Here is a 114,385-nt window from a genome sequence, read left to right as displayed (position 1 = left end):
ACGGTGACGAGGCCGTCCTTCTCGGTGATGCCGACGCCGAGCGACACCAGCGCGGACCGCATCAGCGAGGTGTCACGGGCGGCGAGGAGGCCGGAAAGCGTGGAAGGGCCGTCCGAGATCGCGGCCAGGATGAGCGCGCGGTTGCTGATCGACTTCGAGCCGGGCACGGTGACCCGCCCGTTGACCGCGCCCTCCGGCCGCGGTGCCGGCCAACCTTCTGACGTGCCCATCTCGCTCCTCGCCGTCCGTGGTGTCTAGCGATGAGCCTATCGGGCGGAGCCGCCGTCGCCTTCCAAGCCTCAGAAGCTGTGGACAACGACCGGATCCTCGAGCCTTCGGGGTCAGCCGAAGGTCGCGGGGAGGTCAGGCCATAGGGAGGTCAGGTGAACGGGAGTTCGGACTTGGCGAGGCGGGCCGCCATCCGCGCCTCGCGGCGGGCGGTCTTCGCGAAATGCTTGGTCTCGCGCTTCGCCAGCTTGCCGGCGCGCTTGGTTTCCCGCTTGGCGGCCTTCGCGCCGTGCGTGGCGCGCCAGGCGACGCCCGGCTTGCCCTCGGTGTCCACTGCGGCGAGCAGCAGGCCACCCATCAGGCCGAGGTTCTTCATGAACTGGACCTTCTGGGCCGCCCGGACCGCCTTGTCGGTCTCCTGCCAGAACGAGTGACCCGCCAGCGTCGTCGGAACCAGCGAACCCGCCAGCACCACCGCACCGAGGCGGCGGCCCTTGCCGCTGGCCAGGGCGAGACCTCCGACCACCTGGGCGAGCCCGTTCAGGCGGACGAGGTTCACCGTCCTGTCGGGGATCCGGTCACCGACCTGGGCCGGGGTGACTTTCTTGACCAGCGGGACGAGGCGATCCGCCACCGGCTGCGCCTTCGCTACATGCGGCTCCGGGTCCCTGAGCGCCTTGGCGCCCTGGACGACGAAGATGGTCGACAGCAACGGCCTGGCCAGTGCACGCACGACAGTCATGGCTCCTTCTTACCTCGTCCGGCAACGTCTGCGGCACACCCTGTGCCCCGTGTGTCCTGTACCTAACCCTAGATCGGGCAGCCGTCAGGCCCGCAGACGTCACCGTCGGAGGAACCCGGGCTGGTGATCAGGGTGACCGGCTGCCGATCGGCGTTCGCCCGGCGGATCGCCTCCTGGAACACCTCGACCGGCTGAGCCCCGCTCACGCCGTACTTCTCGTCGATGACGAAGAACGGCACCCCGTTCGCGCCGTACGCGAGCGCCTGGGCCTGGTCGTCGGCCACCTCAGCCTCGTACGCCGTACCGGTCAGGACCTCGCTGACTCGCTCCTCGGGCAGGCCGACCTCGACCGCCAGGCGGGTCAGGGTCGCGTGGTCGCCGACCGGGAGGCCGTCGCTGAAGTAGGCCTTCAGGAAGCGCTCCTTGAGGCGGCCCTGGGTGTCCGCGGGGAGCTCGCCGGACTCGGCCAGCTCGCGGGCCAGGTGCAGCACGCGGTGGGCGTCGACGGTGTTGGCCGACTTGGCCTCGTCGAGGTGGAACTCCAGCCCGACCTCCGCGGCGATGCCGGTGACGTGCTCGTTGGCCTGGATGCCGAACTCCCGGCCGCGGCCGAACTTCTCGCCGAGGCGCTCGGCCAGGCCCCGGGGGTCGTCGTTGGTCGCCGACGGGTCGAGCTGGAAGCTGTGCCAGGTGATCTCGGGCTGCTCGCCCGATTCGGCCAGAGCCTGCTCCAGCCGACGCTTCCCGATGTAGCACCAGGGGCAGACCACATCGGACCAGATATCAATACGCATGCCAATGGCAACCTCGTTCCAGGCAGGCCTATTCCTTCGCCGGACCGTCGGTGGTCAGCGGGTAGTGACAGGCCACGGCGTGCGGACCGTCCCGCAGTACCAGTGCCGGCTCTTCGCGGGCGCAGAGCTCTGTCGCCAGCGGACAGCGGGTCCGGAAACGGCATCCGCTCGGCGGGTCGATCGCGGAGGCGATCTCGCCCGCCAGGCCGGCCTTCTGCTTCTGGTCGCGCAGTCCCGGGTCGGGGATGGGCACGGAAGCGATCAGACCAGCTGTGTAGGGATGCCGGGGAGCCGCGTAGACCTCGGCGCTGGGTCCGAGCTCGACCAGCTTGCCCAGGTACATGACGCCGATCCGGTCCGAGAGGTACCTCAGCAGCGACAGGTCGTGCGAGATGACCACATAGGTGAGGGAGAAGGCCGCCTGCAGCGAGCGCATCAGGTTGAGGATCTGGGCCTGGATGGAGACGTCGAGCGCGGAGACCGGCTCATCGGCGACCACCACCTTCGGCCGGAGTACGAGAGCCCGGGCCATCGCGATCCGCTGGCGCTGGCCGCCGGAGAACTCGTAGGCGCGGCGCACGGCCGCAGTCCGCGGCAGACCGACGGCGTCGATCAGCTCCATCACCTTGGCGCGGCGCTCGCTGCGGCTGCCGATGTGCTGGGCGGCGAGCGGCTCGGCGATCAGGTCGGCGACGTTCATCCGCGGGTCGAGGGCGGCCGCGGAGTCTTGGAACATCAGCTGCAGGTCGCTGCTGCGGGACCGCTTGCCCGAGGGGGTCAGCCGGCTGATGTCCCGGCCGTCGAACATGACCGCGCCACTGGTCGGCGTCTCGAGACCGACGAGCATGCGCCCGACCGTCGTCTTGCCCGAGCCGGACTCGCCGACGATTCCGAGCGTCTCGCCCTCGATCACGTCCAGGCTGACCTTCGAGACCGCATGCAGGATCCGGCGGGGCTTGAACATCTGGGGGTTCTTGATCCGGTACTGCTTCTCGACCTGGTCGAGTGTCACCAGGGTCCGGCCCGTCCCGCCGCGCGGCGCCAGGTCCTCCTCGCGGAGCTCGGCGTAGAGGTGCTCGTCCTCGGCGCCGTCGATGTCCACCGGCCGCGGGTGGAAGCAGGCGTGGGTGTGACCGGGAGCCACCTCGATCGACTCGGGGTTCTCGGTCCGGCAGGCATCGCTCGCGAACCGGCACCGCGGCGCGAAGCGGCACATCGGCGGCAGGTCGATCAGCTGCGGGGGCAGACCCGGGATCGAGGCCAGCGCCCGGTTCGAGTCGAGCTCCATCGTCGGCATCGACTCGAACAGCGCCTGCGTGTACCGGTGCCGTGGCGCGGCGAACAGGTCGGCGGTCGGTGCCTCCTCGACGATGCGACCGCCGTACATGACCGCGACCTTGTCGGCATGGCCGGCGATGACGCCCAGGTCGTGGGTGACGAGGATGATGCTCATCCCGAGGCGGGTCTTGAGCTCGTCCAGCAGTTCGAGGATCTGGGCCTGGATGGAGACGTCGAGCGCCGTGGTCGGCTCGTCGGCGATCAGCAGCCGTGGTTCGCACAGCAGCGCGATGGCGATCATGGCCCGCTGCCGCATCCCGCCGGACAGCTGGTGCGGGTAGTCCCGCAGACGCTCCTTCGGCCGCGGCATCCGGACCAGCGAGAGCACCTCCTCGGCGCGGCGGTTGGCCTCGGCGACCGAGGTCCCCGGGCGATGGATGCGGTACGCCTCGCGCAGCTGGCTGCCGATCGTGCGGGTCGGGTTCAGCGACGTCATCGGGTCCTGGAAGACGACAGCGATGTCGTTGCCGCGCAGCCGGCGGAGCTCGGGCGCCGTCATGGTGGTCAGCTCGCGACCATCGAACTCGATGGAGCCGCCGACGACCGAACCGCCGGGCGGCAGCAGTTGAAGCACCGACATCCCGGTCATCGTCTTGCCCGATCCCGACTCGCCCACCAGGCCGACGGTTTCGCCGGCCCGCACGGAAAGCGTCACACCGTCCACCGGCCGGACCACGCCGTTGTGGGTGCGGATCTCGACCTGCAGGTCGCGGATGCTCAGCACGGTCTCGCCGTACTGCGAACTCGGCGCCGCGGTGGCGGGGGAAGTGGTGCTCATGCGGTCTCCTCGTTGGCCACGGTGGGAGTGATGGTGGGTACGACAGTGCCGACCGCGGGGCCGGGCAGGCTGGTCCGGAGCCCACCGAGGGCGCGGAATCTCGTCCACGTCCGTCCCCCGCTCGGGTCGAGCAGCGTCATCACCCAGTCGCCGGCGAAGTTGGAGACCAGGATGGTCGCCGTGATCGCAAGCCCTGGGAAGGTGGACAGCCACCACGCGGTGGACAGGCTGGTGGCGCCGGCGGCGAGGTCGCTGCCCCAGTCCGGGTTCGGCAGTTGTACTCCGAGGCCGAGGAAGCTCAGCGTCGTGGCGGTCAGGACGGCCCAGCCGACCGCGCTGCTGGCCATCACCACGACCTCGGTGACCAAGTTGGGCAGCAGATGCCGCACCGCCGTCCGCAGCCCGCTGGAGCCGAACATCCTGGCGGCCTGGACGTACTCGATCGAGCGCAACTTGCGGACCGATGCCTCAACCACCCGGGCGAATCCCGGCGTGTAGGCGACGCCGAGGGCGAAGATGATGCTCTTCACGCCGGCGCCGATGGTCGCGATCAGGATCAGCGCGATCAGCAGCACCGGAAGGGCGAGCAGGACGTCGACGATGCGCATCACCACCACGCTCACGGTCCTTGGCGCGGTGCCGCCGATCAGACCGATGGCGACGCCCGCGAGCATCGCGAGCAGTACCCCACCGAGGCTGGCGGCCAGCACCGGGCGGGCGCCGAAGATCACCCGGCTGTAGATGTCACGTCCCAGCTGATCGGTGCCGAAGATGTGCGCGCCTCCCGGCGAGGACATCGGGCTGTCACCGTTGTCCAGCGGACTGGTGTGCGCGAACAGGCCGGGGTGCACGAGCAGCAGCAGGAAGACCAGCAGGATGACGGTCATCAGCACCGACGTCACCAACCGGCCGTACCGGCTGCGAATTCTCGAGGTCATGCCGACGCTCCGCTCAGTTGGGTGCGCGGGTCGATCGCACCGACGACCAGGTCGACCACCAGGTTGATGAGGATGTAGCTGATGCCGATCAGCACGATCGCTCCCTGCACGACCGGGATGTTCTTCGTGGTGATCGAGGTGGCCAGGAAGCTGCCCACGCCGGCCCGGCCGAAGATCACCTCGGTCACCGCGGCGCCGGTGAGGATGTTTCCGAACTGCAGGCCGATCATGGTGACCGCCGGGATCGAGGAGTTGCGGAACACGTGTGCCAGCAGCACCCGCAGCTCCGAGCAGCCCCGGCCCCGGGCCGATTTCACGTAGTCACTGCGGTACTCGTCGATCACCCGGCCGCGGATCAGCCGGGTGAGGATCGCGGCGTACCCCCAGCCGAGCGAGATGGCCGGCAGGATGATTCCGCTCGGGGCGCCGTTGTCGATCGCGGGCAGCCAGTTGAGCTGAAAGGCGAATGCGAGCACCAGCAGCAGGGCCAGGAAGAAGTACGGGATCGCGACGCCGACGAACGACACGAACCGGGCGATGTTGTCCAGCACCGAGTTGGGCCGGACACCGGCCACGAGGCCGAGCGGTACGCCGACCACGACGGCCACCAACATCGCCGTACCGGTCAGCGCGAGCGTGCTCGGCGCGCGGGAGACGAGCTCGTAGGCCACCGAGTTGTGCGTGACGTAGGACGTTCCCAGGTCGCCGTGCAGGAGCTGACCGAAGAAGTCCAGGTACTGCTGCCACAGTGGCTGGGTCAGCCCGAGCTGGTTGCGGAGCTCATCGATCTGCTCCGGGGTCGCGTTCGAGCCGAACAGCATGGTCTGCGCCGGATCGCCGGGGACCAGGTGGATCAGCAGGAACGCGATGATCGTGACGCCGATGATCACGGGGATCGAGGCGAGCAGGCGGCGGAGTACGAAGGACATGGTGAATTTTGTATCCCTCCATTGTCACGTCCAGATTTCACGCTGGGCGGGAGCGGCGCTTACGGCGGCGTTTCGGACGAATCACGACCGGCTGACACGTCTCCGATTTGGCGGATCTCTTCACGGGGGTGTAGGGAAAGCCGATTCGATCGGGCCGGGGCGGGCCGGGTGATCCAACGTGTCGTCCCAGATGTTGATCGGCACCACCCCGACGGCACGCCCGTGGCTGTCGAGCAGACGGCCCATCCGCTTGACCGTCCGCAGCACCACCAGCCGGTCGACGATGCGGACCTGGGGAAGCCGGTTCGCGATCGCCAGCTCGAGCCGATGCACCTCCTCGACGGTGTGCAGCCAGGCGCAGAGCAACATGCTCGGCGCGGAAGAGACAGTCGTGCACAGTCGAACCTGGCGGATCTGCGAGATCGTGCGTGCCGTCGCGGGCAGCCCGTCAACCGGCGCGTCGGCCCACAGGTACACCTGCACCGGTGACCCCGAGAGCTCCGCGGCCACGTCCGTGCGGGGCACCAGCATGCCGCTGCCCAGGAGCTTGCTGACATGCCGTCGCACCGTGGTGGGGCTGAGCCCCGTCTCGGCCGACAGTTCGGCGTACGACGCTCGTCCGTTGACTGTCAGCAGACCCGCCACCCGCTGCACGTCTGGAGTCATCGACACGGCCTCGTCGGGCCGGTCCGGCTCAGGCTCGGGGCGCAACCTCTCGAGCCTGTTCAGCGTGTCCTCGGGAAGGTCGAGGAGACGCCATCTAGACCCCTCGGTGTAGATCTTGGTAGCGATTCGCGCCCTGGTCCGCAGCACACTTTCCATGCCGCCCAGATGGTCCAGCAGGTAGTGCGACAGCGTCATCAGGTTCGCCGCGGCGATGGTGAGCAGGATGTCCGCGGTGCCGGTGGTGATCTCCACCGTCACGACGAGATCGTGCCTGGCCAGCTCGGCCGCGACCTCCTTGCGTCTGCCTGGCATGCACTCGACCTCGACGTACGCGACGCACTGCTCGGTGCGCCGGCTCATGCCCGGCGCCGCTGTCACCCAGGCGACACCGGTCGCGCTGATTCGCTCCCAGCGGCGGGCGGCCGTGACACCACTGACCCCGAGGGCTTCGCCGATGTCCGTCCACGGCGCTCGCGGGCCGGCCTGGAGGGCTCCGATGAGCTCCCGGTCGTCATTGGTGAGAATGGTGGATTCCTTCAGTCGACGGGCGGTCTTGAATGAAATCAAACACGAAATGACAACGTAACAGACGTGATCTTAGCTTGAGGCCAACTGCACCAAGCAAGGAGAAATGCATGACGATCAGCAGCACACTTCATTCGGACGTCGCGGAGCTGGGCCCGGAGATGACCGCTCTGAGGCACCGGCTGCACCGCGCTCCGGAGATCGGGCTGCAGCTGCCCTGGACCCAGGAGGCGCTGCTGGAGGCGCTCTCGGGTCTCGGCCTCGAGATCACGCTCGGCGAGAGTGTCACCTCCATCACCGGCGTGCTCCGCGGCGGCCGCAGTACCGGCACGGCGGTGCTGCTCCGCGCCGACATGGACGCGCTGCCGGTGCAGGAACGCAGCGGCGAGCCGTTCACCAGCGAGATCGACGGTGCCATGCACGCGTGCGGTCACGACCTGCACATGGCGATGCTCGTCGGTGCCGCGCGGTTGCTCTCCGAGCGGCGCGCCGACCTCGCCGGCGACATCGTGTTCATGTTCCAGCCGGGCGAGGAGGGCTGGGACGGCGCAGGCGCGATGATCAGTGAGGGCGTCCTGACAGCCGCGGGCCCGCACGTGAGTGCGGCGTACGGCATGCATGTGCGCTCGAACAAGACACCGAACGGGATCTTCACCACCCGGGGCAACACGATGATGTCTTCGAGCAGCAAGCTCAAGGTGGTCGTGCGCGGGCGTGGTGGCCACGGTTCGTCGCCGCATCTGGGCCGGGATCCGATCGCGGCGGCCGCCGAGATGATCACCTCGCTGCAGACCATGGTGACCCGGCGGTTCGACATCTTCGACCCGGTCGTCGTCACGGTCGGGGCGGTCGCCGGTGGCATCGCCAGCAACGTCATTCCGGACACCGCGAACTTTCAGGCGACGGTCCGCACCTTCTCGGCCGCCACCGGCGACGCGATCGGCCCGCTGCTGACCGCGGTGTGCGAGGGCGTCGCGCTGGCGCACGGGGTGGAGGTCGACGTGGAGTATCTGCGGGAGTACCCCGCGACCGTCAACGACCCGTTCCACGCGGGGTTCGTCGCGGACGTGGTCACCGAGGTGTTCGGCGAGGACGAGTTCCTGCCGATGGAGTTCCCGGAGCCGGGATCGGAGGACTTCTCCCGGGTCCTGCAGGCCGTCCCCGGCAGCTACATGATGCTCGGGGCATCGATTTCAGAGGATTTCGCGAACGCGCCGAGCAACCACAGTCCGCTGGCGCGGTTCGACGATCGGGTGATGACTCGGGGCGCACTGCTCCACGCCGAGCTGGCCATCAGGTCGCTCGAGCGGCTGGGAGCGCAAACAGTAGATCCGGAAAACAGAAGGAGTTCATCGTGAGCCTCGAACCGACCTATTCACCCGCCGTGCGCTCGGAAGAACCGGCGTTCTTCAGCCGTCGCAGTCTGCTGAAGGCGGGTGCGGCCGGGCTGCTCGCGCTCGGCGGCAGTTCTGTGCTGGCCGCCTGCACGGGCAACGCATCCGGCTCGGGTTCGGGTGCCAAGACGAGCAACCTGACCGTCGGGATCTATCAGGAGCCGGACTCCCTCGACCCGGCCGCGACGGGCCTGGCGATGTCGTCGATGATGATCGCGCACATCTACGACCCGTTGTTCTGGTGGCTGCCGGACGGCTCGGGCAAGAACGTCTTCCACCCGGGGGTGGCCAAGAGCTACCAGGTGTCCAAGGACGCCAAGACGTACACCTTCAAGTTGCGCGACGACGTCGACTTCCACGACGGCACGCACTTCGACGCGAACGCGGTCAAGGCGACGTTCGACCACATCGTCGACCCCGCGACCAAGTCCCGCTCGGCCAAGGGGGCGCTCGGGCCGTACAAGGAGACCGTGGTCGTCGACCAGTACACGGCGCAGGTGGTCTTCAGCGAGCCCAACGCCGCCTTCGAGCACGAGATGACGGGCATCATCTTCGGGATGCAGTCGCCCGCGGCGCTGAAGAAGTACGGCACCGCCATCGGGTCCCACCCGGTCGGGACGGGTCCGTTCAAGTTCGTCGACTACGTGACCCAGGACCACGTCGGACTGGAGAAGAACCCGAACTACAAGTGGGGTCCGGCCGCCTTCGGTCCGGCCGGCCCGGCCAAGCTGGAGAAGCTGAGCTTCAAGATCCTGCTGGACACCAACGCCCGCTACAACGCGCTGCGCGGCGGTCAGGTCCAGATGGCGATGAACCTCGACCCCGACACGATCGCGACGGTCAAGAAGACGGCCCAGTTCAAGCACTACGACATGCCCTCGACCGGACAGCCCTACGGCTACCCGATCAACGTCGAGAAGGGCCCGACGAACGACCTCAAGGTCCGCCAGGCCATCCTCTACGCGGTCGACCAGAAGAAGCTCAACGAGTCCGTACTGCGGGGTGCCTTCACGCCGGCCTACAACGTGCTCACCCCGACCACGCCCGGTTACGTCAAGGCCAACGACACGATGTACGCCTACAACCCGGCCAAGGCGAAGAGCCTGCTGGACGAGGCCGGCTGGGTCGCCGGGCCGGACGGCACCCGCAGCAAGGGCGGCCAGAAGCTCAGCCTCGACATCCTGATCCAGAGCGCGAACGGGTTCGACCTGCCCACGCAGTACGTCGTGAACGCGCTCAAGGAGGTCGGCTTCACCTCGACCACCAAGTCGCAGCCGTTCACCACGGCGGCCGCGTCGTACAACCAGGGCGTGCAGAACCTGTCGGCGATCTTCTACTACGACGTCGACCCGTTCCTGCTGAACAACCTGGTGACGACCGGCCAGATCAAGTCGGGCTTCAACTGGGCGCACTACAGCAACCCAGCGATCGACGCCGCGATCCCCAAGGCGAACACGATCGTGGACGCGGCGGCGCGGACGACGGCGTACGAGAAGGTCACCACCACGCTGATGGACGACGCGATCTTCCTTCCGCTGTGGAACGTCAGCGGGGTGTACTCCGGTGCCGCCAACCTCGCCGACGTGCACTTCGGCCCGACCGGCTACTCCTACTACCACGCTGCGCAGTTCCAGTGAGGGCGGCCGTCGACGTCAGGAGGCGCCGGTCGTGATCGAGGTCGCCGGCAAGCAGGTTCTCACCGAGCTCGACGAGTTGGTCGACCCGTCCCGTGCGGCGCTGGTGATCATCGACATGCAGCGGGACTTCGTCGAGCCGGGCTTCGCGTTCGACCGGCTCGGCGTGGACATGACCATGTATCCGGCCGTGCGGCCGCGGATCGCCGCGCTGCTGGCGGCGGCTCGTAGCGCCGGGGTCCTGGTCGTGCATGTCCAGATGACGACGCTGCCCGACGGGATGAGCGAGTCGCCCGCGCAGTTGCGGTTCGGTCTGCGCCTGCAGAGGCAGAACGACATCACCGGGCCGTTCCGCTACACCCTCCAGGGCGACGCGGGGCGGGAGTTCGTCGCAGAACTCACGCCCCGCGACGGCGAACTGGTGGTGCCCAAGTGGCGTTCGAGCGGGTTCTGGGGCACCAGCCTCGACCTGCTCCTGCGCAGCAACGGCATCGAGACCGTGGTCGTCAGCGGCTGTACTACGGAAGGTTGCGTCGAGTCGACCGCGCGCGACGCCCTGTTCAACGACTACTACGTGGTGATCGTCGAGGACTGTGTCGCCAGCGATGACCGCGCCCAGCACGACGCCTCGATGCTGCTGATGCGCCATCGCTTCGACCTCGCGGCCTCGAGTGACGTGATCGATCAATGGATGGTTGCCACAGGCAACAGGAAGGCGACGGCATGAGCTCCGCCGATGTGATCCTGAGGAACGGGATCGCTCTGATGGGTGATGAACTCCGGGAGCAGTCGTTCGGCTCGCTGGTGGTCCGCGACGGCATCATCACCGAGGTGACGTCCGAGCAGGTGACCGCGGACGGCACACCCGAACTGGAGCTGAACGGAGCGTTCGTGCTCCCGGGGCTGATCGACTGCCATGTCCACTTCGACCTGGCGGCTCATCCGGCGCCTTTCCTGCACTGGGACCGCGCGCCTCTGGTTCGCTCGATGACCTGTTTCCACAACGGTCTGCTGGCCTTGCGGGCGGGCATCACGTCCGTGCGCGACCTCGGCTCGGTGGACCGGATGACGCTGGACTACGCCCTGCAGGTGAATTCGGGTCAGCTGCTCGGGCCACGCGTCGTCGCCGCGGGCCGGCCGATCACGATGACCGGCGGGCACTGCGCGGACTACGGGCGGATCGCCGACGGTCCCGACGACGTGAGGCTGGCCGTCCGCGAGCAACTGGCGGCCGGTGCCGGCGTCGTGAAGCTGATGGCGACGGGCGGGATCTCCTCGCCCGGCAACCCCGGCCTGCCACAGCTCGGCGTACCGGAGCTGGCAGCCGGCATCGAGGAAGCACACAAGGCCGGTGTCCTGGTTGCGGCGCATGCCCATGCGCCGCAGGGCATCTCCAACGCGATCGAGGCGGGCGTCGACACGATCGAGCACGCCGCCTTCGCGGATGAAGAGAACTACAAGCAGATGATCGCCGCCGGCGTGACCCTCGTCCCGACCGTCACCGCGCTGAACCCGATCGCCGACGGCATCGGCATCCCGAAGGCGACGGTCGAGAAGAGCCTGAAGGCGCGGGAAATCTACCGGGCCAGCACAGCCAAGGCGATCGCGGCAGGCGTGCTGATCGCCGCCGGGACGGACGCGGGGACAGCCTTCAACCCGATCGGCGGCCTGCTCGACGAACTGATCATGTACGTCGAGCGCGGCATGAGCACGACGGAGGCGCTGCGCGCAGGCACGGTGACGGCCGGCACCTTGGTGGGCCGGGTCGGCGAAGACGTGCGGGTCGGCGTCGTGACCGTCGGCGCCCGTGCCGATCTCCTGATCACCGAGCAGGATCCGAGGGCCGGCCTGGAGGTTCTGCGGCGGCCGGCTCATGTCGTGGTCGGAGGCAGGCAGGTCGACCTCGGCTGGGTCGAGCGCACGCTGGACGAGACCGAGGCTGTGCTGGCGGAGCCCCCGGCCTGACCGAGAACGCCCCGCCTGACCGGGGTGGTCGGGCGGGGACAGCATTGCGCAGTACAAGGGACCGATTTGCGCAGTACAAAGGGACCGATGATGGAGGATTGCAGATGATCTTCGACATGCACATGCACATCGAGGAGGGGACATCGCTGCCCTGGCAGATGTCCGCGGAGGACTGTATTCGCGCGATGGACGAGGCCGGCGTCGAACGGTCGGCGGTGATGACGCTGACCGACCTGCCGGGCCTCAACCCGCAGGGCCTCGAGCTGATCGCCGCGGCCTGCGAGCGCTTCCCCGACCGGCTCTACGGGTTCGTCCGGCTGAATCCGGCGCACCTCGAAACCTCGAAGCAACTGCTGAAGCAGGCCGTCACCGACCTGGGCTTCAAGGGACTGAAACTGCACCCGGTGTCGACGTTGCAGCACCCGGGCGGGGCCGCGACGATCGAGCTGATCCGGCTCGCCGGTGAACTCGGCGTCCCCACCCTGTTCCACTGTGGCGACGAGCCGTTGAGTACTCCGCTGTCGATCGCCCAGGCCGCGGCCGCCTGCCCCGACTCGACCATCATCCTCGGCCACATGGGCGGCTACTTCCACGTCGACGAGGCGCTCGACGTCGCCGAGGAGTTGCCGAACATCATCCTGGAGACCTCCGCCATGCCCTACCCGGACAAGATCCGGACCGCGGTCGAGCGGATCGGAGCCGAGCGCGTCGTCTTCGGCAGCGACGGTCCGGTCAGCTCGCCCGCGCTCGAGAAGCAGAAGGTGGTCATCTCTTCCCTCGGTGACCAAGCGGCCGGTCTGGTCCTGGGTGGCAACGCCGAGACACTGCTGAGGTTGGCGGCATGACGACTGTCGACGGACTTCTCTTTCTCGGAACCTCTCACTTCGGCTATCAGCTGGACGCTTCCACGGCCTTGGCAGGAATGGACGCCGTCGGCACCGATGCGGCCATCGCAGCACCGATGCACCCCCACCGCGGCGATTTCACGGAGGCCAACGAGTCGCTGGCGGAGGCCGTGGGCAAGTCCGACGGCCGCCTGATCCCGTTGTGCCGCGTCGATCCGTGGGAGGGCGACGCCGCGGTCGCCGAGGTTCAGCGTGCCGTGGGTGCTGGTGCGCGTGGCGTCTTCCTGCATCCGTCGGAGGAGCGCTTCCGGATCAACGACGTTCGAGTCCGGCCGATCGTGGAGTGCGCGGCCGAGCTGGCGGTGCCGGTCATGGTTGCTGCTGGCTACCATCTGTTCGCCGAGCCGCTCCAGCTGGCCGCGGCTGCCCGATGGACCCCTGACCACCCATTCGTGCTGACCAACGGCGGCCAGTTCAACATCTCCGGGATGTCCCAGTTCGATGCCCAGCTGGCGCTGGGCAACCCCAACGTCCATGTGCACACCAGCGGCATGTACCGGGAGGACTTCCTGGAGGGCGTGGTGAAGACGTTCGGCCCCGAGCGGTTGCTGTTCGCCACAGCCGCGCCGATGTTCACCATGGCCTACGAACGTCTACGGGTCGACCTGGCGCACTTCACCGACGCGGAGACCGAGCTCATCCTCGGCGGCAACACGATCCGCATCTTCGGCGAGGTGGGCGCGTGACCGCCGCGGAACCCATCAGAACCACCGGCGTACCGATCGCCTCCTTGGACGGACTGACCGCCCTGGTGACCGGAGCCGCCAGCGGCATCGGAGCCGCCATCGCCCTCGCGTACGCCGAGGCCGGGGCGCGGCTGTGTCTCGCCGACCGCACCGGCGGACCGGCGCTGGAGGCTGTCCGGGAGCGGTGCGCTGCGTTCGCCAAGGACGTGGTGACGGTGCAGGCCGATGTGTCGAGTGAGCCCGCCGTGGAGCGGATGTTCGCCGAGGCCCGCGACGCGCTCGGCGCCGTCGATGTCGTGGTCAACAACGCGGGCATCCTCACCGAGGCCCGCGTCCTGGACATGTCGACCGCGATGTTCGACGAGATGATCTCGGTCAACCTGCGCAGCGTGTTCCTCTGCTCGCGTGCGGCGCTACCACCGATGCTCGAGGCCGGGTTCGGCCGCATCATCAACATCGCCTCACAGGTTGGTCAGCGCGGCGGGGCCGGACTGGCCCACTATGCCGCCGCAAAGGCCGGCGTCATCGGCTTCACGCGTTCCCTCGCGCGTGAGGTCGGCGGCACCGGGATCACGGCCAACTGCATCGCCCCGGGACCGATCAACACCCCACTCGGCGGAACTCTGTCGGACGAGTGGATCACGTCGCTGATGGCCGAACTGCCGTTGGGCCGCTCCGGCGAGCCCTTCGAGGTCGCCCCGACGGCGGTGCTGCTGGCGAGCGAACCCGGCGGAAACCTCTACACCGGCCAGACACTCGGCCCGAACAGCGGACACGTGATGCTGTGAAGGCGCTCCTCGTCACAGGTGCGGCCAGCGGTATCGGTCGAGCGACGGCAATCCGCGCGGCGGCGGACGGCTATGCGGTCGCGGTCGGCACCTTCAAGGGCGATCCGTACGACGCGTCGGCGGTGGTCGACGAGATCGCCGCCGCCGGCGGCAAGGCCGTCACGGTGCAAGCCGACGTTCGCGACACCGACGAGATGACTGAGGCCGTGCAAGCCACGGTCACGGAGTTCGGTCGGCTGGATGCCGTCGTGGCCAATGCCGGCGTGCTGAAGTTGGCGCCTCTCGACGTCCTGCGGGACGAGGACTGGCACCGGATCCTCGACATCGACCTGACGGGTGTGATGCGGACAGTCCGGGCTTCCGTGTCCGCACTTCCGGCGGACGGAGCTGTGGTCGTGGTGTCGAGCATCGCCGGGGGAGCGGTCGGGTGGGCCGGGCACACCCCCTACACGTCCGCCAAGGCCGGGCTGATCGGCTTCATCCGGAGCGCGGCGCTCGAGCTGGGGCCTCGGGGTATTCGGATCAACGGGGTGCTTCCTGGCGTGATCGAATCACCGCAGTCGCTCGACCCAGTGAACTCGGGCGGTCCGGCCGGCCTCGAGCGGTCAGCTCCGAGCATTCCGCTCGGCCGGGTCGGTCAGCCGGCTGACGTCGCTGACGCCGTGCTCTTCCTGCTTTCCGACTCCGCACGGTACGTGACCGGCCAGGCGTTGACGGTCGACGGCGGCCTCACAGCGGTCTGGCCAACCTGAGCAGGTTCAGACCGTGCGGTACCTGAGCAGGGCGGTCCCGTTGGGTTGCGGGGCCGCCCGACCTCCTCGTCGAACCTCGGCGGCCTTGTCGATCAGCTTCGCTGACCGCCCACACAGCGGATGCATGCGCCACCCCGGCACCGGCTGCCGCCGCCTCTCGATCAGCTTCGTGACCGCCCGCACAGCCGATGCGCGCGCGACGCCGGCACTGACTGCCGCCGCGCCACTGCCAGCACCTCGGGTCGGAGGCCGGCAGTGTCTACCGCTGCTGGTCAGGCGCAGCGACGTACGGCGAGGAGGGCGTAGGTGCGGGCGCAGTGGAGGACTTCGGCGAGTGCGACGTGCTCGTCGGTTGCATGGGCATAGCGGACGTCGCCCGGGCCGTACTGCAGCGTGGGAATCCCAGCCGCGGCGTACTGCCGTAGGTCCGACCCGTACGGCCCGCCCTTGACCTCCGGTACTGCGGTCGCCCCGGCGTCGGTGGCTGCCTGGAGCGTGTCGTCGAGCAGGGGATCGCCCTCGGGAAGCAGGCCGGAGGCGAATACGCCGCCCGGCCAAGTGATCTTCACCGGGTGATCGCGCAGCCAGTCGTCCTTCTCGCAGGCCTCGGCGATCGCTTGCTCGAAGGCCTGGCGAGCGTCGGCAACCGGCTCGCCCAGGCGTACGCCGTACCGGCCTTCCGCGACCAGCAGATCGGGCACGGTGCTGGCCCAGTCGCCGGCCCGGATCGTCCCGACCGACAGGGGATTCGCCAGCTCGAGGTGCTTGAGGAGCGGATGGGGATCGCGGTTTCGCTCGATCTCCAACGCCTGCAGGGCTTGGTGGATCGGCTCGAACTTCGCGATCGCGCTGACGCCGCGAGTGCGGGTCGAACCGTGGGTGGCGAGCCCGGCGATCTCCAGCCGGAAGGTCAGCGACCCGGCGTTCGCAGGGATGACGCCGCCGGCGGTTGGTTCCGCGATCAGACAGGCCTCGCCGTGATACCCGCGGCCGAGGGTTGCGAACGCGCCCACGCCGCCGTCCTCCTCGCCGACCACCGTGTGCACCGCCAGCGGCTTGCGCAGGGTGATGCCGCAGGCAACGATCGCGGCGATCGCACCGATGATCGCGGCGACGCCACCCTTCATGTCGCACGTCCCGCGTCCCCACATGACTGCGTCACTCACGGTTGCCGAGAACGGATCCCCGTCCGGCCAGAGCGCCAGGTCACCCGCAGGTACGACGTCGACGTGTCCGTTGAGGATCAGCCCTGGGGTGCCCCGCCCGAGCGTTCCCACGCAGCCCCATGCCTGCGTCCGCTCGACCTCCATGCCGGGGAACTCCGGATCGGCGGTGATCGCCGGCAGGTCGAGCGGCCAGTGGTCGACCTCCATCCCGAGCTCCCGCAGCCTCTGCGCGCACCAGACCTGCGCGTCATTCTCGGCCGGGGTCCCGTCCACGCTCGGGATCCGCACCAGTTCCCGCAGATCGGCGACGATCCGCCCGTCATCCACCGCGGCCAGGACGGCTCGCTCCACCTCACTCACCATCCCCACATCATGCCCGCCACCCACCGCCGCCGGTCCGAGCATGGGAACCCACCTGGTTTGTGTCGAGTGTGAGAAGTGTGTCGCTGGTAATCGATTGCCGGCGGCACGGTTGCTTCAGTCGATGACACGGGGCTTCCACTCGACGGACCTGGGACCCCAGCAGGGGCTGAGCAGGTGTTCCTCCTCGGCGGGGACTATCGCCGAGGAGGAACATCACGTCTGTCAGGGGGTGAGGCGATGGAGGTCGCGGGGAAACAGGGCTACCTCGCGGACGTTCTCGGCTCCGGTGAGGCGGGCCACGAAGCGCTCCAGGCCGATCGCGAAGCCGCCGTGGGGCGGCATGCCGTGCTTGAACGCTTGCAGGTAAGAGCTGTACGCCGCCGCGTCGGGTGATTCGCCGCGAGCTTCGAGGGCTGCCACGTAGTCGCTGTAGCGGTGCAACCTTTGCCCGCCGGTGACCAGTTCGACACCCCTGAACAACAGGTCGAACGAGTTGGACCAGCGCGGGTCCGACGGCTGCGGATGCGTGTAGAACGGCCGCTTCACCATCGGGTATCCCTCGACCGCCACGAAGGCACTGCCGTGCTCGCGCAACGCCCACTCCCCGATCGCCCGCTCGTCGGCAGGTGACAAGTCCGGCTCGTCCGGGTTCGCCCCGGCCAACTTGAGGGCCTCGCTGAAGTGGAGCACCGGGACCTCCGCCGGGATCTCCGGTAGTTCGACGCCCAACCGCTCAAGAGCTGCGGAAGCACGCGAGCCCACTGCCGCGAGCATCCCGGCCACGACGTCCCGCAGTACGGCGAGAACGTCGCGGTGGTCCTTGATGAAGCCCAGCTCGGCGTCGAGCGAGACGTACTCGGCCAGGTGTCGGACGGTGTCGTGGGGCTCCGCCCGGAAGACCGGGCCGACCTCGTAGACGCGCTCGAACACCCCGACCATCGTCTGCTTGTAGAACTGCGGCGACTGCGCCAGGTACGCGGGACGACCGAAGTAGTCCAGGGCGAACACGTTCGCGCCGGACTCGGTCGCAGTACCGACGATCTTGGGTGTCTGGATCTCCGTGAACCCGAGACCGTCGAGCGTGCTCCGGTAGCCGTGCAGAGCGGCCGCGCCAACCTCCCAGCGCGCGCGCACAGCCGGATGCCGCAGGGCCACCGGCGCGTTGTCCAGCACGACCGGCAGACTCGCGCCGACAGTAGGCCGCCACAGCTCGATCGGCGGCGTCTGGGCCGGTTCGGTCAGCGGCTCGATGGTCGGGTCCACGATCTCGGCCCCGCCCGGCGCCTGCGGGTTGGCGGTGACCTTGCCGGTCACCTGGACGACCGTCTCCTCGCCGAGTTCGTCCAGCTGGGCCTGGGCTTCCGAGCCCTTGACGACGACCTGGCTCAGACCGGACCGGTCCCGCAGAATCAGGAAGCTGACGGCTGCGAGCCGTCGTCTTCGGTGCACCCAGCCGGCCACCGTGACGGTCTGGCCTACTGCTGAGGGGATCTCCTGGTTGAGAATGCGCATCGCTGTTTCACCTCCGTTGGTCAACTCGAACCCCGGAGGTGTGGGCGAAGGGGAATCTCGCGGTGCCACCACACCTTCACCGGACCACGCGGCTGCGGCCCGGCCTCTTGCAGGTCATTCGCTCAGGAGTGTCTTCACGACCGGCCCGTGCGTCGCCTTCCCAGCTACCGGCGACTCTCTCGTGCACAGGTGAACGGCGCTACTCGGTTCCGTCACCACGAACCCCATAAGGGTAGAGGCGCCCACCACACCACGCAAAACCCTTTCACCCCCGTACCGCGAGGATCGCGCTCCCCTTGCCCTCACCCCGAACTGCGGCCGTCCGCTGGCCCGGCTCCGTGGGCCCCCGGTTCCGCTGGCCCGGTTCCGCTGGCTCGGCTCCTCGGGCCCGGTTCCGCGGGCTCGGTTCCGCGGGCATCAGATACCGGAGACCTTGGCGACTCCCCGGATCGACTCGCCGGCCACGTCCCGACTTCCCGGATCGGCTCGCCCGGCTGGTGCCCACTTTCCGGATCGACCCGCCGCCACCTGTGCACTTACCGGGTCGACCCGCCCACTGCCCCGATTCCCGCCAGCGCGTCGAGCCGGGTAGTGGCCCAGCGGCGGCGGGTCGGGCCGGTAAGTGGGGGCCTGGCCGGCGGGTCGGGCCGGGGAGTCGGGGCGTGGCCGGCGGGTCGGGCCGGTAAGTGGGGACGTGGCCACCTCCTGCCAAGTTCCCGGGTCGACTCGCCCGGCTGGTGCCCACTTCCCGGATCGACCCGCCGCCACCTGTGCACTTACCGGGTCGACCCGCCCACTGCCCCGATTCCCGCCAGCGCGTCGAGCCGGGTAGTGGCCCAACGGCGGCGGGTCGGGCCGGTAAGTGGGGGCCTGGCCGGCGGGCCGATCCGGGGAGTCGGGGCGTGGCCGGCGGGTCGAGCCGGTATGTCGGGCCCGGGTTGGCGGGGTCGGGCCGGGGAGCGGGGAGCGGTGACGTAGGTCGGCCGGTCGGGGAGGGGAGCGGGAGTGGGGACGTGGGCCGGCCGGTCGGGGAGGGGAGCGGGAGCGGGAACGTGGGTCGGCGGGTCGGGTCGGGGCGGGGGGTGGGGCATGGGGCGGCGGGTCGGGGCGGGGAGTGGGGGAGGGTGCGGGACTTGTTGGGGACAGGGGTCCTAGCTCATCCCGTTTGGATCAATCGGGAGACCGGGGGATCAGCGGCGGGTGCTGGAGGGCGGGATCTGGACGTAGTCCGTGTCGTAGCGCCCGCCGACCGAGGCTTTGACCGTGAGCTGGTTCGCGGTGCCCGAGCCAGGCAGGGCAGCCCACTCGGTGTTCAGCGGCTTGGTGTAGTTGACGGTCGTACAGGTCGCGCGGCGGATGTCGGTCGACCGCGAGCAGGTCCAGCCCTTGTCCAGCGCGTTCACGAAGAGGAGGTGAGGGCCCCACGAGATCTCCAGCGTGACCCGGCCGGTCGCGCCGTTGATCTGGAGGAACCGGTTGTAGACGAACGGGTTCGGGTCGTGCTTCGGGTCGGGCGTGATGATCTGGAGCAGCGACTCGTCCAGCTGGATCCCCGGTAACGTCTCCGAATCCGTGTCGCTCACCAGACCCGCTGTCGCGGCCACGGAGTACGTCCGCGCCGCTGCCGAACCACCTTGCGGTACTACGAAGTCGGCGTTCAGTGGAGCCGGCTGTGCCGGGTTGTTCGCAGTACAGGTCTTCGCCGCCGGGCTGCATTTCCATCCGGCCGGGTTCGAGGAGATCGGCCAGGTCAGCGATGCGCCGTACGTGATCCTCAGGGTGACCTTGTCCCGGCCGGTGCCGGGGGCAACGATCAGGGTGCGGAAGTGGATGTCGGGATCGGGCTTGCGGGAGCTGATCTTCAGCAGGTTCTCGTCCGTCGACGGCATCGCGGTCAGGGTCGCCGAGTCGTCGTCGAAGAACCGGCCGGCCTTGGCGGAGACCGTGAACGTGCGATCCGCTGTGGAACCGCCGGTGGCGCTCGTGAACGTCACCGGCAGCATCTCCGGCGCGCGGGGGTTCGTCGCGGTGCACGTGCCGCCATTGCCATCCGCAGCACGAGTGCATGTCCAGCCGCTCGAGTTGCCATCGACGGGCCAGTGCACGGCGGCGCCGTACTTCAGGCCGACTGTCACCGGCTTGGTGTTGTTCGCTGGGACCTTGAGGGTGATCAGCCATTGCTCGCTGGCCGCCTGCGCCTGTGGTGCAGCAGCTGGGGCGAAGCCGCTCGGGACACCGCCGCCACCCTGAGGTGCGCTGATGGTCAGCAGACCCTCGTCCAGGATCGGCGTGGTCGGCACCGGCGGTGCAGGCGTGGTCGGCTGAGTAGGTGCCGTCGTTGGCGCTGTGGTCGGCTGAGGCTGCGTCGGCTGGGTGGTCGGCGGCTTCACCGTCGGTGGCTTGACCGTCGGCGGCTTGACCGTTGGCGGGTTCACCGTTGGCGGGTTGACCGGCGGTTGCGTCGGCTGTTGGGTCGCCGGCGGCTTGATGGCTGCGGGCGGAGTCTCGTTGCCGGTGAGCGCCAGGGCGGCGAGCACGGCAGCGACGGCCACCACGACGGCGCCGGCGCCGACCGCAGTACGGGTGCTGTTCTCGGTTGCCTTCCGCCAGCCGGTGGCCAGGAAGCCGACGAAGCCGATCTTGGCGCCCGAGGCCGCAGCCAGGTAGCCGAGTCCGGCGGTGCCCAGCAGGGCCGGAGCGAGCAGTGCAGGCAGTGCGCTGTTGACCTCGACCAGTTCGAGGTAAACCGCGGTGCACTTCGCACATTCGTCCAGGTGACCGCGGAGGTTGTGGTTCTCGCGCTTGGTCAGGCCGCCGCGTACATAGGCGCCCAAGCGCTCTGTGGTCCAGCGACAGCGGTCTCCGGCCGCATCAGCCAGGTGCTGCTGCAGGTATGCCTGCCGCAAGCCCTCGCGAGCCCGGTAGGCGAGGGCGGAGACGCCGTTGGCGGTCATGCCGAGCAGGGGAGCGATGGCGGCGGGCTTCTCACCCTCCACCTCGGTGTGCCACAGCACGGCCTGCCAGCGCTCCGGCAGCGAAGCGAAGGCCTTGGCCGCCGCGCCGCTCTCGAACCCGGTGACGGTCGGGTCGTCGAAGGTTTCCGGCTCCCGCTCGTACGACGCGATGTCGTCGGTCGCCTGGACCTTCCGGCCCGAGCGGATCCGGTCCACGTGGACCCGGCGGACCGTGGTCAGCAGATAGGCCCGGAAGGAGATGTCCGGGCCACCGCCGCCGCGCAGCGCGTCGAGCACCTTGGCGAACGCGTCACTGGCCAGATCGTCCGCGTCGTTGGCCGGGACGAGCTGACGGGCCATCCGCTCGGCGGCGTGGTGGTGCCGGCCGAAGAGCTCGCCGTACGCCTCGAGATCGCCATTGCGGACGCGCGCGATCAGCTCCGCGTCGCTCGGTCCTTCCGGCGTCTCCATCGAGGGTCCCCCTGGGCTAGTCACAACGTCGTCACGGTTTGTCAGATGGTTGCCGGGATCAAGGTTCCCACGAGGGACGCGTCCGCGCACCCTTCATGACGACAGTGGCCATCCGGAGGTTACGCGAAAAAAGTTCTCGGAATCCGCGTCATGAACCTGTCACAGCTCTGTCTCACTCCCAGAACGATGCCTCCGGCCGCCCGGTCGGGAGACGAAGGGACGAAGGAGGGCCATGTCGCTGTTCGCGGATTTCCGCAGGCGGTTCGAGCTGCGCCCGTCGTTCCTGAACCTGGCGGGGTCGCTCGCCCGGGGCCGGCCGGAGGCGTCGTCTGCTGAGCAACCGTGCGGAAGGAGGGAGCCGCACGGCACAGCTGGTATCGACCGCAGCGCCTATCTGGCGATCGCTGAGGCGCTGCAGGACGGTACCGACGTTGTGCCTGCCAGTGACGAGGTCGGCCGCCGCTTGGCGGACGACGGAGTCTCGTTGCTGCAGGCACTTGATGGGCTGAGTGCGTTGTACCGCTCGATCGCCGGGGGCGAGCCGGCCTTCGACGCGGTACGCGCACTCAGTTCCAGCTGGGCCGAGGCGTCACTCATCTATCTGCACTCGCTGTCCTGCGAGGACCCGTTGACCGGGCTGTCCAGCCTGGCGCACCTGCGGTCCCGGCTCGGCGAGATCTATCGAGAGGCAGAGCTCCATGGAACTTCCGTACCAGCGACCCACGCACTGGTGGTGGTCGAGCCGCTCAACCCGCCCGGGACCACGCCGATGGACCGCGAGCTCCGGCTCATCGACGTCGCGGAGTGCCTGCGCATCGTGTTCGCCGGCGGTGACGTACTCGGCCGCATCGGCACACACCGCGCGGCGGCGCTCGTCGGCCGCGAGCCGGACCTGCCGGACCAGGTCGAGACGGTACGAGCCCTGATCACCCAGTGGCGACTGGACACCGCCGAACCGCAGCTGGCCCGGATCTGGATCGAGGGCCTGCCGGCCGCCGAACAGTGGGCCGAACGACTGCTCGACGACTTGGCGCGGCCTTCATAGGACTTGCGTCCGGTCGCCACAGGGGGGCGACCGGGCGCATCAAACCGGCGGATCGCGTATCACGGGGTAGGCGATCCGCCGCCGCCTGTCCCGATGACCTGTACTACGGGCCGCCGGCCTTACGGGGCAGCGCGTACTACGGCCGCCGGCCTCACGGGGCAGCGCGTAGTACGGGCGCCCGAGTCTGTCGGCGCGGCTGGCTAGGCTGATTGTCATGTGTGGGAGATATGCGTCCAGCCGGGACCCGGCCGATCTGGTGGTCGAGTTCGAGATCGAGGCGGGCAACGTCAGGGAGTCCGTGCAGGAGCTGCCGGACAACTACAACGTGGCCCCGACCGACCCGGTGATCGCCGTGGTCGAGCGGCGCAACCGCGAGCATCCCGACGAGGTGGTCCGCAAGCTGACCACGGTCAAGTGGGGGCTCGTGCCGTCCTGGGCGAAGGACACCTCGATCGGCAGCCGGCTGATCAACGCCCGGATGGAGACGGTGGCGGAGAAACCCGCCTTCAAGAAGGCCTTCGCCGTACGCCGTTGCCTTCTGCCGGCCGACGGCTATTACGAGTGGTACGAGACCGAGCAGAAGCTGAACGGCAAGCCGGTGAAGCAGCCGTACTTCATCCGTCCGGCCGACGGGGGAGTGCTGGCGATGGCCGGGCTCTACGAGATCTGGCGCAACAAAGCTGTCGAGGACCCCGAGAAGGACGAGGCCTGGCTGTGGACCTGCACGGTCCTGACCACCACGGCCACCGACGACCTCGGCCGGATCCACGACCGCATGCCCCTGCTCGTCGAGCCCGACAGATACGACGCCTGGCTCGATCCGCTGAAGTCGGATCCGGACGAGCTGCTGGAGCTCCTGGTTCCCGCCGCGCCCGGTCGGCTGGAGGCCTATGCCGTCTCCAAGGCAGTCAGTTCGGTGAAGAACAACGGGCCGCACCTGGTCGACCCGCTGCCTCCGGACGGCGTGGATCCGGTCGACAAGCCTCAGGAGCCGGAGGAGACCACCCTCTTCTGAGTCCGCCCTGCCGCGACCCGCAGTACGGGTTCCAGACACACATCCGTGCTCGGGAGTTCAAGGTCCGGGTGATGACAGGATGTGCGGGTGACCGACGAACGGATTGTGGCGACGCCGCACGGTGAGGCCCGGATCGTGGCGCACCGGGCCCGGCGACCGGTGGCGACCCTCGCGCTCGGTCACGGTGCCGGTGCCGGGATCGAGGCCGGCGACCTGACCGCGCTGGCCGCGCGACTCCCCAAGCAGGACGTGAACGTGTTCCTGATCGAGCAGCCCTGGCGCCGCGCGGGGAAGAAGGTCGCGCCGGCGCCGAAGATCCTCGACGAGGCCTGGATCGCGATCATCGGCCAGCTCCGGATCCGGACCCCGCTGGTCCTCGGCGGTCGCAGCGCCGGTGCTCGCGTCGCCTGCCGGACCGCCTCCGGCCTGGGAGGCTCCGGCGTACTGGCGCTGTCCTTCCCGTTGCATCCGCCGGGCAAGCCCGAGAAGTCCCGGGCCGACGAGCTCCTCGGGGTCGGGTTGCCCACCCTCGTCGTGCAGGGGGAGAGGGATCCGTTCGGGACGCCCGAGGAGTTCCCGCCGCTGACCGAGATGGCTGTCGTCCCGGACGCCGACCATTCGTTCAAGGTGCCGAAGCGGGCGGAGCTGACCCAGCAGGAGGTCTACGACCTGCTGGTCGAAGCTGTGTTCGAATGGGTGACCCGCGAAGTGTCCGGCTGAAATCCAGCTCGCGAGCGGGAATGGGGCCTGACCGACCGGTGTTGTAGGGGTCATGACGGCAACGAGCCTGGCTCCGGCGCAGAAGACTGGGAAGACACCGGTATTCTCGATCACGATGCCGACTCCGACGACCACCGAGACACCCGAGCAGCGGACCGAGCGCTTCGAGCGCGAGGCGTTGCCCTTCCTTGACCAGATGTACGCCGCGGCGATGCGGATGACCCGCAACCCGTCCGACGCGGAGGACCTCGTCCAGGACACCTTCGCGAAGGCGTACAGCTCCTTCCACCAGTTCACGCCCGGCACCAACCTGAAGGCGTGGCTGTACCGGATCCTGACCAACACCTTCATCAACGGATACCGGAAGCGGCAGCGTCAGCCGACGCAGTCGCCGACCGAGGAGATCGAGGACTGGCAGCTCACCGCGGCCGAGTCGCACACTCCCGGTGGCCTGAAGTCGGCCGAGGCGGTGGCACTGGAGCACCTGCCCGACTCGGACATCAAGTCGGCGCTGCAGTCCATCCCGGAAGACTTCCGGCTGGCCGTGTACCTCGCCGATGTCGAGGGCTTTGCCTACAAGGAGATCGCCGACATCATGGGTACGCCTGTTGGTACCGTGATGTCGCGGTTGCACCGTGGTCGCCGCCAGTTGCGTGAGCTGCTGTCCGACTACGCCAAGGACCGGGGCCTGATCCCCGGGTCAGACGAGACAACGACGTCCGCTGAGGAGGAACAGTCGTGAGCTGCGGCGAGCACCACGACGTGGACTGCAGTGAGATTCTGCAGCGTGTTTACGTCTTCATCGACAACGAGCTCGAAGACGCGAGCAACGACGAGATCCGCCAGCACCTGGAAGAGTGCGCGCCCTGCCTCGACCAGTACGACCTGGAGCGCTGCGTCAAAAAGCTCGTCCACCGCTCCTGCGGCGGCGAACACGCCCCGGACTCCCTCCGCGAGAAGATCCTCCTGCGAATCACCCAGGTCCGCCTGGAGATGCACACCCAGGACTGACTTCCTTCCCACCCCCGGTTCTCACCTGTGAGCCGGGGGTGAGTTGCGTCTGGGCCCGGGCAACGCTCCAACCAAGGGGCGGAAGCGGTAATGGGACGGCCCCGAGGGCGTCGTTGTGCGCGGCGTAGGCAATGCGCGGCCGGGAAATGGCTGGGCTGTGCACAGGGTGGGGATTTGCCCGCAACGGAGCGGAACGTGCCGGCGTTGACTATGGCTTATGCATTCAGGGCACGAAGCGGCGACCTTGAACACCAAACAGGGACCGCGGACACGAAATAACGTGTTCAAGGTCCCGACTACCTGTCCCAGGTCCCCACTCTTGGTCAGGGCCGCACCCACCCAGCCCTCCGCGGCCCCCTGCCGAAAGGCATCATCACGAACTACGGCTGTCGTACTAGCTGGTGTGGGGGTTCAGCAGTTTGCGGAGGGCGGTGGCGGCGGGGGTCATGCCGTCGGCTTCGTAGATGGTGATGGCCTGGCGGCGGAGATCTTGTGCTGAGGTGCGGTCGCCTTGGGCCTCTCTGATCTCGGCCAGAGTGGCGAGGACCGCGGCCTCGCGGTGGGTGTCGTTGTATTCGACCGCCAGGCGAAGTGCCTCGCCGGCTGACTGTTGGGCGCTGTCCAGTTGGCCCAGCGCGAGTCGCGCGCTGCTGAGGTGGTGAAGCGCCTCTGAGATGCCGACCGGGTCGTAGTGGTCTTGATAGAGCGCCAGCGACGAGTTGAGATGCTCGATACCCACGTCGTAGAGGCCGCGGTCGAAGTAGCTGCCGGCTATGACGCGATGCCGGCGAGCGCGGAAGCGGGTATTGCCGGTGGAACGGGCCAACTCGAGGGTGGTCTGGAAGGCCGCCTCGGCGTCGGGGTAGCGGCCGACCCGGTTGTAGAGGATCCCGAGCGCCAGGTGGCTGGTGCCGAGAACGGCCTGGTCACCAACCTTGAGAGCGAGCGACAGACCACGTTCGCCCCATTCGATCGCCTCGCCGATCCAGCCGAGACGTTCGCAGACGTGACAAAGACTCGAGCAACTGCGGGCCATCCCGGCGAGGTCTTGCGCCTCGTCGAAGAGTTCGAGGCTCTGCAGCAGGCGGCCGCGGCCTGACTCGAGATGGCCCTGCTCGATGTCGGGGATCGCGCGATCGTGGTGCACCCAGGCGGCTGTCGACGGGTCGGTCGTGGCGCCGATCGATCCGATCGCGAGGTCGTAGACCGAACGCATCCGTTCCCACAGAGCGCGGGATTCCAGGTAGCCGAACAAGCCGAGGGCCAGCGAAGGTCCGAAGCGTTCGGCCAGCGCCGGCACGGTTGCCGCCGTGCGGTACAGGTCGATGATCGAGTCGTACTCGGTGTCGATCCATGCCTGGCCAGTGGGCATGTCGGCGAAGTCCGGTACGCCGGTCGGGTCGAGCTCCTCGGTTGGTTGCCGGGGGCTCCAAGGATGGGTGATGCGGTGCACCTTCCAGGCGCCGGCGAGATAGAAGCCCAGGCCGCGTTCGATGGCGGCCGCCCGTTCCGCAGTACGGGAGTCGGCCGACAGGCGTTCGCCGGCGTAGGTCCGGAGGAGGTCGTGCATGCGGTACCGGCGCGGGCCGATGGAGTCGAGCAGCTGCAGATCGACGAGTCGCTCGAGCAGGTACTCGGTCGTCGATTCGTCCTTGTCCAGCAGCCTGGCGATCAGCGGAACCGAGAGTTCGGGGCCTTCGGCGAGGCTGAGCAGATCGAAGGTGGCCGCGGCGTCGCGGTCGATGGACTTCGGGCTCGCGATCAGTTCGTCCAGCGATCCGGCGAAGCTGGCGCGTACGCCGGAGTGGTCCAGGCCGAGTTCGTCCAAGCGGCGATGCTCGTCCTGGAGCTGGTCGATGATGTGCTGGAGAAGCCAGTTGGGCCGCGCGGCCAGGCGGGCACCGACGAGTCGCAGGGCCAGCGGCAGGCCTCCGGTCAGAGCGGAGATCTCGCGCGCCGCCGACTTCTCGACCCGAACCCTCGACTCCCCGGCGACGCTGGAAAGCAGACGGACTGAGTCGTCCTCCGCGAGCGCCGACAAGCGGATGGTCAGGCTGCCCGGCAGGGAGGCGAGGAACCGCCTGCTGGTGATGATCGTCGCGGAGCCGTTGTCGCCGGGCAGGAGCGCCATCACCTGATCGACGGAGTTCGCGTCGTCGAGCAGGATCAGCATCCGGCGGCCTGCCATCCGGGAGCGGTAGAGGCTGGCCATCTCGTCGACTCCGGTGGGAATGGCCTCGTGCCTGACCCCGAGCGACCGGAGCAGCTGGCCGAGTGCATCGGCGCTCGTCAGGGCGGCTCCGGGGTCATACCCCCGGAGCTTCACGTACAGCTGTCCGTCGGGGAACGAGCCGGCGGACAGGTGACCGGCATGCACGGCGAGTGCGGTCTTGCCGATGCCGCCCATCCCGGTGATGACGACTCGGACACTCGTGTGCTGGACCTGGGCAAGCCGGGCCAGCAAGCTCTTCAGTTCGTTCTCACGTGCGGTGAAGTCCGCAACCGTTGGCGGCAGTTGCCACGGCACGATCGACGGTGCGGTCTGGTCCGCCGCGGTGACGGTCGCGGCGTTGCGGGTGCGTGCAGCGTCCTGCAATTCCTCTTCGGCGGCGGCATCGAGGCCGAGGGCCGAACTCAGAGAGCGCACGGTCTCCAGGCGAGGCCGGCGCCTGCTGCCGCGTTCCAGCAGGCTGACGGCTTGCTCACTGAGCTCCGCGAGCTCGGCCAGACCGGCTTGCGTCAGGCCGGCCTCGAGGCGGTGGCGACGCAGCAGTTCGCCGAAGGACGCCGACACACCCACCTCCCGACCGGTTCACCCAGGAACGACCGCGGACGCCACCGGTTCAGGCAAGGTCCGCCCGCCAACTGTAAGAGCACGGGTCCGAACCACGCCCTCCCTATCCACAGTTCGGTGCTCAGGAGATTTCGATGAGTAGTCGACAGGTCACGACTCGGCGGGAGACGATAGGCCTTGAATGAATCGATGCAGTTGTCGCAGTCGGAAATAGCGCTGAGTATCCACAATGAAACACTCTGTGCTGCCTACCAGTGTGATTGGTGGTCTTGTTGTGACATGTGACCAAACTGCAAAGACCCCGGTTTTGGCCGGGGTCCTTGCTGTGCGTAGCCGCCTGACTCAGGCGTTGGGGCGCTTGCCGTGGTTCGCGCCCTTCTTCTTGCGTGCGCGACGCTTGCGGCCGGTCTTGCCCATTTGAAAGCCTCCTTGTAACAACTGCAAAGAGTCACAGTCTCTCATACCATATCGGTGTGTTCGCCACGGTGCGGCGAGTCACGGTCTGGCTTACAGTGTTTCGGCGCAGTCCTGATGAGCAAAATTATGTCTAGTCAGCGTTGTGCTGTCTGCCCCCCTGTACCCGTACCCCCGCGGGCACAAGACCGCGACTGCTGATCGGAGGTGTGGTATTCATGGCAAACTTCTGGGAGTGGTGAACCGACTGTCGAGGACGGAACAGGTGGTCGAGGCATGAGACGGCGCGTCCTCCGCGTATTCGTCGCATCGGCGACCGTACTCGCCCTATCGATCCTTGCACTGGCCTTCAACCACGTTTCCTTCAGTTGGACGCTGCTGGCCCTGTGTCTGCTCATGCTGGTCAGTGGATTCCTGCGCTTTTCCATAGCACCGAACTACCCCGCCTCTCTCGACTCCGTCGTCCTGATGTCTGTCTACGTCGTGGCAGGTCCCTGGGCGGCCATCATCGCCGTTGCCGCCTACATACCGCAGGTCGGCCGCGGCAACCCTCCGATTCGCCGCATCTTCAACGTTGCCCAACGCATCCTCGCGACCGCCGCGGGCGGCCTGGCTTACACGCTGGCCGACGGCCCGGTCGGGCGTGAGGCCCTCGATCACGAACTGCGGGCGATCTTCGCCACCATGGTCGCCACCATCGCGCAGCATGTCGCGAACGCGGCCCTGGTGAGCCTGGTGATCTGGATCGACGGCAAGGCCAGTCCGATCGAGTTCCTCGGCCGCATCGTCTTGCCCACCTTCGTCCCGATGGCCGGGTACGGATTCCTGGGGCTGCTGCTCGCGGTGGTCTGGCTCGGCGGTCTCGGCCCGCTGGCGGGTCTCCTGGTCCTGGTGCCGTTGCTGGTGGCCAGGTGGGCGCTCTCGCAGTACGAGGTGGAGCGGCAAGCGCAGGCGGCCACGATGCGTGCCTTCATCCACGTGATCGAAACCAAGGACCTTTACACCAGAGGCCATTCCGAACGGGTCAGCGAGGGCGTCGGCATGCTCGGCCGACGGCTCGGCCTGAGCGCGGACCGGCAGAACGCGCTGGAGCATGCCGGACTGCTCCACGACGTGGGCAAGGTCGGCGTTCCCACCAGCATCATCCGCAAGCCCGGCCGGCTGAACGAGTCCGAGATGGACGCGATCCGGCTGCACCCGGCCCGGGGCGTGGAGCTGATCGGCAACATCCCCTTCCTGGAGGAAGTGAAGTCCGCCGTCCTGCACCACCACGAGAAGTACGACGGCACCGGCTACCCGGCCGGCCTGAGCGGAACCAACATCCCGTACTTCGCGCGCATCATCGGCATCGTCGACGCCTTCGACTGCCTCACCTCGACCCGGTCCTACCGGCCGGCGAGGAGCATCGACGAGACCCTGGCCATCCTCAGGCAGGACAAGTACTCGCATTTCGATCCGGAGCTCGTCGACGCGTTCGTCAGCGTGATCAGCAAGAACGGCTGGGAGGCCGCCGAGGCTGAGCAGCCCGCTCCGGACGACAGCGTGCAGGTGAGCATCGACCACGACGACCTGAGCCTCGGCAGCGGTGGCGGCGCCACCGGCTCGGCGGCCGGACCCGCATGACGGCACTGGGGGAGACGGAGGGCGTCGAGCTCCGCAAGCTGGGCAGTGGGGTGGTGATCGTGCTGGCCGGTGTCGGTCTGGGGCTGGCAGCGGTCCTGCTGACCGCCCGGCACGGAGTGACCGGCTGGCCGTTCGTGCTCACCTTCGGCCTCCTGATCGCCATCGGCGAGATGGTCCAGTTCAAGGTCGACCGCAGCCGGAACAGAGCACCGATCGCCACCAGTGCAGCGCTCGGTTACGCGATGCTGCGCGGACCGTCGGTGCACCCTGCCCCGGACGTGGCACAGATCATCGCGGTCGTCTCGGTGGCGACGATGGTCGGCGTCGGACCGCGGGCGCTGGCCGGTTTGCGCTGGGATGTCGTGGTCTCCTGCCGACGGGTCCTGTCGGTCGCCTGCGCCGCGGCTGTGTTCGCCGCGCTGATTCCGACGGAGATGACCTGGAACAACTCGTGGCGGCACGCGCTGCCCATTGTGCTGGCGATGTTGTTGGGAGTGCTCACGGCAGGTGTCGTCGATGCCCTGGTCGGGGCCGGGCAGGCGACCGAGCGCTACAACAAGCCGTTCCCGGCATCCCTTCGGGACGAGTTGGTCGTGATGGGGCAGATCGGAATGGCCATGGGCATCGGGGGTGTGCTGCTGGCCTCCAGCACCGCTCTGCTCGGTCTCTGGGCAGCGCCGTTGGTCATCGTTCCGCTGCTGCTGACGCAGTTGGCGTTCAGGCGGTACGCGTCGGCGCAGCGGACCTATCGCACGACGGTGCGCTCGATGGCCCGCAGTACGGAGATCGCAGGTTTCAGCAGTCCCGGGCAGAACGCCAGGACCGCGAGCCTGGCAGTGGCTATCGGCAACGATCTCGGCCTCGCGCCGGCCAGAATGGTGGCCCTGGAGTATGCCGCGTTGTTGTCGGGGGTCGGCCAGCTCGCGCTGGCGGATCCGAGCCCTGGTGGGGCGTCGTTGCTGCGCAGTCGCGAGGAGCGGCAGCAGGCGGCCGAGATCGGGGCCTCGATCATCGAGCGGTCCGGGGCGTTGGACCATGTGGCCGAGATCGTCCGGCACTCCAACGATGCCTATCGCCATGGCCGGGCCAACAATCTGGACATTCCGCTGGAGAGCGGGATCGTCAACGTCGCGCTGGCCTATGAGCAGCTCGTCGGCGAGGGGACCGGGCAGTCGCCGGACAAGGCGATGGAGAGCATCGGCCTCGGCATCGGTGCGGAGTACGACCCGGTCGTGGTGGAGTCACTGCGCCGGGTGGTCGCCCGAGGTTTCCGCTTCTAGTTCTTCCCACGAAGGCGCCGCTGCCTCGCGGACACGACCTGTGCCGCCCATCCCGGCGTACAGGAGCAGTCCGGCGCCGGCAGCGATCAGTACGTCGCCAGGGCTCACGGCCTGTCCTAGGCCCGGCAGGGCCACCGGTACGACGTCCCCGAGCCACGGGAGCAGGGTCTGTACTCCGGACAGCTCGTGGCGCGGGTCTTCGACGAATCGGTCGAGACCTGCCCGGGCCAACGCTTCCGGCGACACCGGCATGGCCCCGTTCAGCGCCACCACCAGGGCATTGCTCGCGAAGCCCAGAGCGAGTAGTGCCACACCAGGACGCATCAGATTGAGTCGCAGGAAGACCGCGATGCAGACGGCTGACCCGATCAGGCCTACGTGGTAGGCGATCCCGCCGGTCACCGAGCCGAGGATCTGCCCGGTCGCTGCCGCGGTCAGCCAGTGCAGACCGATGAGGGAGTTGCCGGCCAGGCGGTTGAAGCGGCCGCCAGTGAGCAGCGCCGCCCCTGCGGCGAGCACCATGACGAGCAGAACCAGCAACACCTTCGCGATTCTGCCCGCCATGGTCCGGTAAACCGGAGTACGCCGCTTCCTAGCGTGTCGGAATGACCACTATGGGTTGACGCCCACCACCGTTCGGCCCAGCGTCGACGTGCCGTCGCCGTACGACAGGCTGCCGAGATAGCGAGTGCCGGCGGTGAGGCCGGACCACGCTGCTGTCACCGTGAAGGCGTCGCCGACGGTCGTTGCGCGGCTGGCCGGTGTCGCGGTCAGGTTGCCGGCGGGCGTGCTGCCCACCTGCCAGTCGTACTCGTTGATCGCCTGCGAAGTTGTGCCGGCGGCCAAGGCGAACAGATCGACGTACACGTCGTAGTCGCCCGCAGTGGGGTTGGCCAGGTCGACCTGCTCCTGCGCTGTCCCACCAGCGCTCGAGCCGACGAGGTTGGCGGTGCCGGCCCGGTAGACGAACAGGTCGAGGTCGGTTCCCGCCGGTACGTCGGCGTCGAAGGTCGCGAACCGCGCCAGGGTGGTCCCGGCAGGAACGGTCACGGTGTACTTGGCGGTGTGATCTGACGGGAGCGGGTTTCCGGTCTGGAAGCCGCCCGAACCGCCCGGGTTCGTCAGTGTCGCGGGCCGCGCGGCACCCGGGACAAGCCCGGCCACCGAAGTCGTCAGCGTGCCGGTGAACCCGGCCTGCACCGGGACTGCCGCTTGTCCGGACGTTCCGGTTCCGCTGATCTCGGCCGGAGCCTTGACCCCGACCGGACGCACCACCAGCTGGCTCCGAACCGAGTGCCTGCCGTCAGTCCACTTGAGACTGCCGGCCGCGTAGGTTCCGTACGGCGCTGTCGTCCTGGTGAACGTCACCTTGTACGACGCGCTGCGGCCGGGCGAGATCGTCAGCTTGCTCGGCGAAACGGTCGCTGTGATCCCGGCGGGCGCGGTGACGGTGGCCTCGTAGGTGGCCCGGCGGCTGCCGACATTGGTGACGGTGCGGGTCACCGTCTGGGTGCCGGCGAGGTCGCCGATCGCGACGTTCGGGGTGTTCAGGTCGCTCGGGTCGCGAGTGCCGAAGATCCGGCAGTAGTTGTTGGTCGCAGGCAGCTCACCGGTCCCGCAGAGGAACCTGATCCAGTCGGTCGGCCCGCTGTCGTAGACCAGACCTGGGTCGGCCGCGGAGTTGGGCGTGACGTGGCCCGAACCGTAGTCGAACGCGCCGGCCGGACGGCCGGCGTCGGTGGTGATCGGGTTGCCCTTGTTGTCCAGGATCGACGAGCTCGTCATCAGGGCGGACTTGATCATCATCGGGGTCCAACGCGGGTGCAGTTGCAGCAGCAGCGCGGCGATTCCGGTGATGTGCGGGGCGGCCATCGACGTCCCGGAGAGGAAGTCGAAGTTGCGGCTGGACGAGGCGGGCGAGACAGCGGCCAGTACGTCCACGCCGGGCGCCATGATGTCGGGCTTCAGCAGGTCACCCTGTCCGGCGATGGCCGGACCACGGGAGGAGAACGCGGCGACGGTCGGTGCTTCCGCGCCGACCACCTTGTGCCCGGCGGCCAGTGACGCGGTCGGACTGCCCGTGCTGTTCACGTAGGCCTTGATGGCGGCACCGTCGGTCTCGTTGACGTGCACGGTCGGCACGCTGTGCAGATCGGCGTTGAGCGAGTTCGGGCTGGTGTTGGCCAGGACCATGCCGACGCCACCCGCCTCCTTGACGGCGTCGCTCTTGTCCGTCCGGGCGTTGGAGCCACGGTCGCAGACGACGATCTTGCCGGCCACCTTCGCCGGGTCGAGGAAGCCGACGTGAGCAGGGTTCGGGTCCGACGCCTTCGAGAGGCACAACCGGGCCGAGGTCGGATCGGCGCCGGCCAGGGCGGCGTTGGTGCTCAGTACGACCGGGCTGGACGGCACCGCGGCGCCGAGACCGGCTCCGCTGTAGGTGGAGCCGTTGCCCAGGGTGACGCTGGCCTGGAAGGCGCGGTCGTGCGTGCCGGCCGCGACCGTGGTGAGCCACGGGGAGTTGTGCGCGACGGTGCTGCTGGCTGGACCTGAGTTCCCCGCGGACGCGGAGACGAAGATGCCCGCGGCGGCGGCGTACATGAACTCGATCTCGACCGGGTCGACGTCGCTGCTGGTGCTTCCGGAGATCGAGTAGTTGATCACGTCGACGCCGTCCAGGATCGCGTCCTCGATCGCCTGGACCAGGTCGGCGGTGCTACCGGAGGCGCTGGCGCCGGTGTGCCACAACGCCTTGTAAACGGCGATCCTGGCGGCCGGGGCCATCCCGCTGCCCTTACCGAGCGAGTTGCCGTTGACGACCATGTCGGTGTCGTAGTCGCCGGCCGCTGTCGATGCGGTGTGCGACCCGTGGCCGTTGATGTCCCGCGCCGAGGCGACCTCGTTCACGTACGGCGCGGCCTTGATCGCCGCGTTTCCGCCGAGGCCCTCGTTGTAGTAGCGGGCGCTGACGATCTTGTTGCTGCAATTCGCCGGGGTCCACTGCTCCGCGGCGGCACAGCTGCCGCTGAAGTCGGTCAGCCGTCCAGGGTTCGCCAGCGGGCGGAAGGAGGCGCTCTCGGGCCAGATGCCGCTGTCGATGTCACCGATGACGATGTCCTTGCCGCCGGCCTTGCTCGGGCCACCGAGCTGCGACCAGAGGCCGCCTGGCTTGTCCAGGCCGAGGAAGGCCGGCGTGCTGACGGTGTCGGCCTGCCGGGTCTCGTTCTTGCTCACGCTGAGGACGCCCGGGGTCCGGGCCAGCTGGGCGGCCTTGCCGACGGTCATCTTCGCCGAGAAGCCGTTGAAGCCGTTGGAATAGTCGTACACCTTCGTCACGCCGACCTGCTGCGCGACGGTGTCGTGGCGGCTGCGGAGGTAGTTGCGGTATTTGTTGGCGTCCGCGGTGTGGCCGTTGAACTTCGTGCCGGCTGCCGGCTTGGTGGCCTTGAGCCCGGCGATGTTGCCGGTGTAGCCGGCCAGCGGCAGGTCGGCCAGCTGAACGATGTAGGTGCTGGTCGGGCCCGTCGCGGCGGGCGCGGTAGGTACGGCGGTCGCCGGACCTCCGGATGCTCCGGTCGCCAGCACGACTGCTGCGGCGACGATGAGGCCCAGCGACTGGCGCCGGGACTTGGTCAGGTTGCGCATGGCGGTGCTGCCCCCTACCGGTGACGCGCCGGTCCAGGCGGGGCCGGCGCTGAATTCCCCCGGGGGAAACTGTGCACCCCAACTTGCGGATGAGCAAGCGTTTGGCCACGTTTAGTTGCCTATGGCCCCCCTGCCGGGCTCAGCCGGGCAGGGGGGCGCAGGGCCCGTACTACGACTTGGCCGGGGCCGCGCCGTCTTCGTCCACGAGCTCGGGGAGATCCTTGACCCCCGGGTCGCCGGCGTCGGCCAGGTAATCCGTCGGGTGGGTGGAGTCCACCCCATCGGGGACCTTCAGCGCCCGCAGGATCACCGTCAACACGATCACCACCACCAGGTTGATGACGAACGCCGTCAGCGCGATGTACACCTGCTTGTCGGTGAACGGGAAGTTCGCCAGCGAGCCGCCGAAGTGCTTCTTGGTGGCGGGGTTGATCACCCGGTACGCCGAGATGGTGCCGTAGACCATCGCCACGGCCCAGCCGGCCAGCAGCGCCCACCGGTGGAACCAGCGGGTGAACAGGCCGCCCACGATCGCGGGGAACGTCTGCAGGATCCAGATGCCGCCGAGCAGTTGCAGGTTCAGCGAGATCGTCTTGTCCATCCCCAGCACGAAGACCAGCGCGCCGAACTTCACCAGCAGCGACGCGAGCTTGGACACCTTGGCCTCCTGGGCCGGGGTGGCGTCCTTCTTCAGGAAGTCGCGGTAGATGTTGCGGGTGAACAGGTTCGCCGCGGCGATCGACATGATCGCCGCCGGCACGAGGGCGCCGACCGCGATGGCCGCGAAGGCGATCCCGGCGAACCAGGAGGGGAATTCCTGGTCGAACAGCCGGGGAATCGCCAGCTGCGGGTTCGCGATCCCGTCCAGGCCCTTCACATTCACCTTGGCGGTGATCGCCATGTAGCCGAGCAGGGCGAGCAACCCCAGCAGCAGCGAATAGGCCGGCAGGATCGCCGCATTACGCCGGACCACATTGCGGTTCTTCGTCGAGAGGACGGCGGTGACGGAATGCGGGTACATGAACAAGGCCATCGCCGAGCCGAGCGCGAGGGTCCAGTACGCCGAATACCCCGCCTCGCCCGGGATGAAGGCGCCGGTCGGTTTGCCGGTGGTCGGGTTCGGGGTCGCCATCTTCGTCTTCGCGGCGTCGAAGATGGTGTCCCAGCCGCCGAGCACGTGCGGCAGGTAGATGATCGCGACCCCGATGACGAGGTAGATCAGGCCGTCCTTGACGAACGCGATCATCGCCGGCGCCCGCAGGCCGGACGAGTAGGTGTAGGCGGCGAGCACCGCGAACGCGATCAGCAGCGGGAGGTCCTTGGCCAGCGTGTTGTTACCGCCCAGGCCCATTGTCTCGAAGACGGCCTGCATGCCGACCAACTGCAAGGCGATGTAGGGCATCGTCGCGAGGATGCCGGTGACGGCCACCGCGAGCGACAGCCCACGGCTGCCGTACCGCCCGCCGACGAAGTCCGCCGGGGTCACGTAACCGTTCCGATGCGCCACCGACCACAGGCGCGACATGAACACGAAGATGATCGGATACACCACGATCGTGTACGGCACGGCGAAGAACCCGCTGATCGCGCCGGTCGCGTACATCGCGGCGGGCACGGCGACGAACGTGTACGCCGTGTACAGGTCGCCGCCCAGCAGGAACCAGGTGACGAAGGTGCCGAAGCCGCGGCCACCGAGTCCCCACTCGTCCAGGTTGTCGAGTTCACCGGTGCGCCGCCAGCGTGAGGCCATGAACCCCATCGCGGTGACCGCGGTGAAGATGATGATGACGATGATCAGCTGGACCCAGTCGACTGAGGTGTTCACTTGTCAGCCTCCTTGCCGGCGCCACCGTCGAGCCCTCGGGCAGCACGCCTCTTCCGTTCCTCCCGCATCACCAGCTGATAGGAGATGCTCACCGTGGTCGCGGAGATGAACACCCACAACAGCTGGTACCAGTAGAAGAAGGGGAATCCCCACAGACGGGGTTCGTCCTTGGCGTAAGTGGAGACTAGTAGCGGTACGACGACCGAGACCGCCAGCAGGACACCGGCTATCCAGTACGCGGGTCTGACCGCGGCCAATTTGGACACAGCTACCTCCTCGGGACACAGGCGCAACGCTGGACGCTACCGTTCCGCGATACACGTGACTAGACCTTCAGGGTGGGCCATGGAGACGGAAGCAGCATGGAGGGTACGGCGGGTCGCCCTGTCGGTGTTGTTCGTCCTGGTTGTTGCTCTGCCGCTGTATCCCGAGCTGTACGGGCTGGACGAGGTCACCCCGTTCACCCAGTTGGTCGCGTTCCGTCCTCAGGCCCTGGTCGCAGTACTGGTGCTAGGTCTGCTGATGCTGTTTCGCAGCGGCTGGCGGATCGCCGCGGCGCTGGTAGCCCTTCTGGCCTTGACCGGAATGGGGTTGACCGCTCCGCGGGCGCTGTCCGATCCGGGCCCGCCTCCGGCAGGGACCAGGGAGCTGACGATCATGGTGGCGAACGTGCTGGGTGGTGGCGCGGATCCCGCGTCGGTGGCGAAGGTGATCCGCGAACGCCGGCCGGATCTGGTCTCGTTGCCTGAGGCCCAGGTGAAGGTACGACAGCAGCTCCAGGCACAACTGAAGGGCCTCGGCTACAACGGTTACACCCTGCAAGCGAACGCGGCGGTGCAGAGCGCGACCAGTGTGCTGGTCTCGTCGTCATTGGGGGCGGTCCAGTTCGCCTCGGAGACCCTCGACTCGAGCAAGGTCAACGCAGGGCAACCGGCCTCCAAGCCCGGCGATCCCGGTGCCGAGACGACCGGCCCGCTCGTGCAGACCACCACGCAGTTCGGCCACATCATCGTCACCGGCGGCACGCTGGGGAAGCTCCGCCTGATCGTGTACCACGGCTACCCGCCGATGCCTTCGGCGGTGATCACCTGGAAGCGGGACCTGCAGGTGCTGAAGTCGTGGTGTGCCGAGGACCGGCCGACGATCGTGGCCGGCGACTTCAACGCGACCAGCGACCACGCCGACTTCCGTGATGCCCTCGGCTCGAACTGCCGCAGTGTGGCTCCGGCCGTGGGGGAGGGCCTGCAGGGCACCTGGCCGTCGGATCGCCCCCGCCTGGCCCGGACCCAGATCGACCATGTCGTGGTCAGCAAGGGGATCCTGCCGAGCAAGTTCAGGGCGTACAAGATCGTCGGAAGCGACCACCTCGCCGTAGTCGCGGCGGTGGCAGTGCCTAAGTCTGGTTAGCGGCCGGGCGGTAGATGTAGGGCTGGGACGACCGGACAGCCTCGGTCAGCATCAGCAGCAGGTCGGCACGCGCCTCGATCGGGCGGCCGAACAGCTCGTCGTCGCCCGGGATCGGGAAGCCCTTCACCCCGATCGCCAGTTGGCTCAGCAGCACGTGCAAGACGCCGCGGGCATTGAACACAGACGGTGTCGGCCACTCCGGCAAGGTCTCGTGCATCAGCGGCTGCTGTGCCGCGGTCGCCGCGATCGGCTTCAGCCAGCGCTCGAGCTCGTCGCTGGTCAGCATGTTCCGGTGCAGGATCGTCATCACCGCGTGCGCGACCCGGTCGTGCTCCTCATGCACCCAGCGGTACTGCGTGTCCTTCACGATCCGATCGGCGAGCACGTCGAGCAGGGCACGCAGTACACCGGCGTCGCAGTGGCGGGAGCGAGCCAGCGCGCCGATCGCGTCCGCGCCGTGGGCGACGGCATGTGCCCAGCCGCAGTCCGCGACATAGCCGCGCAGGTCGCGTTCGCGCAACAGCCAGGTGGCCAGCCGGTCGCCCCAGCGCATCACCACCTCGTCGTGCACCAGGAACTCGGCGTTGTCGCGGTGGATCACCTCCGCCAGCGTCAGCGCGGTGAACGAGCGCCGGAAGACGGTGTCGGTGCCGTCCTCTCCGAGCCCATAGGCGAGGCCGGCGCAGAGACCGTCACCGAAACCGGGCAGCAGGTCGTCGTAGATCCCGCGTTCCAGCCAGGTGGCGAGCGTCGGGTAGGCCAGCGCGTCCCGGATCTGCGGGTTGGTGCTGGCAAGCCCGCGGACGAGCTCCTCGGTGAGGTCGGTCAGCGCACGGTCGCGGGGTACCGCGTAGTCCGCGGCCATCACGTCCTGCCAGTACGTCGACTCCACCCGAGCATCCTTTCACTTGGACCTGATCAATCAACACCCATCCGGGCCATCTGTCGAGCCCGGTTTCCAGCCCGATTTCCAGCCTGGTGTCCAGCCCCGGCAGCCGCCGACGCAACCCGGGCCCGGAGCCTCGCGCCAGAGCTTGCTTCGTCCTGCCACTAGGCTCGGCCTCGTGCCGTCTCTGACCGACGTGGCCCGCAACCACACGACGCTGGACCAGGAGGACCTGGACCGGTTGCAACTGCTGGTGTCCGACTGGCAGATGCTGGCCGACCTGTCCTTCGCCGACCTGGTGCTCTGGCTGCCGGACACCGAGGGCCTCGGCTTCTGGGCCGGCGCGCAGATGCGCCCGACCACCGGGCCCACGGCGTACCTGGACGACATCGTCGGCAGCTTCATCCCGCGCGACCGCCGGCCGCTGCTGGACCAGGCGTACGACGGCGGCCGGATCTGCCGCGAGGGCGATCCCGAGTGGCGTGACGACGTCCCGGTCCGGGTCGAGACGATCCCGGTACGACGGGGCTCCCGCGTGATCGCGGTGATCGCCCGGAACACCAACCTGCTGGGCGTGCGGACCCCGTCCCGGCTGGAGATCGCCTACCTGCAGAGCGCGACCGACCTGGCCCGGATGATCACCGATGGCGTCTTCCCGTACGGCGGGGAGCGGCTGCTGTCCACCACACCACGAGTGGGGGACGGGTGTATCCGGGTCGACCGGCACGGCATGGTCACGTTTGCCAGCCCGAACGCGTTGTCCGCGTACCGGCGGATGGGGCTGGTCACCGATCTGGTCGGCAGCCGGCTGAAGGACATCACGGCGGAGCTGATCAACAGCGGCAGGAAGGTCGACGACGTGCTCGCGTCCGTGCTGACCGGCCGGGCGGCCAAGGAGTTCGAGATCGAGAACGCCGAGGCGACCTTGTTCCTGCGGGCGATTCCGCTGCGGGCCGACGGCGAGCATGTCGGCGCGCTGATCCTGCTCCGCGACGTGACGGAGCTGCGGAGCCGGGAGCGGGAGCTGGTCACCAAGGAGGCGACCATCCGGGAGATTCATCATCGCGTCAAGAACAACTTGCAGACCGTCGCCGCGTTACTGCGGATGCAGGGAAGACGGATCACAGTCCCGGAAGCCCAGGCGGCGTTGGCCGAGGCCGTCCGCCGGGTGGGTTCGATCGCCATCGTGCACGAGACCCTGTCCGAGTCCTTCGACGAGCACGTGGACTTCGACGACGTCGCGGACCGGGTGGCCGCGATGGTCGCGGACGTGTCGACGGTCGCGACCCAGGTGGAGATCCGCCGCACCGGCAGCTTCGGCGTACTGGACTCCGAGGTGGCGACGCCGCTGGCGATGGTGCTGACCGAGCTGATGCAGAACTCCGTGGAGCATGCGTTCGGCACCAGGGCGGGCGAGGACGCCGCCGGGTTGATCGCGCTGGACGCGCAACGGTCGGTCGGGCGGTTGCGGGTGGTCGTCACCGATGACGGCAAGGGACTTCCGGTGGATTTCGACTCGGAGACGTCAGGCAATCTGGGCCTGTCGATCGTGCGCACGCTGGTGATCGGCGAACTCGACGGCGTGCTCGAGTTCCACCCACGTCGCGACGGCCCGGGCACGACAGTCGTCCTCGACTTCCCGGTGAAGGAGTACTAGGTCGTTACGTCCGAACAGCTGTGGGGTCTGCCCCACAGCTCTTCGGACGCAACGCGAAACCCAGCAGTGAAAATCGAAGGGCCCCGCGGATCCCGCGGGGCCGGCGTCGTGAAGCAGCTCAGGCGGTGCGGATGCGAGCGCGGGCGTTGCGGCGCTTCAGAGCGCGTCGCTCGTCCTCACTCAGCCCACCCCAGACACCGTGGTCCTGGCCGGCTTCCAGTGCCCAGGCGAGGCACTGTTCACGCACGTCGCAGCGACGGCACACCTGCTTGGCCTCCTCGATCTGCATGATCGCGGGCCCGGTGTTACCGATGGGGAAGAACAGTTCCGGGTCCTCATCGAGGCAAACGGCCCGGTGGCGCCAATCCATGGCGGATCCCATCTCTCTCAGTAGTTGTCTACGCTGATGGTGTCAGTGCCCAATCAGCGCGCCTGTACTCGCACGGGGGGTTCGTGCGCAGCGTTGTGAACGTTTTCACGAACGAGACCATGTTCCCAATCCAGGCTGGGTGAAACAAGGGTTCTGGACTTGTCGATCGGATCACAACGCTTCCTTAACACTACGAACCGGTGCACAGCGGTTTACCACGTCCGGATAACGGACGAGCAAGTCTTGTTGCGATCACCCGTTCACTGCAAGTAACCGATCCAACGGCCCCGGGGTTACGCGAAACCTTCAACCCTGTGGGGCGAGGTTTCCCGCACCCGGCCGAGCGCCGGGGCTGTCGCCCCGGTCAACCCGAACGGCACTCCCTGCTCTGCTGAAGGGGCCACCAGCGCAACAGGGACTACCAACGAGGAGCCCAGTGCACACCACTAGGCTTGCGGTTGTGCCGACCGATTCCACGCCGTCCACCGCTCCGCGCCCGCTCAAGCTAGCTGCGGCTGTGGTCGCTGCGGAAGGCCTTGTGGTCGCTGTTCTCGGAATTGGCGAAGCTATAACGATTGACCGGGGCCGACTGACCCTCGGCCTGACCACCGCCGGCTTCCTGCTCCTGTACGGCGCGGCGCTGGTGCTGGTGGCTCGTGGGCTCTACCGGGCCTCCACCTGGAGCCGCGGGCCCGCCGTGTTCGGCCAGCTCATCCAGCTGGGAGTCGCGTGGAGCTTCTGGGGTGGTTCCACCCGGGCCGTGTCCGTAGTACTCGGGCTGGCCGCGATCGCAGTACTGGTGGCTCTGTTCCAGAAGGTGTCGATGGAGGCCCTGGCCGACGACCCGACCAAGGACCATCCGGTTCTCTAGCTCATTCCTTGAGCAGACCGGCGCGGAGTTCGGTGAGGGTGCGGGCGAGCAGGCGGGAGACGTGCATCTGGGAGATGCCGATCTCCTCGGCGATCTGGGACTGCGTCATGCCGCGGAAGAACCGCAGCGTCAGGATGCGCTTCTCGCGGGTCTCCAGCTGGGCCAGCAGCGGTTTGAGCGACTCGCGATATTCCACGCTCTCCAGCGCCTCGTCCTCGCCGCCGAGGCCGTCGAGCACGGTGGTGGCGTCGGCCTCGTTCTGGTCGGGGGCGTCCAGCGAGAGGGTGTTGTAGGCGTTCGCGGACTCCAGCCCCTCGATGACGAGGTCGGGGGAGAGGCCGAGGCGGTCGGACAGCTCGGCGACGGTCGGGGCCCGGCCCAGCTCCTGGGTGAGCTCGGCCGTCGCGGCAGTCAGGGACAGCCGCAGTTCCTGAAGCCGGCGCGGCACCCGGATGGCCCAGCCCTTGTCGCGGAAGTACCGCTTGATCTCGCCGAGGATGGTCGGCGTCGCGTAGGTCGAGAACTCCACCCCGCGGTCCGAGTCGAACCGGTCGACCGCCTTGATCAGGCCGATCGTGGCGACCTGGACCAGGTCGTCGTACGGCTCGCCGCGGTTCCGGAAGCGGCGGGCGAGGTGCTCGACCAGCGGCATGTGCAGCGCGACCAGGCCGTCCCGGGCCAGGATGTGCTCCGGATCGCCGGGCGCCGCGGACGCCATCGCCCGGAAGAGTTCGGCCGTCCGGGTACGCAGGTCTGTTGGTTCCTGGGGCTCGACCAGGGATCGTTCGTCGGTCACGCCTTCTCCGACGCGGTGGCGGACGCCGTCACCGTGATGGTCAGCCGCCCGTCGAGGATCTCGGCCGCGGCAGACTCCACCAGCGCGGTCAGTACGGTCCACCCGAACGAACTCGTGTCCGGCATCCACCCGTTCGGCACGACAGCCGACGTACTGACCGTCAGCAGCGGCGGATCGATCCGGTACACCAGGTCCAGCACGCCGTCGACGGCCTGGGGGAGCAGCAGTGAGCACGCCTCGTCGACGGCGATCCGCAGATCGTCGATCAGGTCCACGGTGAAGTCGTTGCGGGCGGCGAGGTTGCCGACCACGGACCGCGGTACGGCGATGTAGGCGCTGTCCGCCGGAATGCTGAGGCGGACCTCTGCGCTTCGTCCGATGCTGCTCACGTTGCCTTGCCTCCCTGGTGGGTGGACCTCCGGGCGGACCGCCCACCGCGTACATCTTCCACTGTGCGCGCGTTGTCCGCACACCGACCGTAGCCTCCGCGTCTCCCAACCAGCCGCTACGTCCGAACGACCGTGGGGCAGGCCCCACGCTCTTTCGGACGTACGGACGGCAGACAGGGCCGGTCCCGTACTGCGGAACCGGCCTCGCCGCGGTGATTCCTAGGTCGGTTCCACGTGGGTCGGATCCAGTACCCGGCGCAGGAACGTCTTGGTGCGTTCATGCTGCGGGTTGCCGATCACCTCGGCCGGCGGCCCCTGCTCCACGATCAATCCGCCGTCCATGAACACGACCCGGTCCGCGACCTCGCGGGCGAAGGCCATCTCATGGGTGACCACGAGCATCGTCATGCCCTCGAGGGCGAGCTTGCGCATCACCGTCAGGACATCGCCGACGAGTTCGGGGTCGAGCGCCGAGGTGGGCTCGTCGAACAGCATCAGCGCGGGGTCCATCGACAGCGCCCGGGCGATCGCGACCCGCTGTTGCTGACCACCGGACAGCTGCATCGGATAGGCGCGCACCTTGTCGTTCAGGCCGACCCGGTCCAGGTTGGCCCGGGCGACCCTGTCTGCCTCGGCCGGTCTGCGCTTCAGCACCGTGGTCTGAGCGACAGTGCAGTTCTCCAGCACGGACAGGTGCGGGAACAGGTTGAACTGCTGGAACACCATGCCGATCGACGCCCTGGCGGCGTCCAGATGACAGTTCGGGTCGGTGATCTCATCGCCGCGGACGAAGACCTGGCCCTCCTGCGGCACCTCGAGCAGGTTGACGCAACGCAGCAGGGTCGACTTGCCCGAGCCGGACGGGCCGATCACACAGACGACCTCGCCCTGCTCGACGGTGAAGTCGATGCCGCGCAGGACGTGGTTGCTGCCGAACGACTTGTTCAGGTTCTTGATCTCCACCAGTGCCATCAGTGCGCCCTCGCAGCCTTGGCCTCGAGCCGGCGGACCAGGATGCCCAGCGGCAGGGTGATCAGCAGGTAGCAGAAGCCCGCGGTGACCAGTGGGGTCAGGTTCGCGTCCGTGTTGGCGAGGTCCCGCCCGAAGCCGGTGAGTTCGTACCCCTGCGCGCTGACGCCGATGATGAACACCAGCGAGGAGTCCTTCACCAGCAGGATGAGGTCGTTCGTCAAGGGCGGCAGCACGATCCGGAACGCCTGCGGCAGCACGATCCTGCGGGTCGCCAGTCCCACCGGCATGCCGAGCGAACGAGCCGCCTCGACCTGTCCCCGGGGGACCGCCTGGATGCCGGCCCGGATCACCTCGGCCATGTAGGCCGCGGCCACGATGCCGAGCGCCAGCCACACCACGCCGTACGGGTCGAACGGGATCGTCATACCCGGGAACGCCAACGGCAGCAGGCTGAACGCGATGAAGACCACGATCGCCGGCAGGCCGCGGAAGAACTCGATGTAGGCGGTCGAGATCCAGCGGTACGGACCGACGCTCGACAACCGCATCAGCGCCAGCACGGTGCCGCCGAGCAAGCCGATCACGAACGCCCCCGCCGTGTACTCCAGCGTTTTGACCAGAGCGGACAGCAGACCGTCCTGGAAGGCGGACTTGATGAACTTCGGCTCGAAGAAGACGCTGGTGATCTGGTGCCAGTTCGCGGTGAAGGCCGCGATCAGGACCAGAACGATCAGGATCGCGTACTGGATCAGGCGTGAGCGCTGAGACCGCTGTCGCGGACTCAGCCCCTTCCGCTCAACGGTGTCGATGGATGCGCTCACTTCTTCGGCTCAACCCCGAACCACTTCTTGTAGATCTCGTTGTACTTGCCGTCGGTCTTGGCCGCGGCCAGCAGGGTGTTGAACTTCTCCACCAGCTTCGGACCGCTACCGGTCTTCAGCGCACCGAAGCCGTACTGCTCACCGGTGTTGAACTCGGCGACCACAGCCATGTCCGGGTTCGCCTTGACGAAGTCGTACAGCACGCCGTTGTCGTTGATGGCGGCGGCGACCCGGCCGGACTTGACGTTGTTCTCCTGCAGCGCCAGGTCGTTGAAGGGGATGACCTCGAAGCCGTTCTGCTTGCTCTGCTCGTCGGCGTACTTCTTGCCGGTGGTGTCGGCCTGGGCGCCGACCTTCTTGCCGCGCAGGTCCGCCAGCGACGTGATCCCGGAGTCCTTCTTGGCCATCAGCACCTGGGTGGCGTCCATGTACGGCGCGGTGATGCTGATCGCGGCCTGACGCTCCGGGGTGATCGTCATCGCGCCCATGCCCATGTCGCACTTCTTCGCCTGGAAGGCCGCGCCCGAGGTGACCTGGGCCCACTCGATGTTGACCACGTCCTGTTCGAGGCCGAGGTCCTTGGCGACCAGGTCGAGCAGGTCGACGTCGAAGCCGACCACCTTGGTGCCGTCCTTGTACTGGAACGGCTTGTAGGGCAGGTGTGTACAGACAGTCAGCTTGCCCGGCTTCACCAGCGTGATCCCGGCGGCTTGGGCTTTGTCGCCGCTTCCACCGCTGGCCGAGTTGTCGCTGCCGCAGGCGGAAAGCGCGAGCGCGAGGACGGCCACCGAAGCGGCGGCGACCGACAGTCGGCTCTGACGGAGGGTGGAGACGATGTTCATCGCGAAAACTCCTCGACACTTGTTCTGGAACACCGGTCCGGACTACCGAGCCGGATGCCCCGCATCCTGACACAGCACCCACCTGCCTGTCGGCTGCTCCCCGGAGCCGAGACTCGATCGTCACCGTCTTCCCGCCTGGTAACCGCCTTCCACTGGCTGTGGGGGTCCTCACAGAAGAGACCAGTGCACCCTGTGGTTTACTCGTAGCCACGGGTGACCCCCGAGTGGCAACGGCGGTGCTCGACGCACCCGAACGAACCGCCCAAGCCCCCCTCTGCCGGTAAAACGCTTGCCCGCTCCTGCTGGGCTGATGAAGGGTCACCATGGCTGCCGAACCGTTCCCGTCCGAACCGTCGACCGATCCCCTGACCGATCCGTACGCCGGCGACCCGGTGTTCGAGCTGCACCGGGGCGGCAAGATCGAGGTCACGTCGTCCGTCCAGGTCACCAACGCCGACGAGTTGTCGATGGCCTACACCCCGGGAGTCGCCCGGGTCTGCACCGCGATCGCGGAGAACCCGTCGCTGGTCCGCAAGTACACCTGGAAGTCCAATGTGGTCGCCGTCGTGACGGACGGGACCGCAGTACTGGGCCTCGGTGACATCGGCCCGGCCGCGTCGCTGCCGGTGATGGAGGGCAAGGCCCTGCTGTTCAAGGAGTTCGGCGGCGTCGACTCCGTACCGATCGCGCTGGACTGCACCGACGTGGACGAGTTCGTCGAGACCGTCGCCCGGCTCGCCCCGACCTTCGGCGGCATCAACCTGGAGGACATCTCCGCACCCCGCTGCTTCGAGATCGAGCGCCGGCTGAAGGAACGCCTGGACATCCCGGTCTTCCACGACGACCAGCACGGTACGGCGGTCGTCGTACTGGCGGCTCTACGGAACGCCCTGCGGCTGACCGGCAAGTCGATCTCTGACATCCGGGTCGTCATCTCGGGTGCGGGTGCCGCCGGTGTGGCGTGCGCCCGGATCCTGTTGCAGGCGGGGGTCGGCGACCTGGCCGTTGTGGACAGCAAGGGTGTGCTGTCGGAAGATCGCGCAGACTTGAACCCGGTGAAGCTGTCACTCGCCCAGGACACCAACACAGGCGGGCTCTCCGGCCGCCTGGTGGATGCCCTCGACGGCGCGGACGTCTTCCTCGGCGTCTCCGGCGGCACCGTCCCGGAAGATGCGATCGCCCGAATGGCGCCCGGGGCAATGATCTTCGCGCTCGCGAACCCGAACCCCGAGGTCCACCCCGACATCGCCCACCGGTACGCCGCGGTGGTGGCGACGGGCCGCTCCGACTTCCCCAACCAGATCAACAACGTCCTGGCGTTCCCCGGCATCTTCCGAGGCGCCCTGGACGTCAACGCCTCCCGAATCACCGAAGGCATGAAACTAGCCGCCGCCGAAGCCCTGGCCGCCCTCATCTCCGACCAGGACCTCCGCGCCGACTACGTCATCCCCTCCCCCTTCGACCCCCGGGTCGCCCCCGCCGTGGCCGACGCAGTGTCGAAGGCCGCCCGCGAGGACGGCGTAGCCCGCCCTTAGCCCAGGTACGCCGACACCTTGCCCGGCCCCGGCTGGTCCTGCGCCGGCCGTCCTGCGCCTGCAGGTCTAGTGGGGCCGGCGGCGGCTGCCCAGCGCCGGCTGGTCCGCGCCGGTCGGCGGCGCTCGCGGTTGGACTCGCTCGTTGGGGGTTGCCCCCTGAAAGTGTGGGTTGCCCCTCCAGATTCTGATGGGGCAACCCACAACATCAGTGGGTAACCCTGTCTCGATCAGTGGGTAACCCTGTCGCGCTGGAACGGGGATGGAGTGACCCGGCATCTCGTGTCCGGGGTCCCCGTTTGGTGTCCGAGCCCGCTATGTCTGCCGCGGTCCCGGGGGTGTACGCCGCGCCCGGGAGCGGACGCGGCGCCTCGACCTTCTCGCCACGCGTCTGAGACCAACGGCGTGACCGGCGGGCTGGGGGCGCGGCGGTGGTCTGTGGGCGGTGATGTCGGTAACTGACGGCGCGGGGGTGCGGGCCTAGGGTGGCGGCATGCTTGCTGCTTATGCCGCCAGGTTCAGTCCGGAAGATCCGATCTCGGCGTTAGAGGTCGGGGAGCGACCTGAGCCGGTGGCGCCGGATGGGTGGGTGACCATCGACGTCAAGGCGTCCGCGTTGAACCACCACGATCTGTGGTCCCTCAAGGGTGTCGGGCTGGCCGAGCAGAACCTGCCGATGATCCTGGGGTGCGATGCCGCCGGGATCGACCCCGACGGCAATGAGGTCGTCGTGCATGCGGTGATCTCGGATCCTTCCTGGAAGGGCGACGAGACGCTTGATCCGAAGCGGTCGCTGTTGAGCGAGCGGTATCAGGGCACGCTGGCGGAGAAGGTCGTCGTTCCCGCGCACAACGTCGTACCGAAGCCGGCCGGGCTGAGTTTCGAGCAGGCCGCGTGCCTGCCGACCGCCTGGTTGACGGCGTACCGCATGCTCTTCACCCAGTCGGGGCTGAAGCCGGGCGACACCGTGCTGGTGCAGGGCGCCGGCGGCGGGGTGGCGAGCTCGCTGATCACGCTGGCTCGTGCGGCCGGGATCCGCGTTTGGGCGACCAGTCGGGACGAGGCCAAGCGCGCCAAGGCCTTGGAGATCGGCGCACATGAGTCATTCGAGTCCGGCGCGCGGTTGCCCGAGCGGGTCGACGCGGTGATGGAGACCGTCGGGCAGGCGACCTGGTCGCACTCGCTCAAGTCGCTCAAGCAGGGCGGCACGCTGGTGATCTCCGGCGCGACCAGTGGTCAGGCGCCGAAATCGGCCGAGTTGAACCGGATCTTCTTCCTGCAACTCAGGATCCAGGGCTCGACCATGGGGACCCGCACCGAGTTGGCCGAGCTGGTCCGGTTCATGGCGAACGCGGGGATCTCGCCACACATCGACACCACGTTGCCGTTGGCGGACGCGCGGAAGGGGTTCGCCAAGATGAACGAGGGCGATGTGTTCGGCAAGATCGTCTTCACCGTCTGATGGAACTCCAGATCCGCCGCGCGGAGGTCGTGGACGCCGAGGCGGGCGCCTGGTGTCACCTGCTCTGCTGGCGGGAGGCGTACGCCGGGTTGCTGGAGCCCGCGAGGCTCGCGGAGAAGACCGGCGACGTGGAAAGGCGTACGGAGAAGTGGGCCGGAGCCATCGAGGCCGGCCTGGTGAGGTGGATCGCGCTCAGCCCCGACCCTGCCGCGCCCGTCGAGGACCGCGTGATCGGGTTCTCCGCGCCTGGCCCCGCCAGGGACGAGGATGCGCCGACGCCCCTGGAGCTGTACGCGATCTACGCCCGGCAAGGGTGGTGGGGGAGCGGGCTGGCCAACCGGCTGCTGGATGTTGCCATTGGCAAGGAGGCGGCCAGCCTGTGGGTGCTGGAGGGGAACCAGCGGGCGCGGGCGTTCTACCGGCGGCACGGTTTCGCCGAGGACGGAGTACGGGTGGACGAGCCGTTCTTCGGCGTACCGGAGATCCGGATGGTTCGTCCGGCCGGGTGAGATTCGTCCGGCCCGGTGAGAACGGCGCGGTGAGAATACTGAGAAATCACGGGCTTTCCGGGTGCCAGCGGTGCCAGCGGCACTGATGTGACAGCTCCCGGGCGGGACGTTTCATGGCTGAAACATTGTCGTCGCACCCGGGCAACGAGCCTGGAGCAGTCTGTTCCTACCGCGGGAAACCCCCGTGGACTCGATCCGCCCGATCGAAGAGGGAGCAGGAGTGCCCATGAGGCCGACCTTGACGGTGATCGCCGACCCCGCCGACCGCTGGATGATGAAGGCCGCGTGCGTCGGCCAGGCGCCGGCGTACGACGAGACCGCGAGCCAGTGGGAACAGCGCAAGGCCCAGGCTGTGTGCCTGACGGCCTGCCCGGTCCTCGAGGAGTGCCGCGAGTGGGCCCGCCGGACCAAGTTCACCGGGACCGCGGCTGGTGAGAAGTTCCTGTACGGACGTCGTCGCGGACGTCCGGGACCCGCCGAGCGCCGTCGTCCGGCGGTTGGCGTCGAGGAGCAGCAGGCCAGCTGAGGACAAAAGGAAGCTGCGGATGGTTTCGACCATCCGCAGCTTCCTTTTTCGTTGGAGGTCTTAGACGCCCACGAGTTCGTCCGAGCGCTCCTCGTCCTTCGCGGTACGCCGGAACGGGGCCGTGATGATGGGGAGCACCTCGCGGCGGTTGCGGATCAAGGCGGCGATCGCCAGGGCGAGGTAGATGCCGCTCAGGATGTAGCGGCCGGTCTGGCCGGGAATCGCGAACTGTACGGCGAACAGGCCCAGCAAGGTCCACGCCGCCCAGCGGGGGAAGCGCAGCGTCAGCAGGACGGCGAGCGCCATCACGGTCTGGGTAGCAGTGAGGAGGAACTCCTCGACCTGGCGGCCGTCCAGCGCGAGGGATGCGGGGCCGCCGCCGATGCCATAGGCGATCGGGAGGCTGCCGATCAGCAGCGTCCACTGGTTCACCTTGGCGGAGATGAGCAGGCCGAGTGCCGCAGCGCCCTTGCCGCGCCAGGCGAACAGGATCGCCACGATGAATTCCGGCGCCTCCGAAGCCAGCGGAGCCAGCCACTGCACCAGCAGGAACTGGTCGATCCCCAGTGCCTTGCCGCCTTCGACTAGTGAGTTCGCGAACGGCTCGGCCGCGAGCAGGATCACCGCAGCCGCCACTAGGAACATCGAGATCACAGCAGTGCGACGCTGCACGGTCGGGAGACCGCCGATCAGTGCAGCGGGCCCGATGAGGTCCGGCTCCTCGTCGTGCCCCGACGCGGCTGCCCGCCAGAGGTAGTACGCGAAGAAGGCCAGCAGGGCGATGCCAAGCACCAAGTGGATCTGCCCTGTAACCGGGATGATGAACGCAACCACGCTGGCGACTGCCAGGAAGCCCAGTTCACGCTTGTAGCCGGAATCGAGCACTAGTGCCTTGACTGTCCGCCCGCTGCGCCGGCTCGCGACGTACAGGCTGATCAGTGCGACGCTGGACCAGCCGAGGCCGAGCAACAGCCGGTTGGACCCGGTCATATTGGCTGCGGCATACGGCACGTACTCCGGGTTGCTGCCTGCGGTGTGCGCGAAATAGAGGTCCACCGCGTACTCCGGCAGTACGGCGATGACCGCCAGCAGCGCGATCGCCAGACCGCCGGAGATGTCGACCTCGGCCGCCTCGGCCGCCCAAGCGAGCACGAACGACGCGGCGACCACCCCGAGGCCGAAGACAACGATGGCCAAGGGAGGCGACGGATGCACGCCGGAGAGGCGCAGAACGACCGCCGGAACTGCCGCGAGGAGGCAGAGGAGCACGGGGCGAAGAGCTCTGATCACGACGTCAAGCCTGCCACCATTTCGATACTTTCGCAATTGCGAAAGTATGAGACCGTGCTCACCACCGGCCTGCCGTACTGCGCCGGGGCTCTGCAGAGGTGACAATGACTCAGCCATGACCACGTCACCTCCTGAACCGACCAAGGCGCAGCTCGATTCCGCCGCCGGTACGTTCGCGATGCTCTCGGCGCCTGTACGGCTCCACCTCGTCTCGCTGGCAGCCCAGGGCGAGTACGACGTCGGCACGCTGGCCGAGCGCGTCGGGGTCAGCATCGCGACCGCCAGCCAGCACCTCGGCAAGCTGCGGCTGGCGGGCATCATCACAGCCCGCCGCGACGGCCGCCGCCACATCTACACCGTCGACGACCCGCACGTGCTCAACATGGTCGACCAGATCTTCGAGCACATCGCCCCCGACGGCTCCCTGGCCCCCGATCCGCCGCTACGCCGCCGCCCACCCCGCGCGGACGAGCCGGCACCAGAGGCCGACTAGCGCGCTACAGCCGGAGTTTGTGATGTTGCGGGGACAGGCCCGGACTGCGCAGCGGTCCCGAAGCGGCGACCTTGAACACCAAGCAGGGACCGCGGACACGAAATAACGTGTTCAAGGCCCCGACTACCTGTCCCAGGTCCCCACTCTTGGTCAGGGCCGCACCCACCCAGCCCTCCGCGGCCCCCTGCCGAAAGGCATCATCACGAACTACGGCTGTCGTATTAGCCGGTACTGCGCTCTGCCGGGCTAGAGGATGTGCCGCAGGTACCGGTCCGGCGCATCCAGGTAGGCGCGCCAGTTCCGCACGAGCTCGAGCTCGGCCCAGGTCGTCCGGCGGATGCCCCAGTCGCCGATCTCCAGGATGGTTGCGCCGGGCAAGGAACAGACGATAGGGGAGTGGGTCGCGCACAAGACCTGCGAGCCGGCGCCCGTGAGCTCGCTCAGTACGCCGACCAGCGCCAGGCTCGAGGAGAACGACAGGGCCGACTCGGGCTCGTCCAGGCAATAGAGCCCGGGACTGTCGAACCGGCTCCGCAACACCTCCAGAAATCCCTCGCCGTGGCTCAGCTCGTGGAACCGGGGATCCTCCCGGTAGGAACTCGGGTTCTGCTCGAGGTACGTATAGTACCCATGCATCGTCTCGGCGCGGAGGAAGAACCCCCAGCGCGCGGCGCCGGCGCCACGCGTCAGGTGGATGTCCGCCGACAACGACGACTCCGACGAACGGGTGCTCAGCCGGGCGCCGGTGGAACCACCTTCGGGCGACATGCCGAACGCGATCGCGATGGCCTCGACGAGAGTGGACTTGCCGGTGCCGTTCTCGCCGACCAGGAAGGTGACACCGGCCTCGAGATCCAGCCCGTCCGAAAGAAGCTGCCGCACCGCGGGGATGGTGTGCGGCCAGTGTGAGCGCAGACTGACGTTCTCGCCGGCCGCGACCCGGCGTACGGGATGATCGGCGAAGGGCATTCGCTCAGGGTAGGACAACGGCCGGGCCAGCGGTGCTGGCGCCAACGGGTCCGGCCGGTCAGTCCTCCTCGTCGTCGTCGAGGCGGGCCAGCCAGGTGGCGAACCGCTCTGTCGGGGTTTCGAACTCGGGATTCAGGTCGACGAACTCGCGCAGCCGCTCCGCGACCCAGGCCAGCGTGACGACTTCCTCGCCACGCCGGCCCTCGAGTTCCTCGATCCCTCGGTCGGTGAAGTACACGTCAGCTGAACGCCTGCTTCATCAGCGTGGCCTGCTCCGCGACGTGCACGCCGTGCGAGCCGACCGACGGGGCGGACATGGCCGGCCGGGACACCCGGTAGAACGGCAGGCCGCCCAGGTGCTCGGTCAGGTTCAGCGCCATGAAGGGCCACGGGCCCTGGTTCGCCGGCTCGTCCTGCACCCAGCGGACCTCTTGCAGGTTCGGGTACTTCGCCAGCTCGGCCTTGATCTCCTCGGCGGGCAGCGGGTAGAGCTGCTCGATCCGCAGGACGGCGGTGCTGATCTTGTCCGGCTCCGACTTCTTGCGCTCGGCAAGCAGGTCGTAGCTGATCCGGCCGGAAGCCAGGATCATCCGCTCGACGGCTGCCGTGTTCTGCTCGGCCTCCGGGTCGTTGAGGACCGGCCGGAAGGTGCCGCTGGTGAGCTCCTCCGGCTGCGACACCGCTGCCTTCAACCGGAGCAGCTGCTTCGGGGTGAAGACGATCAGCGGGTTGTGCTCCTCCTGCAGCGTATGCCGCCGCAGCAGGTGGAAGTACGACGCTGGCGTGGACGGCTGGGCCACCGTCATCGCGTTCTCCGCGCACAGTGCCATGAACCGCTCGATCCGGGCGGACGAGTGGTCCGGGCCCTGGCCCTCGTAGCCGTGCGGCAGCAGCAGCACGACGCCGGACTTCTGACCCCATTTCGCCTCACCGGCCGAGATGTACTCGTCGATGATCGACTGGGCGCCGTTGACGAAGTCGCCGAACTGGGCCTCCCAGAGGACCAGCGCCTCGGGCCTTGCCACCGAGTACCCGTACTCGAAGCCGAGTGCGGCGTACTCGCTGAGCAGCGAGTCGTAGACGTAGAAGTTCGCCTGGCCCTCGTCGAGGTTCTGCAGCGGGACGTAGTCCTGCCCGTTGACCCGGTCGATGATCGCGGCGAACCGCTGCACGAACGTGCCGCGGCGGCTGTCCTGACCAGCAAGGCGGACCGGGCGCCCGGCCAGCAGCAGCGAGCCGAACGCGGTGATCTCCGCGCTGGCCCAGTCCACCGGGCCCTGGGTGATCGCGGCGGCGCGACGCTGCAACTGCGGCAGCACCTTCGGGTGGGCGGTGAAGCCCTCCGGCAGGCTGGTGTACGCGTCGGCGATCTTCTTCAGTACTTCGGGGCTGGTCGCGGTGGCGTCCGGACCCTCGGGCTTGTCCGGGTAGACCGGCACGGTCACGTACGGCGCCGGCGTGTCCGGCTGGCTCTTGGCCTCGCGGACCTCGGTGAACACCCGCTCCAGCCGCTGCTGGAAGTCCCGCATCGCCTGCTCGGCCTCTTCCACCGTGATGTCGCCACGGCCGATCAGGGCCTCGGTGTAGAGCTTGCGGACGGACCGCTTCTGCTCGATCAGGTCGTACATCAGCGGCTGGGTGAAGCTCGGGTCGTCGCCCTCGTTGTGACCGCGACGGCGGTAGCAGACCAGGTCGATCACGACGTCCTTGTTGAACGCCTGGCGATACTCGAAGGCCAGGTCCGCGACCCGGATGCAGGCCTCGGGGTCGTCGCCGTTCACGTGGAAGATCGGCGCCTGCACCATCCGCGCGACGTCGGTGCTGTACATCGACGAGCGGGACGAGGCCGGCGAGGTGGTGAAGCCGACCTGGTTGTTCACGATCACGTGGACCGTGCCGCCGGTGCGGTAGCCGCGCAGCTGGGACAGGTTCAGCGTCTCCGCCACCACGCCCTGGCCGGCGAAGGCCGCGTCACCGTGGACCAGGACCGGCAGCACCGGGAACGCGGCGCCCTGGTCGAGGATGTCCTGCTTGGCGCGGACGATGCCCTCGAGGACCGGGTCGACGGTCTCCAGGTGGGACGGGTTGGCCGCCACGGACACCTTGATCTTGTCGCCGAACTCGGAGACGAACTCGCCCTCGGCGCCCAGGTGGTACTTCACGTCACCGGAGCCCTGGACCGTCCGCGGGTCGATGTTGCCGTCGAACTCGCGGAAGATCTGGCCGTACGACTTGCCGACGATGTTGGCCAGCACGTTCAGCCGGCCGCGGTGCGCCATCCCGATGGTGACCTCGTCCAGCCCGGCGCCGGCGGCCTCCTCGCAGATCTCGTCGAGCAGCGGGATGGTGGTCTCGGCGCCCTCGAGCGAGAACCGCTTCTGGCCGACGTACTTGGTCTGCAGGAAGGTCTCGAAGGCCTCGGCCTCGTTCAGCTTGGCCAGGATCCGCAGTTGCTCCTCGCGCGGCGGCTTGGTGTGCGGCCGCTCGATCCGCTCCTGCAGCCACTTGCGCTGCTCCGGGTCCTGGATGTGCATGTACTCCACGCCGACCGTGCGGCAGTACGAGTCGCGCAGGATGCCGAGGATCTCGCGCAGCTTCATGAACTTGCGGTCGGCCTGGGCGCCGAACGAGCCGGTGGCGAACTCGCGGTCAAGGTCCCACAGGGTCAGGCCGTGGGTGGCCACGTCGAGGTCGGGGTGGCTGCGCTGCTTGTATTCCAGCGGGTCGGTGTCGGCCATGATGTGGCCGCGCACCCGGTACGCGTGGATCAGCTCGAGGATCCGGGCCTGCTTGCTGATGTCCTCCTCGTGGCTGTGCGGGAGGTCGGCGGCCCAGCGGATCGGCTCGTAGGGGATTCGCAGCGACTGGAAGATCTCGTCGTAGAAGCCCTCCTCGCCGAGCAGCAGTTTGTGCAGCCGGCGCAGGAACTCACCTGACTGGGCGCCCTGGATGATCCGGTGGTCATAGGTCGAGGTCAGCGTCATCACCTTGCTGACCGCGAGCTTGGCCATCGTCTCCTCGGCCGCACCCTGGTACTCCGGCGCGTACTCCATCGCGCCGACGCCGATGATGCAGCCCTGGCCGCTCATGAGCCGCGGCACCGAGTGCTGGGTGCCGATGGTGCCGGGGTTGGTCAGGCTGATCGTGGTGCCCTGGAAGTCGGGCAGCGCGAGCTTGTTGTCCCGGGCCCGCCGGACGATGTCCTCGTAGGCCATCCAGAACTCGGCGAACGTCATCGACTCGGCCGCCTTGATCGACGGAACCAGCAGCTGCCGGGTGCCGTCCGGCTTCTGCATGTCGATGGCCAGACCGAGGTTGATGTGCTCCGGCTGGACCAGGGTCGGCTTGCCGTCGGTCTCGTCGTACGAGGCGTTCATCTCCGGCAGCGTCTTGAGCGCCTTCACCAGGGCCCAGCCGACCAGGTGGGTGAAGGAGATCTTGCCGCCGCGGGCGCGCTTGAGGTGGTTGTTGACGACGATGCGGTTGTCGATCAGCAGCTTGACCGGCACCTGCCGCACGCTGGTCGCGGTGGGGACCTGGAGGCTGGTCTCCATGTTCTGCGCCGTCCGCGCGGGCGCGCCGCGCAGGATCACTCGCTTCGCGTCCGTGCTGGTCGCGGGAGCCGGCTTGGGTTGGGCGCTGGGCGGCTGGTTCACCGTGCCTCCGGTCGGGGCGCCGCTCGCGGCGGGCGCGGCTTTCTGCGGGTCTGCTGCGGGTTGAGTGGGTTGCTTGTTCTGGGCCAGCTGTGCGGGCTGGGCAGCGGCCGGCTTGCCGTTCGCGGTCGAGGCCGTGGTCGCGGCAGGCGTCTGTACTGCGGACGCGGGCGCGGCGGCGGCTGCCGCGGCAGCCGGCTGGCTCGAAGCGGGCGCGGCGGGCGCAGTACCGCGGCTCGGCGCCTCGGGCGTCTTGTTGTCTGACACTGCATCGGGACGGGGAGCGTCGGCCGGGCTGGTGTTCACCGGCTTCGCATCACCCGGGCTGTACCCCTTGAAGAAGTTTCCCCAGGCCTGGTCCACCGACTTCGGATCCTGGAGGTACTTCTCGTACATCTCGTCGACCAGCCATTCGTTCGCTCCGAAGGCTGCAAGGGGATTCGTCTCTGATGGCTCGGTGGCCACTTGGCAGTTCGCCTCTTCCGATCGGGTCAGATACCACTGTTATGACTACGGAAGCTATGGGGTGCTTCCGGAGCCAAGGCTAATAGCTGCCGCAACACTTCTGCAGCCCGGGATCACCGGACCAGTCGATCGAGTGGTTGAGGCGCGACGACTTGATCGGTCGACGCCTGGAACACCTTCTCCCGTTGTGTTTCAGCGATGTTGCCGAGTTGCTCGCTTCTGACGCGTTGGCCCGGCCTCGGATGGGCTGCCGGACCCGTTGCAGAGTGGGGATCCGGCCATGTGTCCGGGGGATTTCGGCGCTTGCTGGGAGCGTGGCTGGCCACTGTATGCAACTGCGCGCTTGCGGCCGGTCATGCTCACCTGTGGACAAAGATGTGGTGAAGGTCACTCACTGATTCAGTCCAGTTCTCAGCGATTGGCCAGACGCCGAACCAGTTTCAGACCCGACCAGATGGCATCGATCGCACAGACCTTCACATCCACCACGCCGAGCGGCAGCGCCAGCTCACGGACCCCGTTCTCGTCCAGGTCGGTCGGTACGCCGGACGACCGCTTCGGCCACGCGACCCAGATCATCCCGGCTGTCCTGGTTCTCGGCAACAGCACGGGCAGCACCTTCGCCAGCCGCGCCCGGTCCGGACAGAAGGCCAGGATCACGTCGTACTCCGACCGCCCGAGCCGGGTGATCGGCGTGACCCCGTCGGGAAGCCCCTCGACCACGAACCCGGTCGGCGCGTTGTCCAGCACCACCGAGTGCTCCGGCTTGATCCCGAGCTTGGTGGCCAGCGGCTTCCCGGAGTACCCGACGGTCATGAGCCCGATGATCAACCCGCGCTGCCCCGAGATCAACCCGCGCCGCCCCGAGATCAACCCGCGCCGCCCCGAGATCAACCCGCGCCGCCCCGAGAAGAACCCCCACGCCGCCCGAAGACCCCCCCCGCGCCGCCCGAAGACCCCGCCGCGCCGTCCGAAGACCCCCCGCGCCGGCTCCGCAGTACGGGGACCTGGCGGCGCGCGGTACCGGGCCCACGCCGGGCCCACGCCGGGCTCCGTAGTACGGGGGACCTGGCGGCGCGTCGTACTGGGCCCACGCCGGCTCCGCAGTACAGGGACCCGGCGGCGCGCCGCACAGACTTGCCGCGATCGCAGGTGGCGCCGGTGAGGGATTACGCGGGCGGCCGGCGGCATACTGACTCAATGGCGCTGACGGATGAGGCGATCGTCAAGATCAAAGGGATGATCACCTCGGGGGAATTGGGGCCGGGGGACCGGTTGCCGAACGAGGCGGATCTAGCGGCTCGGCTGGGGTTGTCGCGGAACTCACTGCGAGAGGCAGTGAAGGCGCTGACGCTCGTCAATGTGCTGGACGTGCGGCACGGCGACGGCACCTACGTGACCAGCCTCGACTCGGCGCACCTGCTGGACGCGCTGAGCTTCATGGTCGACCTGCACCAGGACGATTCGGTCCTGCAGTTCTTCGAGGTACGACGGCTGCTCGAGCCCGGGGTCGCCGCGCTCGCGGCCGGACGCATCACCAAGGAGCAGTTGGCGGACCTCCGCCTGCTCACCAGCGACCTCACTTCGGAGCCGGAAGTCGACGACCTCGTCGCCAACGACCTGAGGTTCCACCGCGGCATTGCCGAGGCGACCGGGAACGCGATCGTCTGCTCGCTCCTCGACGGCATCTCCGGCGCCACCCAGCGCGCCCGGATCTGGCGAGGCGTCACCCAAGCCGGTGCGGTCCAACGAACCCTCGCCGAACACACCGCGATCCTCGACGCCATCGAACTCGGCGATGCCGAAGCCGCCCGCGCCTGGATGACCGCCCACATCGCCGGCGTCGAGAACTGGCTCCGCAAAGCGCCCTGATCCAGCGGACCGCCAACACTCACCAAGCCCTGGTCCAAGCCAGACCGCGCGCTGGGAGATGTCCGCTGGCGGCGATGCCTGGCGACTTGGTGAGTGCCGGCGGTCCGGGTGACGCGGTTACGGTCCGGGTTATGCGGTTGAAGGGACAATGCGCTGTCCTCTAGCCTTGTTGAGTCTCATTGCCTACGTCAGGGGTGCGGGTTGTCGAACTGAGGTCTGTTTCTGCAGCGGTTGATCGCCACCGATCTGGTGCGTGATCTCGTTCGAGACCTCGGAGTGCCACCCTGATGAGCTATTCACTGACCTGTACCGACCTCTTTTTCGCCTGGCCCGACGGCGAGGTGCTGTTCGACGGCCTCACCTTCGTCGCCGGCCCGGTCCGCTCGGGACTGGTCGGCCGCAACGGCGCCGGCAAGTCCACCCTGCTCCGGCTGATCGCCGGCCGCCTGAACCCGCAACGCGGCTCGATCCGCGTCAGTGGCGAACTCGGCTACCTCCCGCAGGACCTGACCCTCGACACCACCCTGACCGTCGACCAGGCCCTCGGCATCGCGGCGATCCGGCAGGCCATCGACGCCATCGAGCAGGGCGACGCGTCGGAGCAGAACTTCGCGATCGTCGGCGACGGCTGGGACGTGGAGGAGCGGGCCGAGGCGACTCTCGGCAAGCTGGGCCTCGGCTCGATCGGCCTGGACCGCAGCGTCGGTGAACTGTCCGGCGGCGAGACGATCCTGCTCGGCCTGGCCGCCGAACTCCTCAAACGCCCGGACGTCCTGCTGCTGGACGAGCCGACGAACAACCTCGACCTGCGCGCCCGCCAGCACCTGTACGACGCGGTCGACACGTTCCGGGGGGCTCTGCTGATCGTGAGCCACGACCGCGAACTCCTCGATCGGGTCGACCAGATCGGCGACCTGCGCAAGGGCGACGTCACCTGGTACGGCGGCAACCTCACGGCGTACGAGGAGGCGGTCGCGGTCGAGCAGGAGGCGGCGGAGCGGATGGTCCGCAGCGCCGAGTCCGACCTGCGCAAGCAGAAGCGCGAACTGATGGAAGCGCGCATGAAGGTGGACCGTCGGCGCGCCGCGGGCCAACGCGCGTTCGAGCAGGGCGGGATCCCGAAAATCATCGCGGGCGGGTTGAAACGCTCCGCCCAGGTGTCAGCGGGCAAGCACATTGGCATGCACAGCGACAGGCTGGACGCCGCCCACGAGGCGTTGACCGAGGCGGAGGAGAAGGTCCACGACGACGAGCGCATTCGCGTAGACCTCCCGAAAACAACGGTTCCCCCCGGCCGCATTGTGCTGAAGCTCGAGGACCACGTACTCCGAACCGGCCTGCACGCCGATCTGGAGATCCGCGGCCCCGAGCGCATCGCCCTGGTCGGCCCGAACGGCGCCGGCAAAAGCACTTTGCTCCACGCCATCGCCGGCCAGACCGCTGGAGGCGGGCCAGTTGGTGGAGTGGCTGAGCCGCGTGGACAGGGTGGGTTGGGTGGACATGGTGGGCTGGGTAGAGCTGGTGAGAGGACTGATGGCGCCGAGCCGCTGGTTCCGTACCGGCTCTTGCCGCAACGGCTCGATCTGCTGCAGGACGACCTGTCTGTAGTGGAGAATCTGGCCCTGCTCGCCCCAAGCGCAGAGAACCAGGAACGCCGCGCTCGCCTCGCACGCTTCCTATTCAGGGGCCGAGCAGCAGACCAGCCCGTCAGCACCCTCTCCGGCGGCGAACGCTTCCGCGCAACCCTCGCAGCTCTTCTGCTGGCGGAACCACCGCCACAGCTGCTGATGCTGGACGAGCCGACAAACAACCTCGACCTCTCCAGCGTCGCCCAGCTCCAGGAAGCCCTTGCCTCGTACAACGGCGCCCTGCTGGTCGCCAGCCACGACCTCCCGTTCCTCCGAGAAATCGGGATCACCCGCTGGATCCAACTCGACCACGACGAACTCTCAGAAATCGACCCCCTCTAGCTCGTTCTCGGGCCTCGCGCCTCCGACAGCAGTTCGCCGAGGTCAGCGTCTGATCCTGCGCTGTGTCGTGATGCCCGTCGACTTCTGATGCCGTGGGTGACGCAAGCTTTCGGATGGTGTCACCTGAACGAAGGAAGCCAGTCAAGGACGGGTTGGCGGCGCACCGCTTGAGTGATCCCGTACGGCACGGCTGGCGGCGTAGTCAGAGGCCTATCTGTTCACCGCGCGGGCTGGGATTGCAGGGCGGTGTCCCCGGGGTATGTGGGGTCCTCGGGTTGGCGGTGACGGGCCGGCGGTGGCGTGGGTGGTGAGGGGCCGGGCCAGGGGTGTTTTACGGGCCGGGGGATCCGGTGTCGTGGTCGTCGTCCCAGGGTGATTTCCAGATGGTGTCGGTCGCTGTGCTGCTTGGGGCGCGCGCGGTTGTGGCGTGGAGTGGTTCGTCGCCCCAGGGGTTGAGGCGTGCGGTTTCCTCGGGGGTGATCCAGGGGATGTCGCTGGTGTTTGGCCAGGCCGGGGCGCGGCCGGGTGGCCCCTCGTCGCCGGGTGGCTGCTCGTCGCCTGCCGCGCCGGGAGAACCGGCTGCCCCGGGTGAACCGGGTGAACCGGGTGAACCGGGTGAACCGGGTGAACCGGGTGAACCGGGCGCGCCAGGTGTATGTGCGCCGGGTGAACCGGGTGCGGGGCGTGTGTCTGGTGTGGCGGGTGGTCGTCGGCGGTTGAGGCGTGGGAGGCGGCCGGGTTCGGCCCAGGTGGGTCGGGTGACGGTGACGCGGCCGCGGGTGATGGTGATGGTCCAGTGGCCGTGGTGGATCTGGATATGGTGGGCTCGGCAGAGCAGGACCAGATTCCACATCGCGGTGGGTCCGCCGTCGATCCAGTGGATCAGGTGGTGGGCGTCGCATTGGATGGGTGGTGCTCCGCACACGACGCAGCCCTTGTCACGATAGTTGAGTGCCCGGCGCATCGCGCGGTTGACGAACCGTTCCTCCTTCCCGACATCCAGGGGTTCGGAGTCGGTGCCGAGGATGATGGGGACGACGCCGGCGTCGCAGGCGAGGCGGCGGACGGCGGCGGCGGACAGGTTGCCGCCGTAGACGAACCGGCCGAATCCCGGGTTGGTGTGGTCGAGGGCGCCGAGCCCATCGAACCCACCGACCCCGCCGAGCCCGGCGAGCTCCTCAAACCCCTCGAGCCCACCGACCCCGCCGAGCCCGGCGAGCTCCTCAAACCCCTCGAACCCGCCGTTCCCATCGAGCCCGCCGAGCCCGTCGTTCCCGCCGCCTTCGGCGTTCCCGCCATTCCGGCCGTTGCCGGTGATGGTGGCGGCGACGGCGTTTTGGAGGTCGGTGAGGTCGATGGTGACGGTGATGTGGGGTTTGATGGCGCCGTGGCCGGTGGTGCCGGCACCGGCGGCGGCGTTCAGCACCGTGGTCAACGCGTCGGCTTGCCGCTTGTCGCGGGAGCGGGGGTCTTGTTCGCCGTCGATGGTCTTGTGGGGTTTGGCGTTGGCGTCGATGAGGGTGTTGAGCAACTCTGCGTTTTCGTTGGCGAGGAACCCGCCGAATTTCAGGCCGTGGTCGGCGTTCTTCATCCAGAACGCCTCGCGGGCGTAGGCCTTGTCCTCGGCCGGTTCGGGTCCGTCGGTGTCGAGCAACTCCAGGATTTGTCGGCCGAGGTCGCGCAGGTCGCCGGGTGGCAGGTGCCGCGCGGCCCGCACCATCTGCTCCTCGGCCGCGACCACATCCTCCACCGGCACCGTGGTCGGGACCTTTTCCAGCGCGGACACGATCGCCCTCGCCTGGGCCAGGTGCAGCAGCACCGGCGCCTCCGCACCGGCGTCCCCCTCGGCGCCGTCGCCTTCCAGCGCGGCACTGTCACTGTCCCCGCCATTTTCACCGTCGGTGTTGCTGCCGGTGTCGTTCTGATCGTCGTCTAGGTCGTCGGTGGGCGTGGGTAGGGCGGCGGTGACGAGTTCGTACTTGGGCAGCGCGGCGGCGAGTTTGAGGTCGCGGCGGACGTCGGCTTTGTTGAGGCGGTGCCGAAGCGACACGAGTTCGGCGGTGTCGCGGGCGCCGAGCTGTTTGGCGTGGCCGCCGGCGTCGAAGCCGGCCAGGAGTTGGAGCCGGTAGGTTTCCAGCCGGGTGATCTCGTCGCGCACTGCGTCGAGGGCGGTCAGCTGTTCGCTGCCACTCATCGACCACACCGGCCGCATCTCCACGAGATCCATACCGACAACTCTAGAGGTGCCCGCCGACAGTTTCTGTGCCGAGAACCCGTTATAAATAAGGGATCCCGTGATGCACCAAAACCCGCCAAGTTGTCCACAGCAACCGTAGACCTGTGGACACAGAGAGCGCCCGTCGGCCTCAGCAAACTCAAGGGAGTTAGGCTGCGGGTGATCGCGACTGGCGAAGGTGGAGCACCACCGGGGAGCGGTTCGCAGTACGAGTTGGGCGTCGTCCGCCTGGGCGCCTTCGGTCAGCAGCAACCTGCTCCGGAGGCATCGATGCGTCTGCGCTACGGCACCAACCCGCACCAACCTGCCGCGATCACATCCGTTCGGGACGGGAGTTCGCCGTTCCGTGTCGTCAACGGCGAGCCCTCCTACATCAACGTCCTGGACGCCGTCGGGGCATGGCAGCTTGTACGTGAGGCGAGCGCGGCCTTCGACGCACCGGCGGCAGCATCGTTCAAACACGTCTCTCCGGCCGGCGCTGCCCTGGCCGGTTCGGTCGATGCCGCTATGCGCAACACCTACGGTCTCAGCGCGGTCAGCCCGGTGACGAGTGCCTACGTGCGCGCCCGCGACGCGGATCCCAAGTCGTCGTTCGGTGATTTCGTCGCGATCTCTCATCCTGTCGATGCCGAGCTGGCCGACCTCCTCAAACGCCTCACCTGCGACGGAATCGTTGCTCCCGGCTACGAAGAAGGTGTCGTAGAAACACTTGCGGCGAAGAAACGCGGGACATTCCTGGTCCTCGAAGCCGACCACGCGTTCGCCCCGCCGGCCGAGGAGGTCCGGGAGATCTTCGGACTACGCCTCACGCAGCGCGCTGACGACGAGCCGCTGACGCGATCGTGGCTGGCCGAGCCGGTGGTCGGAGAGTTGACGGCGGCCGCGGTCGACGACCTGCTGCTGGGGTTGATCGTCCTGCGGTACACCCAGTCCAACTCGGTCGCCTATCTCAAGGACGGAATGACCATCGGCATCGGCGCGGGACAACAGTCTCGCGTGGATTGCACCCGGTTGGCAGGCCAGAAGGCGGATACGTGGTGGCTCCGCCGTCATCCCGGCGTACTGGCTGGATCGACCCAGCCGAGATTGTCCGAGCGGATCGCGCATCAACTCGACTATCTCGAAGCAGACTGGCTCAGTACTGCGGACCGGCAAGCGTGGCTGGCCCGGATGACGGATGTGGCGATGGTGTCCGATGGAGCATTGCCGTTCCGGGACAACGTCGATCACGCCGGGCGTCACGGGGTCCGCTTCATCGCAGAGCCGGGCGGCTCGATTCGAAGCGCCGAGATCGCTGAAGCCTGCAAGGAGCTCGACATCGCCCTCACATGGACCGGCATCCGTCTCTTCCGCCACTAGTCCGAACGAATCCGAGCGGGCGATTCCGGGCGTACGTGGCACGGCTGGCTACGCTCGAAAGTATGGATGGGGTTGGTCCACCAGGCGACCGAGGTACCGGCCAGGACAGCTGGCAGCTGACTGACCTTGAGTTGTTGCCGGGCGGCCGTCATGGCTGGGCGTTGGGGGTCAACGACGATGGCGCGGTGGTCGGTAAGAGCGAGACCGCCGACGGCGCCCGTCATGCAGTGTTGTGGCGCGATGGCCGGATCACTGACTTGGGGACCCTCGGCGGGTCGAACAGCGTGGCGTGCGATGTGAACCGGCACGGGGTCGTGGTGGGAACGAGTGAGACGGCTGGGGGTGCCCGGCACGCCTTTATCTGGAGGGACGGCCAGATGGTCGACCTGGGCGGCCCGGGCAGTCTGGGCGGGACGCTCGTGTGCGCCACCGCGATCAACGATCGTGGCTGGGTAGTAGGCAGCGGCATGACCGCGAAGGGGCGTGTGCATGCGTTCGTGTGGTGGGCGGGCGAGATAATTGACCTCGGCACGCTGGTGCCGGGTGTCGATCAGTCCTCCCACGCGTTCGACGTGAACGACCGCGGCAGGATCGTCGGAGACGCGACGGTGGACACCATGAACACGGTCCCGGTGATGTGGGAGGACGGCCGAATCCACCAGCTGACAGACCTGACCGGCCAATCCATCGCCATTAGCAGCCGGGGCCAGGCCGTGATCTGCGCCAACCCGGAATGCTTCATCTGGTCGCCAGACGACCTGACGACGATCAGTCCCGACGAAGGCCCGATGGTTTTTCGCGCACAAGGCATCGACCGACCGGACCGAGGCTCGAGGTTTGTCCAGGTGGAAGGTATCGGCGGGGAGGGCCGAGTAGTCGGGTGGAACGCCCGGCTCGCGTTCATCTGGCACCGCGGCGAATTCGAGTGGCTTCCTGGCCTCAGCACCGGACAGGCGCAAGCCATGGCTATCAGTGACCAAGGCAGGTTCGTCGCTGGAACTAGTGCCAGCGCACCGGATGGATTGGCGCCGCACCCCGTGGTCTGGACCAAGCGTCACGACGGACGAGCTACGTAACCAGTTTTGGCGTCGGCCGAGAAGCCGCACGGCCGCAACGGGTCAGGGCTTGTCGGGCTCGGCCGCCTTTGCCGCCAGTTCGACGCGGGCGCGGTAGGTCTCCCACCACTGCGCGTCGCGCTCCGGCATGTTCGAGTTCTTGGCGTTCATCCCCACTGCGCCGTCCAGCTGCTCGCGAAGGATGTCTGCGTGGCCCGCGTGTCGGTTCGTCTCCGCGACTACGTGGACCAGGATCTGGTGCAGCGTGACTTCGCCGCTTGTCCACCAGGGCACCCGGCCGGGCGCGTCGAGGTCGAGAGCGTCGATCGTCGCGTCCGCGTGCGCCCACACGCGCTGGTAGCAGTCGACGATCTCGGCGCGCGTCTCGTCCTCGGTGGCGAACGAGTCGGCGTTGGGGTCCGCGTCGTCGTCCCACCACGGCAGGTGTTCGGGGAAGGGGCGCCCGAAGGTGTCGCCGAAGTACCCGGCCTCCACGATCGCCAGGTGCTTGATCAGGCCGAGGAGATTGGTCCCGGTCGGAGTCAGCGGGCGGCGGATGTCGTACTCGCCAAGCCCGTCGAGCTTCCAAACCAGCGCCCCGCGCGCCGACCGCAGATAACCGTGCAGGGTCTTCTTGGCATCAGCATCATTCACGACCAAGAGCTTGCCATCCGCAGGGGTCGGGCTTCCGCAAAGGCCAGGGCGATTCACTCGGCGAAGGAGGAGCACGTAGGGGTCCGCAGTACTAGGTGGGCGTGGGGGCGTCCTTGCGCAGTAGACCCGCGGACTTGAGGTCGGACCAGAGGGCGTCGGGGATCTTGGTGCGGGAAAGGGCAGCGTTGGTGTGGACCTCGTCGGCGGTTCGGCAGCCCACGGCTATTCCGGCGACCGCTGGGTGGTGGAGGGGGAAGTTGAGGGCCACGGCGGGGAGCGTGACTCCGTGGGATTCGCAGACGTCGGCGAGTTTGTTGGCCTTGTCAACGAGTGCAGCGGGTGCGGGGGCGTAGTTGAAGGTCGCGTCGGCCGCGGGGCGGGGTTGCGAGAGGAGGCCTGAGTTGAAGACGCCTACGGCAACTACCTGTACGTCGTTCTCGACGCAGGCCGGCATCACATCGTCCAGGCCGTCCGGGTCGAGGAGGGTGTATCGGCCGGCCAGCATGATGACGTCGAGGTCGACCTCGCGGACGAACCGGGTGAGCATCGCGGTCTGGTTCATACCGGAGCCGATCGCGCCGATCACGCCCTGGTCGCGCAGTTCGATCAGGGTCGGGAAGGCCGTCGCGACCGCCTCGTCGAAGTGGTCGTCGGGGTCGTGGACGAAGACCACGTCGAGGCGGTCGGTACCGATCCGTCGGAGTGAGTCCTCGATGCTCTGGAGGACGCCGTCGCGGCTGAAGTCCCAGCGGCGGCGGCGCTTCGAGACCACCGCGAAGCCCTCGTCGTCTGCGGCGTCGGTGTCGGCCTCGTAGATGATCCGCCCGACCTTGCTGGACAACACGTACTCCGAGCGCGGTTTGCCCGCGAGCCCCGCACCCAGGCGCTGCTCGGCGAGACCGAGTCCGTAGTGCGGAGCCGTGTCGAAGTAGCGCCAGCCTTCATCCCAAGCGGCCTGGACGGTCGCGGTCGCCTCCTCGTCGGCGACGGGCGTGAACAGACCGGCCAGCGGAGCCCCGCCGAGACCGATCCGAGAATCCTCTGGAAAGAGCTTCATGACTCATCCCCCGAGCCCGAAGGAGCCGTCGCAACCGCCGGAAGCCGCAGGTTCTGCATGCCGCCGTCGACCGCCAGCGCAGTACCGGTGGTCGAACCAGACAGCGGGCTCGCCAGATAGGCGATCGCCGCTGCGACCTCCTCTGCACTGACCAACCGCCCCATCGGCTGCCGAGCCTCGAGAGCAGCCCGCTCCGCCGAGGGGTCCGAGGCGACATCCAGCAGCCGCCCGACCCACGGCGTATCGGCCGTCCCCGGGTTGACGCAGTTCACCCGGATCCCTTCGCGCACGTGATCAGCAGCCATCGCCATGGTCAACGCCAGCACTGCGCCCTTGCTCGCGCTGTAGAGCGCCCGGTTCGGCAGACCCGCCGTCGCGGCGATCGAGCACGTGTTGACGATCGCGGCCGCTGACGAGCGACGCAGGTAGGGGAGTGTCGCTCGGGTGACGCGCGCGATGCCGACCACGTTGACGTCGAGTACGCGGTGCCACTCCTCGTCATCGTTGCCCGCGACCGTTCCCTGCGCGCCGATGCCGGCGTTGTTCACCAGGATGTCGATGCCACCTAGTTGCAGGGCGGCCGCGGCGACGGCGTCGCGGACGGAGTTGTCGTCGCTGACGTCCGCGGCGATCCCGGTCAGCGGGGCCGGCACGTCCGGCTTCAGGTCGAAGATGACGACCTGGGCGCCGCGCGCTGCCAGCAACGAGGCGGCAGCGAGCCCGATGCCCGAGGCGCCTCCGGTCACCACGGCCCGCAGGCCGGCGAAATCCGTCACTTGCCACTCTCCTCTTTCAGCTCGGTCTTCGTCAGGTCCGCCCAGATCTTGCCACTCGGGTACCGGTAGTCGCACAGCGTCTTGGCGTCCATCTCGGACCCGAACCCCGGCAGCGTCGGTGCGACGTAGTGCCCGTCGCGGATCACCACCGGGTCCAGGAAGTGTTCGTGCAGGTGGTCGACGTACTCGATCACCCGGTTCTCGGTGCTGCCGCTGACCGCGACCAGGTCGAACATCGACAGGTGCTGGACCAGCTCGCACAGCCCGACCCCGCCGGCGTGCGGACACACCGGTACGCCGAACTTCGCGGCCAGCAGCAGGATCGCGATGTTCTCGTTGACCCCGGCGACGCGGGCCGAGTCGATCTGCACGAACGACAGCGACTTCGCCTGCAGCAACTGCTTGAAGACGACCCGGTTCTGCGCGTGCTCGCCGGTCGCCACCCGGACCGGCGCGATGGCGCGAGCGATCGCAGCATGGCCGAGGATGTCGTCGGGGCTGGTCGGCTCCTCGACCCACCACACGTCGTACGGCTTGAGCGCCTCGATCCAGGTGATCGCGTCTGCCACGTCCCAGCGCTGGTTGGCGTCGATCGCGATCCGGATGTCCGGGCCGACCGCCTCGCGGGCCAGCCGCATCCGGCGGATGTCGTCGTCGAGGTTCGCGCCGACCTTGAGCTTGATCTGGCTGAACCCCTCGGCCACCGCCTCCTGGCACAGCCGCACCAGCTTGGCGTCGTCGTACCCGAGCCAGCCGGGCGTCGTCGTGTACGCCGGGTAGCCCCGCTCGCGCAGCAACTTCTCCCGCTCACCCCGGCCCGGCACAGCGGCGTACAGGATCTCCAGCGCCTCCTCGCGGGTGAGCGCGTCGGTGAGGTACCGGAAGTCGACCAGGTCGACGAGCTGTTCGGGGGTGAGGTCGGAGAGGAGTTTCCACAGCGGCACGCCGGCGCGTTTCGCGGCGAGGTCCCAGACGGCGTTCACGACCGCCCCGATCGCCATGTGCATGACGCCCTTCTCGGGGCCGAGCCAGCGGAGTTGGGAGTCGTGCACCAGCGACTTCCAGAAGCCGCCGAGGTCGGCCAGCGTGGCGTCCAGGTCGAGTCCGAGCACGTGGTCGCGGAGCGCCTCGATCGCGCCGGTCTGGACGTCGTTGCCGCGCCCGATGGTGAAGGCGAACCCGTGCCCTTCCAGTCCGTCGCCGGCGTCGGTGCGCAGGATCAGGTACGCCGCGGAGTAGTCCGGGTCGGCGTTCATCGCGTCGGATCCGTCCAGGTGCAGCGACGTGGGGAAGCGGACGTCGTAGGTCTCGAACTCGGTGAAGCGCGGCATGGATACCCGTCCTGTGATCCGATCTGTCGGACGGATCCTATAGGATATGTGGCACATCCGCACCGGCTGGGCTTAATTCATCCGATCAATGGCCGAAGTCCGGCCCTGAGCCGCCGGATAGAGTCGGGGGCGTGGCTGACGACCAGGCGGTTCCCGGTGTACTGCGGCTGGGCCACCGCTCCTTCGCCCCCGGCGAGTTCGCGCTGATGGCGATCGTGAACCGGACCCCCGACTCGTTCTTCGACCGCGGCGCCACGTACGCCACCGAGGCGGCGTACGAGGCGATCGACAAGGCGGTCGCCGATGGCGCCGACCTGGTCGATATCGGCGGGGTCAAGGCCGGCTACGGCGAACCGGTCAGCGAGGAGGAGGAGCTCCGCCGCACGGTGGACTTCGTCGCGGGGATCCGCACGCGGCATCCCGACCTGGTGATCAGCGTCGACACCTACCGCAGCGGCGTCGCCCGGCGGGTCGGAGCGGCCGGCGCGAACCTCATCAACGACACCTGGGCCGGCTCGGACCCTGAGATGGCGGCAGCCGCGGCCGAGGTCGGTGCCGGGCTGGTCTGCAGCCACGTCGGCGGCCTCACGCCGCGGACGGATCCACACCGGATGGCGTACGACGACGTCGTGGCTGATGTGATCCGGACGACCACCAGGCTGGCGGAGGGCGCGGTCGCCGCGGGGGTCAGCCGCGACGCGATCGTCATCGACCCGACCCACGACTTCGGCAAGAACACCCTGCAGTCGCTCGAGCTGACCCGGCGGCTGGACGAGCTGGCCGCGACCGGCTGGCCCGTGCTCGTCGCGGTCTCCAACAAGGACTTCATCGGGGAGACGCTCGATCTCCCACCGGGGCAGCGGGGTTCCGGTACGTTGGCCGCTCTGAGCATCTCGGCCTGGCTCGGTGCCCGGGTCTTCAGGGTTCACGACGTGTCGGCCGCCCGCCAGGCGCTCGACCTGATCGCAGTACTGCGGGGCTCGGCCCAGCCCGCCGGAACCAGAAGGAGCCTGGCTTGATGCGTCGACTGGAAGAGCTGTCCGCCGAAGAGGTGATCGGGGCCTACCAGGTCGAGGATCGGTCGGTGCCGCATCTGCGCAGCAACTTCGTGTCCAGCATCGACGGCGCGGTCGAGATCGACGGCCAGTCGAAGTCTCTGGCCGGCCCGGCCGACAGCGAGCTGTTCGGCAAGTTGCGGATGCTCAGCGACGTGGTCCTGGTCGGCGCCGGAACGATCCGGATCGAGGGCTACAACCCGCTGCGGCTGGGGGCCGAGCGCAGGAAGTGGCGCCAGGCCAACGGGCTGGCGGAGAACCCGACGCTCGCGATCGTGTCGTCGCGGCTCGACCTCGACCCGATCAACCAGGTGTTCCACTCGCCGGTCAGGCCGCTGGTGATCACCCACGCCGCCTCTCCGCCTGATCGTCGGGCGGCGCTCGCCGAAGTGGCCGACGTACTGGTGTGTGGTGCGGCGGAGGTCGATCTTGCCGCAGTGGTGGGAACGCTGGCGGAGCGCGGATTGCCGCAGATCCTGTGCGAAGGCGGCCCGCATCTGTTGGGCGCGCTGACCGAGGCCGATCTGGTGGACGAGATGTGCCTGTCGATCGCGCCGCTGCTCACCGGGCCCGGTGCCGGGCGGATCACCGCCGGGGCGTTCGAGACGGTCACCCGGCGGCTTACGTTGACCTCCGTACTCAGCGCCGACGACGGCTACCTCTTCCTCCGCTACCTCCGCGCCTCCTGACTCCTGCCGCTGCGTCCGAGCCCTCTGGCGGGCTCGTCTACGGTGGGGAGGTGCCTATCGTCAGCGCTGCGGTCTGCCCGCATCCGCCGCTTCTGGTTCCTGCTGTCGCCGGAGGCGCTGCGGCTGAGTTGGACGACCTGAGGGCCGCCTGCCTCAGCGCGATCGATCAGCTCGCTGACGCGGACCGGTTGGTGATCGTCGGCTCTGGACCCGTCACCGGCAGCCGGTACGACGCGGCGGCGGGCGGCAGCTTCGGCCCGTACGGCGCGCCCGGTGTGCGAGTTGGCTCGGGCGAACCCGTGTTGCCGTTGTCCCTGCTGATGGGGAGCTGGCTCGTGTCGCAGAGCAAGGCCGCAGTACTGCCCCGGACGTCGCTCACCGTGGCCGCCGATGAAACCGTCGCGGCCTGCCTCGAACTCGGCCAGGAAGTTGCCGCTAGCAATGATCGGGTGGCGCTGCTGGTGATGGGGGACGGGTCCGCCCGGCGCAGCGAGCATTCGCCGGTCCACCTGCATCCGCGCGCGGAGATCTTCGACAGTACGGTGGCGGCCGCGCTCGACCTGGCTGACGCGACAACCCTTGCTGCGCTGGACCCTGAACTCGCGCTGGAACTCCAGGCCCCCGGTCGAGCCCCCTGGCAGGTCCTAGCCGGCGCGGCAGCCTCCGCCGAGCTGACGGGAGACCTGCTGTACCACGCGGCGCCGTACGGAGTGGGCTACTTCGTGGCGAGCTGGACGCTGTAGGACTTCGGGGCACGGACGCCGAGTCGCTGCAGACGGCCGCCCCGCTGGCCGTCGCGCTGGCGGCACGGGGTTATGGACGTGTGGGGGGCGGTTCCACCTGGACGTCGGGCCAGCTATTGGCGGTGGCTGCCAGGTCTTCGTGACCCGCTTGGCTTAGCTGGTTCGTCAGTTCTACCCGGGCGGCTCTGACCGCGTCGGCTGCCTCGTCGGAGGTGGGGTAGGGGCCGGACCAGTTGCAGACTGCATCTCCGGCGAACCAGTCGCCGGCCGAGTTACGTCGTACGTGCGAAGCGGCCAAGCGGTCGGCGGGGAGGGCGTCGCCACGTTCGGCGGCGATCGCGATGACGGCGTCGACCGTGACGACCTCGGCGCTGAGGTCCGTGAGCGGTTGCAGGTGTACGGCGTCGGTGAGGATGAACTCGTAGCCCGCGGGTGCCCGGGTGGACAACCAGGCGAACGTCTCGCGGGCGGTCTCCTCGAGCTTGCGGGAGTTTTCGGGGTCGGCGAGCGTGTGGACGCCGCACAGCCTGGTGTGGGTGGGGCGCAGTTCGTTCTGCCAGAGCCTGACCTGGAGTTCCTCGCGCCCGGACAAGCGCCGGCCGAGGATCCGGGCCAACCCGACGACGTCGAAGTTCAACTCGTCCGGCGTCCGCTTCCGCCCCGGTTCGAGCGGCTCACCCGGCAACGACCCCCGCGTAGTCCACGGCCCGACGTGCCACCTCTCCAGCCCGCTCATAACCTGACCCTACCCAGCCCCACGACCCCAACTCGCGCCGCCGACGCCGGGCGTCCGGTCAGCTCTTGGTCGGCGCGGGGACGGTGAAGGTGTTGGCGAGGTCGGTGAGGATCGCCCAGGCGCCCTGCAGGCCGACCGCGGTCATCCAGGTGAGGTCCGGGACCTCGTGCACCTTCGGGGCGAGCGGCTTCCACAGCGGGTTCGCCTTGAACTGATCGGCGGTCTTCGCGCTCAGGCCCTTGTCGTCCGCGTACGTCGCCACGAAGATCGCGTCAGCATCCGCGTCCTTGATCCGCTCGGCGCTGATCTCAGCCGCGAACCCGTCGACGTCCTGCGACTTCGGCCGCTTCAGCCCGGCGTCCTTGAGCACGATCCCGGAGAAGCTCGCGTTCTGGTAGAGCCGGGTCGGCCCGTCCACGAACCGCACCACCGAGACCGTCGGGTTGTCGGCCTTCGCGTTGATCGCCGCACCGACAGCCTTGGCTGCCGCCTCGTACGACGTGATTTCCTTCTCGGCCAGGGCTTCCTCGCCGAGCGCCTTCGCCTCGAGCCGGATGTTGTCCTTCCAGGTCGGCCCGGTCGTCTCTGACATCACCGTCGGCGCGATCTTGCTCAGCTGCTCGTACAACTTCTCGTGCCGTACCTTCGCCGAGATGATCAGGTCCGGCTTGAGCGCCGCGATCTTCTCGAGATTCGGCTCGGCCAACGTCCCGACGCTCGCTGCCTCAGCCCCGTACTGCGTCCGCTCGTCGCCCAGGTAGTCCGGCAACTTCCCGTTGATCGTGCGGTAGTCCGTGTACCCGACGACCGGCGTATCCAGCACGAAGGTGGCATCCACGAAGCTGGTGTCGAGCGCAACCACCCTCTTCGGCTTCGTCCTCACCTCCGTCTTGCCCATCGCGTGCTCCACGGTCCGCGGGAATCCATCGGTCGACCCGGCTCCTGCCGACGAGTTCTCCTTCTCGGACCCACCCCCACAACCCGACAACGCCAGAGCAGCAACGACGAACAGAGCACCAAAGCGGCGGACGCTCACAAGATCTCCCCAGCCGATCGACAACAAGTCCCCGCACCCTACTCCACCAAGGTAAGGGTCCCCTAACTACTGTGCCTGGATCGGAGGCGGACTGCGCCCCGCTCGGACGGGGCCGGCGTGGTCCCCGCGCCGGGTCTGAGCCGGGGTGGTTCCCGTTGGTCGGGTGGCTGTCGGGGCTGGTGTTCGGCGGATCTGGCGGAGGTGGGCTGGGGCGGTTGGGTAAGGGTCACCTAAGATCCTCTGGCATGAGGCCTGTCCGGGGTGTGTCCAGGCCTGTGGCGTTGGTGGGGCTGGTGTTGGTGGTGGGGGTGGCATTCGGGGCGAGTTTGGTCTTCGGGACTCGGTGGGTGGGGCCGGGGGCGGTGGTGCGGGCGTTGGTCGAGCCCGCGGGGACTGATGCGGATGTGATTGTGCGGAGTCTGCGATTGCCCAGGGCCGTGGTGGCGTTGTTGATCGGGGCATGCCTAGGTGTCGCCGGAGCGCTGATGCAGGGACATACGCGCAACGCCCTGGCCGAGCCGGGGATCTTCGGGGTCAGTGCCGGCGCTGCTGTGGCGGTGGTGCTCGGGCTGCAGGTCGGGGTGGTGGAGTCGGTCGGGTCGGCCGTGTGGTGTGCGTTGGCGGGCGCGTTGGCGGCGACCTTCGGGGTGCAGCGGTTGGCCTCGCGGGGGAGCGGGGCGACCCCGGTCGGGTTGGCCTTGACGGGTGCCGCGGTAGCCGCGATGTTGGGGGCGGTGACGTCGGCGATCGTGCTGCTCGACGCTGACACCTTGGACGGGTACCGCTTCTGGGCGGTGGGTTCCGTGGCCGGCCGGGGGCTCGATGTCGCGAGCCAGGTGTTGCCGTTCGCCATCGTCGGGCTGGTCCTCGCCATCATCAATGCGCGTGACCTCGACTTGCTTGCCCTGGGCGACGATGTGGCCGCTGGGCTTGGATTGTCCGTACGCCGGGCGCGGCTCGTCGGGCTACTGGCGATCGGGCTGCTCACCGCCGCGGGTGTCGCCGCCTGTGGGCCGATCGGGTTCCTAGGGCTGTTGGCGGGCCACGTCGCGCGCAGGATCTTCGGTGCCCGCAACAGCTGGCTGATTCCGGCCGCCGGGTTGACCGGAGCTGCCGCACTGATCCTGGCGGACCTGGTCGGGCGGCTCGTCGGAGGAGCCGGCGAGGTCCAGGCGGGCGTAGTACTGGGGATCGTCGGGGCGCCGCTGTTCGTGCTCGTCGTACGGCGCCGGGCGGTCGCGTTGTGACGGCCGTCGAGGAAGCAGTCAGCAAACCAGCCGTGGCCAAACCACGGACGATGGTGCTCGCGGCAACCTTCGCCGTAGCGGCTGTGGTTGTCGCGTTGTTCTCGTTGAGCCTCGGTACGACGAAGTTGCCGCTCGACGAGGTATTGCGCACGTTGCTAGGCGCTGGTGACAGCGGCACCCAGTTGATCGTGCTCGAACTGCGACTGCCAAGAGTCGCGACGGGATTGCTGGTGGGGATCGCGTTCGCGGTCTCCGGCGCGCTGTTGCAGACCTTGTCGCGCAATCCGCTGGCCAGCCCGGACATCGTCGGGGTGAACTCCGGCGCATCGGCAGCAGCGGTCACGGTGATCGTGCTCGCGGGCAGCGGCGGCGGGAATCTCTCCGGGGCAGCCGCCAAAGTCGGGTTGCCGCTGGCCGCTGTGCTCGGCGGACTCCTCGCCACGTTGACCGTCGGACTACTCTCGATCCAGCGCGGTGTCGTCGATGCCAGCCGAGTGGTCCTGATCGGCGTCGGTGTTGCCGCCGCGGCGAACTCGTTGGTGGCCTGGCTGCTGGTGGTCGGCGATGTCACGGACGCAGGCCGGGCGGCTGCCTGGCTGGCCGGTTCGCTCAACGCGCGGACCTGGTCAGATGCGATACCGGTCGGCCTGGCGGTGCTGATTCTGTTGCCAGTGGCAATGATGTTCAACCGGGACCTGTCCGCGCTGGTGCTCGGCGATGACGTCGCCGCCTCGCTCGGGGTGCGGGTCTCCCGCGCGCGACTCCTTCTCCTCATCGTGGCGACCGTCCTGGCGGCGATGGCAACCGCCGGAGCCGGGCCGATCGCGTTTGTCGCGCTCGTGGCTCCACAGATCGCGCAGCGACTCGCGCGGGTGGACCGGCCGCCGCTGCTGACGACCGCGATGCTCGGCGCGCTGTTCGTGACGTTGGCTGATCTCGTGGCGCGGAACGGCCTGCAGGTGCTGCGGGTCGGCCCGTACGAGTTGCCCGTCGGGGTGGTCACCGCCGCGGCAGGAGCGCCGTACCTGCTTCAGCTCATCGGTCGTCAGCAGAAGGGGCGTTGACCGTGCTCGTCGATAACCTCACCCTCGGGTACGGCACCGACAAACCTGTCGTGTCGAGGCTCGACCTCGACGTGCCGACCGGGCAGTTGACGGCGATCCTGGGGCCGAACGGCTCCGGCAAGTCGACCCTCCTGAGAGGAATGAGCAGGCTCCTCAGTCCTCGGACAGGCCGGGTCCTGCTGGACGGAAAGGACATCCACAAACTGCCGGCGCGCGACCTCGCCCGGCAGTTGGGCGTTCTCCCGCAAGGGCCGGTCACCCCAGAAGGCATCACCGCCGCGGAGTTGGTGTCCCGTGGCCGGCACCCGCATCGCGGGCTGTTCGCGCGACTCACCTCGGAGGACGAGCAGGCTATCGACGACGCGCTGGCTGCAGTCGAGCTCGCTGAGCTACGCGACCGCCCGGTGGACCAGTTGTCCGGTGGCCAGCGGCAACGAGTGTGGATCGCGATGGTGCTTGCGCAGGGCACCCAGCACCTGCTGCTCGACGAGCCCACGACATACCTGGATCTGGCTCACGCGGTGGACGTGATGAACGTCGTACACGCGGCCGCGCACACCTCCGGCCGGACTGTGGTGACCGTGCTGCACGACCTGACGTTGGCAGCGCAGTACGCCGACCACCTGGTGGTGATGGGTGACGGGCAGATCGCGGCGCAGGGGCGCCCCGTGGAGGTGCTGAGCGAGGAACTGCTGGCGGAGGTGTTCGGCCTGCGGGCGATCGTGGTCGAGGTCGGGGGAGCTCCGGTGGTGGTGCCCGACCGTACGCTGTCGGCATGACGTACACCGCGAGCCGTCTCGCGGACATCCTGGACGGCGAGGTGCCTTGGCTGTCCGTCCGTACTGCGTCTGCGCCCCCTGGGCCCGAGTGGATCACCTGCGCTGAGCTGCTGGCGGATCAGCAGGCCGGGGGCGACCCGACGTACGGGTGGCGCAAGGCGCTGCAGGACGACTACGCGCGCGAGTACGAGATCGAGCCGCCGGTGCAGGTGGCCGCGATGTTCGTGCTCATGTGGTACGTCCAGGTGCCGTCGATCGTGGCTGGTGTCTCCACCGCGCTGACGGGGGTTTCGCCTGAGGTGTCGCCCGAGGCGCTGGCGTTCAGGCGTCACCCGATGGCGCACTACCCCGCCGAAGTGGCGCTGCTCTCCGACAAGGTGATTGGGCTGGACCACGCGGCGGCCCAGCTCGAGACGCACACGCGTGCGTTCACGGACAGCTACCGACCTGGCGTGAAGCTGAGCTCGCTGCAACGGCTCGGCGCGGTCGAGGACGAACTTCGCGCGGCGCTCCGCCTGCCCGACGAGCCGCCGTACGCCGCCGAAGCAGCCGCAGCTTTCGGGATCCGGCTCGACCAACAGGTGCGTACGTCGTGCTGCTTCGTCTACGCCCTTCCCAACGTGAAGCCCTGCGGCGGGTGCCCCCGCATCAGCTGACCTGGTGGCTCACAGTGAACAGCCCGACGCGTCAATTGAGCGCCGCGAGGCTCTGCGTCATCTGCTGCTTGGTCGGGACACGGTCGTAGGCCGCGGCGATCTTGCCATCGGAGCGGACGAAGACGAAGGCCACCATTTCGGTCAACCCGAAGCTGTTCTGAACCACCGGCGTCTCTTCATGGGCGAGGGTGAGCGTGACCCCGGGCACGACCAGGGGATATCCGGGCTTACCCAGGTCACCTATCTGCACTCCGAGCACCCTCGGCTTGGTGCCGTTGCCGGTCAGGGTCTGCAGCGCGAGTAGCGCTTCACGGCATCCCGGGCATACCTCACCCTTCTCGTCGAAGGCCAGGTCCGACGAGAAGAACGCCAGAACGAAGGGTTTGCCAGCCAGATCATGCAGCCCGATCCGGCTGCCCTTCACCAGCTGCAACGTGAAGTCGGGGGCCTGGGCTGGGGAGGCCTTCTTGGCCGCGATGACGGTCACCTCGGCGCCGGCCGGCGGCATGGTCGAGAAGGTCTTCGCATCGGTCTTCGGGTTCAACACCAGCTTCTCGGCTACCAGGTCCGGCGCCTTCAGCAGGATCCCGGTTGCCTGGTCGACCCAGAGGTCGCCCGGCGCGGGCGCTGCTGGATCCGGGCTTGCAGTCACGCACCGGTATCCCGCCGCGAGCCGGCCGAGCATGGGCTGCGTGGTCTTGAGGTGGGTGCACCCCGGAGCCCGCGCCGCGGACCACAGGTTCGTCTGCCAGCTGGTGATCGCCGTGAACTCGTTCGGGTGTTCGCGGGGAGCCTCGTAGACGGTGTACGGCGGAGCGTTCTGCTCTGAGAACACCAGCATCCGGGTGCCGTCCCACGTGTAGACGGCCTCCTCCCCGACGACGCCCGGCTCGGCGTACAGCGATTCCTTGACGCGCATCTTCGTGGCGCCGTCGGTGACCACGTTGTAGCGGAACTGCCCGGTGGATTGGTCCTCGTTGATCTGCACGAGGTAGGTGACCTCGACCGGCTGCGGCCCCCGACGCGTCGTACCGGTCGAGGGAGGCATTGTGCTGGGCAGTGCCGGAGCAACCACGCTCGGGCTGGGATCATCCGTAGGCCCAATCCCCTCTCCGACGGTCATGCCGCATCCGCCGACGGCCAGGAGAGAGGTCGCAGCCGTCAGTACCGTCCAGCGCAGGCCGGTGCGCAGATTCGCCATGTGGTTGCCCCCACGTCGCGGCAAGCCCCCCGCCCGTCCACGTTCCTCCCGGTCAACCCTGTGAGCAAGACCCTGGCTGATCCGGCCGCGGAATATTGTCGGTGGCGCCCGGCACTATGTCGGGCATGATCCAGAACGAGTGGTGCGGGGCCGCCGATCCGGCTGGCATGTCATCCATGAGTAACCCGTTGTCGGTTGTCCCGGTCCCCGGACGCGGTTAGGTTCGATGACGTGACGGAGCCTGGTGGTTTCCCGGCGACGACTCCGATCGGCTCCCGTGTGGAGGCGGAGGGTTACGTCGCGATGGTGTGCTTCAAGCATGGTCCTCCCCGGCTGCAGGGCATCGAGCTGGAGTGGACGGTGCATCACGCGGATGATCCGCACCGATCTCTCGACGCCGAACAACTCAGCAAGGCCCTGGGCGCCCACGCGCCTACCACCCTGGTGCCAGGCAGCCCGCAGCTGCCACTTGGCCGGGGTGCACTGGTCACTGTCGAGCCGGGTGGCCAGGTGGAGATCTCAGGTCCCGCCTCCGCCTCTGTCCCGAGGTTGATCGAGGACACCGCCGCCGACGCGGCCCAACTCACCGCTCTCTTGCACGCTGCCGGTCTGGTTCCGGGTGATCACGGCCTCGACGCCTTCCGCCCGCCCCGCCGCATCCTCACCGTTCCCCGGTACGCCGCGATGGAACGCGCCTTCCAGCAGCTCGGCCCGCACGGCCCCCGGATGATGTGCAGCACCGCTGGTCTGCAGATCTGCTTGGATGCCGGTGAAGCCGATCAGACGACGACCCGCTGGCGCGCTCTCCACGATCTCGGTCCGGCGCTGGTCGCGCTGTTCGCGAACTCCCGCCGCAGGGAAGGCTCGGACACCGGCTGGGCCTCCGCCCGGACCGAGGCCACCTTCGGCACCTGCGCGCCCTTCACGGAACCACCTCCGCTGGATGGCGATCCCGCTGCCGCGTGGGCCCGGACGGCGATGGAGGCACCTGTGCTGTGCTTCCGCCGCGGTCACAACTGGGACGCGCCCGCAGGTCTCACCTTCGGTGCGTGGGCGGATGGCGCCCTGCCCGACGACAGACCGTCGTACGAGGATCTGGACTACCACCTGTCCACCCTCTTCCCGCCGATTCGGCCGCGGGGATATCTCGAGGTGCGCTACCTCGACGCCCAGCAGGGCGACGGGTGGATCGCGCCGACACTGCTACTGACCGCGCTGATGTCCGATCCGGCCGTGATCGACCAGGCACTAGCCGCGGCCGAGCCGGCCGCGGGTCGATGGTTCCCGGCGGCCCGCGAGGGCCTCGACGACAAGTTGGTGCTGCAGGCCGCACGTGACGTGGTCGACCTGGGTACCACCGTCCTGGACCGCACCGGCGTCGATCACGAACTGCTCGACCAAGTCGCAACCCGACTGCACTGCATCGTCGACGACACCCACAGAAGGCGAGCATCATGACCCACCAACTGTCCGAGCTGACCGCCGAGGGCCTGCGCGCATTCGTCGCCGAGCAGCTGGATCGCTCGCGGTCCCGGACCGTGCAGCTGACCGACGCGGTCGACACAGACGACCTCGTCCGCCAGCACTCGAAACTGATGTCACCGCTGGTCTGGGACTACGCGCACATCGGCAACCAGGAAGAGCTCTGGCTGGTCCGCGACGTCGGCGGCCGCGAGCCGGTCCGGCAAGACATCGACGAGCTGTACGACGCGTTCATGCACGCGCGGGCGGATCGTCCTTCGCTGCCGCTGCTGGGTCCGACCGAGACTCGCGCCTACGTGGTGGAGGTGCGGGACAAGGTGCTCGACGTGCTGGATCACGTGAAGTTCGACGGTGGTCGCGAGCTCGTCGACAACGCGTTCGCCTTCGGCATGATCGTGCAGCACGAGCAGCAGCACGACGAGACGATGCTCGCCACCCACCAGCTGCGCACCGGAGTTCCTGTGCTCGATTCTCCCGCGCCACCGGCCGGGCGACGGCTGGCCCGGCCCGAGGTGCTCGTACCGGGTGGAGTGTTCGAGATGGGTACGTCGGTCGAGCCCTGGGCGCTCGACAACGAACGACCCGCTCATGCGGTCCGCGTCGCGCCGTACGTGATCGACACGGCTCCGGTCAGCAATGGGGACTACCTGAAGTTCGTCACGGCCGGCGGATATGCGGATCCGAAGTGGTGGTCCGACGCCGGGTGGGCGCAGGTGCAGAAGGCTTCGCTGGACGCGCCGCGGTTCTGGGAGCAGGTCGACGGCGAGTGGCTGCGCACGAGATTCGGGCACCGCGAGCTGCTGCCCCTCGACGAGCCGGTGATGCATGTCTGCTTCTACGAGGCCGAGGCCTATGCGGCGTGGGCGGGGAAACGGCTGCCGACCGAGGAGGAGTGGGAGTTCGCCGCGCGGTTCGACCCGGCGACCGGGCGGACGCGGCGCTTCCCCTGGGGCGACGACAACCCTGGCCCGCGGCACGCGAACCTCGGTCAGCGGCACTTGCGGCCCGCGCCGGTCGGGGCGTACCCCGCAGGTGCTTCGCCGTTGGGGGTGGAGCAGCTGATCGGGGATGTCTGGGAGTGGACGAGCAGCGACTTCACGCCGTACCCGGGGTTCCGCGCCTTTCCGTACGACGAGTACTCGCTGGTGTTCTTCGGCAGCGACTACAAGGTGCTGCGCGGCGGTTCGTTCGGTACCGATGAAGTGGTCGCCCGCGGCACCTTCCGGAACTGGGACTACCCGATCCGGCGGCAGATCTTCGCCGGCTTCCGGTGCGCCCGCGATCCCCGTCCGGGGGAGCTGGGCTAGTGGGCTTCAGCAGTAGTGCACGGGGAGAACGCTGATGTGCCGACACCTGGCCTACCTCGGGCCGCCGGTATCGCTGGCCTCGCTGGTGCTGGAGCCGGAGCACTCGCTCTACCAGCAGAGCTGGGCGCCTTCGGACATGCGCGGCGGCGGTTCCGTCAACGCCGACGGTTTCGGGATCGGCTGGTATGTGGACGAGGTCGAAGCGGCCGGCAATCCCGACGCGCCAACCGACGACCGTCGACCGGTCCGGTACAGGCGGAGCGTGCCGATCTGGGCGGACGAATCCCTGCCAGGGCTGGCTCGAGTTGTGCAGTCCGGCGCGGTGCTGGCCGCAGTACGGAATGGAACAGTCGGGTCGCCGCTGAACGAGTCGGCTGTCGCTCCCTTCGTGCGGGACCAGTGGTTGTTCAGCCACAACGGGCTGATCAGCGGCTGGCCCGGATCTGTCTCCAAGCTCGCCGAAACACTGCCGGTGTCCGAACTGCTGACCCTCGACGCCCCGATGGACTCGGCGCTGCTCTGGGCACTCATCCAGGACCGCCTGTACTCCGGGTCGTCGGCGGACGCTGGTTCGTCAGCGTCAGCGTCAGCGTCAGCGTCAGTGTCAGCGGCTGAGGCGGTGGCGGCGGTGGTGCGTGAGGTGGCTGCGGCCGCGCCCGAGTCCCGGCTGAATGTGCTGCTGACCGACGGCGAGCAGATCGTGGCGACCACGTGGACGCATTCGCTCTGGGTCCGCCGGACCGCGGAGTCAGTCGCCGTCAGCTCGGAGCCGTGGACAGCAGACGGCTGGGAAGAAGTCCCCGACCGATCGTTGGTGCTGGCCACGAAGAATGCTCTCGCCATCAGCCCTTTGACACCCACCAGTCCCGCGACGCCGGGCACCGCCCCGATCCCTGGAACGCCCTTGGCTTCTCGATCGGAGGAGCTCCCGATGGAAGGACGACAGTGCCATCTCTGACCCCACCCCACCGCCCCGGTCAGGTGCCATCTCTGACCCCACCCCACCGCCCCGCTCAGCCGACGCTGATCGACCCCGAGATCGACGTTCACCTGACTCCGGACTATGCCGCCCGCGCACTGCGGGAGGACGCCCGGGACGGACTGACGGCGGAGCGGAAGTGGCTTGCGCCGAAGTGGTTCTACGATGCGCGTGGCAGCGAGCTGTTCGAGGAGATCACCCGGCTGCCGGAGTACTACCCGACCCGGGCGGAGCGGGAGATCCTCGCCGCCCGGTCCGGCGAGATCGCCGAGCTGACCGGGGCGCGGACCCTGGTGGAGCTCGGCTCCGGCTCTTCGGAGAAGACCCGGCTGATCCTGAACGGCCTGCGTGACCACGGCACGCTGACGACGTTCGTGCCGCTCGACGTATCCGAATCAGCGCTGCGCGAGGCGGCCGCCGCGATCACCACCGACTACCCGGGCCTGGTAGTCCACGGAGTCGTCGGCGACTTCACCGAGCACCTCGACAAGCTGCCGGGTGAGGCTCCACGGGTGGTCGCGTTCCTCGGTGGAACCATCGGAAACCTGCTGCCGGACGAGCGCGAGGAGTTCTACGCCTCCGTGCGCGAGGTGCTCGAGCCGGGCGAATGGTTGCTGCTCGGCACCGATCTGGTGAAGGACCCGGCGACGCTCGTCGCGGCGTACGACGACAGCGCGGGGGTGACGGCCGAGTTCAACAAGAACGTGCTGCGGGTGCTGAACCGGCAGCTCGGCGCGGACTTCGACGTCGACGCGTTCAGCCATGTCGCGCTGTGGGATCCGGACAACGAGTGGATCGAGATGCACCTGCGGGCCGACCGCGCGATGCGGGTGCTGATCCCGGAGATCGGCCTCGAGGTGGAGTTCGCCGAGGGGGAGGAGCTGAGCACCGAGATCTCGGCCAAGTTCCACCGCTACGGCGTCGAGGCCGAGCTCGACAAGGCCGGCTTCACGCCCGGCGCCTGGTGGACCGACTCAGCAGCCCGCTTCGCCCTCTCCCTCTGGCAGGCCGTCTAAGCGACACGCCGCCGCCTACCGCCCGAGCCCTTGCGTCCGAAGAACCGCGGGTCCTGCCCCGCGGTTTTTCGGACGCAACGGATCGGCGACCTGCGGCGGGTGGCGGGTGGTGGTGGCGACGTGTGCGCGGCTTGTGTCCGAGGAGGGGTGGGTCGTGCCCCGCGGTTGTTCGGACGCAGCGGGTCGCCGGTGGGTGGCGGGTGGTGGCGGCGAGGTCTCTGAGCGCTTGCGTCCGAGGAGGGGTGGGTCGTGCCCCGCGGTTGTTCGGACGCAGCGGGTCGCCGGCGGGTGGCGGGTGGTGGCGGCGAGGTCTGAGCGCTTGCGTCCGAGGAGGGGTGGGTCGTGCCCCGCGGTTGTTCGGACGCAGCGGGTCAGCGGCCCGCGGCGGGTGGTGGTGGCGACGTGTGAGCGGCTTGTGTCCGAGGAGGGGTGGGTCGTGCCCCGCGGTTGTTCGGACGCGGCGGGTCGTCGGTGGGTGGCGGGTGGTGGCGGCGAGGTCTGGGCGCTTGTGTCCGAGGAGGGGTGGGTCGTGCCCCGCGGTTGTTCGGACGCAGCGGGTCGTCGGCGGGTGGCGTGTGGTGGGTGGTGGCGGCGACGTTCGAGCGGCTTGCGTCCGAGGAACCGCGGGTCCTGCCCCACGGTTCTTCGGACGCAGCGGGGTTGTCAGCCAGCCGATTTGATCAGGTCGTTGATCTTGCCGACGTAGGTCTGCAGGTCGGAGACCGGCTTCTTGCCATTGAGGATCGGCTGGTAGTACGCCGTGGTCAGGTCGCCGACCTGTGAGGCCCACTGGGTGGTGAAGCGGACGCCGACCGTCTTCTCGGCAGACAGGTCAGCCTTCACCGTGTCGACGACCGTGGTCTGACCGGCCTTGGTCAGCGCGCTGAAGTAGCTCTCCTGCGCGGGCGTGTACGCCGGGGGAGCGACCGGCGAGGCCGGCAGCACCGCGTCCCACACCTTGGTGTTGAGGTACTGCAGCACCTTGTACGTCGCGTCCTCGTTGGCCGTGTACTGCGGGGTGCAGATGCCGACCGAGTCGTACAGAGTCGTCGGAGTGTTCAGCTGCGGGAACGGGGCGAACCCGTACTTGATCTTCGGCTTGTCCGTCTGGAACCCGGCCGCCAGCCATTGTCCGCCGAACATCATCGGCACCTTGCCGCCGGAGAACAGCGCCGGCACGTTCGACGCGTCGTACCCGGGCGGGGCGACCGCGCCGGACTTGATCGCGGCCGCGAGCTTGGTGACGCCCTCGGTGTACTTGTCGTCCGCCTCGGCCTTGGTCGGGTGGTTCACGTTGTCCGTGAAGGGAGCGCCGCCCGCCGACACGGAGTACATGCTCATCGTGAACGGTGCGTCCGCCGACGTCAGTTGGTCCGCGACCAGCCCGTACTTCGCGCCGCCCTTGTTGGCGAGCTTGCCGGCGGCGGAGTACATGTCGTCCCAGGTCCAGCCGGCCTTCGGCTCCGGGATACCGGCAGCCTTGAACGCGTCGACGTTGTACCAGACGCCGTAGGTGTTCATCAGCGACGGGAGACCGCCCATCAGGCCGTCGGCCGTTTTCCAGTTCTCCATCGCGGACCCGACGAACTTGTCCGCCTTGAAGTCGCCCTCGCCGTCGGTGATCCGCTTGGACCAGTCGACCAGCAGGCCCTGGGAGGTGTACTGCTGCTCGGTGTCGTTGCCGCACCAGAACAGGTCCGGCAGCTTCTTCGCCTGGGTCAGCGAGGCGAGCTTGTCGCCGTACCCGCCGCTGGGCGTGTCGACCAGCTTCACCGTGACCTGGTCGTCCTTGAACCCGGCCAATGCCTTGCTGATCGCGGCGTTGGTCTCGGGTGACTCCCACGTCATCACGGTCACGGTGACCGGTCCGTCCGACTTGCCGCCGGAGTCAGATCCGCCGCAGGCAGCCGTTGCCGTCAGCAACCCCGCGCACGCGAGGGTCGTACCGATGATCCTATTCACTGCTGTGCTCCTTAGGCGGTTGAAAGTCATTTCTGGGTGGTGCTGCCCAGTGAGCCGAGGCCCTGGATGAAGTAGCGCTGCGCGGCGAAGAAGATGATCAGCGGCGGCAGCATGTAAAGCAGGTTGGTGGCCATGTAGTAGCTCCAGTTCGGCGTCTGCCCGGCGAACGGCGAGACGAACTGGGCCATGCCGACCGACAACGGCCACTTGTCGGCCGAGTACAGGTAGACCAGTGGGTTGAGGAAGTCGTTCCAGGATGCCTGGAACGCCAGGATCGCCATCGTGATCCAGGCCGGCCGGGTCAACGGCAGCATCACCTGGGTGAAGATCCGGAAGTGCCCGGCGCCGTCGATCTTGGCCGCTTCGTCGATGGAGTAGGGGATGGCCAGGAAGTACTGCCGGGCCAGGAAGATGAACAGCGGGTTGCCGCCGAAGAAGGCCGGCACGATGAGCGGCAGCCAGGTGTCGTACCAGCCGATGCTCTTGTACATCTGGAACAACGGGATGAGCCCGACCACACCGGGCAGCAACATGCTGCCGACGAACAGGTAGAACCACACCTTCCGGCCGGGGAACCGCAACCGGGCCAACGCGTAGCCGGCCATCATCGCGGTCATCACGCCGCCGAGCACGCTCAGCAAGGTGATGATCGTCGAGTTGAGCAGCAGCCGCGGGAAGTGGATCGCCTCCGGGCCGTTGATGAAGTTGCTCCAGTTGAACTCGTGTGGCAGCAACCTCGGCGGCACCTCGAACACCGCGTTCCGGCTCTTCAGGCCGATGGTGATCATCCACAGCAGCGGGACCACCATCACCGCGCAGATGAAGAGCGCGGTCGCGTACCACGACGCAGTACCGAGCGGGCGTCGTTTCGTTCGGCGGCCTGGCCGGTCGAGGGCCTTCGCCAGCGCGACGGGGGCTTCGGTGGCGGGGTCAGTCGGGAGTGTTGTCACTGTAGGTCCAGAGCGAGGAGAACTTCGCGGTCAGGGCGATCACGGCGATGATGATGATGAACAGCACCCACACCTGGGCGGAGGCGTAACCGAGCTGGGGAATCCTGCCCAGGTTGGAGAAGCCGTTGTTGTAGATCGACAGCATCAACACGTTCGTGCTGAAGCCGGGGCCGCCGCCGGTGAGGATCTTCGGCTGGTTGAAGGTCTGCAGCGCGGCCGTCGTCTGCAGGATCACCTGCAGCAACATGATCGGGCTGATCATCGGCAGGGTGATCCGGAAGAACACCGCGTACGGTCCCGCGCCGTCGACGCGCGCTGCTTCGTAGAGCTCGGTCGGCACGGCCTGGAGCGCGGCGAGGAAGATGATCATGGTGCCGCCAACACCCCACAGCATCACGATCACGATCGACGGCATCGACATCGTGGGACTCGCGAGCCAGGAACTCGTCGGCAGGTGCACCTTGTCCAGGATCGTGTTCAACAACCCGACCTGCGGGTTGAGGATGAACTTCCACAGCGTGATGGTCGCGACCGCGGGCAGCACCACCGGCAGGTAGGCGAGCGTCCGCACGATCCGTACCCCGGCGAAGCGCTGGTTGCAGAACATCGCCAGCGCGAGTCCGATTGCCAAAGAGAGCGGCACGTAGAGGACGACGAGGTAGCCGGTGGCTCGCAGCGATGGCCAGAACGCCGGATCCACGGTCAGCAGGCGACGGAAGTTGCCGAGTCCGACGAAGATCGGATCGGTGAGCCCGTTGTACTTGGTCAACGCCAGGTAGAACGACCGGATCAGCGGATAGACCACGAACACGGTGAAGCCGACGATGGCGGGCGCGATGAAGATGTACGCCGCCCGGACGTCGGAGCCGGCGTTCCTGCTCATCCCGCCACGGACCTTGGCGCGGCGGCCTCCCGATCCCGCGCCCCCGCTGCCTCGACCTCGTGCGCGGATCCGCCTGCCTGCCCGCCGCCTGCCTGCCCGCCCTCGGCCCGCTCCGGCGGTGTCACCAGCACCGCCTGCTCCGGCCGATTGGGAGGGCGCGTTCACCGTCACCGCTCCGGCCTCTCCTGCCCTGGTGGACGCTTGCAACGATTCATCCTGCCTCCTGGACGGTAACGTTTCCAACGGCTTACTGTTGGGTGACGATGCCGTGTCGTGAGAGGGAAGTCAACCCTGTGTCCGAAACGTTTCCAAAGCAATCCGGGTCCAGCCGCCCGACGATGATCGACGTCGCGAAGCGGGCCGGGGTCGGGCTCGGCACGGTGTCCCGGGTGGTCAACGGCGGCGCCGGTGTGCGGGAGGAGACCGCGAGCCGGGTCCGGGCCGCGATCAACGAACTGGGCTTCCAGCGCAACGAGGTCGCTCGCGCGCTCCGGCCCGGGAAGAAGTCGTCCAGCCTCGCGCTGGTGCTCGGCGATCTGACCAACCCGTTCTACGCGACGATCGCGAAGGCCGCGCTGGAGGTTGCCGGGCAGGATGGCTTCGCGGTCGTGCTCGGCAGTGTGGACGAAGACCCCGAGGGAGAGCGCCGGGCGATCCAGGAGCTGATCGGGCGGCAGGTCGCCGGCCTGATGATCGTGCCGGACCAGGGCGACCACTCGTTCCTGGCCGGCGCCGGCATACCGGTGGTGTTCGTGGACCGGCCGGCGCACGGGATCGACGCGGACATCGTCATGGTCGACAACGAAGGCGGCGGCCGGCTGGCGACGGAACACCTGCTCGCGCAAGGGCATCAGCGGGTCGCGATCCTGCTGGCGCCGTCGTACTACACGACCGGGCGGCGGTTGCGCGGTTACCGCCGGGCCCATCGTGGCGCGGGGCTCGAGGTCGACGAGAGCCTGGTGGTACAGCTGCCGGAAGGTACGGCCGAGGCGGCCGAGAAGGCGACCCGCGAACTGATGCACCGGCCCGATCCGCCTACCGGGCTGTTCGCCTCCACCAACTTCGTTGCCGAGGGCGTCCTTCGCGCACTGCGCGAGGTGAACAAGCAGCCGGCGGTGGTGGGGTTCGACGACTTCCGGATGGCCGACATGTTGCCCACGCCGGTGACGGTGGTCGCCTCCGACACGGCCGAGCTAGGCCGAATCGCCGCGCGCCTCCTCCTGGACCGAGCCGCCGGCACCGACACCCGAGGCCCCCAGCGCATCACCCTGCCGTGCGCCCTGATCCAACGCGGCTCCGGCGAACGCCCACCCACCTGACCCGACGTCCGCCGCCGTCCTACCCGCCTTGGTCCGTCCGCCCGTGCCCTCCTTCGTCCGTCCGCGCCCTGCCCTCCTTGGTCCGTCCGCGCCCTGCCCTCCTTGGTCCCTCCGCGCCCTGTTCTCCGGAGGGGTTGTCCACTGAGCTGGTGGGTTGCCCCCTCAAATTCTCGCGGGGTAACCCACAAGGTGAGGGGCGAACCCCTGGGAGTAGGCGGCACCTCGCTCGAAGCCCGATGTTGCCGGTGGCCGAGGTGGGCAGATCTGCGGGGGAGTTCGGGTAGGCCGGTTGTGGGGGGCTCGGACACCTTCTCGGGGCCGGGGTCAGGTTGTTTGATGTCCGAGGTCCCGGCCTCGTGACCGCGGTCCCGGTTCTGGCTGTGGAGTCACCGGCACGATTCTGCTCGGGAGAAAATGCGAGCCGCTGCGGTAGTTGAGTGGGTAGCGTCGGCCGGGTGATCAGCGTTGTGGACGACCTGCCGGTGTACTACGAGTCGTATGGCGAGGGGAGACCGCTCGTCTTCCTTCCCGGCTGGGGAAATGCCAACGGCGAGGCGCAGGACGTGCACGAGCCCGTGTTCGAGCAGCACCCCGACTGGCGGCGGATCTACCTCGATCCGCCGGGGACGGGGAACACGCCGTCGCGACCCTGGATCAAGGATCAGGACGGCATGCTGGACGTGATCGCCCGGGTGATCGACGACCTGGTGGGCTCCAGCGGATCGGGGGCCACCGGATCGGCAGCGGCCGGATCAGGGGCGGCCGGATGGGGGGCCACCGGATCGGCGGCGACCGGGTCGGCGGCGGCCGGGTCGGCGGTGGCCGGATCGGGGGTTGCCGGATCAGGTGTGACCGGATCGTTTGCGATTGCCGGTACTTCGGCGGGTGGGCTCCATGCGCGCGGCATCGTTCGACGAGACCCCGCGCGGATCCTGGGACTCCTGCTTCGGGTGCCCGGCGTCGTGGTGGATCGCACGCAGCGGACCTTGCCGGAGTACAGGCCTCTGATCGCGGAGCCACGGTTCAGCAGCGACGAGGATCCACGGCCGCTCTTGCACACTCCGGAGTACCTGGAAGCCCATCGCGAGAAGCAGCGACGGTTCTACCTGCCGGCAGAGGAGCAGGCGGATCTCGAGTTCCTCGGCGCGATCCAGCGCGACGTCTCCACCTACTCGCTCTCCATGGATCCGGCGGCGCGACTTGAAGCGCCTACGCTGATCGTGACGGGCCGCCAGGACACCATGACCGGGTACGCCGATGCTTGGTCGCTCCTCGGCGACTACCCGCGCGCCACGTACGCAGTACTGGATCGGGCCGATCACGACCTGCCTGTCCAGAACCACGCGCTCTACCGAGCTCTCGTCTCCGACTGGCTGACCCGCGTGGAGGAGATGGCCGATGCGAGCTGAGACTCGGGCGGTGGTGGACGAGTTCTGGGCGACCTTGTTCGGCTTGACCGTAGATGAACTGCACAGCCCGGGAACAAAGGCGATCGAGCACGTCGGTCTGGGGGACTACCCGGCCGTCTACATCCTGATGCTCGGGCGATCCGTCATCGTCTCTTCCCCGGCCGACCCTGCTCCGGAACTCACGCGCGTTCTGGGGCCCAGCATCCACTCGTACCTCGACGCGATGCCGCATCACCCGACCGAAGGGGTCCGCGAAGCGCTGTACGAACAGGTAGCGGGGTTGCGAAACGCCTGCGGAGAGGCGGCCTGGGTGGAGTCAGGTTTCGCCGAGCGCGCCGAGCGGTGTTTCGTTGTCGAGGAAGCCGGCCGCATCGTGGCCGCAAGCAACTTGACGCCTTGGCGGAATGAGCCCACCGACGTCGGCGTACTGGTGGATCCGGCCTTCGCGGGTCGTGGCTTGGGGACGAAGGTCGCCGCACGGGCGGCGGCGGTCGCGGTGGAGAACGCCGGGATCTGTCGCTATCGGGCGTTGGAGTCGAATGCGCCGTCGTTGCGGATAGCAACCAAGCTGGGCTTCACGCCGTATGGGCGGAACCTCGTGCTCAAGGCCTGAAGCACCCGGTCGCTGAGGGGCGGAGGCGACCGGGTGCTCTGGCCATCAGGCCCCCGTGTCCTAGGGGCTGATGGGGCTCTGGGGTCTCAGAAGTTCGGCCAGGCCCATCCGAGGTAGGAGGAGAAGTAGGGGAGTTTGGCCAGGCCGATCTTGGCGTTGACGCTGGTGGCCCAGAAGTAGCCGTCACCTCGTGCGACGCCGACGTGGCCGTAGGGGGCTGCGAGATCCCAGAAGACGAGTGCGCCCTTGGGCGGGTTCAGGTCACCTCGGTGGGCGACCCCGCGAGCGACTGCGTCGTTCCAGTCCGCCTTGGCCGAGGCCCAGACGAGGTCCTTGCCGTACGAGTTCTCCGCGGCCTTCTCGCAGTAGCCCTGGTAGGCGGTGGATCCGCTGCGGGCGGCGTACCAGGCGATCGCCTTGTCCGCGCGGGGGTTGCTCGTGCACAGCGGGGCGACCAGGCCCGAGCTGCCGGTGTTCACGTAGGAGTCGGAGATGAAGCCCTTGCCGGGGACGTGGTCCCAGACGAGGCTGCGGCCGAACTTGCCGGTCACGGGCTCGCCGTAGACCTGGCAGTCGATCTCGACCGATCCGTTCGGCTGGGTGCCGACCGCGCCGAAGCTGGTCGCGTTACCGGACCGGATGGTGACTCCGGCCCCGCTGTCGGTCACGACGGTGCCGGTGGCGGCGTGCGCGGAGAGAGCGACGGCGCCGACGGCGGCGGCACCACCGAGCAGCGCGGCGGTGGTGATACGGGCGATCGTACGGGTGAGGGCGGTCCGCATGGTCTGGTTCCCTTCAGTCACAGCTACAGGCTCGAAGAGGGCGGGTCCTGGCGATCTGGTACTTGGATGAAGAGAATCAGAGGGTCACCGTGTTGTCGCAGTAGGCAACGAAAACGAGTAACGGTCAGCAGGTAGTCTCTGTGAACGAGTGACACTGGGGAGTGCATCGTGAGGCCAGCGCAGGCTCGCTACGTGATCGGCTGCCGCATGCGGGAGTTGCGAGAGGCCGCCGGGATGCCGCTCACCCGTGCCGCGGCCCTCTCCGGGTGGGACAAAGGCCACCTCTCGCGGGTCGAGCGCGGCCACACCAAACCGAGTCGCGAACTGATCGAGTGGTACGACGAGTCCTTCGGCGCGCGGCGATCGCTGGTGAACCAAGTGATGGAACTCGACGAGGCAGTGCGGGCCGGCAAGGACATGTCGATGCGGGACATGCGCCGGCGTGGATCGGCGCTCCACCCCATACTGCTGGGTGGTTCGGTGCCGGCGGACCACCATCCGGAGGATCGCGCCGAGCTCGTCGGGGAGACCGTGCCGGACGGGACCCAGGTCTGCCGGGACCAGGAGTTCGAGAAGACCTGGGAGATCCGAAACAGCGGGGAACGTCCCTGGCGCGACCGCTGGTTGACCCGCCAGGGTGCCGCGGGAGCGCCCGGCTGGCTGAGATCTCCGGCCCGTGCGCTCATTCCAGACGCAGTACCGGGCGAGGTTGTGGTCGTGCGGATGACGCTGCAGGCGCCATCGCAGGTCGGGGCCTCCACGGCTTATTTCAAGGTCACCGACGAAGCCGGGCGCCTTTATTATCCCGGCCTCGAGTCGCCGCCCGTCTACTGCACGATCTTCACCGTTTACGAGCTCTAGTCCCCCGCGTCTGGGCACTTGCCGCGGGTTTGCCCTTGACGTTGTGCTCACGCCTGTTGCCGGAGGGTGTCGGCGAAATAGGTTGCTGCCTCCTGTCCGCCCGGAAACACAGGAGTTCGCAACGTGATGAAACCTCACAAACTCGCGGTGGCCCTGGCTGTCGCGCTGGTAGTTCCGCAGCTGGCTTTCAGCACCGCCTCAGCTGCCGTACCCAAGGACGCGGCCAAGGACGCGGCCAAGGACGCGACCGCTGCCGCGGCCAAGGAAGTGCCCAAGGATCCGCCCGTTCCGTCCATCCCGCAGCGGTACCTCGACCAGCCGATCCAGTGGTCGGTCTGCTCGTTCGACGCCGCGGTGAAGCGCCTCTACCCGCAGGCCCCGACCACCAACTGCGCCAAGGTCAGCGTGCCGATGGACTGGGCGCACCCGGACGCGCACCCCGACGTCAAGGTCGCCATCTCCTACAGCACCGCCACCGGCACCTCGCACGGCCTGATGACCAGCAATCCTGGCGGTCCGGGTGGCGCAGGGCTGTCGCTGTCGGCAGCGCTGGCTGCCGAGAAGACGCAGCTGTTCAGCGACTTCGACCTGCTGGGCTTCGACCCGCGCGGGTTCGGCCAGAGCACCCCGCTGCAGTGCATCACCACGGCGGAGGCACTCAACGCCCTGCCGGTGACACCCGACTACAAGGAGCGGACCAAGCTCACCCATCAGGTCGAGGTCGCCGAGGCGAAGCTCTATGCCGACGCTTGTTCGTCGACCGAGTTCGGCCAGTTCGTCAGCAGCCAGCAGACGGTCTTTGACATGGACTTTCTTCGGGCCTTGTTCAAAGCCCGGCAGCTGAACTTCATCGGCTACAGCTACGGCACGTGGCTAGGCGGCTGGTATGCCGACACCTACCCGTCGAAGGTCGGCCGGTTCGTGCTCGACTCGAACATGGACTGGACCCACACCCAGTGGCTGAACGTGAACTTCGACCCGTTCTCGGGTCAGCGCCGCCGCGACACCCAGCTGTTCCCCTGGATCGCCAGGCACGCTGACCAGATCACCGGCCTCGGCTCGACGCCGGCTCAGGTGACCGCGAAGTACAACGGGATCCGCGCGTCGCTGACCACTCTGGTCAAGTCCGGCGAGAGCTCGGTCCGCGGCGACAACCTGGACGGCCTGATCTACAGCGCGATCTACGGCAACACGCGCTTCATCCGGGCGACCCTCGACATCCTCGTGCACGACGAGTTCACCAAGGCTCCGTCGGCCTCGGGCCAGGTCGAGCTGGCCCACGTCGACCGCGCGTGGGCCCGGCTCGCTCCCGCGCTGCAGGCCTACGACACCCTGGCCGCGCTACACGCCCGGTACGGCGTATCGGCGGCAGCCGCGCCCGCCACCGTCGCCGCGGCGGAGGTGGACTCGCTGAAGGATGTGCTGGCCGACGCTCGCACCCAGGCGGCTCGGGCCGACTCGGCAGACCAGCCGGTGAACCTTGGCGCGATCGGCACTACGGTCCGCTGCAACGACACTGCCTGGAACTCCGACCCGAGCTTCTACCTCAAGGAAGCCGACAAGATGGCCAAGAAGTACGACTTCTTCGGCTACATGAACGGGGTCCCGTTCTGCGCGTTCTGGAAGTACGCGCCGCAGGACCGGACGCTGGACCTGACGGGATCGCCCCGCATCCTGATGGTGCAGGGCGAGCTCGACCCGGCCACGGCGTACGAGGGATCGCTGCGGACGCACAACGACACCAAGTGGTACACGCGCTTCGTCGCGATCGACGACGAGGGCCAGCACGGCCAGTACGTCGGGTCTGCGTCGGTGTGTGCCGAGGCGATCGGCGACCGGTTCGTCTTCTCCGGCGAGCTGCCGGCGAAGGACCAGGTGTGCGGCACGAGCCCGCTGCCGGAGGAAGGGTCGGTCTACCCGGTCCTCGGTCCGGTGGACGGCAAGGCCGTGCAGCTGCCGAAGTCCAAGGCAGGTAGCACCAAGGTGAACCCGATGCTCCAGCAGGCCCTGGACGAGGTCGCGGCCAGCTCACTGCGGTAGTAACGCTCGACAGCTGGGGGTCCACCCGGGCCCCCAGCTGTACGCCGCGGCCGACTGGCCGTAGGTCTGCGCCATCTGCTGTACGCCGCTCCGCCCGCCCGCAGGTCTGATCTTTGCTGTACGCCGCGGCCGACTGGCCGCAAGTCTGCGCGCCATCTGCTGTACCCCGCTCCGCACGCCCGCAGGTCTGAGTATTTGCTGTACGCCGCGGGCGACCGGGCGCAGGTTTTGAATCATCTTGCGGTACTGCGCGGTCGCCTGCCCGCCGCTCTGAACTACTCGCCGTACTCCGCGTCCAGTTGCGCGTCGATCTCGGCCTTGCGCTTCACCCAGCGCTCGCTCAGGCCCTCGACCTCTTCCCGGATGAAGTCGATGAAGCCGAGCGTGGCCCGGATCCGCCGGTCGGACTTGGTGCCGGCGCCCGTTGCCTTCAGCATCTGTTGGAGGATCTCCTCCCAGCGCACCAGGCCCTGATCCTGCTTCATCATGCTCTCGAACCAGAAGTCGTCCTGGACCACGTAGACGTCCCGCCGGCTGCCGGGCTCGCGCTCGCGGGTGGCCAGCCGCAGCTGCAGCAGGTAGCGGACCGCGCCGGAGATGGCGGCCGGGCTCGCCTGCAGTCGGTCGGCCAGTTCGGCGGCGGTCAGGCGGCCTTCTTCGCTGGCGAGAATGGCGGCGAAGGCCCTGGCCGACATCCGCGGCCAGCCCGTGTCGGCCAGGACGTTGCCGAACTGCTCGGCATACCGCTGAACCGCCTCGTCGTCACGTTTCCTAGGTGCACTCACCGCCCCATCATCTCCTCTTCGTGACCGAAAACCCTGGCTTGTGAGAGACGCGTTAGAAAGATTCACAAACTTCTGAATGAAGTGTACGTTATGAATCATGACACCAGCCATCGTGGTCTCCGGACTGCACAAGTCGTACGGGAGCACGCACGCCCTCGATGGTCTCGACCTGGAGGTCGCGACCGGTGAGGTGCACGGATTCCTCGGTCCGAACGGCTCGGGGAAGTCCACCACCATCAGGGTCCTCCTCGGCCTGCTGAAGGGCGACGAGGGCGAGGTGTCGTTGCTCGGCGGCGACCCGTGGCGCGACGCGGCCAAGTTGCACCGGCGGCTCGCGTACGTGCCTGGTGACGTGAACCTGTGGCCGAACCTGACCGGCGGCGAGGTGATCGACCTGCTCGGGCGTTTGCGCGGCGGCCTGGACCCGAAGAAGCGGGACGACCTGCTGCGGCGGTTCGACCTCGACCCGACCAAGAAGGGCCGGACCTACTCCAAGGGCAACCGGCAGAAGGTCGCGCTGGTCGCCGCGCTCGCCTCGGACGTGGAACTGCTGATCCTGGACGAGCCCACCTCGGGTCTCGACCCGCTGATGGAAGAGGTGTTCCGGCAGTGCATCGAGGAGGAGGGGCACCGCGACCGGACCGTGCTCCTGTCGAGCCACATCCTGTCCGAGGTGGAAGCTCTCTGCGACCGGATCAGCATCATCCGCCGCGGCAAAGTGGTGGAATCCGGCACGCTGGCCGAACTGCGCCACCTCACCCGGACGTCGATCCAGGCCGAGCTGGCCGCCTCGCCGAACGGCCTGGCCCAGCTGCCCGGCGTACACAATCTCGATGTCGAAGGCAACAAAGTGCGGTGCGAGGTGGACACCGCGCAGCTGGACGGCCTGATGAAACAGTTGGCAGCCAGCGGTATAAAGAGCCTCGTCGCCCAGCCGCCGACGCTGGAGGAGTTGTTCCTGCGGCACTATGAGGACGACGCGCCCGCGCAGGCAGAACCGGCGGCCGTGCGATGAAGGAGTTAGCCGGTACTCCGACGCTGGTGCGGCTCGCGCTGCGGCGCGACCGGATCCTGCTCCCGGTGTGGATCCTGGTGTTCGTCTCGCTGGCAGCGGGATCAGCCAAGGCATCGATCGACCTCTACCCCGACTTGCAGTCGCGGGTGGACGCGGCCAACACGACGAACTCCTCGCCCGCGCTCGTGTCCCTCTACGGCCGCATTTTCGACCCCACCTCGCTCGGTGCGCTGTCCCTGTTCAAGATGACCTCCTTCGGTGCGTTGCTGGTCGCCCTGCTCGCCGCGATGGTCGTAGTACGGCACACCCGGACCGAGGAGGAGTCCGGCCGGCTGGAGTTGCTCAGCGCCGGCGTGCTCGGCCGCTATGCCTCACTCACGGCCGCGCTGATCGTCTCGACCGGCACAGTCATCGTGATGGGTCTGCTGACCGCCGTGAGCTTGATCGGCACGGGCTTGCCGGCCTCCGGTTCTTTCGCCTTCGGTCTCACCTGGGCTGCCGCCGGTCTTGCCTTCGCCGGCGTCGGCGCGCTGACCGCCCAGCTCAGCGAGGGTGCCCGCACGGCCAACGGCCTGACCGCTGTGGTGCTCGGCGTCAGCTATGTACTACGGGCGCTGGGTGATTCCGCGTCCGCGGATGGCCCGCGCTGGATCTCGTGGTTGTCGCCGATCGGCTGGGCGCAACAGATCCGCCCGTACGCCGGGGATCGCTGGTTCGTAGTACTGCTTCCCCTTGCTCTGACGGGTGTTCTCGTGGCCGCGGCGTTCGCGTTGGTCCGGCGGCGTGATGTCGGCGCGGGCCTCGTGCGGCCTCGCCCCGGCCCTGCCACTGCGGCGCCTTCGCTGCGCTCCCCGTTGGCACTCGCCTGGCGGTTGCAGCGGGGATCCCTGTACGGCTGGGCCGTCGCTTTCCTGCTGCTCGGCTTCATCGTGGGCAACATCGCGAGCAACGTGGACGGTTTCGTGAGCAGCGCCAGCGCGAAGGAGATGGTGGAGAAGCTCGGCGGCGTGACGGGCATCACCGACGCGTTCCTCTCCGCCGAGATGGGCATGCTCGGCCTGCTCGCCTCGGCCTTCGGTATCCAGGCGGCCCTGCGGATGCGTTCCGAGGAGACTGCGCTGCGGGCCGAACCGCTGCTGGCGACCGGCGTCACCCGGTCGCGCTGGCTGGCGAGCCACGTGATCATCGCGATCTTCGGCACTGCCCTGCTCGTCGTGATCGGTGGACTCGGCTCGGGCATCTCGAGCGGCGCCTCGCTCGGCAACATGGGCCGCCAGGTGCCCCGCATGCTCGCCGCGGCCGCCGTCCAGCTCCCTGCGGTCTGGCTCGTCACAGCACTCGTGGTGGTCCTGTTCGGCGCCGCTCCGAAGGTGGTCACGGCCGCCTGGGCCTTGTTCGGCGCGTTCCTCCTGATCGGTCAGTTCGGCCCGATCTTCAACCTGCCGCAGGGCTTGATGGATCTCTCGCCGTACGGCCACACCCCGCGGCTCCCCGGTGGCGACTTCTCCGCCACCCCGGTCATCGCCCTCACCGCGATAGCAGCCGCCCTGCTGGCCGCCGGCTTCACCAGCTTCCGCCGCCGAGACATCGGCTGACCCGGCACGTGGCGCCGGCTGAGGGGTCCGGCACCACACATCGGCCCGCCCGGACTGCTCCGGGCGGGCCGGCGTCGTGCACCACGGAAACTAATTTCAAGCCTGCGACAAAAGTTTCCGGCCTATCGCCGTTCCCCGGCCAGCGGCAGCCGTCAGTGCGGGGCTGTCTACGATCGGCGGGTGGATTCCGAAATCAGCGGGCGGTCGGCGCAGTTCGTCGACTTCTGGACCGAGCGGCAGCTGTGTGTGCTGAGCACGGTCCGCAAGGACGGGACGGTGCACGCGGTGATGGTCGGCGTCACGCTGGATTTCGAGAGCGGGATCGCGCGGGTGATCTGCTCGGGCGGGTCGCACAAAGCCAGGCAGATCCGTGACGCGGGGGTCGGCGGGGCGGCCGTCGCCGTGACTCAGACAGAGGGGCCGCGATGGTCGACGCTCGAGGGGCGCGCGGTGGTGAGCGACGACCCTGATCGGGTGGCGGACGCGGTGCGCCGGTATGCCAAGCGGTACCGGCAGCCCCGGGAGAACCCGGAGCGCGTGGTCATCGAGATCACCGTGACGAAGGTGCTCGGCAATGCCTGAACCGACAACCGGCGCAGTTCGCGGCACTGACGGCACTGACGGCACTGACGGCACCGACGGCACCGATAGCACCAATGGCGTCGGCCACCTCAGCGGCACAGATCGCATCGGCGACCCTGGCGACCGCGAGTCGGCGGACGCCGGAGTGCTCATGGTCGTGGGGATCGGGGCCGACGGGTGGGCAGGGCTCTCGCCGGTTGCGCGCGAGGCGATCGAGTTCGCCGAAGTGTTGATGGGCAGCGCCCGGCAGTTGGGGCTGGTTCCCGACGGCCGGGCCGAGCAAGTCGCCTGGTCGTCCCCGTTGTCGGAGTCTCTGCCGGGTTTGCTTGCGACCCACCAGGATCGCCGGATCTGCGTACTGGCCAGTGGCGACCCCACCTTCCACGGGATCGGGACCACCTTGGCCAGACTGCTCGGGGCCGGTGCCGTCCGGGTGATTCCGCATCCGTCGAGCGTGTCACTGGCGTGCGCGCGGCTCGGCTGGCCGCAGGACCAGGTCCAGGTGATCAGCCTCGTGGGGCGTCCCCTCGAGCTCGTGCAGCCGCAGATCCAGCCGGGCCGGCGCCTCGTAGTACTGAGTTGGGGTGCTCATACTCCGGCGGAGGTCGCGGCAGCCCTGACCCAGCGGGGTTATGGCGCGAGTGCGCTCACCGTGCTGGAGCAGTTGGGGTCGCCGAACGAGCGGGTGCGAACCTCCCGCGCCGATCAGTGGGACCACGAGGTCGATGCGCTGAACGTGATCGGTGTCCTTTGCGAGGCCGACCCGGCCGCGCCCTTGCTGCCGACGTCGCCGGGGCTGCCGGATTCGGCGTACGAGAGCGACGGTCAGTTGACCAAGCGCGAGGTCAGGGCGGTGACGTTGTCTCGGCTGGCTCCGGTGCCGGGGCAGTTGCTGTGGGACGTCGGCGGCGGCGCGGGGAGTATCGCGATCGAATGGTCGCGGCATCACCCGAGCTGCCGGGCCGTCGCGATCGAGCGGGATCCGGATCGGGCGAAGCGGCTCGAGCGCAACGCCGTCAACCTCGGGGTCTCCGTCCGCACTGTCGTCGGTCGCGCGCCTCAGGCGTTGGCCGACCTGGAAGCACCGGACGCGGTGTTCGTCGGCGGCGGAGCCACGGTCGCGGGCATGATCGACACCTGCTGGGCAGCGCTCAGGCCGGGCGGACGACTGGTCGTGAACGGCGTCACGCTGGAGACCGAAGCCCTGATCGCCAAGTGGTACGCCGAACTGGGCGGCGACCTGGTTCGCCTGTCCGTGCAGCGCGCGTCGCCCGTCGGCGGCCTGACCGGTTGGCGTCCTGCGATGCCCGTGACGATCTGGAGCGTGACCAAGTGACCGTCCACTTCATCGGCGCGGGACCGGGCGCGGCCGATCTGATCACCGTCCGCGGCCGCGACCTGATCGCCACTTCACCCGTCTGCCTGTACGCCGGGGCGCTGGTGCCGGTGGAACTCCTCGACCACTGTCCACTGGGTGCTCGCAAGATCGACACCGCCCAGCTGAATCTGGACGAGATCCTTGCGGAGCTGATCGCCGCGTTCGAGGCAGGTCAGGATGTCGCGCGGCTGCACTCGGGCGATCCCGCGGTGTTCAGTGCGATGGCCGAGCAGATGCGCCGGCTCGATGCTCTCGGCATCCCCTACGACGTGACGCCCGGAGTACCGGCGTTCTCAGCGGCGGCGGCCTCGCTCAAGCGCGAGTTGACCGTGCCCGAGGTCGGGCAGACGGTGATCCTGACCCGGATCGCGGCGCGGGCGACCGCGATGCCGCCGGGGGAGGACCTGGCGACGCTCGGCGCGAGCCGCGGCACGATCGTCCTGCATCTCGCGGTCCAGCACATCGAACGGTTGGTCGATGAGCTCACTCCCAATTACGGCGACGATTGCCCGGTCGCGGTTGTTGCCAAGGCCTCCCGCGACGACGAGGTGATCCTCCGCGGCACTTTGGCCGACATCGGCGAGCAGGTCCGCGACGCCGGCATCCTGCGCACCGCAGTCGTGATCGTCGGCAAGGTCCTTGCCGCCGACAACTTTCCGGACTCGCACCTCTACTCGACGACGCGCACCCGGGTCTGAGCCGGCCAACTCTGGTGACCTGGACCAGGAAGCGGGGACCGCGGACACGGAATGACCTGTCCGTGGTCCCGGGTTGTAGTCCGAGGTGCCCACAACTGGCTGATCCCAGGTCGACGGCTCCGTCCAGCCGCACCACGCTCGCCTCGGGGACGGTGGGCCGGTGAAGGTTCTGCTGCTGGGCGGTACTGCGGAGGCGCGCCAGGTGGCCGCGTGGTCTGCGGGGGAGCCGGGCGTGGAGGTGGTCTCCTCGCTCGCCGGGCGGACTGCTGACGCGCGGCTGCCTGAAGGGGAGGTACGCAGCGGCGGCTTCGGCGGGGTGGACGGGTTGGTCGGCTGGCTCGCGGAGCATCAGGTCAATGCCGTGGTCGACGCGACACATCCGTTCGCCTCGACGATGACTTCGCATGCGGCGGAGGCCGCGCGCGCGGCCGGTGTCCCCTTGCTCGTACTGCGACGCGCTGGCTGGCGCGAGCAGGTTGGCGACCGCTGGCTTTGGGTTGACTCCGCGGAGGAGGCCGCACTTGCATTGGCCGCGGTTGGGTCGAGGGCGTTCCTCACGATCGGGCGGCAAGGGCTGAGCAGGTTCGCGGATGCCGGGCTGTGGATGATCGCGCGATGTGTGGATCCACCGAATCCGATTCCTTCGTGGTGTGAGCTGATCCTCGACCGAGGCCCGTACGACCTGCACGCTGAGCTGGACCTGCTGCGGCACCACCAGATCGACGTACTGGTGACCAAGGACAGCGGTGGGTCGATGACGTCGGCCAAGCTGGAAGCGGCGCGTGAGCTCGGGATCCCAGTCGTGGTGATCAGGCGTCCGGCCCTTCCGTCCGGCGTCGCCGCGGTGGAGACCGTTGACCAGGTCGTCGACTGGCTGCGCGACTGTCGCGGACGGCAGGGATGAACCGCTCGGTGGCAAACCGCCCCTGAGGGGGCAAATCGGTGCGGCGGCCGGCTCGGTAGACTCGCGATCCCATGGGAATCCAGATCGCACCCAGCATCCTGTCCGCCGACTTCGCCCGCCTCGCTGACGAGGCCGCCGCGGTCTCGAACGCCGACTGGCTGCACGTCGACGTGATGGACAACCACTTCGTGCCGAACCTCACCCTCGGCCTGCCGGTGGTCGAGTCGCTCGCGAAGGCCTCCGCGTTGCCGCTCGACTGTCACCTGATGATCGAGGACCCGGACCGCTGGGCCCCCGGGTATGTCGAGGCCGGTGCGCGTAGCGTCACCTTTCACGTCGAGGCCTGCCGAGCCCCGATCCGGACCGCCCGCGAGATCCGCGCCAAGGGTGCGCGGGCGGCGATGGCGCTGAAGCCTGCCACCGCGATCGAGCCGTATGAGGACATCCTGGCCGAGCTCGACATGATCCTGATCATGACGGTCGAGCCGGGCTTCGGCGGCCAGAAGTTCCTCGACGTCTGCCTGCCCAAGATCCGCCGCACCCGCGAACTGGTCGCCAAGCACGGCCTGGACGTCTGGATCGAGATCGACGGCGGAGTCTCCGCCGAAACCATCGAACGCTGCGCCGAAGCAGGCGCCGACGTCTTCGTAGCCGGCTCGGCCGTCTACGCCGCCGACGAGCCCAACACGATCGTCGAAAGCCTCCGCACCCTCGCCCAGAACGCCAGCAACCTCTAGCCCTTCGAGACGCCGGGCCGTGCTGGCTGGGGGCAGGCCCTTGCTTATGTGCTGACGGGCTGCACAGGATACGGCTGGGACCAGGTGCTCCAACTCATCAGGCCGTCGCGGTGTGCATGATCGCCGAGTTGCCCGATGCAGCCCTCAGGTCGGCGTCGGCCCGGCGACGTGGGGCGTCGCGCGTCCCGGGTGCTCGCGACTGCCGGCCCCGACGGCCCGCTTGCCGATTCGCCTAGGAGGCCAGAGCTGATGAACGCCGTTCCAGCCACGATGCGAGCGAGTGTGCTGCTCGAGAAGCAGCGGATCGAGCTGCAGGAGCGTCCGGTTCCGCGCCCCGGCCCGGGCGAGGTGCTGATCCAGGTGCGCTCCGTCGGCGTCTGCGGATCTGACGTGCACTATTACAAGGAAGGCAGGATCGGCCACCACATCGTCGAGCAGCCGTTGATTCTCGGTCACGAGGTGTCAGGGGTCATCGTGGATGTCGGCGCCGGGGTGCCCGAGGACCGGGTGGGGGAGCGGGTGGCCGTCGAGCCGCAGCGACCCTGCCGGCGGTGCCGGTTCTGCAAGACGGGTCGGCAGAACCTCTGCGAGCGGATGGAGTTCTACGCGACACCGCCGATCGACGGGACATTCTGCGACTACGTCGTGGCTCCGGCTGACTTCGCCCATCTGGTTCCGGACGCGATGTCCGACCATGCGGCCGCTCTCCTGGAGCCGTTCTCGGTCGGGATCTGGGCCTGCACGAAGGCCCGGGTCGGGCTCGGGTCGAAGGTCTTCATCACCGGCGCCGGGCCGATCGGCGCGCTCACTTCGTTGGCGGCCAGGTCGTTCGGTGCCGCCGAGATCATCGTGACCGATCTCGTCGAGAGCCGGCGCAACAGGATCCTGGAATTCGGCGCCACGGCCGCGTTCGACCCGCGCGACGCGGACTTCGACGCCGCGGCGCTCGCCGCGGACGCCTTCATCGAGTGTTCCGGCGCGACTCCGGCGGTGCTGTCCGGAATCGATGCCCTGGCCCCCGGCGGCGTGGCGGTTCTGGTCGGGCTCGGGGCCGAGGAGATGGCACTTCCGGTCCAGCGGATCATGATGAAGGAGATCAGCTTGACCGGGGTGTTCCGGTACGTCGACACCTGGCCCAAGGCGATTGCCGCGGCGCAGCAGCCGGCCACGAACCTCGACGACCTCGTGACCGCGGAGTTCGACCTCGAGGACAGCGAGGCGGCACTGAACAGCGATGCCGACCCGGCGAGCATGAAGTCGATCGTTGTAGTGTCGCGCGGATGAGCGTCCTTGACTCCTTCTCCCTCAGCGGCCGGACGGCCATCGTCACCGGCGGGTACCGCGGACTCGGGCTCGCCTTCGCCAGGGGACTGGCCGAGGCGGGTGCTGACGTCGTCATCGGTGCCCGCGACGAGAAGGCCTCGGCCGGGGCGGCTGCCGCACTTGCCGAGGAAACGGGTCGCACGGTCGTCGGCATCGGCCTCGACGTGGCCGATCAGGACTCCGCGGAGCGCTCGGTCGCTGCCGCCCTGGAGGCCACCGGCAGGCTCGACATCCTGGTCAACAACGCCGGCATCTGTATCCACCGGCCGGCGCTGGACATTCCTGCCGACGAGTGGCGAGAGGTCTTCGACACGAACGTCCACGGGCTGTGGCTGATGAGCCAGGTGGCCGGACGGCACTTCGCGCAGCAGGGTGCGGGCACCATCGTCAACATCGGATCCATCTCGGCGCAGATCGTCAACCGTCCCCAGTGGCAGCCGGCTTACAACGCGTCGAAGGCCGCGGTGCACCAGTTGACGAAGTCCCTGGCCGCCGAATGGGCCCCGCTCGGCATCCGGGTCAACGCAGTAGCCCCGGGCTATGTGAAGACGGAGATGGCGCCGGTCGACGATCCGGAGTTCAAGCCCCGCTGGATCGACGATGCGCCGATGCAGCGCTACGCCCTGCCCGAGGAGATCGCGCCCACCGTCGTCTACCTCGCCTCCGACGCATCGAGCTTCATGACCGGTTCAGTGGTGGTCATCGACGGCGGCTACACCCTGTTCTGACGTCGAACGACTCGCTGGCCGAACTGTGTGTGACCGGCGGCTCTGGATACCTGAGCTGTACGGCGGCTCGCCTGGAGGGTGAGCCGCTACGATACGAGGCGGGCAGAGGACGCGCTGGCGCAGACCCACGGCCGGCTCGTGTGGCGAGCTGCTGATTGCCTGACGCACCGACTGGTTGAGCCGGAGGGAGTGCGCGTGACGGAGTACAAGCCGGTGGAGAGCTGGCTGACCGACATGGACGGCGTGCTGGTGCACGAGGAGCGCGCGATTCCCGGCGCGAGCGAGTTCATCACCACGCTGCAGGCCTCGGGGAAGAAATTCCTGGTGCTGACCAACAACTCGATCTTCACGCCGCGCGATCTGCGGGCGCGACTGCTTGCCGGTGGCATCGACGTTCCAGAGGACAAGATCTGGACGTCCGCGCTCGCCACCGCGCAGTTCCTGGACGACCAACGACCCGGCGGTACGGCGTACGTGATCGGCGAGGCGGGCCTGACCACGGCCTTGCACGAGGTGGGGTACGTCCTGACCGAGCGCGCGCCGGACTACGTCGTGCTCGGGGAGACGCGGACATACTCGTTCGAGGCGATCACCCGGGCGATCCGGCTGATCTCGGACGGCGCCCGGTTCCTCGCGACCAACCCGGACCCGACCGGGCCGTCCGCCGAGGGCCCGTTGCCGGCCACCGGATCAGTTGCTGCGCTGATCACCCGGGCCACAGGCGTCGCGCCGTACTTCGTGGGCAAGCCGAATCCATTGATGATGCGCAGCGCACTGAACCGGCTCGAGGCCCATTCCGAGACGAGCGTGATGATCGGTGACCGGATGGACACCGACATCATCAGCGGCCTCGAAGCGGGACTGCGCAGCGTGCTCGTGCTGTCAGGTTCGACCGGCGAGCACGAGGTCGAGCGGTTCCCCTACCGCCCGACCCGGATCGTCGAATCCATCGCCGACGTGGTCCCGCTCATCACCGCGCTGGCCTGACCGCACCCGCCGGCCGCACCGCGCTAGCCGCACGAGGTCGAGTAGACGGCGTAGCCCCTTGCCTTGAGGGTCTTCAGGATCGTGGGAAGGGCGGCAACGGTCTGGCTGCGGTTGCCGCCGCCGTCGTGCATCAGGATCACCGAGCCGTTGCGCACCCCGGCGAGCACCCGGCTCACGATCGCCGCAGTACCGGGCCGCGTCCAGTCGCGTGAATCGACGCTCCACAACTGGACCGTCTTGCCCAGACTCGTGATCCGCTTGGTGACGAGAGGGTTCACCGCGCCGTACGGCGGTCTTATGCAGCGTGGAGTCTCGCCGGTCTGGGCAACGATGCTCCGGTCCGTGCTCTCGACCTGATCCTTGAACTGCACCCAGGACAGCTTCCGGAGGTCCGCATGCGTCCAGGTGTGGTTCTGCACGCTGTGGCCGGCTTCGTGAGCGCGTCGAGTCAGCTCCGGGTGCTTGGCCACATTCCGCCCGACTTCGAAGAAGGTGGCCTTGGCGCCGTAGGCCCTCAGGATGTCGAGGACCTGTGGTGTGTAGCGCGGATCCGGACCGTCATCGAAGGTGAGGATGACGTACTTCGGCGGTGGGGCGGCGCGCGGCGCGGCGGCCGGCGGGCTGACCGTGTGCTTCTTGGACGGCGGACCGGACACCGCTGTCCCGACCGCGGCGATCAGGCAGAAAACGAGCCCGACGAGAATCGGCCCACCGTACAAACGGTGGGCTCTGGGCGGAAAACGAAGAGCCATGCGTCTCCCCGGGCGTTGAGGGCCTCACAACCTCACGCCCACTTTCGGCCCGATCCGCGGGAAAGCCAGACCCCACGCCGCTTCCGCGTCAACAACCACGCATACCGGACGCGGCTCCTAGAGCACCTGGGAGAGGAACTGCCGGAGCCGGGGGGACTCGGCGGCGGTGAAGAGCTTGTCCGGGGCGCCGGACTCGACCACCACACCGCGGTCCATGAAGGCGACCTGATCGGCGACCTGCCGGGCGAATCCCATCTCGTGGGTGACGACGACCATCGTCATGCCAGCCGAGGCGAGGTCGGCCATCAGCCCGAGGACGCCCTTGACCAGCTCCGGGTCCAGCGCCGAGGTGGCCTCGTCGAACAGCATCACCTCGGGCTTCATCGCCAACGCCCGGGCGATCGCGACGCGCTGCTGCTGACCACCGGAGAGATTGCCTGGCCGCGCCGACGCCTTGTGCTGGAGTCCCACCAGTTCGAGTTGCTGCAGAGCCGCCGCCTCGGCGCCTTCCGTGGTGAGCTTCTTGATCTTGCGCAAGGGCAGGGTGATGTTCTCCAGCACCGTCTTGTGCGGGAACAGGTTGAAGTGCTGGAACACCATCCCGATCCGCCGCCGCAACTCGTCCGGGTTGCTCAGCAGGACGGACTCGCCGCCGAGCCGGATGTCGCCCGCGGCCGGTTCGAGCAGGCGGTTGGTGGCCCGCAGCAAGGTCGACTTGCCGGACCCGGACGGGCCGATCACGCACGCCGTCTGCCCGGCCGGTACTACGAGGTCCACGCCCCGCAGTACCTTGTTGCTGCCAAAAGCAAGCTCGATCCCGGACAGCTCCAGGCTGGCCGCCTCGAAGCCGGTGGTCACGGCAGCTGTGGGTTCAGCGGTGGTCGGCATGGGCGAGCTCCTCTACCTCGAGTTCCGTGTTACGGCCTTCTTCGGCGGGGCGGCCTTCACGCAGCCGCTTGTCGAAGTAGTTGACCAGGTGGGTCAACGGCACGGTGATGATCAGATAGAACAGCCCCGCGAGCAGCAACGGCGACAGGTTGCCGTTCGTCGCCGCCGCGTCCTGGCCGATCCGGAACAACTCCCGCTGACTGGCGAGCAACCCGAGGAAGTAGACCAGGCTGGACTCCTTCACCAGGGCGATGAACTGATTCACCAGGGCGGGCAGGACCCGTCGTACCCCTTGCGGGATGACGACGAGCCACATGCCGGACGTATAGGTGAAGCCGAGCGCCCGGGCCGCCTCGAGTTGTCCCTTCTCGACGCTCTGGATACCCGAGCGAAAGATCTCGCCGATGTAGGCGGCGGCGATCAGCGACAACGCGAGGATGCCCAGCGGGTACGGATTCGGGCCCCACCAGTGCCGGGTGATCGGCGACAGGCCCTGGCCGATCAACAGGATCGTCAGGATGGCCGGCAGCCCGCGGAAGATGTCGGTGTAGACCTTCGCGGGCCAGCGCAGCCAGCGTCTGCGCGACAGCCCCATGACCGCCACGATCATGCCGAGCACAGTGCCCAGCACGACCGAGGCGGCCGCCAGGATGAGGGTGTTGACGAGCCCTACCTTCAGCATCTCCGGCAGGACCGCCTTCATCGACTCCCAGTCGAGGAAGGTGTCGCTCAGGGTGGACCAGATGTCCATCCTCTAGCCGGCTGCGGGGGTGGCCGACGGCAGTGCGAACTTGACGTTCCCGCTGCCCGGCTTGAACGACGTCGGCACCGCGCGACCCGGGTAGTACTGCTCAACCAGCTTGGTCCAGGTGCCGTCGGCGATCACCTCGTCGAGGGCCCTGTTCACCGCCTCACGCAGCTTGTCGTTGCTCTTGGCCACCGCGTACGCCGTCGGCGCAGAGCTGAGCTCCTTGGCAGCCAGGATCACCACGCCGCCGCCCTGCTCCTTCGCCATCTTCTCGCCGATCTCGGCGGGCGAGATCCACGCGTCCGCAGTACCGGCCTTGAGCTGGCCGACGGCCGCGTTGTAGTTCGGGACCCGGACCGGGTTCAGGCTCTTCTGCGTCGCGTAGTCGTCCTGGACCGTGCCCTGGACGACGACCACCCGCTTGCCGGTGAGCTGGTCGAAGGAGGTGATTCCCGAGGTCTTCGTGGTGTTCAGACCGAGGTAGCCGAAGTCATACCCATTGCTGAAGGCAACCGTCTTCTTGCGCGCCTCGGTGATGGTGATCGAGGAACTGCCCAGGTCGAACTGCCCGCCGTTGACCTGCGAGAGCAGCGCGGAGAAGTCCGTCCCGACGAACTCCGGCTTCAGGTTCAGCTTCGCCGCGACCGCGGTGATCAGGTCGTTGTCGAACCCGGTGAACTTGCCGTCCTTGACGTACACGTTCGGCGGCGCGTCGGTGAGCGTGCCGATCCGCAGTGTGCCGGCCTGCATCAAGCCCAGATCGGGGCCCGAGGCATCGGATTTGTCGCCACTGCCACACGCGGCAAGCGAAACGGCCAGGGTGACGGCCGTACCGAGAGCGGCAAACCGGCGGAAGGCGCTGATGGCGCTGATGGCGCGCACAGGTATCTCCTTAGAACAACGATTCTGGAAGTCGTGGGGTTCGCCCACCGCAGGACGCTAACGTCGCCCCACTGCACCGAATTCCACCCCGACACCGACTGAGACGGGGACGGAATGTCTACTCAACTTGTGATATGTCGGGTCCACTGGGACTCCGCTGCCGCTTCCGTGCTGAAAGGTGGCCGCAGTGTTACTGGTCAGGGTCGCACCGTAACAACCAGCCGCGATTGCTCCGCGCCGCATGCTCCGGCGGTGTGACGGACCGCACGCTGTACTGCCGACCAGCTGGTACTGCGTCCAGTCGTTGCCCGAGGCATCGACGCTAGCTCAAGTGGCCTCGAGGGCCAGCGGCGAAGGCCTTGGGTTCATACCTCCGCGGATTCCTGGCGGTGCGATCTGGTCGATATGGCGCGCGACGGCGCGATCGCCCCTAGGTCGGCTGTCGACGGTGAGCAGCGTGCCGAGTGTGAGGAGTGTGCGGACGAGTGTGCGAGCCGTGTCGCTGGAAAACGCTTACCAAGGGCACGATCCGCACAGTCAATCCACCGGGTGGAGGGAGGGGACTCGGGCGTGCGGAGGGGCGGCCGGCGAAGGGGGTGACGGGGGCCGGGGAAGGGTGGAGGTAGTCCGGGGGGGCTGAACCGGTTTACATGTTCGACTCATGATCTTCATAAAATTAACCCGCCGCCCCATTGTAGGGTTGTTCAACAATCTACTAGCATCGCCGCTGGCTCGGGACCCCCGGCCACCTCGAGGTGGCCGTCTACCTGCAAGAGCGGAGGCAAGTGCGTGCTGGTGCTCATCGGAGTTGTCCTGGTTGTCGCGGGATTCGCGCTACGACTCAACCCACTCGTGGTCGTCACGACGGCCGGAATAGTCACCGGTCTGCTCGGTGGCCTCAGTCCACTGAGGATCCTGAACGAGTTCGGCAACGGGTTCGCCGGCAGTCGTTCGGTGACCTTGTTCGTGGTGGTTCTGCCGGTCATCGGTCTGATCGAGCGGTTCGGACTGCAGGAGCAGGCGCGCCTGCTGATCGGGAAGCTCACCTTCCTCACCGCCGGCCGGTTGCTGGCGACGTACCACTTGATTCGCCAAGTCACGGCAGCGCTGGGGCTGTTGTCGTTCGGAGGACACGCCCAGACGATCCGGCCGCTGGTCTACCCGATGGCCGAGGGTGCCGCTGAGCGGAAGTACGGCCGGGCGCTGCCTGAGAAGGTGGTGGAGAAGCTCAAGGGGCACGCCGGCGCGGTGGACAACGTCGCCGCGTTCTTCGGTGAGGACATCTTCGTCGCGGTCGGCTCGATCCTGCTGATCACCGGCTTCGTCGACGCGACGTACGGGCTGAAGCTCGACGCCCTGCAGATCGCCTTGTGGGCCATCCCGACCGCGCTCTGCGCGTTGGTGATCCACGCCGGACGATTGCTGTACTTCGATCGCCAGATCGACCGGATGATGGCGGTGCTGCCGAGTCCGGCACTGGCCGCCCCGACGGCGAGGATCGGCCTGGAAGCGCACGATGACGAGACCGCGCTCAGCCTCGCCGAGACCGGCGAGGTCGCGACGGCGGACCGGTCGGAGGGTGACCGATGATCAAGGTCGAGTGGTTCTACTGGCTGTGTGGCTTCATGTTCCTGTTCGGCGCCGTGCTGACACTGCGCGACAGCGCCAACAGCAAGCGGCACGGCAGCGCTGCCTTCTGGGGGTTGCTCGGAATCTCCTTCATCTATGGGACCTTCGTGGTCAACAAGACAGCTCCGGCCTGGATCCTCGGCCTCGTGGTGATCGGAATGACCGTCCTGGTCGGCACCCGGCAACTCGCCACCGGCACGGTAGGCTCGGCGACCATCGCGGAGAAGACCGCGGCCGCGGCGCGGTTCGGCAACCGCTTGTTCATCCCGCCGCTCATCATCCCGGTGGGCGCGGTGATCTTCGCGGTCGTTCTCGCCAAGGTCCGTATCGGCGACAAGCCGCTGCTCGAGACCGGTATGGACACGCTGATCGGTCTTGGTGTCGCCTCGATCGTGGCTGTCGTCATCGGCGTCGTGATGTTGCGGCCGAAGTCCCCGCTGGTGCCGTTGACCGACGGTCATCGGCTGCTCGAGGTGATCGGCTGGGCGGCTATCCTGCCGCAGATGCTGGCCACTCTCGGCGGCCTGTTCAATGTCGCAGGCGTCGGTCACGCGGTCGGCACGATCACCAAGGCGATCCTGCCGTCGGGTTCCCTGTTCGGTTCGGTCGTCGTGTACTGCGTGGGCATGGCGGTCTTCACCGTGATCATGGGGAACGCCTTCGCCGCCTTCCCGATCATGACCGCGGCGATCGGCTATCCCGTGCTCGTGCAGAACTTCCACGGCAACGTCGCCGCGGTCTTCGCGATCGGGATGCTGGCGGGTTACTGCGGCACCCTGGTCACCCCGATGGCCGCGAACTTCAACTTGGTTCCGGTGGCGCTGCTGGACATCAAGGACCGGTACGGCGTGATCAAGGCGCAGATCCCGACCGCCATCCCGCTGCTCTTCTGCAACATCGCCCTGATGTACTTCCTAGCGTTCGGAGTGCTGAAGTGATCTCACCAAAGGTGCTGCTGACGGGCTTCACGCCCTTCGGCGGCGACAAGATCAACCCGTCCTGGCTGGCAGTGCGCCAGGTGGCCGAGGCTCGTCCGACCGAGGTCCGTGCGGTCGAGATCCCGACGGTCTTCGCCACCGCGATCAGTGACCTCGAGGCGGCCATCAGGGGGCACCGCCCCGAGGTGGTGATCTGCGTCGGGCTCGCCAACGGCCGCCCCGCGATCACACCCGAGCGAGTAGCCATCAACATCAACGACGCGGACCTCGAGGACAACGCCGGCGAGCAGCCGATCGACGTACCGATCGTGCCGGGTGGTCCCGCGGCCTACTTCACCAACCTTCCGCTCAAGGACAGCGTTGCGGCGATGCGCGCGGCCGGCCTGCCGGCGAAGGTCTCGGACACCGCCGGCACCTTCGTGTGCAACAACATCTTCTACGGGCTGATGCACCTGATCGCCACCAAGTACCCCGGCCTGCGGGGCGGGTTCATCCACGTGCCGCATGCCCCGGAGCAGGTGCCCGACGGAAACGGGCCCAGCCTGTCGATCGAGCAGATCGCTCAGGGTGTGAGCATCATGGTCGACACCTGTCTGGCGCCTGGCGCCAACTTGGTGCAGCCCCATCGGCCACAGGTTCGCAGTACGAGATGACCACGGTCTCCGAGCAGGCGCCGCAGTACGCCAAGATCGCGCTGCACAATCTGGCCACCGACTTTCCCCAGCACCTCGACCATCTGTGTCTCGACGCAGGGGACAACCCGAGCCCCCGTGAGCTGCATCCCGCGTTCCATTCGTCCTTCGACTGGCACTCGTGCGTTCACATGCACTGGCTGCTGGTGCGGCTGGTCTCCGACTGGCCGGACGCGGTGGACGCTGAGCAGATCCGCGCGGCGCTCGACGAGAACCTGACGCCGTCCGCGTTGGGCGTCGAGGCCGCGTACTTGCGCGGCGCCCCTAGCTTCGAACGTCCGTACGGCTGGGCGTGGGCGATGCTGCTGGCGGCGGCCGTTGCCAACAGCTCCGATCCGGCGGCGAAGCGATGGGTCGACGCGATCGAGCCGCTGGCGGATGCGGTCGAGGAGCTGACCGTCGACTGGCTGCGGCAGTCCGCCCTGCCGGTGCGCCACGGGGTGCACTCGAACACCGCCTTCGCGCTGTCGCTGATGATCGACGCGGGCCGCGCCCTCGGCCGGGACGAATTGGTGGCCGCCTGCCGGGCGAAGGCACTGGCCTGGTTCCGCGACGACCGGGACTATCCGCTCCGCTGGGAGCCGAGCGGCGAGGACTTCCTCTCGCCGGCCCTCAGCGAGGCCGACCTGATGCGCCGGGTGCTCTCGTCCGAGGAGTACCCGGGCTGGCTCGACGCGTTCCTGCCCGGCCTGACCCGGGGCGATACCCCGCTGGAGCCGGTGGCGGTGCGCTATCCGACCGACGGCCGCCAGGGTCACCTCCAGGGTTTGAACCTGACCCGCGCCTGGCAGCTGTCGGAACTGTCCACCGCCCTGCCGGCCGGTGACCCACGACAGCCGGTACTACGAGCCGCAGCCGAACGCCACCTGGACACGGCTCTGCCAGGTGTCGTCAGCGGCGACTTCGTTCACGACCACTGGCTCGCCACCTTCGCCTACCTGGCCCTCGGCGGCCCCCTCGTCTGACGGAGGAGCCGAGCGGGGATGTTCAGGATGTGACCCATGTCCTGGTCAGGGTTGCGGGGAGTGGCACACTTGAACCACGAGTGAACCCACTCGCGTGCTCCGGGGTCGGTGTAATTCCGAGCCGGCGGTGATAGTCCGCGACCCGGTCGTTGTAGTTCGGCGGCCGGTTGACCTGGTGGAATTCCGGGACCGACGGTGAAAGTCCGGATGGGAGGCGCACGCGATCGGCGGGTAGCGCTCTGGCGTCCGGACGACGCGGCTTCGGTCGCGTTGCGCGATCGAGAGATCGCGACCGAACAGCCTGCGGGCCGCAGGAAAGGGCGAGCAGGCACGACGGGTCCAGTACGTCGGGGTAGCGTGCGCGCCGGTTGTCACGACCCCGGTGCGCGTCCGTGACAACGAGGGACCCGTCAGTGAAGAACGCCTCGCCGATCGACATCGCGTGGATGCGTCGCGCCGTCGAACTCGCCTCCCATGGCATCGGCAGCACGCATCCGAATCCGGTGGTCGGCTGTGTCATCACCAACCGCGAGGGTCACCCGGTGGGGGAGGGATTCCACGCGATCTCCGGGGGACCGCACGCCGAGGTCGAAGCGCTGCGGATGGCGGGGAGCCAGGCCCGCGGCGGTACGGCGTACGTGACGCTGGAGCCGTGTAACCACACCGGCCGGACCGGGCCGTGTTCCGACGCCCTGATCGAAGCGGGGATCGCGCGCGTCGTGTACGCCGTACCGGATCCCAACCGGGAGGCGTCGGGTGGAGCCGAGAAGCTCAGCAGCAAGAACATCCAGGTCGAGCAGGGCGTGCTCCAGGACGAGGCCGAGGCGGTCAACCAGGTCTGGTTGCACTCGATCCGTGTCGGCCGACCTTTCGTGACCTGGAAGTTCGCCACCACCCTGGACGGTCGCAGCGCGGCTCCGGACCGGTCGAGCAGGTGGATCACGGGGCCGCTCGCCCGTGCCGACGTGCACCGCAAGAGAGCCGAGTGCGACGCGATCGCGGTCGGCACCCAGACAGTGCTGGACGACGATCCCGAGCTGACGGTCCGCGACGAGCAGGACAACCCGGTCGGGCGCCAGCCGCTCAGAGTGGTCGTCGGCGACCGGGACGTGCCGGTGACCGCGCGGGTTCGCAACGACCGCGCCAAGACCTTGTTGCTGCCCACCCACGACCCCGCCGAGGTGCTGCGCCAGCTGGACGATCACCAGATCCGGCACCTCTGGCTCGAAGGCGGCCCGACGCTGGCCGCCGCTTTCCTCCGCGCCCGCCTGGTCGATCAGATCGTCGCGTACATCGCGCCGGCGGTCCTCGGCTCGGGGTTCTCCGCCATCGGGGACCTGGGTGCGGAATCTATCGACCACTTGCGGCGGTTCCATCTTGCGGACGTCACTCGTCTCGGCGACGACGTCCGGCTCACCCTCACGCCGCTCGAACCAGCTAACGCACGGACCCCCACTGGAGGGCACTGATGTTCACCGGAATCGTCGAAGAGCTCGGCACGGTCGAGTCGCTCGACCTGCTCGAGGGTGAGGCCGCCCGACTCACGATCCTGGGACCGCTCGTCACCGAGGACGCCAAGCACGGGGACTCGATCTCGGTCAACGGCTGCTGTCTGACTGTGATCGAGACCGGTGACGGCTCCTTCACCGCGGACGTGATGCGCGAGACGCTGCAACGCACCAGCCTCGGCAGGGTCGAGAAAGGCTCGAAGGTCAACCTCGAGCGAGCGGTCGCGGCGCACGCCAGGCTCGGCGGCCACATTGTGCAGGGCCACGTCGACGGCGTCGGCACCATCGCCGGCCGCGAGCCGGCCGAGCACTGGGAGGTCGTGCGCGTCGCCGCGCCGCCGGAGATCCTCCGGTACGTCGCGGAGAAGGGCTCGATCGCCGTCGACGGGGTGTCCCTCACGGTCACCGACGTCGACGACAGCACTGGAACCTTCGGGATCAGCCTGATCCCGACCACCCTCGACCTCACCGTCCTCGGCCGCAACAAGGTCGGCGACACGGTGAACCTCGAGGTCGACGTGATCGCCAAGTACGTCGAGCGCCTGCTCACCGCGGGCGGATCCGACGCCGTTGCTGGAGGCAAGGAATGAACTTCACGAACTGGTTGCTGCATGAGCAGGTGACCATCGCCGGCTCGCCGGTGCTGGTCCGGGAGATCGTCGGCAACGTCTTCGGGCTCGCGAGCGCCCTGTTCGGCATGCGCCGGCTGGTCGCCGCGTGGC

Annotated in this window: 105 protein-coding genes and 2 riboswitches (2 of these 107 only partly in view); of the genes, 60 read left to right on the top strand and 45 right to left on the bottom strand. The window is 68.2% G+C overall.

Features of this window, described 5'->3' with window-relative positions:
• The 7 genes from aroA to ABD210_RS27905 form a co-directional block, all read right to left on the bottom strand.
• Positions 1 to 230: the 5' portion of a 3-phosphoshikimate 1-carboxyvinyltransferase gene (gene aroA / locus ABD210_RS27935; protein ID WP_344115381.1), read on the bottom strand. 1,042 nt of this gene lie to the left of the window's left edge; the window shows 230 of its 1,272 coding nt (coding positions 1-230); it begins with the start codon at positions 228 to 230; the stop codon falls past the left edge of the window.
• A gap of 149 nt (positions 231 to 379) precedes the next feature.
• Positions 380 to 970, bottom strand: coding sequence for a DoxX family protein (locus ABD210_RS27930; protein WP_344115379.1), 591 nt, complete (start codon positions 968 to 970; stop codon positions 380 to 382).
• Between the two features lie 68 nt (positions 971 to 1,038).
• The gene (locus tag ABD210_RS27925) at positions 1,039 to 1,764 is read right to left on the bottom strand and encodes a DsbA family oxidoreductase (RefSeq protein WP_344115376.1); all 726 of its coding nucleotides are present in this window, start codon (positions 1,762 to 1,764) and stop codon (positions 1,039 to 1,041) included.
• A 28-nt stretch (positions 1,765 to 1,792) separates the two neighbouring features.
• Positions 1,793 to 3,880, bottom strand: coding sequence for a dipeptide ABC transporter ATP-binding protein (locus ABD210_RS27920; RefSeq protein WP_344115374.1), 2,088 nt, complete (start codon positions 3,878 to 3,880; stop codon positions 1,793 to 1,795).
• Positions 3,877 to 4,818, bottom strand: coding sequence for an ABC transporter permease (locus ABD210_RS27915; RefSeq protein ID WP_344115373.1), 942 nt, complete (start codon positions 4,816 to 4,818; stop codon positions 3,877 to 3,879). The genes ABD210_RS27920 and ABD210_RS27915 overlap by 4 nt, the downstream gene beginning before the upstream one ends.
• A complete protein-coding gene (locus ABD210_RS27910; RefSeq protein ID WP_344115371.1) occupies positions 4,815 to 5,747 on the bottom strand; it encodes an ABC transporter permease in 933 nt (310 codons plus the stop codon). The genes ABD210_RS27915 and ABD210_RS27910 overlap by 4 nt, the downstream gene beginning before the upstream one ends.
• Positions 5,748 to 5,867: 120 nt before the next feature.
• Positions 5,868 to 6,980: an Lrp/AsnC family transcriptional regulator gene (locus ABD210_RS27905; RefSeq protein WP_344115370.1), complete on the bottom strand. Its 1,113-nt coding sequence runs from the start codon at positions 6,978 to 6,980 to the stop codon at positions 5,868 to 5,870.
• A gap of 68 nt (positions 6,981 to 7,048) precedes the next feature.
• On the opposite strand from ABD210_RS27905, the gene ABD210_RS27900 reads away from it, so the two are divergent.
• The 8 genes from ABD210_RS27900 (at position 7,049) to ABD210_RS27865 (ending at position 15,062) form a co-directional block, all read left to right on the top strand.
• Positions 7,049 to 8,296 (top strand): M20 metallopeptidase family protein, encoded by a 1,248-nt coding sequence (locus ABD210_RS27900; protein WP_344115368.1) that lies wholly within the window; start codon positions 7,049 to 7,051, stop codon positions 8,294 to 8,296.
• Complete coding sequence (locus tag ABD210_RS27895) at positions 8,293 to 9,969, top strand: ABC transporter substrate-binding protein (protein WP_344115366.1); 1,677 nt, start codon at positions 8,293 to 8,295, stop codon at positions 9,967 to 9,969. The genes ABD210_RS27900 and ABD210_RS27895 overlap by 4 nt, the downstream gene beginning before the upstream one ends.
• A 31-nt stretch (positions 9,970 to 10,000) precedes the next feature.
• The gene (locus ABD210_RS27890; protein WP_344115364.1) at positions 10,001 to 10,693 is read left to right on the top strand and encodes a cysteine hydrolase family protein; all 693 of its coding nucleotides are present in this window, start codon (positions 10,001 to 10,003) and stop codon (positions 10,691 to 10,693) included.
• Positions 10,690 to 11,931, top strand: a complete 1,242-nt coding sequence (locus ABD210_RS27885) for a metal-dependent hydrolase family protein (protein WP_344115363.1) — start codon at positions 10,690 to 10,692, stop codon at positions 11,929 to 11,931. Before ABD210_RS27890 ends, ABD210_RS27885 begins: the two co-directional genes overlap by 4 nt.
• Before the next feature lie 104 nt (positions 11,932 to 12,035).
• Complete coding sequence (locus ABD210_RS27880) at positions 12,036 to 12,776, top strand: amidohydrolase family protein (RefSeq protein WP_344115361.1); 741 nt, start codon at positions 12,036 to 12,038, stop codon at positions 12,774 to 12,776.
• Positions 12,773 to 13,522 (top strand): amidohydrolase family protein, encoded by a 750-nt coding sequence (locus tag ABD210_RS27875; protein WP_344115359.1) that lies wholly within the window; start codon positions 12,773 to 12,775, stop codon positions 13,520 to 13,522. Before ABD210_RS27880 ends, ABD210_RS27875 begins: the two co-directional genes overlap by 4 nt.
• Positions 13,519 to 14,310 (top strand): SDR family oxidoreductase, encoded by a 792-nt coding sequence (locus tag ABD210_RS27870; RefSeq protein ID WP_344115357.1) that lies wholly within the window; start codon positions 13,519 to 13,521, stop codon positions 14,308 to 14,310. The genes ABD210_RS27875 and ABD210_RS27870 overlap by 4 nt, the downstream gene beginning before the upstream one ends.
• Positions 14,307 to 15,062, top strand: a complete 756-nt coding sequence (locus tag ABD210_RS27865; protein ID WP_344115355.1) for an SDR family NAD(P)-dependent oxidoreductase — start codon at positions 14,307 to 14,309, stop codon at positions 15,060 to 15,062. Before ABD210_RS27870 ends, ABD210_RS27865 begins: the two co-directional genes overlap by 4 nt.
• A gap of 272 nt (positions 15,063 to 15,334) precedes the next feature.
• Here the strand turns inward: ABD210_RS27865 and ABD210_RS27860 are convergent, their stop codons facing one another.
• The 3 genes from ABD210_RS27860 to ABD210_RS27850 form a co-directional block, all read right to left on the bottom strand.
• Complete coding sequence (locus tag ABD210_RS27860) at positions 15,335 to 16,591, bottom strand: ArgE/DapE family deacylase (RefSeq protein WP_344115353.1); 1,257 nt, start codon at positions 16,589 to 16,591, stop codon at positions 15,335 to 15,337.
• Between the two features lie 222 nt (positions 16,592 to 16,813).
• On the bottom strand, positions 16,814 to 18,103 hold the full coding sequence (aspS, locus tag ABD210_RS27855; protein ID WP_344115351.1) for an aspartate--tRNA(Asn) ligase: 1,290 nt from the start codon (positions 18,101 to 18,103) through the stop codon (positions 16,814 to 16,816).
• 1,190 nt (positions 18,104 to 19,293) lie between these two features.
• Positions 19,294 to 21,528: a sigma-70 family RNA polymerase sigma factor gene (locus ABD210_RS27850; RefSeq protein ID WP_344115349.1), complete on the bottom strand. Its 2,235-nt coding sequence runs from the start codon at positions 21,526 to 21,528 to the stop codon at positions 19,294 to 19,296.
• Positions 21,529 to 21,760: 232 nt separating this feature from the next.
• On the opposite strand from ABD210_RS27850, the gene ABD210_RS27845 reads away from it, so the two are divergent.
• The 5 genes from ABD210_RS27845 (at position 21,761) to rsrA (ending at position 25,319) form a co-directional block, all read left to right on the top strand.
• Positions 21,761 to 22,573 (top strand): hypothetical protein, encoded by an 813-nt coding sequence (locus ABD210_RS27845; protein WP_344115347.1) that lies wholly within the window; start codon positions 21,761 to 21,763, stop codon positions 22,571 to 22,573.
• A 214-nt stretch (positions 22,574 to 22,787) separates the two neighbouring features.
• Positions 22,788 to 23,588 carry an SOS response-associated peptidase gene (locus ABD210_RS27840; protein ID WP_344115345.1) on the top strand — a complete coding sequence of 267 codons (801 nt, stop codon included), beginning with the start codon at positions 22,788 to 22,790 and terminating at the stop codon, positions 23,586 to 23,588.
• 87 nt (positions 23,589 to 23,675) lie between these two features.
• Positions 23,676 to 24,308 (top strand): alpha/beta hydrolase family protein, encoded by a 633-nt coding sequence (locus ABD210_RS27835; protein ID WP_344115344.1) that lies wholly within the window; start codon positions 23,676 to 23,678, stop codon positions 24,306 to 24,308.
• A 115-nt stretch (positions 24,309 to 24,423) separates the two neighbouring features.
• Positions 24,424 to 25,050 carry a sigma-70 family RNA polymerase sigma factor gene (locus ABD210_RS27830; RefSeq protein ID WP_344115342.1) on the top strand — a complete coding sequence of 209 codons (627 nt, stop codon included), beginning with the start codon at positions 24,424 to 24,426 and terminating at the stop codon, positions 25,048 to 25,050.
• Positions 25,047 to 25,319: a mycothiol system anti-sigma-R factor gene (rsrA, locus tag ABD210_RS27825; RefSeq protein ID WP_344115340.1), complete on the top strand. Its 273-nt coding sequence runs from the start codon at positions 25,047 to 25,049 to the stop codon at positions 25,317 to 25,319. The genes ABD210_RS27830 and rsrA overlap by 4 nt, the downstream gene beginning before the upstream one ends.
• A gap of 394 nt (positions 25,320 to 25,713) precedes the next feature.
• Here rsrA and ABD210_RS27820 read toward each other — a convergent pair whose 3' ends face one another.
• Together ABD210_RS27820 and ABD210_RS32555 are read right to left on the bottom strand one after the other, a co-directional pair.
• The gene (locus tag ABD210_RS27820; RefSeq protein ID WP_344115338.1) at positions 25,714 to 28,113 is read right to left on the bottom strand and encodes an ATP-binding protein; all 2,400 of its coding nucleotides are present in this window, start codon (positions 28,111 to 28,113) and stop codon (positions 25,714 to 25,716) included.
• A 342-nt stretch (positions 28,114 to 28,455) separates the two neighbouring features.
• Positions 28,456 to 28,530, bottom strand: coding sequence for a 50S ribosomal protein bL37 (locus tag ABD210_RS32555; RefSeq protein ID WP_369759046.1), 75 nt, complete (start codon positions 28,528 to 28,530; stop codon positions 28,456 to 28,458).
• A 273-nt stretch (positions 28,531 to 28,803) separates the two neighbouring features.
• On the opposite strand from ABD210_RS32555, the gene ABD210_RS27815 reads away from it, so the two are divergent.
• Positions 28,804 to 30,150, top strand: coding sequence for an HD-GYP domain-containing protein (locus ABD210_RS27815; protein WP_344115336.1), 1,347 nt, complete (start codon positions 28,804 to 28,806; stop codon positions 30,148 to 30,150).
• Positions 30,147 to 31,430, top strand: a complete 1,284-nt coding sequence (locus tag ABD210_RS27810) for an HD-GYP domain-containing protein (RefSeq protein ID WP_344115335.1) — start codon at positions 30,147 to 30,149, stop codon at positions 31,428 to 31,430. The genes ABD210_RS27815 and ABD210_RS27810 overlap by 4 nt, the downstream gene beginning before the upstream one ends.
• Here the strand turns inward: ABD210_RS27810 and ABD210_RS27805 are convergent.
• The 4 genes from ABD210_RS27805 to ABD210_RS27790 all read right to left on the bottom strand — a co-directional run bounded on the left by ABD210_RS27805 (position 31,392) and on the right by ABD210_RS27790 (position 37,166).
• Positions 31,392 to 31,973: a DUF5317 domain-containing protein gene (locus tag ABD210_RS27805; RefSeq protein ID WP_344115334.1), complete on the bottom strand. Its 582-nt coding sequence runs from the start codon at positions 31,971 to 31,973 to the stop codon at positions 31,392 to 31,394. The two genes, ABD210_RS27810 and ABD210_RS27805, sit on opposite strands and share 39 nt — an antisense overlap.
• Positions 31,974 to 32,042: 69 nt before the next feature.
• The gene (locus ABD210_RS27800; protein WP_344115333.1) at positions 32,043 to 35,075 is read right to left on the bottom strand and encodes a S8 family serine peptidase; all 3,033 of its coding nucleotides are present in this window, start codon (positions 35,073 to 35,075) and stop codon (positions 32,043 to 32,045) included.
• Between the two features lie 169 nt (positions 35,076 to 35,244).
• On the bottom strand, positions 35,245 to 36,900 hold the full coding sequence (mctP, locus tag ABD210_RS27795; RefSeq protein WP_425552752.1) for a monocarboxylate uptake permease MctP: 1,656 nt from the start codon (positions 36,898 to 36,900) through the stop codon (positions 35,245 to 35,247).
• A complete protein-coding gene (locus ABD210_RS27790; RefSeq protein ID WP_344115331.1) occupies positions 36,897 to 37,166 on the bottom strand; it encodes a DUF3311 domain-containing protein in 270 nt (89 codons plus the stop codon). The genes mctP and ABD210_RS27790 overlap by 4 nt, the downstream gene beginning before the upstream one ends.
• A 79-nt stretch (positions 37,167 to 37,245) precedes the next feature.
• On the opposite strand from ABD210_RS27790, the gene ABD210_RS27785 reads away from it, so the two are divergent.
• Positions 37,246 to 38,307, top strand: a complete 1,062-nt coding sequence (locus ABD210_RS27785) for an endonuclease/exonuclease/phosphatase family protein (protein WP_344115329.1) — start codon at positions 37,246 to 37,248, stop codon at positions 38,305 to 38,307.
• Here the strand turns inward: ABD210_RS27785 and ABD210_RS27780 are convergent.
• Positions 38,294 to 39,199, bottom strand: coding sequence for a DUF2785 domain-containing protein (locus ABD210_RS27780; protein ID WP_344115328.1), 906 nt, complete (start codon positions 39,197 to 39,199; stop codon positions 38,294 to 38,296). The genes ABD210_RS27785 and ABD210_RS27780 overlap by 14 nt on opposite strands.
• Positions 39,200 to 39,371: 172 nt before the next feature.
• Here ABD210_RS27780 and ABD210_RS27775 point away from each other — a divergent pair, with 172 nt between their 5' ends.
• On the top strand, positions 39,372 to 40,850 hold the full coding sequence (locus ABD210_RS27775; RefSeq protein WP_344115327.1) for a sensor histidine kinase: 1,479 nt from the start codon (positions 39,372 to 39,374) through the stop codon (positions 40,848 to 40,850).
• A gap of 118 nt (positions 40,851 to 40,968) precedes the next feature.
• Here the strand turns inward: ABD210_RS27775 and ABD210_RS27770 are convergent, their stop codons facing one another.
• Positions 40,969 to 41,220 carry a WhiB family transcriptional regulator gene (locus ABD210_RS27770; protein ID WP_012922773.1) on the bottom strand — a complete coding sequence of 84 codons (252 nt, stop codon included), beginning with the start codon at positions 41,218 to 41,220 and terminating at the stop codon, positions 40,969 to 40,971.
• A gap of 460 nt (positions 41,221 to 41,680) precedes the next feature.
• Here ABD210_RS27770 and ABD210_RS27765 point away from each other — a divergent pair, with 460 nt between their 5' ends.
• A complete protein-coding gene (locus tag ABD210_RS27765; RefSeq protein ID WP_344115322.1) occupies positions 41,681 to 42,091 on the top strand; it encodes a hypothetical protein in 411 nt (136 codons plus the stop codon).
• Between the two features lies 1 nt (position 42,092).
• Here the strand turns inward: ABD210_RS27765 and ABD210_RS27760 are convergent, their stop codons facing one another.
• From ABD210_RS27760 to ABD210_RS27740, 5 genes are all read right to left on the bottom strand, one after another.
• On the bottom strand, positions 42,093 to 42,887 hold the full coding sequence (locus tag ABD210_RS27760) for an RNA polymerase sigma factor SigF (RefSeq protein WP_344115320.1): 795 nt from the start codon (positions 42,885 to 42,887) through the stop codon (positions 42,093 to 42,095).
• Positions 42,884 to 43,276, bottom strand: coding sequence for an ATP-binding protein (locus ABD210_RS27755; protein WP_344115319.1), 393 nt, complete (start codon positions 43,274 to 43,276; stop codon positions 42,884 to 42,886). Before ABD210_RS27755 ends, ABD210_RS27760 begins: the two co-directional genes overlap by 4 nt.
• Positions 43,277 to 43,495: 219 nt before the next feature.
• Positions 43,496 to 44,248, bottom strand: a complete 753-nt coding sequence (locus tag ABD210_RS27750) for an amino acid ABC transporter ATP-binding protein (RefSeq protein ID WP_344115317.1) — start codon at positions 44,246 to 44,248, stop codon at positions 43,496 to 43,498.
• Positions 44,248 to 45,069, bottom strand: a complete 822-nt coding sequence (locus ABD210_RS27745; protein ID WP_344115315.1) for an amino acid ABC transporter permease — start codon at positions 45,067 to 45,069, stop codon at positions 44,248 to 44,250. The genes ABD210_RS27750 and ABD210_RS27745 overlap by 1 nt, the downstream gene beginning before the upstream one ends.
• Positions 45,066 to 45,911 carry an ABC transporter substrate-binding protein gene (locus tag ABD210_RS27740; RefSeq protein ID WP_344115314.1) on the bottom strand — a complete coding sequence of 282 codons (846 nt, stop codon included), beginning with the start codon at positions 45,909 to 45,911 and terminating at the stop codon, positions 45,066 to 45,068. The genes ABD210_RS27745 and ABD210_RS27740 overlap by 4 nt, the downstream gene beginning before the upstream one ends.
• A 323-nt stretch (positions 45,912 to 46,234) precedes the next feature.
• On the opposite strand from ABD210_RS27740, the gene ABD210_RS27735 reads away from it, so the two are divergent.
• The 4 genes from ABD210_RS27735 (at position 46,235) to ABD210_RS27720 (ending at position 49,940) form a co-directional block, all read left to right on the top strand.
• Complete coding sequence (locus tag ABD210_RS27735; protein ID WP_344115313.1) at positions 46,235 to 47,446, top strand: NAD(P)-dependent malic enzyme; 1,212 nt, start codon at positions 46,235 to 46,237, stop codon at positions 47,444 to 47,446.
• 490 nt (positions 47,447 to 47,936) lie between these two features.
• Complete coding sequence (locus ABD210_RS27730) at positions 47,937 to 48,905, top strand: zinc-binding dehydrogenase (protein ID WP_344115311.1); 969 nt, start codon at positions 47,937 to 47,939, stop codon at positions 48,903 to 48,905.
• The gene (locus tag ABD210_RS27725) at positions 48,905 to 49,414 is read left to right on the top strand and encodes a GNAT family N-acetyltransferase (protein WP_344115310.1); all 510 of its coding nucleotides are present in this window, start codon (positions 48,905 to 48,907) and stop codon (positions 49,412 to 49,414) included. The genes ABD210_RS27730 and ABD210_RS27725 overlap by 1 nt, the downstream gene beginning before the upstream one ends.
• Positions 49,415 to 49,640: 226 nt before the next feature.
• On the top strand, positions 49,641 to 49,940 hold the full coding sequence (locus ABD210_RS27720) for a WhiB family transcriptional regulator (protein ID WP_344115308.1): 300 nt from the start codon (positions 49,641 to 49,643) through the stop codon (positions 49,938 to 49,940).
• A gap of 60 nt (positions 49,941 to 50,000) precedes the next feature.
• Here the strand turns inward: ABD210_RS27720 and ABD210_RS27715 are convergent, their stop codons facing one another.
• Positions 50,001 to 51,230, bottom strand: a complete 1,230-nt coding sequence (locus ABD210_RS27715; protein WP_344115307.1) for a sodium:proton exchanger — start codon at positions 51,228 to 51,230, stop codon at positions 50,001 to 50,003.
• 115 nt (positions 51,231 to 51,345) lie between these two features.
• Between ABD210_RS27715 and ABD210_RS27710 the strand changes: the two genes are divergently transcribed.
• Positions 51,346 to 51,723 (top strand): ArsR/SmtB family transcription factor, encoded by a 378-nt coding sequence (locus ABD210_RS27710; protein WP_344115305.1) that lies wholly within the window; start codon positions 51,346 to 51,348, stop codon positions 51,721 to 51,723.
• Positions 51,724 to 51,969: 246 nt separating this feature from the next.
• Here the strand turns inward: ABD210_RS27710 and ABD210_RS27705 are convergent, their stop codons facing one another.
• The 4 genes from ABD210_RS27705 to ABD210_RS27690 form a co-directional block, all read right to left on the bottom strand.
• The gene (locus tag ABD210_RS27705) at positions 51,970 to 52,692 is read right to left on the bottom strand and encodes an AAA family ATPase (protein ID WP_344115303.1); all 723 of its coding nucleotides are present in this window, start codon (positions 52,690 to 52,692) and stop codon (positions 51,970 to 51,972) included.
• A 58-nt stretch (positions 52,693 to 52,750) separates the two neighbouring features.
• Positions 52,751 to 52,930, bottom strand: coding sequence for a DUF6104 family protein (locus tag ABD210_RS27700; RefSeq protein WP_344115302.1), 180 nt, complete (start codon positions 52,928 to 52,930; stop codon positions 52,751 to 52,753).
• 1 nt (position 52,931) lies between these two features.
• Positions 52,932 to 56,810, bottom strand: a complete 3,879-nt coding sequence (locus tag ABD210_RS27695) for a multifunctional oxoglutarate decarboxylase/oxoglutarate dehydrogenase thiamine pyrophosphate-binding subunit/dihydrolipoyllysine-residue succinyltransferase subunit (protein ID WP_344115300.1) — start codon at positions 56,808 to 56,810, stop codon at positions 52,932 to 52,934.
• A gap of 411 nt (positions 56,811 to 57,221) precedes the next feature.
• Positions 57,222 to 57,626: a DUF3052 domain-containing protein gene (locus ABD210_RS27690; protein ID WP_344115299.1), complete on the bottom strand. Its 405-nt coding sequence runs from the start codon at positions 57,624 to 57,626 to the stop codon at positions 57,222 to 57,224.
• A 384-nt stretch (positions 57,627 to 58,010) separates the two neighbouring features.
• On the opposite strand from ABD210_RS27690, the gene ABD210_RS27685 reads away from it, so the two are divergent.
• Positions 58,011 to 58,682 (top strand): FadR/GntR family transcriptional regulator, encoded by a 672-nt coding sequence (locus tag ABD210_RS27685; RefSeq protein ID WP_344115298.1) that lies wholly within the window; start codon positions 58,011 to 58,013, stop codon positions 58,680 to 58,682.
• A gap of 287 nt (positions 58,683 to 58,969) precedes the next feature.
• Positions 58,970 to 60,652 (top strand): ABC-F family ATP-binding cassette domain-containing protein, encoded by a 1,683-nt coding sequence (locus ABD210_RS27680; RefSeq protein WP_344115296.1) that lies wholly within the window; start codon positions 58,970 to 58,972, stop codon positions 60,650 to 60,652.
• Between the two features lie 331 nt (positions 60,653 to 60,983).
• On the opposite strand, the gene ABD210_RS27675 is transcribed toward ABD210_RS27680, so the two are convergent.
• On the bottom strand, positions 60,984 to 62,879 hold the full coding sequence (locus ABD210_RS27675; RefSeq protein WP_344115294.1) for an HNH endonuclease signature motif containing protein: 1,896 nt from the start codon (positions 62,877 to 62,879) through the stop codon (positions 60,984 to 60,986).
• 164 nt (positions 62,880 to 63,043) lie between these two features.
• Positions 63,044 to 63,129, top strand: a riboswitch (ZMP/ZTP riboswitch).
• Between the two features lie 29 nt (positions 63,130 to 63,158).
• On the opposite strand from ABD210_RS27675, the gene ABD210_RS27670 reads away from it, so the two are divergent.
• The gene (locus tag ABD210_RS27670; protein ID WP_344115292.1) at positions 63,159 to 64,247 is read left to right on the top strand and encodes a phosphoribosylaminoimidazolecarboxamide formyltransferase; all 1,089 of its coding nucleotides are present in this window, start codon (positions 63,159 to 63,161) and stop codon (positions 64,245 to 64,247) included.
• A 62-nt stretch (positions 64,248 to 64,309) separates the two neighbouring features.
• The gene (locus ABD210_RS27665) at positions 64,310 to 65,323 is read left to right on the top strand and encodes a hypothetical protein (RefSeq protein WP_344115290.1); all 1,014 of its coding nucleotides are present in this window, start codon (positions 64,310 to 64,312) and stop codon (positions 65,321 to 65,323) included.
• Positions 65,324 to 65,365: 42 nt separating this feature from the next.
• Here the strand turns inward: ABD210_RS27665 and ABD210_RS27660 are convergent, their stop codons facing one another.
• From ABD210_RS27660 to ABD210_RS27645, 4 genes are all read right to left on the bottom strand, one after another.
• Positions 65,366 to 65,956, bottom strand: a complete 591-nt coding sequence (locus ABD210_RS27660) for a DinB family protein (RefSeq protein ID WP_344115288.1) — start codon at positions 65,954 to 65,956, stop codon at positions 65,366 to 65,368.
• A gap of 91 nt (positions 65,957 to 66,047) precedes the next feature.
• Positions 66,048 to 67,013, bottom strand: coding sequence for an aldo/keto reductase (locus ABD210_RS27655; RefSeq protein ID WP_344115287.1), 966 nt, complete (start codon positions 67,011 to 67,013; stop codon positions 66,048 to 66,050).
• On the bottom strand, positions 67,010 to 67,789 hold the full coding sequence (locus ABD210_RS27650; RefSeq protein ID WP_344115285.1) for an SDR family NAD(P)-dependent oxidoreductase: 780 nt from the start codon (positions 67,787 to 67,789) through the stop codon (positions 67,010 to 67,012). The genes ABD210_RS27655 and ABD210_RS27650 overlap by 4 nt, the downstream gene beginning before the upstream one ends.
• Positions 67,786 to 69,120 carry an L-fuconate dehydratase gene (locus ABD210_RS27645; RefSeq protein ID WP_344115283.1) on the bottom strand — a complete coding sequence of 445 codons (1,335 nt, stop codon included), beginning with the start codon at positions 69,118 to 69,120 and terminating at the stop codon, positions 67,786 to 67,788. The genes ABD210_RS27650 and ABD210_RS27645 overlap by 4 nt, the downstream gene beginning before the upstream one ends.
• A 206-nt stretch (positions 69,121 to 69,326) precedes the next feature.
• On the opposite strand from ABD210_RS27645, the gene folP reads away from it, so the two are divergent.
• From folP to ABD210_RS27630, 3 genes are read left to right on the top strand one after another with little or no spacing between them, the layout of a single operon-like run.
• On the top strand, positions 69,327 to 70,139 hold the full coding sequence (gene folP / locus ABD210_RS27640) for a dihydropteroate synthase (protein WP_425552755.1): 813 nt from the start codon (positions 69,327 to 69,329) through the stop codon (positions 70,137 to 70,139).
• On the top strand, positions 70,139 to 70,864 hold the full coding sequence (locus ABD210_RS27635; RefSeq protein WP_344115279.1) for a pyrimidine reductase family protein: 726 nt from the start codon (positions 70,139 to 70,141) through the stop codon (positions 70,862 to 70,864). Before folP ends, ABD210_RS27635 begins: the two co-directional genes overlap by 1 nt.
• A 50-nt stretch (positions 70,865 to 70,914) precedes the next feature.
• On the top strand, positions 70,915 to 71,607 hold the full coding sequence (locus ABD210_RS27630) for a class III extradiol ring-cleavage dioxygenase family protein (RefSeq protein WP_344115277.1): 693 nt from the start codon (positions 70,915 to 70,917) through the stop codon (positions 71,605 to 71,607).
• A gap of 70 nt (positions 71,608 to 71,677) precedes the next feature.
• On the opposite strand, the gene ABD210_RS27625 is transcribed toward ABD210_RS27630, so the two are convergent.
• Positions 71,678 to 72,343, bottom strand: coding sequence for a hypothetical protein (locus tag ABD210_RS27625; RefSeq protein ID WP_344115275.1), 666 nt, complete (start codon positions 72,341 to 72,343; stop codon positions 71,678 to 71,680).
• A gap of 58 nt (positions 72,344 to 72,401) precedes the next feature.
• On the bottom strand, positions 72,402 to 73,379 hold the full coding sequence (locus tag ABD210_RS27620; RefSeq protein ID WP_344115273.1) for an ABC transporter substrate-binding protein: 978 nt from the start codon (positions 73,377 to 73,379) through the stop codon (positions 72,402 to 72,404).
• 245 nt (positions 73,380 to 73,624) lie between these two features.
• Here ABD210_RS27620 and ABD210_RS27615 point away from each other — a divergent pair, with 245 nt between their 5' ends.
• From ABD210_RS27615 to ABD210_RS27600, 4 genes are read left to right on the top strand one after another with little or no spacing between them, the layout of a single operon-like run.
• Positions 73,625 to 74,626, top strand: coding sequence for a FecCD family ABC transporter permease (locus ABD210_RS27615; RefSeq protein ID WP_344115271.1), 1,002 nt, complete (start codon positions 73,625 to 73,627; stop codon positions 74,624 to 74,626).
• Between the two features lie 32 nt (positions 74,627 to 74,658).
• Complete coding sequence (locus tag ABD210_RS27610) at positions 74,659 to 75,690, top strand: FecCD family ABC transporter permease (RefSeq protein ID WP_344115269.1); 1,032 nt, start codon at positions 74,659 to 74,661, stop codon at positions 75,688 to 75,690.
• Between the two features lie 2 nt (positions 75,691 to 75,692).
• Entirely contained in the window at positions 75,693 to 76,469 is a 777-nt protein-coding gene (locus ABD210_RS27605) for an ABC transporter ATP-binding protein (protein ID WP_344115267.1), read from the top strand.
• Positions 76,466 to 77,125 (top strand): (2Fe-2S)-binding protein, encoded by a 660-nt coding sequence (locus ABD210_RS27600; protein ID WP_344115265.1) that lies wholly within the window; start codon positions 76,466 to 76,468, stop codon positions 77,123 to 77,125. The genes ABD210_RS27605 and ABD210_RS27600 overlap by 4 nt, the downstream gene beginning before the upstream one ends.
• Positions 77,126 to 77,156: 31 nt before the next feature.
• Here ABD210_RS27600 and ABD210_RS27595 read toward each other — a convergent pair whose 3' ends face one another.
• Positions 77,157 to 78,326 carry a peroxiredoxin family protein gene (locus tag ABD210_RS27595; RefSeq protein ID WP_344115263.1) on the bottom strand — a complete coding sequence of 390 codons (1,170 nt, stop codon included), beginning with the start codon at positions 78,324 to 78,326 and terminating at the stop codon, positions 77,157 to 77,159.
• Between the two features lie 231 nt (positions 78,327 to 78,557).
• Here ABD210_RS27595 and ABD210_RS27590 point away from each other — a divergent pair, with 231 nt between their 5' ends.
• The 4 genes from ABD210_RS27590 to egtD are packed head-to-tail and all read left to right on the top strand — an operon-like array spanning position 78,558 to position 83,110.
• Complete coding sequence (locus ABD210_RS27590; protein WP_344115261.1) at positions 78,558 to 79,784, top strand: glutamate-cysteine ligase family protein; 1,227 nt, start codon at positions 78,558 to 78,560, stop codon at positions 79,782 to 79,784.
• Positions 79,781 to 81,115 (top strand): ergothioneine biosynthesis protein EgtB, encoded by a 1,335-nt coding sequence (gene egtB / locus ABD210_RS27585; protein WP_344115259.1) that lies wholly within the window; start codon positions 79,781 to 79,783, stop codon positions 81,113 to 81,115. Before ABD210_RS27590 ends, egtB begins: the two co-directional genes overlap by 4 nt.
• A 34-nt stretch (positions 81,116 to 81,149) precedes the next feature.
• The gene (egtC, locus tag ABD210_RS27580) at positions 81,150 to 82,073 is read left to right on the top strand and encodes an ergothioneine biosynthesis protein EgtC (RefSeq protein WP_344115257.1); all 924 of its coding nucleotides are present in this window, start codon (positions 81,150 to 81,152) and stop codon (positions 82,071 to 82,073) included.
• A gap of 23 nt (positions 82,074 to 82,096) precedes the next feature.
• Positions 82,097 to 83,110, top strand: a complete 1,014-nt coding sequence (gene egtD, locus ABD210_RS27575; RefSeq protein ID WP_344115255.1) for an L-histidine N(alpha)-methyltransferase — start codon at positions 82,097 to 82,099, stop codon at positions 83,108 to 83,110.
• Between the two features lie 663 nt (positions 83,111 to 83,773).
• Here egtD and ABD210_RS27570 read toward each other — a convergent pair.
• From ABD210_RS27570 to ABD210_RS27560, 3 genes are read right to left on the bottom strand one after another with little or no spacing between them, the layout of a single operon-like run.
• Complete coding sequence (locus ABD210_RS27570) at positions 83,774 to 85,072, bottom strand: ABC transporter substrate-binding protein (protein ID WP_344115253.1); 1,299 nt, start codon at positions 85,070 to 85,072, stop codon at positions 83,774 to 83,776.
• Positions 85,073 to 85,098: 26 nt separating this feature from the next.
• Positions 85,099 to 86,022, bottom strand: a complete 924-nt coding sequence (locus ABD210_RS27565) for a carbohydrate ABC transporter permease (protein WP_344115251.1) — start codon at positions 86,020 to 86,022, stop codon at positions 85,099 to 85,101.
• Positions 86,003 to 86,905: a carbohydrate ABC transporter permease gene (locus tag ABD210_RS27560; RefSeq protein WP_344115249.1), complete on the bottom strand. Its 903-nt coding sequence runs from the start codon at positions 86,903 to 86,905 to the stop codon at positions 86,003 to 86,005. The genes ABD210_RS27565 and ABD210_RS27560 overlap by 20 nt, the downstream gene beginning before the upstream one ends.
• 338 nt (positions 86,906 to 87,243) lie before the next feature.
• On the opposite strand from ABD210_RS27560, the gene ABD210_RS27555 reads away from it, so the two are divergent.
• The 3 genes from ABD210_RS27555 (at position 87,244) to ABD210_RS27545 (ending at position 90,246) form a co-directional block, all read left to right on the top strand.
• Entirely contained in the window at positions 87,244 to 88,224 is a 981-nt protein-coding gene (locus tag ABD210_RS27555) for a LacI family DNA-binding transcriptional regulator (RefSeq protein WP_344115247.1), read from the top strand.
• 455 nt (positions 88,225 to 88,679) lie between these two features.
• Positions 88,680 to 89,633, top strand: coding sequence for an alpha/beta fold hydrolase (locus tag ABD210_RS27550; RefSeq protein ID WP_344115245.1), 954 nt, complete (start codon positions 88,680 to 88,682; stop codon positions 89,631 to 89,633).
• Positions 89,623 to 90,246, top strand: coding sequence for a GNAT family N-acetyltransferase (locus ABD210_RS27545; RefSeq protein ID WP_344115244.1), 624 nt, complete (start codon positions 89,623 to 89,625; stop codon positions 90,244 to 90,246). The genes ABD210_RS27550 and ABD210_RS27545 overlap by 11 nt, the downstream gene beginning before the upstream one ends.
• A gap of 86 nt (positions 90,247 to 90,332) precedes the next feature.
• On the opposite strand, the gene ABD210_RS27540 is transcribed toward ABD210_RS27545, so the two are convergent.
• Positions 90,333 to 91,049, bottom strand: a complete 717-nt coding sequence (locus ABD210_RS27540) for an SH3 domain-containing protein (protein ID WP_344115242.1) — start codon at positions 91,047 to 91,049, stop codon at positions 90,333 to 90,335.
• A 147-nt stretch (positions 91,050 to 91,196) separates the two neighbouring features.
• On the opposite strand from ABD210_RS27540, the gene ABD210_RS27535 reads away from it, so the two are divergent.
• Positions 91,197 to 91,889: an NBR1-Ig-like domain-containing protein gene (locus tag ABD210_RS27535; RefSeq protein ID WP_344115240.1), complete on the top strand. Its 693-nt coding sequence runs from the start codon at positions 91,197 to 91,199 to the stop codon at positions 91,887 to 91,889.
• Positions 91,890 to 92,015: 126 nt separating this feature from the next.
• The gene (locus tag ABD210_RS27530; protein ID WP_344115238.1) at positions 92,016 to 93,929 is read left to right on the top strand and encodes an alpha/beta fold hydrolase; all 1,914 of its coding nucleotides are present in this window, start codon (positions 92,016 to 92,018) and stop codon (positions 93,927 to 93,929) included.
• A gap of 275 nt (positions 93,930 to 94,204) precedes the next feature.
• Here ABD210_RS27530 and ABD210_RS27525 read toward each other — a convergent pair whose 3' ends face one another.
• Positions 94,205 to 94,714 carry a GbsR/MarR family transcriptional regulator gene (locus ABD210_RS27525; RefSeq protein WP_344115236.1) on the bottom strand — a complete coding sequence of 170 codons (510 nt, stop codon included), beginning with the start codon at positions 94,712 to 94,714 and terminating at the stop codon, positions 94,205 to 94,207.
• A 97-nt stretch (positions 94,715 to 94,811) separates the two neighbouring features.
• Here ABD210_RS27525 and ABD210_RS27520 point away from each other — a divergent pair, with 97 nt between their 5' ends.
• From ABD210_RS27520 to ABD210_RS27475, 10 genes are all read left to right on the top strand, one after another.
• Entirely contained in the window at positions 94,812 to 95,729 is a 918-nt protein-coding gene (locus ABD210_RS27520; protein ID WP_344115234.1) for an ABC transporter ATP-binding protein, read from the top strand.
• Positions 95,726 to 97,324: an ABC transporter permease gene (locus ABD210_RS27515; RefSeq protein WP_344115232.1), complete on the top strand. Its 1,599-nt coding sequence runs from the start codon at positions 95,726 to 95,728 to the stop codon at positions 97,322 to 97,324. Before ABD210_RS27520 ends, ABD210_RS27515 begins: the two co-directional genes overlap by 4 nt.
• A 180-nt stretch (positions 97,325 to 97,504) precedes the next feature.
• Positions 97,505 to 97,906, top strand: a complete 402-nt coding sequence (locus tag ABD210_RS27510; RefSeq protein ID WP_344115231.1) for a TIGR03618 family F420-dependent PPOX class oxidoreductase — start codon at positions 97,505 to 97,507, stop codon at positions 97,904 to 97,906.
• A complete protein-coding gene (gene cbiE, locus ABD210_RS27505; protein WP_344115229.1) occupies positions 97,899 to 99,242 on the top strand; it encodes a precorrin-6y C5,15-methyltransferase (decarboxylating) subunit CbiE in 1,344 nt (447 codons plus the stop codon). The genes ABD210_RS27510 and cbiE overlap by 8 nt, the downstream gene beginning before the upstream one ends.
• Positions 99,239 to 99,982: a precorrin-4 C(11)-methyltransferase gene (gene cobM, locus ABD210_RS27500; RefSeq protein ID WP_344115227.1), complete on the top strand. Its 744-nt coding sequence runs from the start codon at positions 99,239 to 99,241 to the stop codon at positions 99,980 to 99,982. The genes cbiE and cobM overlap by 4 nt, the downstream gene beginning before the upstream one ends.
• Before the next feature lie 160 nt (positions 99,983 to 100,142).
• Positions 100,143 to 100,886: a cobalt-precorrin-6A reductase gene (locus ABD210_RS27495; protein WP_344115225.1), complete on the top strand. Its 744-nt coding sequence runs from the start codon at positions 100,143 to 100,145 to the stop codon at positions 100,884 to 100,886.
• Between the two features lie 71 nt (positions 100,887 to 100,957).
• Positions 100,958 to 101,623: a ribulose-phosphate 3-epimerase gene (gene rpe, locus ABD210_RS27490; RefSeq protein ID WP_344115223.1), complete on the top strand. Its 666-nt coding sequence runs from the start codon at positions 100,958 to 100,960 to the stop codon at positions 101,621 to 101,623.
• Between the two features lie 249 nt (positions 101,624 to 101,872).
• On the top strand, positions 101,873 to 102,907 hold the full coding sequence (locus ABD210_RS27485; RefSeq protein WP_344115221.1) for an NAD(P)-dependent alcohol dehydrogenase: 1,035 nt from the start codon (positions 101,873 to 101,875) through the stop codon (positions 102,905 to 102,907).
• A complete protein-coding gene (locus ABD210_RS27480; protein WP_344115219.1) occupies positions 102,904 to 103,674 on the top strand; it encodes a glucose 1-dehydrogenase in 771 nt (256 codons plus the stop codon). Before ABD210_RS27485 ends, ABD210_RS27480 begins: the two co-directional genes overlap by 4 nt.
• A gap of 234 nt (positions 103,675 to 103,908) precedes the next feature.
• A complete protein-coding gene (locus ABD210_RS27475) occupies positions 103,909 to 104,661 on the top strand; it encodes an HAD-IIA family hydrolase (protein WP_344115603.1) in 753 nt (250 codons plus the stop codon).
• A gap of 23 nt (positions 104,662 to 104,684) precedes the next feature.
• Here the strand turns inward: ABD210_RS27475 and ABD210_RS27470 are convergent, their stop codons facing one another.
• From ABD210_RS27470 to ABD210_RS27455, 4 genes are all read right to left on the bottom strand, one after another.
• Entirely contained in the window at positions 104,685 to 105,413 is a 729-nt protein-coding gene (locus ABD210_RS27470) for a polysaccharide deacetylase family protein (protein ID WP_344115217.1), read from the bottom strand.
• A gap of 117 nt (positions 105,414 to 105,530) precedes the next feature.
• A complete protein-coding gene (locus ABD210_RS27465) occupies positions 105,531 to 106,301 on the bottom strand; it encodes an amino acid ABC transporter ATP-binding protein (protein ID WP_344115215.1) in 771 nt (256 codons plus the stop codon).
• Positions 106,285 to 107,052 (bottom strand): amino acid ABC transporter permease, encoded by a 768-nt coding sequence (locus ABD210_RS27460; RefSeq protein WP_344115214.1) that lies wholly within the window; start codon positions 107,050 to 107,052, stop codon positions 106,285 to 106,287. Before ABD210_RS27460 ends, ABD210_RS27465 begins: the two co-directional genes overlap by 17 nt.
• A 3-nt stretch (positions 107,053 to 107,055) precedes the next feature.
• Complete coding sequence (locus tag ABD210_RS27455; protein ID WP_344115212.1) at positions 107,056 to 107,931, bottom strand: ABC transporter substrate-binding protein; 876 nt, start codon at positions 107,929 to 107,931, stop codon at positions 107,056 to 107,058.
• A 789-nt stretch (positions 107,932 to 108,720) separates the two neighbouring features.
• Between ABD210_RS27455 and ABD210_RS27450 the strand changes: the two genes are divergently transcribed.
• The 7 genes from ABD210_RS27450 to pnuC all read left to right on the top strand — a co-directional run.
• Positions 108,721 to 109,521 carry a DUF969 domain-containing protein gene (locus tag ABD210_RS27450; RefSeq protein ID WP_344115210.1) on the top strand — a complete coding sequence of 267 codons (801 nt, stop codon included), beginning with the start codon at positions 108,721 to 108,723 and terminating at the stop codon, positions 109,519 to 109,521.
• The gene (locus ABD210_RS27445; RefSeq protein ID WP_344115208.1) at positions 109,518 to 110,498 is read left to right on the top strand and encodes a DUF979 domain-containing protein; all 981 of its coding nucleotides are present in this window, start codon (positions 109,518 to 109,520) and stop codon (positions 110,496 to 110,498) included. The genes ABD210_RS27450 and ABD210_RS27445 overlap by 4 nt, the downstream gene beginning before the upstream one ends.
• The gene (gene pcp / locus ABD210_RS27440; RefSeq protein ID WP_344115207.1) at positions 110,495 to 111,151 is read left to right on the top strand and encodes a pyroglutamyl-peptidase I; all 657 of its coding nucleotides are present in this window, start codon (positions 110,495 to 110,497) and stop codon (positions 111,149 to 111,151) included. The genes ABD210_RS27445 and pcp overlap by 4 nt, the downstream gene beginning before the upstream one ends.
• The gene (locus ABD210_RS27435; RefSeq protein ID WP_344115206.1) at positions 111,148 to 112,155 is read left to right on the top strand and encodes a DUF2891 domain-containing protein; all 1,008 of its coding nucleotides are present in this window, start codon (positions 111,148 to 111,150) and stop codon (positions 112,153 to 112,155) included. Before pcp ends, ABD210_RS27435 begins: the two co-directional genes overlap by 4 nt.
• A 91-nt stretch (positions 112,156 to 112,246) precedes the next feature.
• Positions 112,247 to 112,378, top strand: a riboswitch (FMN riboswitch).
• Between the two features lie 190 nt (positions 112,379 to 112,568).
• Positions 112,569 to 113,624 (top strand): bifunctional diaminohydroxyphosphoribosylaminopyrimidine deaminase/5-amino-6-(5-phosphoribosylamino)uracil reductase RibD, encoded by a 1,056-nt coding sequence (gene ribD / locus ABD210_RS27430; protein ID WP_344115204.1) that lies wholly within the window; start codon positions 112,569 to 112,571, stop codon positions 113,622 to 113,624.
• A complete protein-coding gene (locus ABD210_RS27425; RefSeq protein WP_344115202.1) occupies positions 113,624 to 114,253 on the top strand; it encodes a riboflavin synthase in 630 nt (209 codons plus the stop codon). Before ribD ends, ABD210_RS27425 begins: the two co-directional genes overlap by 1 nt.
• Positions 114,250 to 114,385 carry the 5' portion of a nicotinamide riboside transporter PnuC gene (gene pnuC / locus ABD210_RS27420; protein WP_344115200.1) on the top strand. 545 nt of this gene lie beyond the right edge of the window, so the window shows 136 of its 681 coding nt (coding positions 1-136); the start codon lies at positions 114,250 to 114,252; its stop codon lies beyond the right edge, outside the window. Before ABD210_RS27425 ends, pnuC begins: the two co-directional genes overlap by 4 nt.

It is taken from the genome of Kribbella alba (genome assembly GCF_039529635.1).
Lineage (GTDB): Bacteria > Actinomycetota > Actinomycetes > Propionibacteriales > Kribbellaceae > Kribbella > Kribbella alba.
This window is presented reverse-complemented; position numbering and strand designations above follow the sequence as displayed.

Bases quoted from the DNA above. Each gene is read 5' to 3' on its own strand.
- ABD210_RS27930 (WP_344115379.1), bottom strand. From the start codon at position 970: ATGACTGTCGTGCGTGCACTGGCCAGGCCGTTGCTGTCGACCATCTTC.
- ABD210_RS27925 (WP_344115376.1), bottom strand. From the start codon at position 1,764: ATGCGTATTGATATCTGGTCCGATGTGGTCTGCCCCTGGTGCTACATC.
- ABD210_RS27920 (WP_344115374.1), bottom strand. From the start codon at position 3,880: ATGAGCACCACTTCCCCCGCCACCGCGGCGCCGAGTTCGCAGTACGGC.
- ABD210_RS27915 (WP_344115373.1), bottom strand. From the start codon at position 4,818: ATGACCTCGAGAATTCGCAGCCGGTACGGCCGGTTGGTGACGTCGGTG.
- ABD210_RS27910 (WP_344115371.1), bottom strand. From the start codon at position 5,747: ATGTCCTTCGTACTCCGCCGCCTGCTCGCCTCGATCCCCGTGATCATC.
- ABD210_RS27900 (WP_344115368.1), top strand. From the start codon at position 7,049: ATGACGATCAGCAGCACACTTCATTCGGACGTCGCGGAGCTGGGCCCG.
- ABD210_RS27885 (WP_344115363.1), top strand. From the start codon at position 10,690: ATGAGCTCCGCCGATGTGATCCTGAGGAACGGGATCGCTCTGATGGGT.
- ABD210_RS27880 (WP_344115361.1), top strand. From the start codon at position 12,036: ATGATCTTCGACATGCACATGCACATCGAGGAGGGGACATCGCTGCCC.
- ABD210_RS27875 (WP_344115359.1), top strand. From the start codon at position 12,773: ATGACGACTGTCGACGGACTTCTCTTTCTCGGAACCTCTCACTTCGGC.
- ABD210_RS27860 (WP_344115353.1), bottom strand. From the start codon at position 16,591: ATGGTGAGTGAGGTGGAGCGAGCCGTCCTGGCCGCGGTGGATGACGGG.
- aspS (WP_344115351.1), bottom strand. From the start codon at position 18,103: ATGCGCATTCTCAACCAGGAGATCCCCTCAGCAGTAGGCCAGACCGTC.
- ABD210_RS27850 (WP_344115349.1), bottom strand. From the start codon at position 21,528: ATGGAGACGCCGGAAGGACCGAGCGACGCGGAGCTGATCGCGCGCGTC.
- ABD210_RS27845 (WP_344115347.1), top strand. From the start codon at position 21,761: ATGTCGCTGTTCGCGGATTTCCGCAGGCGGTTCGAGCTGCGCCCGTCG.
- ABD210_RS27840 (WP_344115345.1), top strand. From the start codon at position 22,788: ATGTGTGGGAGATATGCGTCCAGCCGGGACCCGGCCGATCTGGTGGTC.
- ABD210_RS27830 (WP_344115342.1), top strand. From the start codon at position 24,424: ATGCCGACTCCGACGACCACCGAGACACCCGAGCAGCGGACCGAGCGC.
- ABD210_RS27815 (WP_344115336.1), top strand. From the start codon at position 28,804: ATGAGACGGCGCGTCCTCCGCGTATTCGTCGCATCGGCGACCGTACTC.
- ABD210_RS27810 (WP_344115335.1), top strand. From the start codon at position 30,147: ATGACGGCACTGGGGGAGACGGAGGGCGTCGAGCTCCGCAAGCTGGGC.
- ABD210_RS27800 (WP_344115333.1), bottom strand. From the start codon at position 35,075: ATGCGCAACCTGACCAAGTCCCGGCGCCAGTCGCTGGGCCTCATCGTC.
- ABD210_RS27785 (WP_344115329.1), top strand. From the start codon at position 37,246: ATGGAGACGGAAGCAGCATGGAGGGTACGGCGGGTCGCCCTGTCGGTG.
- ABD210_RS27770 (WP_012922773.1), bottom strand. From the start codon at position 41,220: ATGGATTGGCGCCACCGGGCCGTTTGCCTCGATGAGGACCCGGAACTG.
- ABD210_RS27750 (WP_344115317.1), bottom strand. From the start codon at position 44,248: ATGGCACTGGTGGAGATCAAGAACCTGAACAAGTCGTTCGGCAGCAAC.
- ABD210_RS27740 (WP_344115314.1), bottom strand. From the start codon at position 45,911: ATGAACATCGTCTCCACCCTCCGTCAGAGCCGACTGTCGGTCGCCGCC.
- ABD210_RS27735 (WP_344115313.1), top strand. From the start codon at position 46,235: ATGGCTGCCGAACCGTTCCCGTCCGAACCGTCGACCGATCCCCTGACC.
- ABD210_RS27730 (WP_344115311.1), top strand. From the start codon at position 47,937: ATGCTTGCTGCTTATGCCGCCAGGTTCAGTCCGGAAGATCCGATCTCG.
- ABD210_RS27725 (WP_344115310.1), top strand. From the start codon at position 48,905: ATGGAACTCCAGATCCGCCGCGCGGAGGTCGTGGACGCCGAGGCGGGC.
- ABD210_RS27720 (WP_344115308.1), top strand. From the start codon at position 49,641: ATGAGGCCGACCTTGACGGTGATCGCCGACCCCGCCGACCGCTGGATG.
- ABD210_RS27710 (WP_344115305.1), top strand. From the start codon at position 51,346: ATGACCACGTCACCTCCTGAACCGACCAAGGCGCAGCTCGATTCCGCC.
- ABD210_RS27705 (WP_344115303.1), bottom strand. From the start codon at position 52,692: ATGCCCTTCGCCGATCATCCCGTACGCCGGGTCGCGGCCGGCGAGAAC.
- ABD210_RS27690 (WP_344115299.1), bottom strand. From the start codon at position 57,626: ATGACCGTCGGGTACTCCGGGAAGCCGCTGGCCACCAAGCTCGGGATC.
- ABD210_RS27685 (WP_344115298.1), top strand. From the start codon at position 58,011: ATGGCGCTGACGGATGAGGCGATCGTCAAGATCAAAGGGATGATCACC.
- ABD210_RS27680 (WP_344115296.1), top strand. From the start codon at position 58,970: ATGAGCTATTCACTGACCTGTACCGACCTCTTTTTCGCCTGGCCCGAC.
- ABD210_RS27675 (WP_344115294.1), bottom strand. From the start codon at position 62,879: ATGGATCTCGTGGAGATGCGGCCGGTGTGGTCGATGAGTGGCAGCGAA.
- ABD210_RS27670 (WP_344115292.1), top strand. From the start codon at position 63,159: ATGCGTCTGCGCTACGGCACCAACCCGCACCAACCTGCCGCGATCACA.
- ABD210_RS27665 (WP_344115290.1), top strand. From the start codon at position 64,310: ATGGATGGGGTTGGTCCACCAGGCGACCGAGGTACCGGCCAGGACAGC.
- ABD210_RS27655 (WP_344115287.1), bottom strand. From the start codon at position 67,013: ATGAAGCTCTTTCCAGAGGATTCTCGGATCGGTCTCGGCGGGGCTCCG.
- ABD210_RS27645 (WP_344115283.1), bottom strand. From the start codon at position 69,120: ATGCCGCGCTTCACCGAGTTCGAGACCTACGACGTCCGCTTCCCCACG.
- folP (WP_425552755.1), top strand. From the start codon at position 69,327: ATGGCGATCGTGAACCGGACCCCCGACTCGTTCTTCGACCGCGGCGCC.
- ABD210_RS27635 (WP_344115279.1), top strand. From the start codon at position 70,139: ATGCGTCGACTGGAAGAGCTGTCCGCCGAAGAGGTGATCGGGGCCTAC.
- ABD210_RS27625 (WP_344115275.1), bottom strand. From the start codon at position 72,343: ATGAGCGGGCTGGAGAGGTGGCACGTCGGGCCGTGGACTACGCGGGGG.
- ABD210_RS27615 (WP_344115271.1), top strand. From the start codon at position 73,625: ATGAGGCCTGTCCGGGGTGTGTCCAGGCCTGTGGCGTTGGTGGGGCTG.
- ABD210_RS27600 (WP_344115265.1), top strand. From the start codon at position 76,466: ATGACGTACACCGCGAGCCGTCTCGCGGACATCCTGGACGGCGAGGTG.
- ABD210_RS27595 (WP_344115263.1), bottom strand. From the start codon at position 78,326: ATGGCGAATCTGCGCACCGGCCTGCGCTGGACGGTACTGACGGCTGCG.
- egtB (WP_344115259.1), top strand. From the start codon at position 79,781: ATGACCCACCAACTGTCCGAGCTGACCGCCGAGGGCCTGCGCGCATTC.
- egtC (WP_344115257.1), top strand. From the start codon at position 81,150: ATGTGCCGACACCTGGCCTACCTCGGGCCGCCGGTATCGCTGGCCTCG.
- ABD210_RS27560 (WP_344115249.1), bottom strand. From the start codon at position 86,905: ATGAGCAGGAACGCCGGCTCCGACGTCCGGGCGGCGTACATCTTCATC.
- ABD210_RS27555 (WP_344115247.1), top strand. From the start codon at position 87,244: ATGATCGACGTCGCGAAGCGGGCCGGGGTCGGGCTCGGCACGGTGTCC.
- ABD210_RS27545 (WP_344115244.1), top strand. From the start codon at position 89,623: ATGCGAGCTGAGACTCGGGCGGTGGTGGACGAGTTCTGGGCGACCTTG.
- ABD210_RS27530 (WP_344115238.1), top strand. From the start codon at position 92,016: ATGAAACCTCACAAACTCGCGGTGGCCCTGGCTGTCGCGCTGGTAGTT.
- ABD210_RS27520 (WP_344115234.1), top strand. From the start codon at position 94,812: ATGACACCAGCCATCGTGGTCTCCGGACTGCACAAGTCGTACGGGAGC.
- ABD210_RS27515 (WP_344115232.1), top strand. From the start codon at position 95,726: ATGAAGGAGTTAGCCGGTACTCCGACGCTGGTGCGGCTCGCGCTGCGG.
- cbiE (WP_344115229.1), top strand. From the start codon at position 97,899: ATGCCTGAACCGACAACCGGCGCAGTTCGCGGCACTGACGGCACTGAC.
- rpe (WP_344115223.1), top strand. From the start codon at position 100,958: ATGGGAATCCAGATCGCACCCAGCATCCTGTCCGCCGACTTCGCCCGC.
- ABD210_RS27485 (WP_344115221.1), top strand. From the start codon at position 101,873: ATGAACGCCGTTCCAGCCACGATGCGAGCGAGTGTGCTGCTCGAGAAG.
- ABD210_RS27480 (WP_344115219.1), top strand. From the start codon at position 102,904: ATGAGCGTCCTTGACTCCTTCTCCCTCAGCGGCCGGACGGCCATCGTC.
- ABD210_RS27475 (WP_344115603.1), top strand. From the start codon at position 103,909: ATGGACGGCGTGCTGGTGCACGAGGAGCGCGCGATTCCCGGCGCGAGC.
- ABD210_RS27470 (WP_344115217.1), bottom strand. From the start codon at position 105,413: ATGGCTCTTCGTTTTCCGCCCAGAGCCCACCGTTTGTACGGTGGGCCG.
- ABD210_RS27465 (WP_344115215.1), bottom strand. From the start codon at position 106,301: ATGCCGACCACCGCTGAACCCACAGCTGCCGTGACCACCGGCTTCGAG.
- ABD210_RS27460 (WP_344115214.1), bottom strand. From the start codon at position 107,052: ATGGACATCTGGTCCACCCTGAGCGACACCTTCCTCGACTGGGAGTCG.
- ABD210_RS27445 (WP_344115208.1), top strand. From the start codon at position 109,518: ATGATCAAGGTCGAGTGGTTCTACTGGCTGTGTGGCTTCATGTTCCTG.
- ABD210_RS27435 (WP_344115206.1), top strand. From the start codon at position 111,148: ATGACCACGGTCTCCGAGCAGGCGCCGCAGTACGCCAAGATCGCGCTG.
- ABD210_RS27425 (WP_344115202.1), top strand. From the start codon at position 113,624: ATGTTCACCGGAATCGTCGAAGAGCTCGGCACGGTCGAGTCGCTCGAC.